98 protein-coding genes (1 of these 98 running past the window's edge) are annotated in these 115,343 nt (G+C 63.8%); 30 read left to right on the plus strand and 68 right to left on the minus strand.

Annotation, left to right across the window (positions count from 1 at the left end):
• Window positions 1–906 carry the 5' portion of a methylmalonyl-CoA mutase small subunit gene (gene mutA, locus G8767_RS11180; protein WP_166810192.1) on the minus strand. The gene continues 990 nt to the left of window position 1, outside the view, so 906 of the gene's 1,896 nt are visible here — the first part of the coding sequence; its start codon is at window positions 904–906; its stop codon lies beyond the left edge, outside the window.
• Between the two features lie 435 nt (window positions 907–1,341).
• Between mutA and G8767_RS11185 the strand changes: the two genes are divergently transcribed.
• The 3 genes from G8767_RS11185 to G8767_RS11195 are packed head-to-tail and all read left to right on the plus strand — an operon-like array spanning window position 1,342 to window position 3,268.
• Window positions 1,342–2,049, plus strand: coding sequence for a TVP38/TMEM64 family protein (locus tag G8767_RS11185; protein ID WP_166810255.1), 708 nt, complete (start codon window positions 1,342–1,344; stop codon window positions 2,047–2,049).
• A 31-nt stretch (window positions 2,050–2,080) separates the two neighbouring features.
• On the plus strand, window positions 2,081–2,677 hold the full coding sequence (locus G8767_RS11190; RefSeq protein WP_095970154.1) for a hypothetical protein: 597 nt from the start codon (window positions 2,081–2,083) through the stop codon (window positions 2,675–2,677).
• A gap of 57 nt (window positions 2,678–2,734) precedes the next feature.
• Window positions 2,735–3,268, plus strand: a complete 534-nt coding sequence (locus G8767_RS11195; RefSeq protein ID WP_095970155.1) for a hypothetical protein — start codon at window positions 2,735–2,737, stop codon at window positions 3,266–3,268.
• 35 nt (window positions 3,269–3,303) lie between these two features.
• On the opposite strand, the gene G8767_RS11200 is transcribed toward G8767_RS11195, so the two are convergent.
• Genes G8767_RS11200 through G8767_RS11210 form a run of 3 tightly spaced genes read right to left on the minus strand, consistent with a single transcriptional unit; the run spans window position 3,304 to window position 5,888 of the window.
• Window positions 3,304–4,587: an SPFH domain-containing protein gene (locus G8767_RS11200; RefSeq protein WP_030536387.1), complete on the minus strand. Its 1,284-nt coding sequence runs from the start codon at window positions 4,585–4,587 to the stop codon at window positions 3,304–3,306.
• Window positions 4,587–5,018, minus strand: coding sequence for an NfeD family protein (locus G8767_RS11205; protein WP_003944877.1), 432 nt, complete (start codon window positions 5,016–5,018; stop codon window positions 4,587–4,589). The genes G8767_RS11200 and G8767_RS11205 overlap by 1 nt, the downstream gene beginning before the upstream one ends.
• A 42-nt stretch (window positions 5,019–5,060) precedes the next feature.
• Window positions 5,061–5,888 (minus strand): DUF3097 domain-containing protein, encoded by an 828-nt coding sequence (locus G8767_RS11210; protein ID WP_166810193.1) that lies wholly within the window; start codon window positions 5,886–5,888, stop codon window positions 5,061–5,063.
• Window positions 5,889–5,955: 67 nt separating this feature from the next.
• Between G8767_RS11210 and G8767_RS11215 the strand changes: the two genes are divergently transcribed.
• The gene (locus G8767_RS11215; RefSeq protein ID WP_166810194.1) at window positions 5,956–6,747 is read left to right on the plus strand and encodes a hypothetical protein; all 792 of its coding nucleotides are present in this window, start codon (window positions 5,956–5,958) and stop codon (window positions 6,745–6,747) included.
• On the opposite strand, the gene G8767_RS11220 is transcribed toward G8767_RS11215, so the two are convergent.
• Together G8767_RS11220 and G8767_RS11225 are read right to left on the minus strand one after the other, a co-directional pair.
• Window positions 6,737–8,473 carry an enoyl-CoA hydratase-related protein gene (locus G8767_RS11220; RefSeq protein WP_346842978.1) on the minus strand — a complete coding sequence of 579 codons (1,737 nt, stop codon included), beginning with the start codon at window positions 8,471–8,473 and terminating at the stop codon, window positions 6,737–6,739. The two genes, G8767_RS11215 and G8767_RS11220, sit on opposite strands and share 11 nt — an antisense overlap.
• A 211-nt stretch (window positions 8,474–8,684) precedes the next feature.
• Complete coding sequence (locus G8767_RS11225) at window positions 8,685–9,176, minus strand: hypothetical protein (RefSeq protein ID WP_166810196.1); 492 nt, start codon at window positions 9,174–9,176, stop codon at window positions 8,685–8,687.
• A 77-nt stretch (window positions 9,177–9,253) separates the two neighbouring features.
• On the opposite strand from G8767_RS11225, the gene G8767_RS11230 reads away from it, so the two are divergent.
• Together G8767_RS11230 and G8767_RS11235 are read left to right on the plus strand one after the other, a co-directional pair.
• Window positions 9,254–9,595 (plus strand): metallopeptidase family protein, encoded by a 342-nt coding sequence (locus G8767_RS11230; protein WP_003944783.1) that lies wholly within the window; start codon window positions 9,254–9,256, stop codon window positions 9,593–9,595.
• 106 nt (window positions 9,596–9,701) lie between these two features.
• Window positions 9,702–10,310: a transcriptional regulator gene (locus tag G8767_RS11235; protein WP_124568607.1), complete on the plus strand. Its 609-nt coding sequence runs from the start codon at window positions 9,702–9,704 to the stop codon at window positions 10,308–10,310.
• A 3-nt stretch (window positions 10,311–10,313) separates the two neighbouring features.
• Here the strand turns inward: G8767_RS11235 and G8767_RS11240 are convergent, their stop codons facing one another.
• The 8 genes from G8767_RS11240 to G8767_RS11275 form a co-directional block, all read right to left on the minus strand.
• Entirely contained in the window at window positions 10,314–11,378 is a 1,065-nt protein-coding gene (locus G8767_RS11240) for a ferrochelatase (protein WP_240952155.1), read from the minus strand.
• 72 nt (window positions 11,379–11,450) lie between these two features.
• Window positions 11,451–12,248, minus strand: coding sequence for an NADH-dependent enoyl-ACP reductase InhA (gene inhA, locus G8767_RS11245; RefSeq protein WP_166810197.1), 798 nt, complete (start codon window positions 12,246–12,248; stop codon window positions 11,451–11,453).
• Window positions 12,249–12,305: 57 nt separating this feature from the next.
• Entirely contained in the window at window positions 12,306–13,055 is a 750-nt protein-coding gene (gene fabG1 / locus G8767_RS11250) for a 3-oxoacyl-ACP reductase FabG1 (protein WP_007727875.1), read from the minus strand.
• A gap of 70 nt (window positions 13,056–13,125) precedes the next feature.
• The gene (locus tag G8767_RS11255) at window positions 13,126–14,106 is read right to left on the minus strand and encodes a VWA domain-containing protein (protein ID WP_095970163.1); all 981 of its coding nucleotides are present in this window, start codon (window positions 14,104–14,106) and stop codon (window positions 13,126–13,128) included.
• Window positions 14,103–15,095 carry a DUF58 domain-containing protein gene (locus tag G8767_RS11260; RefSeq protein ID WP_095970164.1) on the minus strand — a complete coding sequence of 331 codons (993 nt, stop codon included), beginning with the start codon at window positions 15,093–15,095 and terminating at the stop codon, window positions 14,103–14,105. The genes G8767_RS11255 and G8767_RS11260 overlap by 4 nt, the downstream gene beginning before the upstream one ends.
• A complete protein-coding gene (locus G8767_RS11265; protein ID WP_240952177.1) occupies window positions 15,092–16,228 on the minus strand; it encodes a MoxR family ATPase in 1,137 nt (378 codons plus the stop codon). Before G8767_RS11265 ends, G8767_RS11260 begins: the two co-directional genes overlap by 4 nt.
• A gap of 230 nt (window positions 16,229–16,458) precedes the next feature.
• Window positions 16,459–18,006, minus strand: a complete 1,548-nt coding sequence (locus G8767_RS11270) for an NlpC/P60 family protein (RefSeq protein ID WP_029255350.1) — start codon at window positions 18,004–18,006, stop codon at window positions 16,459–16,461.
• A gap of 451 nt (window positions 18,007–18,457) precedes the next feature.
• A complete protein-coding gene (locus G8767_RS11275; RefSeq protein WP_166810199.1) occupies window positions 18,458–19,048 on the minus strand; it encodes a DUF6676 family protein in 591 nt (196 codons plus the stop codon).
• A gap of 456 nt (window positions 19,049–19,504) precedes the next feature.
• On the opposite strand from G8767_RS11275, the gene acnA reads away from it, so the two are divergent.
• The gene (gene acnA, locus G8767_RS11280; protein ID WP_019748421.1) at window positions 19,505–22,306 is read left to right on the plus strand and encodes an aconitate hydratase AcnA; all 2,802 of its coding nucleotides are present in this window, start codon (window positions 19,505–19,507) and stop codon (window positions 22,304–22,306) included.
• Window positions 22,307–22,407: 101 nt separating this feature from the next.
• The gene (locus G8767_RS11285; protein ID WP_003944970.1) at window positions 22,408–22,974 is read left to right on the plus strand and encodes a TetR/AcrR family transcriptional regulator; all 567 of its coding nucleotides are present in this window, start codon (window positions 22,408–22,410) and stop codon (window positions 22,972–22,974) included.
• A gap of 60 nt (window positions 22,975–23,034) precedes the next feature.
• On the opposite strand, the gene G8767_RS11290 is transcribed toward G8767_RS11285, so the two are convergent.
• On the minus strand, window positions 23,035–24,666 hold the full coding sequence (locus tag G8767_RS11290; RefSeq protein WP_003944932.1) for an ABC-F family ATP-binding cassette domain-containing protein: 1,632 nt from the start codon (window positions 24,664–24,666) through the stop codon (window positions 23,035–23,037).
• 129 nt (window positions 24,667–24,795) lie between these two features.
• Between G8767_RS11290 and G8767_RS11295 the strand changes: the two genes are divergently transcribed.
• Together G8767_RS11295 and G8767_RS11300 are read left to right on the plus strand one after the other, a co-directional pair.
• Window positions 24,796–25,581: an SDR family oxidoreductase gene (locus G8767_RS11295; protein WP_166810200.1), complete on the plus strand. Its 786-nt coding sequence runs from the start codon at window positions 24,796–24,798 to the stop codon at window positions 25,579–25,581.
• Window positions 25,582–25,591: 10 nt separating this feature from the next.
• The gene (locus G8767_RS11300) at window positions 25,592–26,722 is read left to right on the plus strand and encodes a lycopene cyclase family protein (RefSeq protein WP_166810201.1); all 1,131 of its coding nucleotides are present in this window, start codon (window positions 25,592–25,594) and stop codon (window positions 26,720–26,722) included.
• A gap of 14 nt (window positions 26,723–26,736) precedes the next feature.
• On the opposite strand, the gene G8767_RS11305 is transcribed toward G8767_RS11300, so the two are convergent.
• Entirely contained in the window at window positions 26,737–27,708 is a 972-nt protein-coding gene (locus G8767_RS11305) for an alpha/beta hydrolase family protein (RefSeq protein ID WP_166810202.1), read from the minus strand.
• 140 nt (window positions 27,709–27,848) lie between these two features.
• Here G8767_RS11305 and G8767_RS11310 point away from each other — a divergent pair, with 140 nt between their 5' ends.
• On the plus strand, window positions 27,849–28,697 hold the full coding sequence (locus tag G8767_RS11310) for a Ku protein (RefSeq protein ID WP_095970171.1): 849 nt from the start codon (window positions 27,849–27,851) through the stop codon (window positions 28,695–28,697).
• A 1-nt stretch (window position 28,698) separates the two neighbouring features.
• Here G8767_RS11310 and G8767_RS11315 read toward each other — a convergent pair whose 3' ends face one another.
• The 8 genes from G8767_RS11315 to G8767_RS11350 form a co-directional block, all read right to left on the minus strand.
• Window positions 28,699–42,969, minus strand: coding sequence for a non-ribosomal peptide synthetase (locus G8767_RS11315; RefSeq protein ID WP_166810203.1), 14,271 nt, complete (start codon window positions 42,967–42,969; stop codon window positions 28,699–28,701).
• A 338-nt stretch (window positions 42,970–43,307) separates the two neighbouring features.
• Window positions 43,308–43,730, minus strand: a complete 423-nt coding sequence (locus tag G8767_RS11320) for a metal-sulfur cluster assembly factor (RefSeq protein WP_003944963.1) — start codon at window positions 43,728–43,730, stop codon at window positions 43,308–43,310.
• The gene (gene sufU / locus G8767_RS11325) at window positions 43,727–44,230 is read right to left on the minus strand and encodes a Fe-S cluster assembly sulfur transfer protein SufU (RefSeq protein ID WP_095970173.1); all 504 of its coding nucleotides are present in this window, start codon (window positions 44,228–44,230) and stop codon (window positions 43,727–43,729) included. Before sufU ends, G8767_RS11320 begins: the two co-directional genes overlap by 4 nt.
• Before the next feature lie 3 nt (window positions 44,231–44,233).
• Entirely contained in the window at window positions 44,234–45,499 is a 1,266-nt protein-coding gene (locus G8767_RS11330; RefSeq protein WP_166810204.1) for a cysteine desulfurase, read from the minus strand.
• A gap of 5 nt (window positions 45,500–45,504) precedes the next feature.
• On the minus strand, window positions 45,505–46,311 hold the full coding sequence (sufC, locus tag G8767_RS11335) for a Fe-S cluster assembly ATPase SufC (protein ID WP_095970175.1): 807 nt from the start codon (window positions 46,309–46,311) through the stop codon (window positions 45,505–45,507).
• 61 nt (window positions 46,312–46,372) lie between these two features.
• Entirely contained in the window at window positions 46,373–47,593 is a 1,221-nt protein-coding gene (gene sufD / locus G8767_RS11340; RefSeq protein ID WP_124568616.1) for a Fe-S cluster assembly protein SufD, read from the minus strand.
• Window positions 47,593–49,053, minus strand: a complete 1,461-nt coding sequence (sufB, locus tag G8767_RS11345) for a Fe-S cluster assembly protein SufB (protein WP_003944799.1) — start codon at window positions 49,051–49,053, stop codon at window positions 47,593–47,595. Before sufB ends, sufD begins: the two co-directional genes overlap by 1 nt.
• A 184-nt stretch (window positions 49,054–49,237) precedes the next feature.
• Window positions 49,238–49,984: a metalloregulator ArsR/SmtB family transcription factor gene (locus G8767_RS11350; protein ID WP_296555487.1), complete on the minus strand. Its 747-nt coding sequence runs from the start codon at window positions 49,982–49,984 to the stop codon at window positions 49,238–49,240.
• A 130-nt stretch (window positions 49,985–50,114) separates the two neighbouring features.
• Here G8767_RS11350 and mptB point away from each other — a divergent pair, with 130 nt between their 5' ends.
• The 5 genes from mptB (at window position 50,115) to G8767_RS11375 (ending at window position 56,259) form a co-directional block, all read left to right on the plus strand.
• Window positions 50,115–51,869, plus strand: a complete 1,755-nt coding sequence (mptB, locus tag G8767_RS11355; protein ID WP_124568617.1) for a polyprenol phosphomannose-dependent alpha 1,6 mannosyltransferase MptB — start codon at window positions 50,115–50,117, stop codon at window positions 51,867–51,869.
• Window positions 51,866–52,807 carry an ABC transporter ATP-binding protein gene (locus G8767_RS11360; RefSeq protein ID WP_007727917.1) on the plus strand — a complete coding sequence of 314 codons (942 nt, stop codon included), beginning with the start codon at window positions 51,866–51,868 and terminating at the stop codon, window positions 52,805–52,807. Before mptB ends, G8767_RS11360 begins: the two co-directional genes overlap by 4 nt.
• Window positions 52,804–53,658 carry an ABC transporter permease gene (locus G8767_RS11365; protein WP_095970179.1) on the plus strand — a complete coding sequence of 285 codons (855 nt, stop codon included), beginning with the start codon at window positions 52,804–52,806 and terminating at the stop codon, window positions 53,656–53,658. Before G8767_RS11360 ends, G8767_RS11365 begins: the two co-directional genes overlap by 4 nt.
• 47 nt (window positions 53,659–53,705) lie before the next feature.
• The gene (locus G8767_RS11370) at window positions 53,706–55,100 is read left to right on the plus strand and encodes a hypothetical protein (protein WP_206029251.1); all 1,395 of its coding nucleotides are present in this window, start codon (window positions 53,706–53,708) and stop codon (window positions 55,098–55,100) included.
• Window positions 55,101–55,284: 184 nt separating this feature from the next.
• A complete protein-coding gene (locus G8767_RS11375; protein ID WP_185564770.1) occupies window positions 55,285–56,259 on the plus strand; it encodes a heme A synthase in 975 nt (324 codons plus the stop codon).
• Window positions 56,260–56,318: 59 nt separating this feature from the next.
• On the opposite strand, the gene G8767_RS11380 is transcribed toward G8767_RS11375, so the two are convergent.
• Window positions 56,319–56,681, minus strand: a complete 363-nt coding sequence (locus G8767_RS11380) for a hypothetical protein (RefSeq protein ID WP_095970181.1) — start codon at window positions 56,679–56,681, stop codon at window positions 56,319–56,321.
• 83 nt (window positions 56,682–56,764) lie between these two features.
• On the opposite strand from G8767_RS11380, the gene G8767_RS11385 reads away from it, so the two are divergent.
• Window positions 56,765–57,730: a quinone oxidoreductase gene (locus G8767_RS11385; protein ID WP_166810207.1), complete on the plus strand. Its 966-nt coding sequence runs from the start codon at window positions 56,765–56,767 to the stop codon at window positions 57,728–57,730.
• Window positions 57,731–57,786: 56 nt separating this feature from the next.
• On the opposite strand, the gene G8767_RS11390 is transcribed toward G8767_RS11385, so the two are convergent.
• Window positions 57,787–58,770 (minus strand): heme o synthase, encoded by a 984-nt coding sequence (locus tag G8767_RS11390; RefSeq protein ID WP_003944994.1) that lies wholly within the window; start codon window positions 58,768–58,770, stop codon window positions 57,787–57,789.
• A 201-nt stretch (window positions 58,771–58,971) separates the two neighbouring features.
• On the opposite strand from G8767_RS11390, the gene tkt reads away from it, so the two are divergent.
• The 10 genes from tkt to G8767_RS11440 all read left to right on the plus strand — a co-directional run bounded on the left by tkt (window position 58,972) and on the right by G8767_RS11440 (window position 68,763).
• On the plus strand, window positions 58,972–61,074 hold the full coding sequence (gene tkt, locus G8767_RS11395; RefSeq protein ID WP_003944976.1) for a transketolase: 2,103 nt from the start codon (window positions 58,972–58,974) through the stop codon (window positions 61,072–61,074).
• Window positions 61,075–61,079: 5 nt separating this feature from the next.
• Complete coding sequence (tal, locus tag G8767_RS11400; RefSeq protein WP_166810208.1) at window positions 61,080–62,204, plus strand: transaldolase; 1,125 nt, start codon at window positions 61,080–61,082, stop codon at window positions 62,202–62,204.
• A 4-nt stretch (window positions 62,205–62,208) separates the two neighbouring features.
• Window positions 62,209–63,753, plus strand: a complete 1,545-nt coding sequence (gene zwf, locus G8767_RS11405; protein ID WP_003944956.1) for a glucose-6-phosphate dehydrogenase — start codon at window positions 62,209–62,211, stop codon at window positions 63,751–63,753.
• The gene (gene opcA, locus G8767_RS11410) at window positions 63,753–64,661 is read left to right on the plus strand and encodes a glucose-6-phosphate dehydrogenase assembly protein OpcA (RefSeq protein ID WP_095970270.1); all 909 of its coding nucleotides are present in this window, start codon (window positions 63,753–63,755) and stop codon (window positions 64,659–64,661) included. Before zwf ends, opcA begins: the two co-directional genes overlap by 1 nt.
• A complete protein-coding gene (pgl, locus tag G8767_RS11415) occupies window positions 64,654–65,394 on the plus strand; it encodes a 6-phosphogluconolactonase (RefSeq protein ID WP_166810209.1) in 741 nt (246 codons plus the stop codon). Before opcA ends, pgl begins: the two co-directional genes overlap by 8 nt.
• 339 nt (window positions 65,395–65,733) lie before the next feature.
• Window positions 65,734–66,654, plus strand: coding sequence for an SDR family oxidoreductase (locus tag G8767_RS11420; RefSeq protein ID WP_166810210.1), 921 nt, complete (start codon window positions 65,734–65,736; stop codon window positions 66,652–66,654).
• Between the two features lie 25 nt (window positions 66,655–66,679).
• Window positions 66,680–67,024: a DUF1801 domain-containing protein gene (locus G8767_RS11425; protein ID WP_166810211.1), complete on the plus strand. Its 345-nt coding sequence runs from the start codon at window positions 66,680–66,682 to the stop codon at window positions 67,022–67,024.
• A gap of 162 nt (window positions 67,025–67,186) precedes the next feature.
• Entirely contained in the window at window positions 67,187–67,780 is a 594-nt protein-coding gene (locus G8767_RS11430) for an AAA family ATPase (protein WP_240952156.1), read from the plus strand.
• 28 nt (window positions 67,781–67,808) lie between these two features.
• Window positions 67,809–68,129: a TfoX/Sxy family protein gene (locus G8767_RS11435; protein WP_166810212.1), complete on the plus strand. Its 321-nt coding sequence runs from the start codon at window positions 67,809–67,811 to the stop codon at window positions 68,127–68,129.
• A 121-nt stretch (window positions 68,130–68,250) separates the two neighbouring features.
• Entirely contained in the window at window positions 68,251–68,763 is a 513-nt protein-coding gene (locus tag G8767_RS11440) for a hypothetical protein (RefSeq protein WP_240952157.1), read from the plus strand.
• Here the strand turns inward: G8767_RS11440 and G8767_RS11445 are convergent.
• The 3 genes from G8767_RS11445 to secG form a co-directional block, all read right to left on the minus strand.
• The gene (locus G8767_RS11445) at window positions 68,750–69,535 is read right to left on the minus strand and encodes an oxidoreductase (protein WP_166810214.1); all 786 of its coding nucleotides are present in this window, start codon (window positions 69,533–69,535) and stop codon (window positions 68,750–68,752) included. The genes G8767_RS11440 and G8767_RS11445 overlap by 14 nt on opposite strands.
• Before the next feature lie 106 nt (window positions 69,536–69,641).
• Window positions 69,642–72,416 (minus strand): phosphoenolpyruvate carboxylase, encoded by a 2,775-nt coding sequence (gene ppc, locus G8767_RS11450; protein ID WP_166810215.1) that lies wholly within the window; start codon window positions 72,414–72,416, stop codon window positions 69,642–69,644.
• Window positions 72,417–72,519: 103 nt separating this feature from the next.
• Window positions 72,520–72,753 carry a preprotein translocase subunit SecG gene (secG, locus tag G8767_RS11455; RefSeq protein WP_095970190.1) on the minus strand — a complete coding sequence of 78 codons (234 nt, stop codon included), beginning with the start codon at window positions 72,751–72,753 and terminating at the stop codon, window positions 72,520–72,522.
• A 209-nt stretch (window positions 72,754–72,962) separates the two neighbouring features.
• On the opposite strand from secG, the gene G8767_RS11460 reads away from it, so the two are divergent.
• On the plus strand, window positions 72,963–73,748 hold the full coding sequence (locus tag G8767_RS11460) for a tyrosine-protein phosphatase (protein ID WP_124568628.1): 786 nt from the start codon (window positions 72,963–72,965) through the stop codon (window positions 73,746–73,748).
• 91 nt (window positions 73,749–73,839) lie between these two features.
• Here G8767_RS11460 and tpiA read toward each other — a convergent pair whose 3' ends face one another.
• The 16 genes from tpiA to fmt all read right to left on the minus strand — a co-directional run bounded on the left by tpiA (window position 73,840) and on the right by fmt (window position 89,759).
• The gene (tpiA, locus tag G8767_RS11465) at window positions 73,840–74,625 is read right to left on the minus strand and encodes a triose-phosphate isomerase (protein ID WP_019748390.1); all 786 of its coding nucleotides are present in this window, start codon (window positions 74,623–74,625) and stop codon (window positions 73,840–73,842) included.
• A gap of 6 nt (window positions 74,626–74,631) precedes the next feature.
• A complete protein-coding gene (locus G8767_RS11470) occupies window positions 74,632–75,843 on the minus strand; it encodes a phosphoglycerate kinase (RefSeq protein ID WP_003944901.1) in 1,212 nt (403 codons plus the stop codon).
• A gap of 17 nt (window positions 75,844–75,860) precedes the next feature.
• Entirely contained in the window at window positions 75,861–76,880 is a 1,020-nt protein-coding gene (gene gap / locus G8767_RS11475; RefSeq protein WP_003944851.1) for a type I glyceraldehyde-3-phosphate dehydrogenase, read from the minus strand.
• Window positions 76,881–77,038: 158 nt separating this feature from the next.
• Window positions 77,039–78,016 carry a DNA-binding protein WhiA gene (whiA, locus tag G8767_RS11480; RefSeq protein ID WP_021344225.1) on the minus strand — a complete coding sequence of 326 codons (978 nt, stop codon included), beginning with the start codon at window positions 78,014–78,016 and terminating at the stop codon, window positions 77,039–77,041.
• Window positions 78,013–79,071 carry a uridine diphosphate-N-acetylglucosamine-binding protein YvcK gene (gene yvcK / locus G8767_RS11485; RefSeq protein ID WP_095970192.1) on the minus strand — a complete coding sequence of 353 codons (1,059 nt, stop codon included), beginning with the start codon at window positions 79,069–79,071 and terminating at the stop codon, window positions 78,013–78,015. Before yvcK ends, whiA begins: the two co-directional genes overlap by 4 nt.
• Complete coding sequence (gene rapZ / locus G8767_RS11490) at window positions 79,068–79,967, minus strand: RNase adapter RapZ (protein ID WP_172436543.1); 900 nt, start codon at window positions 79,965–79,967, stop codon at window positions 79,068–79,070. The genes yvcK and rapZ overlap by 4 nt, the downstream gene beginning before the upstream one ends.
• Window positions 79,964–82,156: an excinuclease ABC subunit UvrC gene (uvrC, locus tag G8767_RS11495; protein ID WP_095970194.1), complete on the minus strand. Its 2,193-nt coding sequence runs from the start codon at window positions 82,154–82,156 to the stop codon at window positions 79,964–79,966. The genes rapZ and uvrC overlap by 4 nt, the downstream gene beginning before the upstream one ends.
• A 74-nt stretch (window positions 82,157–82,230) precedes the next feature.
• On the minus strand, window positions 82,231–82,704 hold the full coding sequence (locus G8767_RS11500; RefSeq protein WP_007727982.1) for a PH domain-containing protein: 474 nt from the start codon (window positions 82,702–82,704) through the stop codon (window positions 82,231–82,233).
• Entirely contained in the window at window positions 82,701–83,198 is a 498-nt protein-coding gene (ribH, locus tag G8767_RS11505; RefSeq protein ID WP_003944999.1) for a 6,7-dimethyl-8-ribityllumazine synthase, read from the minus strand. The genes G8767_RS11500 and ribH overlap by 4 nt, the downstream gene beginning before the upstream one ends.
• On the minus strand, window positions 83,195–84,469 hold the full coding sequence (locus G8767_RS11510) for a bifunctional 3,4-dihydroxy-2-butanone-4-phosphate synthase/GTP cyclohydrolase II (protein WP_003944833.1): 1,275 nt from the start codon (window positions 84,467–84,469) through the stop codon (window positions 83,195–83,197). The genes ribH and G8767_RS11510 overlap by 4 nt, the downstream gene beginning before the upstream one ends.
• 110 nt (window positions 84,470–84,579) lie before the next feature.
• Window positions 84,580–85,188 (minus strand): riboflavin synthase, encoded by a 609-nt coding sequence (locus G8767_RS11515; RefSeq protein ID WP_166810216.1) that lies wholly within the window; start codon window positions 85,186–85,188, stop codon window positions 84,580–84,582.
• Between the two features lie 5 nt (window positions 85,189–85,193).
• Window positions 85,194–86,246, minus strand: a complete 1,053-nt coding sequence (ribD, locus tag G8767_RS11520) for a bifunctional diaminohydroxyphosphoribosylaminopyrimidine deaminase/5-amino-6-(5-phosphoribosylamino)uracil reductase RibD (RefSeq protein ID WP_095970195.1) — start codon at window positions 86,244–86,246, stop codon at window positions 85,194–85,196.
• A gap of 8 nt (window positions 86,247–86,254) precedes the next feature.
• Complete coding sequence (rpe, locus tag G8767_RS11525) at window positions 86,255–86,938, minus strand: ribulose-phosphate 3-epimerase (protein ID WP_019748384.1); 684 nt, start codon at window positions 86,936–86,938, stop codon at window positions 86,255–86,257.
• Between the two features lie 64 nt (window positions 86,939–87,002).
• Window positions 87,003–87,350 carry an MmcQ/YjbR family DNA-binding protein gene (locus tag G8767_RS11530; RefSeq protein ID WP_095970197.1) on the minus strand — a complete coding sequence of 116 codons (348 nt, stop codon included), beginning with the start codon at window positions 87,348–87,350 and terminating at the stop codon, window positions 87,003–87,005.
• A 40-nt stretch (window positions 87,351–87,390) separates the two neighbouring features.
• The gene (locus G8767_RS11535; RefSeq protein WP_124568634.1) at window positions 87,391–88,839 is read right to left on the minus strand and encodes a transcription antitermination factor NusB; all 1,449 of its coding nucleotides are present in this window, start codon (window positions 88,837–88,839) and stop codon (window positions 87,391–87,393) included.
• Complete coding sequence (fmt, locus tag G8767_RS11540) at window positions 88,836–89,759, minus strand: methionyl-tRNA formyltransferase (RefSeq protein WP_166810217.1); 924 nt, start codon at window positions 89,757–89,759, stop codon at window positions 88,836–88,838. Before fmt ends, G8767_RS11535 begins: the two co-directional genes overlap by 4 nt.
• A gap of 288 nt (window positions 89,760–90,047) precedes the next feature.
• Here fmt and G8767_RS11545 point away from each other — a divergent pair, with 288 nt between their 5' ends.
• Window positions 90,048–90,254 (plus strand): hypothetical protein, encoded by a 207-nt coding sequence (locus G8767_RS11545; RefSeq protein WP_003944900.1) that lies wholly within the window; start codon window positions 90,048–90,050, stop codon window positions 90,252–90,254.
• Window positions 90,255–90,281: 27 nt separating this feature from the next.
• Here G8767_RS11545 and G8767_RS11550 read toward each other — a convergent pair whose 3' ends face one another.
• The 19 genes from G8767_RS11550 to G8767_RS11640 form a co-directional block, all read right to left on the minus strand.
• A complete protein-coding gene (locus G8767_RS11550) occupies window positions 90,282–91,301 on the minus strand; it encodes an alpha/beta fold hydrolase (RefSeq protein ID WP_166810218.1) in 1,020 nt (339 codons plus the stop codon).
• A gap of 94 nt (window positions 91,302–91,395) precedes the next feature.
• A complete protein-coding gene (locus tag G8767_RS35530; protein ID WP_240952158.1) occupies window positions 91,396–92,154 on the minus strand; it encodes a PadR family transcriptional regulator in 759 nt (252 codons plus the stop codon).
• A 100-nt stretch (window positions 92,155–92,254) separates the two neighbouring features.
• Window positions 92,255–94,273, minus strand: coding sequence for a primosomal protein N' (locus G8767_RS11560; RefSeq protein ID WP_346842979.1), 2,019 nt, complete (start codon window positions 94,271–94,273; stop codon window positions 92,255–92,257).
• Window positions 94,274–94,298: 25 nt separating this feature from the next.
• Window positions 94,299–95,513 (minus strand): methionine adenosyltransferase, encoded by a 1,215-nt coding sequence (gene metK, locus G8767_RS11565; protein WP_095970204.1) that lies wholly within the window; start codon window positions 95,511–95,513, stop codon window positions 94,299–94,301.
• Window positions 95,514–95,701: 188 nt separating this feature from the next.
• Window positions 95,702–96,952 (minus strand): bifunctional phosphopantothenoylcysteine decarboxylase/phosphopantothenate--cysteine ligase CoaBC, encoded by a 1,251-nt coding sequence (gene coaBC / locus G8767_RS11570; RefSeq protein ID WP_085989960.1) that lies wholly within the window; start codon window positions 96,950–96,952, stop codon window positions 95,702–95,704.
• A gap of 44 nt (window positions 96,953–96,996) precedes the next feature.
• On the minus strand, window positions 96,997–97,296 hold the full coding sequence (gene rpoZ / locus G8767_RS11575) for a DNA-directed RNA polymerase subunit omega (protein WP_003944996.1): 300 nt from the start codon (window positions 97,294–97,296) through the stop codon (window positions 96,997–96,999).
• Between the two features lie 98 nt (window positions 97,297–97,394).
• Complete coding sequence (gene gmk, locus G8767_RS11580) at window positions 97,395–97,994, minus strand: guanylate kinase (RefSeq protein WP_020907704.1); 600 nt, start codon at window positions 97,992–97,994, stop codon at window positions 97,395–97,397.
• Window positions 97,995–98,030: 36 nt separating this feature from the next.
• Window positions 98,031–98,351 (minus strand): integration host factor, actinobacterial type, encoded by a 321-nt coding sequence (gene mihF / locus G8767_RS11585; protein ID WP_003944825.1) that lies wholly within the window; start codon window positions 98,349–98,351, stop codon window positions 98,031–98,033.
• Between the two features lie 369 nt (window positions 98,352–98,720).
• On the minus strand, window positions 98,721–99,920 hold the full coding sequence (locus G8767_RS11590) for a glycosyltransferase 87 family protein (RefSeq protein ID WP_235172203.1): 1,200 nt from the start codon (window positions 99,918–99,920) through the stop codon (window positions 98,721–98,723).
• A 57-nt stretch (window positions 99,921–99,977) separates the two neighbouring features.
• Window positions 99,978–100,799: an orotidine-5'-phosphate decarboxylase gene (pyrF, locus tag G8767_RS11595; protein WP_095970206.1), complete on the minus strand. Its 822-nt coding sequence runs from the start codon at window positions 100,797–100,799 to the stop codon at window positions 99,978–99,980.
• Window positions 100,796–104,152 (minus strand): carbamoyl-phosphate synthase large subunit, encoded by a 3,357-nt coding sequence (carB, locus tag G8767_RS11600; protein ID WP_095970207.1) that lies wholly within the window; start codon window positions 104,150–104,152, stop codon window positions 100,796–100,798. Before carB ends, pyrF begins: the two co-directional genes overlap by 4 nt.
• The gene (carA, locus tag G8767_RS11605; RefSeq protein ID WP_064075331.1) at window positions 104,152–105,327 is read right to left on the minus strand and encodes a glutamine-hydrolyzing carbamoyl-phosphate synthase small subunit; all 1,176 of its coding nucleotides are present in this window, start codon (window positions 105,325–105,327) and stop codon (window positions 104,152–104,154) included. The genes carB and carA overlap by 1 nt, the downstream gene beginning before the upstream one ends.
• Entirely contained in the window at window positions 105,324–105,890 is a 567-nt protein-coding gene (locus G8767_RS11610; RefSeq protein ID WP_095970208.1) for a transporter, read from the minus strand. The genes carA and G8767_RS11610 overlap by 4 nt, the downstream gene beginning before the upstream one ends.
• Window positions 105,891–105,896: 6 nt before the next feature.
• Window positions 105,897–107,204 (minus strand): dihydroorotase, encoded by a 1,308-nt coding sequence (locus G8767_RS11615; protein WP_003944990.1) that lies wholly within the window; start codon window positions 107,202–107,204, stop codon window positions 105,897–105,899.
• Between the two features lie 26 nt (window positions 107,205–107,230).
• Window positions 107,231–108,175 carry an aspartate carbamoyltransferase catalytic subunit gene (locus G8767_RS11620; RefSeq protein WP_003944883.1) on the minus strand — a complete coding sequence of 315 codons (945 nt, stop codon included), beginning with the start codon at window positions 108,173–108,175 and terminating at the stop codon, window positions 107,231–107,233.
• Window positions 108,172–108,813 carry a bifunctional pyr operon transcriptional regulator/uracil phosphoribosyltransferase PyrR gene (gene pyrR, locus G8767_RS11625; RefSeq protein ID WP_095970210.1) on the minus strand — a complete coding sequence of 214 codons (642 nt, stop codon included), beginning with the start codon at window positions 108,811–108,813 and terminating at the stop codon, window positions 108,172–108,174. The genes G8767_RS11620 and pyrR overlap by 4 nt, the downstream gene beginning before the upstream one ends.
• A gap of 206 nt (window positions 108,814–109,019) precedes the next feature.
• Complete coding sequence (nusB, locus tag G8767_RS11630; protein WP_007728014.1) at window positions 109,020–109,517, minus strand: transcription antitermination factor NusB; 498 nt, start codon at window positions 109,515–109,517, stop codon at window positions 109,020–109,022.
• Entirely contained in the window at window positions 109,518–110,081 is a 564-nt protein-coding gene (efp, locus tag G8767_RS11635) for an elongation factor P (protein ID WP_003944958.1), read from the minus strand.
• 34 nt (window positions 110,082–110,115) lie between these two features.
• The gene (locus G8767_RS11640) at window positions 110,116–111,210 is read right to left on the minus strand and encodes a Xaa-Pro peptidase family protein (RefSeq protein ID WP_166810219.1); all 1,095 of its coding nucleotides are present in this window, start codon (window positions 111,208–111,210) and stop codon (window positions 110,116–110,118) included.
• A gap of 111 nt (window positions 111,211–111,321) precedes the next feature.
• On the opposite strand from G8767_RS11640, the gene G8767_RS11645 reads away from it, so the two are divergent.
• Complete coding sequence (locus G8767_RS11645) at window positions 111,322–111,930, plus strand: B-4DMT family transporter (protein ID WP_124568642.1); 609 nt, start codon at window positions 111,322–111,324, stop codon at window positions 111,928–111,930.
• Between the two features lie 87 nt (window positions 111,931–112,017).
• On the opposite strand, the gene aroQ is transcribed toward G8767_RS11645, so the two are convergent.
• Genes aroQ through aroC form a run of 4 tightly spaced genes read right to left on the minus strand, consistent with a single transcriptional unit; the run spans window position 112,018 to window position 115,288 of the window.
• Complete coding sequence (aroQ, locus tag G8767_RS11650) at window positions 112,018–112,446, minus strand: type II 3-dehydroquinate dehydratase (protein WP_095970213.1); 429 nt, start codon at window positions 112,444–112,446, stop codon at window positions 112,018–112,020.
• A complete protein-coding gene (gene aroB / locus G8767_RS11655; protein ID WP_095970214.1) occupies window positions 112,443–113,552 on the minus strand; it encodes a 3-dehydroquinate synthase in 1,110 nt (369 codons plus the stop codon). Before aroB ends, aroQ begins: the two co-directional genes overlap by 4 nt.
• A 25-nt stretch (window positions 113,553–113,577) precedes the next feature.
• Window positions 113,578–114,087 carry a shikimate kinase gene (locus tag G8767_RS11660; protein ID WP_095970215.1) on the minus strand — a complete coding sequence of 170 codons (510 nt, stop codon included), beginning with the start codon at window positions 114,085–114,087 and terminating at the stop codon, window positions 113,578–113,580.
• Window positions 114,088–114,100: 13 nt separating this feature from the next.
• Window positions 114,101–115,288, minus strand: a complete 1,188-nt coding sequence (gene aroC, locus G8767_RS11665; protein WP_003944974.1) for a chorismate synthase — start codon at window positions 115,286–115,288, stop codon at window positions 114,101–114,103.
• Between the last annotated feature and the right edge of the window lie 55 nt (window positions 115,289–115,343).

The raw sequence follows: 115,343 nt of genomic DNA on the forward strand, positions 1-115,343 counted from the left end.
AGCGCCGCAAACCTGCGCGATGCGTGCCCACACGAGCCGTGCGGCACGGAACTTCGCGATGGTCTGGAACTGGTCGTCGGTTGCCGAGTAGCGGAAAGCCAACTGCGACAAGGCGGCACCGATGGTCAGGCCACTCTCGGCGGTGAGTGCACGCAGATACTCGAGGCCGGCGGCAATCGCAGCACCGAGTTCTTCGGCATCGCCGGCACCGGCGTTGTGAAACGCCGTGCCGTCGACGGTGATCGCGTGCACGGTTTCCGTACGCGCTGCAGCGAGGGCGGCCAACTCGACGGCGTCGGCAAGTTCGACGTCGGCTGCGCCGGAGAACGAACTGGTCAACGGTGCGGCACCGAGGTGGATGCGGATGCCGGCGCGATCGCTGACGCCGTCACCGGCTTCGGCGCGTGCGTCGAGGAGAGAGAGGAGTGCACGGGCAGCATCGCCTGCCTCCGCGCCTGCGTCGAGCGTCAGCGGCGCGAGATCGAGAAGCACACCCTCGAGCGCAGCGGCGATGTCGGTGACCGGGAGGCCCTTGGCACCGACCTTCAACCACAGTGCACTGACACCGTTTTCGAGAGCGTCGAGGACGCTGCGGTTCGTCTCCGCCGCGGAGGCCGTTCCGAATACAGCGGAGACCAACCAACCGGCATTGACGTCACGGTGAGCATCGACGCCTCGCACGTACGGGAACGTGCCCGGCAGGCTCTGCTCGGGACGCTCGTCGCGTGGGCTGTAGAGCGGTGCGACAGTGACGCCGTCGTATGTGACGGTTTCGAGCAGTTTCTGTGGCTCGGGGCCCAGTTCTGCCGCATCGACTCTGCGGGACTTGGCGAGCACTCCGGCTACGGAGCGCTGCCACTCCGCATATGCCTGCTCGACAGCCTCGGCTTCTGAAGCTAATGACACTGTGTCCGCTCCCTCTCATTTTTTGCGTGAGCGCTTTACCGATAATCGGAATTGTTCGTTAGTTCTGTGATGCTAACCCGCCTCTGAGCTCAGATATCGTGAGGATCACGTCAGGTTCTTCACAGTGCCGTTCACGACGGCGTTCACGACCATTTTCCGACCGGTCCGCAGACGCGGGTTTCAGTCGTTCGGGCACCTGCGACTGGTCCTTACCTAGCGATTGTTCAGCATGTATGTGAGTTACCCGCGAGTTCGTTTCACTGGCCGGGACTTCACGTGCGCACCGCCTCGAACTCCTAGTGGTTTTCGTCACAGCACCGGTTTCATTGTCGCCTGGAGCACGCTGCTTTCCCATCTCCGTGGCGATGTTCAACGTGCGTTTGCGGGTCTGCAGTCGGCTCGGTTCACCGTTCACAGGTAGCCTTGTGACCTGTGATGGGACGCCTGCTGGACCGAAGATTGATCGCAATAGTCCTGGTAGTGCTCGCTTTGTTCCTCGCTGCCCTCCTCGCCCCACATCCCACGGTGTCTCAGGTGCGCGAGTGGGCGGACTCGGTTGGCCCGGCGTTTCCCCTCGTGTTCTTCCTGGTTCATTCGATAGTCACCGTCGCGCCGTTTCCGCGGACCGTCTTCACTCTCAGCGCGGGGGTTCTCTTCGGCTCGGTGACCGGCATCGCCCTAACTGTGGCGGCAACGACTGTGAGTGCCGTACTGGCCCTCTACCTGGTCCGCGCCATCGGCCGCGACGTTGTTTGGCAACGGATTTCGAGTCCGACGATCCGGCGGGTGGACGAGCGGATCGAAAAGCGGGGGTGGCTGGCCGTCGGGTCTCTGCGCTTGATCGCGTTTGTCCCCTTCTCGGTGGTGAACTACTGCTGCGGCATTTCGTCGATCCGGATCGTGCCCTACATCCTTGCCACCGTCGTCGGCATTTTGCCCGGCACTGTCGGGATTGTCGTTCTGGGCGATGCGCTGTCCGGCGAAGCCGATCCTCGTCTCCTGATCCTGTCCGGGATCTGCATTGCAATCGGGATCTCCGGTCTGGTGTTCGACGCTCGCCGTCAGCCTCCACTGAGCGAATCCACCGTCGACAGCAGTCAACCTCAAGAGGTTGATTTGATTGAGTCAACCCAAAACGATTGACTATTGAAAGTCAACTACATAACATTGACTGATGTTCGTACTGACAGTGGATCAGCGAGGTAGTCGACGGGACGTCGATCGCGTCGGGGACATCATCGACGACATGGCCGATCTCGAACTCCTTCGACCGTTCGAGCGCACTGCGGGCGACGAGATTCAAGCAGTGACCGACGATCCGGCACTGCTCGTCCTCGTCGCACTGGAGCTGATTCGGCGCGAGTACTGGAGTGTCGGGATCGGGATCGGCCCAGTCGAGCACCCTCTCCCGCGGCAGACCCGAGCCGGGCGCGGACCCGCGTTCGAAGCTGCAAGAATCGCCGTCGAACGCGCCAAGAGAGCCCCGGCGAAAATTGCCGTCGAACAGGCGCCGGACGACAGATCACGCAACGAACTTGCCGCCGACGTCGATGCCGCGTTCACCTTGCTCGGCACGATCGTCGCGAGACAGACGAAGGACGGGCGCGAGGCCATAGCTCTGATGGACAGCGGACTCACTCAGGTCACCGCGGCCACCCGGCTCGGAATCACCAAGCAGGCCATGTCGAAGAGACTCCTGACCGCTGGGTGGCACGCAGAACTCGCCGGGCGTCGCCTCGCAGAACGACTTTTGGTCAGACTCCAGCCCTAGACTGCTCACGCTCGCATCAGTACACAAACTCGTCGACACAGCAGGGGGCTCGGATACATGGTCGTTCTGGCGTTGATCGCACTCGCCGTCGCCGCCGCGGCGCCAGCAGTTGCAGCGGCACTGGGACCGCTCAGTCGCGGTCGACTGGAGGTGCCCGAATGGGCGTCGTCCGTGGTCGCGCTGCCGGCGCTGGGTGTTGCCGCGCTCGCATCGACCCGAACGAGCCCGGTCACCGGTTTTGCGCTCGGGGCGACGCTGGTCCTGTGCGTACTTGCCGCCGCCACGGCCGGTGCACCGTTGGTGCTTGCCACCTTCAAGATCGCCCGTCGCCAACCGGACGGGAGCCCGGCACCGGACGCCGGACCTCTTCGCGGCGGACGTGTGATCGGCATACTCGAACGGCTCGCGGTGGCGGCGTCAATTCTCGCGACCTGGCCGGAAGGCATCGCGATCGTCTTGGCGGTCAAGGGACTCGCACGGTACCCAGAACTTCGCGAACCTCACGCGTCCGAGCAGTTCATCATGGGAACCTTCGTCAGCGTCCTCTGGGCGATTGCCGTCTGTGGAACGGGACGGGCGCTCATCACCTAGGTGATGAGCGCCCGTCCGTTTACTCCGAAAGGTGCCTACTGGCGCTGGCCGCCCTCGGGCGGCTGCCCCTGGTACGGGTATTTCTGCTGGAAATCTTCACGCTCGGGCGGCAGCGGCAGCTGACCGGGCCACGGATTTTCACCCTGCTGCGGCAGCGCCGGATCGACGAATCCGGGCTGCTCGGGCGCACTTTCACGGCGATGCCTGACCGCAGCTGCCGGATCTTCGACGGGAGTACGTGCAGCAACTTCAGCGGCGCGGACTGCTTCCGCAATGGCCGGGTCGGACTTCGTTTCGAACCACTCTGCTACCTCGGCCGAATCGTCCTCGGGGTTGGGAAGATTCTCTTCGGCCGCCGGCGGCTCGTAACGGAAAACGCCGTCCTGACCCTGCGCGCCAAGGGTTTTCGCAAATCCCTTCAGTGCGTCCCCGAAGTCGCTGGGGACGAGCCACACCTTGTTCGCATCGCCTTGCGCCATCTGCGGCAACGTCTGAAGGTACTGGTATGCAAGCAATTCCGGAGTCGGCTTACCTGACTTGATGGCAGCAAAAACCTTCTCGATGGCCTTGGCCTCGCCTTGAGCCTGCAAGTACTTGGCCGCGCGGTCACCTTGAGCACGAAGGATCTGGGACTGACGCTCACCCTCGGCGTTCAGGATCGAGGCCTGCTTGTTGCCCTCGGCAGAAAGAATCTGGCTCTGCTTGGCGCCCTCGGCAGTCTTGATAGCGGATTCGCGATGACCTTCAGCCGTCAGAATCATCGCGCGCTTCTCGCGGTCCGCCTTCATCTGCTTTTCCATCGACTCCTGGATCGAGGGCGGCGGATCGATGCTCTTGAGCTCGACGCGGGCCACTCGCAGGCCCCAGCGACCGGTCGCCTCGTCGAGGACACCGCGAAGCTGACCGTTGATGGAATCACGCGAGGTCAACGTCTCTTCGAGGGTCATTCCGCCGACGACGTTTCGCAGCGTCGTGGTCGCCAACTGCTCGACGGCAGCGATGTAGTTGCTGATCTCGTACACCGCAGCTTGCGGGTTGGTGACCTGGAAGTACACCACCGTGTCGATGGACAGGGTCAGGTTGTCCTGGGTGATCACCGGTTGAGGCGGGAACGAGACCACCCGCTCGCGGAGGTCCACCTTGGCACGTACGCGATCGGCGAACGGGATCAAGAATGTGAGCTGCCCGGACACCGTCTTCGAATACCGGCCGAGCCGTTCGATGACCGCGGCTTCTGCCTGCGGTACCAGTGCCACCGACTTCGCGACCACCAAGATCACGAATAGCACCAACACACCGAGCACTATGAGTGCTGCCATTAAGGTCCCCTCCAGACGACTGCTGTTGCGCCGTTGATTTCCATCACCGTCACCTTGGTGCCCGGCGGGTACACCTCGGTGGTGTCGTACGGCCTGGCAGTCCACACCTCGCCGTCCAACTTGACCTGCCCGGAATGCTCGCCCACTTCTTCCAGAACCAGGGCGTGCTTACCTTCGAGTGCCTGAATTCCGGTCGGGGTCGGCGGCGGACTACCGAAGCGACGCAACATGATCGGTCGCACACCCAGGACTAGGGCGGCGGAAAACACCCCGAACATGACGGCGTCGACCCACACCGGGAAGTCGGTGACAGCACTGACACCGGCAGTAGCGAGCGCCCCACCGGCGAGCATCAGCAGGAAGAAATCTCCCACCAAAGCTTCGGCCCCGGCGAGCACCAGTGCTCCGATCAGCCAAATAAGTGCAGCCACAACACCATCTAACCAGAGAGTGTGACCCAGGCCGCTGCTACGTCAGTTCGGCTCGGTAACGAAATCGACAAGTTGTTCGACAGCGCCGATCAGCGGAGCTTCGAGATCGCGGAAGCTCTCCACCGAGTTGTAGACCCGCCGCCAACCCTCCTGAGGTGTTCCCCAGCCCAGTTCGCGACAGATTCCCGTCTTCCAATCCTCGCCGCGTGGAATCTTCGGCCAGGCAGCGATTCCGACGGATTTGGGACGCACGGCCTCCCACACGTCGATGTAGGGATGACCCGTCACCAGTACGTTAGGACCGAGGCCCTGAGTCAATTGCGTTTCCTTGGAGCCGGTGACCAGGTGATCGACCAGAACACCGACACGACGGCCGGGCCCTGGACCGAATTCGGCAAGCCTCTCCCCCAGATTGTCGAGGCCTTCGAGATGTTCGACGACCACACCTTCCACACGAAGGTCGTGACCCCACACCCGCTCGACGAGGGCAGCATCGTGAACTCCCTCCACCCAGATCCGGCTGGGCAGAGCCGTGCGAGCCCGCAAGCCTTCGACTCGCGTCGAACCCGAAGCCGACCGTGCGGGCTTGGTGGATGCGGGTTTGGGTGCCGGTCGGACCAGCGTGACCGGTGAGCCGTCGATCAGGAAAGCCGCCTCCCGCATCGCGAACAACCGCGTCCGCGAGCGCCCGTCCTCTAGTCGCACGAAATCGCCGTCGTACGTGCGCTCGAACCCGACTACCGCCCCACAGAATCCCGTCGCCGCATCTTCGACGACCAGATCACGTTCGGCTGCCACTTCGGGCGTCACGCGCTTCTGTTTACGGGTATGACCCGCAAAAATGTCACCGTATCCGTTGCCACCGCTCACGCCGGATCACGCTAGGTCACAACGCCGGGGCCGCGCATGTCGCCACGCCGAACTAAACTTCACGGTCATGAGTTCTCCCAGCGCAACCCTCACCGTGTGGGCAGCGTCATGGCTCGCCGGCGACACTGCGCCGGACGATGTCATCGATGCCCTTGCCGCGTGGGCACAGATGCACCTGATCGGGGCGGCCGATGCGGAAACCGCGGTCCGACACGATCTCGAGTGGCCGGGAGTCACGGCATCCGGTGTGTCCACTCTGCTGAGAATCGCTCGATCGGAGGCTGCCGAAATCCGCCTGGTCCTTCCCACTGCCGGTGACGTACGCGGCCTGCCCACCGGAACCGAGTTCGCACGCGCCGCGATCACAGCGGGTGAAGGGATCCAGATCGGCACCGTCGGCAAACCTGGAGTCGGTCTCGTACCGTCGAAGGAAGGCCCGGACGTCTTGCGCTGGACGGTCTTCTCCATCGCGACTGTCGCGGGCAGCGCCGACATGATCGGGCTCCGTGAAGCCGAATACGAACTGCGCCAAGCTGTTCGGGACGCAGCAGAGGTGCTCGGCGGACTTCCGACCGTTGCCACCGGAATCCCAGGCAGTGACGCGCGCACCCTGGTCGCCGAAGCGCTGCAGGCGCAGGCCGGATACCGCTGGCCGTCGACACTGTCACCGCGGCATTTGCAGGTGATCGACACCGCCGACAACGTCGCAGCCATTCTTACAGTCGCTGCGTCGACCTCGACCAATCAGGCCCCGAGCGTGTCCACCGCTCAGAAGCGCGACGACCTGCTGCGACGACTGTGGGACGTCGTTCGCACCGCTCGCGTCGCGTCGGCGAACAGCGTGTCGATCAGAGCTTGAGCACGAAATTCCGGCGCTTCTCGGCGAAGCCGTTGCGGTCCCCGAACATGTCGATCTTCATCTCCTCGAGTTCGCGCTCCTCGTAGGGCTCCACCGGATCACGTTCCAGCCGAAGACGTTTGCGCTCCAGTATCGAATCCAGCCGACCACCTTCGAGCAGGTCGGTGGCGACCTCGTTCAACCACGCCTCGAACAAATCCGGCCGCCGGGGGCCGATCGCGTCGACGAGCCCGATGTCCAACGCTCGACGGATACCGATCGGACTGCACGCGGTCAGCAGGTTGCGAGCTTGTTCCTCCCCGACACGGGCCGGAAGCGTGTACGTGTGCAGTTCCGAACCGAACAAGCCCATCGTGGCGTAATGAGGATTGAGAACCACGCCGTCCCTGGCCACGACTACGTCGGCTCCGAGCGGGAGCATCACCCCGCCGGCCCCGGCATTGCCGGTGAAGGCCGCAACCACAACCTGTTCGGTACAGGTGACGATCGCTTTCGCGATCTCGTTGATGGCCTTGATATTGGCCCACGCCTCTCCGGCTTGATCCGACGCCGCCTCGATGACGTTGAGGTGGATACCGTTGCTGAATCTGTCGTAGTCGCCCGTCAGGACAAGGATCTTGGTGTCCTGCGCGATCGCCCAACGCAGCCTGGCCGCCAGTCGCGCGCATTGCTTCGTGCTCATCGCACCGTTGTAGAAACGAAACGAGAGATAACCGATACCGCCGTCTCGGTGATAGTCGGTCTCGGGATAGCGGCTCTCCCAGACCTGTGGAACGAACACGTCCGGACGCACGACCGCGGTAGACGGAAGTTTGACATTGCCCGCGCCGACGAGCCGCGCATGTCCGACCCACACGGAGCCGGCACCGGTAGCAACACGTATTGCCTGGTGAAAGTACTCGACGATGGTGCCGGGCGCTGCATCGACGTGGGCGTCGAGGTGAGCGTCGTAGACGTAGACCCTGTCGAGCCCCAACTGAACGGCGACACCGGGAAACCCGTCGGCGGCGTTGACGGCGCGGACGATGCTCGACGCGTCCTCCTCCCAACTGAACGCGCGTTCGGACTGTTTCATGGTCGGCCGCGATCGGGCCGATGCCACCGGCCGTGCGACGCGGTCCGACGGGATCGGCTGGTAGTCGGGCGTACGGAAATGTTCGACGACCTCCGCAATGCACTCCATCGCCGCGTCGGTGACTGCCCCGTTGTACACCGAGGATTTGGTTGCACCGCTCGGGAGTTCGAAGGTCCGCCACGCCCACACCGCTCCCGCGTCGAGTTCCTCGGCGGCCTGCAACGCGGTGACTCCCCAGATCGGTTCGTCATCTGCAATCGCCCAGTCCAGCGACGACGGTCCGCGATCGCCGGGCGGGCCAGGGTGAATGATGATCGTTGTCCACCGCTGCCAAACGGATTCCGGTACATAGGCTTTCAGAAACGGGCAGATGATGAGATCAAAATCTCCCGCAGATGTCGCGGCCAGCACCGCGTCCGCGTCGGCGACGACGGCTGTGCGGACGTGGTGCCCCGCCTCACGAAGAACAAGACCAGCCCGCTGCGACAGACCGTTGTCGGAGGTGACGAGAAGCAGCAGGCTCAACGGTGGCGCGGAACTCGCGCGTGGGCGTGAGCGCCGGAACAGCGCCGCCGTCGCCGCACGCAGACGGCCCCTGCCCGTTGCATTTTCGCGTAACTTCGCCGTTGCTACATCGCTGGAAATTGCCACAGAAGTCGTTAGAGCGGCCGATTTGAGCATCGGTCTTACTTCGGGGGTCGAAACCATGGATTCCTGCTCGCATGCTCGGGTATCTGCAGCGCAGACCAGACTCCCCCCAGAGCAGGACCAACGCACCGATAGATTGATTGAGGTATTTAGGGACTTTATACCTACCGTCGGTTTGTTTCAATAGCTATTTTCAAGCAAACCACTCAATCGATCAACGCGCAGTCTTGTGATTGATCGCGATATGGCGGTCGATGCGAATATGTTCATCCAGCGTCGGGTAACGCAAACCGGTGTCCTGGCTGTATCCCTGACGGCGCAACCAATCCAGGACGTCGCCCCAGAACCAGATCCCCCCGGCAACCGAGTTGTACGGAATCGGGAAAGGAGTAGCCGCCTGCCGGACCCCTCGCACCCACTGTCCGACCGCCTGCCGCGTCACCCCCGCACGGTCGGCAATGTCCTGGCGCGACACCAGATCAGGATGTGTCCTCTGAGGCCGCACACCTGCGGCCACCAACTGGTCGACCACGGTGATCGCCGTCGTCGCTGCCCGCATGCCTTCCGAGGTGAGTGTCAGCAACTGCAGCCCGCGTCGGTCCTCGACTCTTCCGCCCAAGCTCTCTCCGATCGCCTGCTCTTGCGAGACTGTCAGCATCTGAACGATGAATGTGAATTCGTAACGGTGATAGAGATCTTCGGCCACGCCCTAAACATAGCCGTAAGCTGCACTGTTTCCACATGGACACACCCGGATCCCGCACCCGCACGCACAATGGGCAGATGATCGACGTGGACGACAGTCAGTTCGAGGACATGGTCAAGCGGGCGCTCGACAGCCTGCCGCCGAAATTGGGTGCGGAGATGGCAAACGTCGCGGTGACCGTTCAACTCGAAGGCGGACGACCGGGACTGCTCGGGCTGTATCAGGGCATCCCTCTGACCAAGAGAACCACCACGTACGCCGGCGTCCTTCCGGACCGCATCACGATCTACCGCAGGGCCATCTGTGCGATCTGCAGCACCGAAGACGAGGTGATCGAGCAAGTTCGCCGAACCGTGATCCACGAAATCGGCCACCACTTCGGGATCGGTGATCCCCGGTTGCGTGAACTCGGATGGTGACAACCGACTCATCTACAAGTCGGAAATCAGCTAGAGGTTGATAATCGGCGAATAGTCATGTCAGCTGTACCAAGCCCGCAACAATTGAACACTTACAGGAGTTCGCATGGTCAATTTGATCCAGATCGCCCCGAAGAATGCCCCGACGTTTGCGATGAGCCGACAGAAGGCCGCCGAACTGTTGGGCATCTCGGTCGACAGCGTCGCGTTTCTCCTCAAGTCCCGCTATCTCCCGGATCTGGACGCCGGTCGCTTGATCGCGATGGCCAACCAACCGTGGTTGTACACGGACGGCGACTTTCCCGTCCTGCAGCAGGGCGCGTCCGAACTTGCACCGAAGAAGATGCTGCCCGCACGTAAGTACATCGGCGAGAGCGCAATTCACTCCGACGCCGAGTGTGTGGAAGCCAACCAGGGGCAGTGGGCGGGATTCAACGTCGACCATGTGCTCGGCGCCCGATTCCTGCCTGTGACGCTGCGCAAGTTCCCGGTGTCGGTGCTTCAGATCCACGACGTCAACGACGACGACGAAGAGCGAGTCTCGTTCGTCGCGACCCTTGCCGGGCGAGTCCGCGAACTGGGAGCGCCCAAACTCAACTACATCGACCCGTCCCTGAGCCCGGAGGATCGACAGATCGTCGAGACGCTCCTGACCTCGCGCAGTACGTCTACAGTTCCGGGGCCCTGCGGAAAGCTCAAGCAGCCGAACTCCTGACCGTCAGCGGGGGCGCTGAATGGCGGCGCAGCAGTTCACCGCACACGAGGCACCATTGGGGGTCGAGCCGAGCAGCGGCTCGACCCCCAGTCGCAGTGGTTGCTCGGCGTCCGCCAACTCCCGGACGAGCGCGGGCACCAGTTGCGCAAAACGTTGATCGCGGCCGGGTGTCGCGGCGCGCACGAAATCCATACCGAGTTCGGCCGCCTTGTCCTTGGCCTCGGTGTCCAGATCCCACACCACTTCGAGGTGATCGGAGACGAAACCGACGGGGCAAACGATCACGGCGCGAACATCCTTGGCGGACAACGTATCCAGGTGATCACAGATGTCGGGATCCAGCCACGGAACCTGCGGCGGACCTGATCGCGATTGCCACACCAGATCGAAATCGTCGACGCCGACGGCCTCGGCCACCAACTTCGCAGCCTCGGCGACCTGTCGGCTGTAGAGGTTTCCGCCCTCTGCCGGCGGCCCTGCATTGCGGTCTGCGGCACTCGGAACCGAATGCGCCGTGAACACCAGGCGCGCAGTGTCGCGAGTAGCTTCGGGCAACTCTGCGCGGGCCGCGCGCACACCGTCGGCGAACGCGCCGACGACCAGCGGATGGTCGTAGTACTGGCGAAGTTTTGTCAGCGTCGGTGCGCCGTCACCGACCGCGTCGCGGGCGCGGGCGATGTCCTCGTGGTACTGCCGACATCCGGAGTAGCCACCCCAGGCCGACGTGGCGAACACGGCGGCGTTGCGGACACCGTCCTCGCGCATCTTGGCAACGGTGTCTTCGACCATCGGGTGCCAGTTGCGGTTGCCGAAGTACACGGGTAGGTCGACACCGGCTGCTGCCAGCTCACCTTCGACCCGTTCGATCAGGTCTCGGTTGAGAGCGTTGATGGGAGAAACCCCACCGAAATGCATGTAGTGCTCGACGACGGCGTCGAGCCGTTCGGGTGGCACTCCCCTACCGCGCGTGACGTTTTCGAGGAACGGCCGTACGTCTTCGGGTTTTTCGGGACCGCCGAACGACAAAACGAGAAGAGCATCGAACTGCATGTCCATACTTGCGGTCATGAGTTCAATCTTGCGTGATGCCGTTCGGCGGGGGTCACCCGGGTACTCACCTGCGTAGTAGAAGGGGTGCTACTAGCCGACCATCGCGTGGAAGCCGCCGTCGACGTAGATGATCGACGCGGTCGTGCCGGGCAACCAATCCGAGAGCACGGTGCAGACGGTCTTGGCCACGGGCTCGCGATCGTCGACGTCCCAGCCGATGGGCGCAGCACCGTCCCATGCGGTGTTCAGCTTGTCCAACTCCGCGCCCGGACCGGTGCTGTCACCGGCGATGGCCTTGGCGGCCAGGGTCTTGATCGGGCCGGAGGACACCAGGTTCGAGCGGATGCCGCGGACACCGACCTCTTTGGCCACGTAACGGTTGACGGCCTCGAGGGTTGCCTTGGAGACACCCATCCAGTTGTAGAAGGGCATTGCGCGTGCCGGATCGAAATCCATTCCGACGATGGACGCGTTGTCGTTGAGCACCGGCAGCAATGCCTTGGCCAGTGCGCTGTACGAGTATGCGGACACCTCGAGTGCGACCGCCACGTCTTCCCACGGCGCGTCCATGAACGGGCTGCCCAGGCAGGAACGGGGAGCGAAGCCGATCGAGTGGACCACGCCGTCGATACCCTCGGGAGCCAGCTCGCGCACGTTCTCGGCGAGAGTTGAGAGATCCTCCGAGCTCTGGACGTTGAGCGAGATTGCCGGCGGCACGGGCTGCGGCAGGCGCTGGGCGATGCGGTCGATGAGGCGCAGACGATCGAATCCGGTGATCAGCACCTTCGCGCCCTGCTCCTGCGCGACCTTGGCCACGTGGAACGCGATCGACGAATCGGTGATGATGCCGGTGACAAGAATGGTCTTACCCTCGAGCAAACCGCCCATGAGATGTCCTCCTGATTTCAGACGTACGAGAAAGGTGTGCGTGTGCGAAAAAGCGGGTCAGTGCCCCATGCCGAGTCCGCCGTCGACGGGGATGACCGCACCCGAGACGTAAGCCGAATCGTCCGAGGCGAGGAAACTGACTACTGCTGCAACATCTTCCGGCTTTCCGGTGCGTTGCAACGGGATGAACTCGGTGGCCTTGTCCTTGACGTCGTCGCCCAGGGCGGCAGTCATGTCGGTCTCGATGAACCCGGGAGCGACGACGTTGGCGGTGATCGAGCGCGACCCGAGTTCCCTTGTCAGGGAACGTGCGATACCGACGATGCCTGCCTTGGACGCGGCGTAGTTGACCTGCCCGGCTTGACCTGCCAGGCCCACGACCGATCCGAGGAAGATGAACCGTCCGAAGCGCGCGCGCAGCATCGAACGGGTTGCGCGCTTGGAGAGGCGGAACGTTCCGGTGAGGTTCGCGTCGACGACGCTCGTGAACTGCTCTTCGCTCATCCGCATGATCAGTGTGTCGTCGGTGACGCCGGCATTGGCGACGATGACCTCGACCGGGCCCTGGTGCGCCTCGACCTCTTTGAACGCACGGTCGATCGACTCGGTGTCGGTGACGTCGCAGACGACGCCGAACAACCCTTCGGGGACGCCGGAACCGCGATGCGTGACGGCTACCTTGTGACCGTCCGCAGCGAGTCGCTGAGCGACGGCCAAGCCGATTCCGCGGTTGCCGCCGGTGACGAGCACCGAGCGCGGTGTGGTGACGGTCCGTTCGGAAACCACTGTCGTGGGAGGGGTAGACATGGCGATCAACCTATCAATTCTCTGCGGGCCGCGTACCAGCGGTATTTGGACAATTCGGAACTGCTCACGATCAAGGCAGACGTTGCCTGCGTACCAGGGCAATCGTCAGACCAGCGGTCGCGAAGACTACGCCGAGGATCAGCCACGGCCGGCTCGCGTCGCCGCGTGTCGTCTCGAAACCGATCTGCTCTTCGAGCGTGTCGTAGACCTGGCGCAGTTCCTCGAGGCTCGATGCCGTGAAGAAACTTCCGCCGGAAAGGTTGGCGATCTCCTTCAGTGACGCGTCGTCGACCGGGACGGGGATTCGGTCGCCTTCGATCTCGACGCGGCCGTAGGTCGTTCCGAAGGAAATGGTCGAGATCGGCACGCCCTTGTCCTTGGCCTGGCGCGCGGCGGTGAATCCACCCCGCGGATCGTCCGAGTTCTCGGGAACGGTCTGCTTCCCGTCGGACAGCAACACGATGCGCGCCGGAGGCGCCTGATCGCTACCGCCGAGAACAGCCGACAGCGTGTCGATCGACTGCAACGAGGTGAAGATCGCTTCGCCCGTCGCCGTCCGCTCACTGAGCTTGAGGTTGTCGATCGCGACCTTCGTCGCGTCACGATTCGTGGTGGGCGACACCAGAACGGACGCTGTTCCGGCAAATGCGACCAATCCGAGGTTGATTCCGGGTGTCAGACCGTCGGCAAACGACTTTGCTGCTTCCTGCGCTGCTGCCAATCGCGTCGGTTCGACGTCGGTGGCCTGCATCGACAGCGACACGTCGATCACGAGGATGACGGTGGCACGGTTTCGCGGGACCTTCTTGTCCGCCGTAGGACCGGCAAGGGCGACAGTGAAGAACACCAACGCGACGACCATCAGAATCGCCGGAATATGACGCCACCTGCCGGGCCGAGAAGGCGCCACCTTCTCCAGCAGTGCGAAGTTCGTGAACCGAAGTGTGTGCTTGGCCCGCTGCTTCTGCACGAGGACGTAACCGACCACCAACGCGGCGATGACGGCGAGGAACAGCAGCCACCACGGTGCGGTGAATTGAGAAAGACTCACGAACGAACGCCCCCAGTTCCGGCGCCGGCACCATAACTGTGGCGGCGTGCCGAGATGAATCTCACGACGTCGGCGATCCAGTCCCTGTCGGTGTGCAGAGACATGAGCGGTGCGCCGCAACGACGTAGAGCTTGCCTGACCTCGACGCGGTGCTCGGCGGCGACTCTGGCGAAGTCGGCGCGTAGTTGCGGCGTCGTGGTGAATTCTCTGGTCCGGCCGGACTCGGGATCGTGGAGCACCACGTCGCCGACGTCCGGAAGTTCGAGGTCGCGCGGGTCCACCACTTCGACGCCGAGCACGTCGTGTCGTCCCGAAATGGCGCGCAGCGACCGTTCCCAGTCGATCGGTCCGAGGAAGTCACTGATCACCACCGCGAGTCCGCGCCGACGCTGTGGGCGTCTGAGTGCTTCGATCGCACCGACCAGATCACCGCGTACCCCGTCCGGAGCGTGCGGAGTCGTCGCGATCTTGCGGAGCATCGCCTGTGCGTGAATTCGCCCACCGCGGGCCGGAATTCGAGTTGTCTGAGCTCCGGTCGAGATGATGGCGCCGACGCGGTTACCGCCCGAACTGGTCAGGTGGGTGATTGCTGCGGCTGCGGCGACAACCAGGTCGCGCTTCTCGCATCCGGCGGTCCCGAAGTCGAGACTTGCGGACAGGTCGATGACGAGCCACGTCTCGAGCTCACGATCTGCGACCGACTGGCGCACGTGTGGGTGCGTCGTCCGGGCGGTGACGGACCAATCCATCTGCCGTACGTCGTCTCCCGGCTGATACTCGCGAGCATCCCCCGGTTCCGAACCCGGGCCGGGAATCAGGCCGAGATGGTCGCCGTGCAGCACACCGTCGAGGCGACGACGAACCGTCAGCTCGAGGGTGCGCAGCGCGGCGGTGAGTTTGGGATCGCTGAGCTCGCCGGATCGGAACGACGGCGGAGAACCGGTGGATCCGGCGGGTGTCGCCTGGCCACCGTCGCGGCCATCGGTCACTGCGGGCGACTCATCGTCTCAGCGGTCGCGATCGGCGCGCCGTTTCCCTGTGGATTGGCTGTGCCCTGTGGAGTGACGGTGCCCTGTGGAGTGACCGGGCCCTGTGCATTGAACTGGGGTGCTTGCGGTGCGCCCTGCTGAGGCGGACCGGGAACGGTCGGAACCGGCCGCGCGGCGATCTGCGGCAGTCCGACGGTCTGCAGCACCCGGGCGATGACGGCGTCGGGAGTCACCTCGTCGGCCATGGCGTCGTAGGAGAGAACGAGGCGGTGACGCAACACGTCCGGGATCACCTCGATGACGTCCTGCGGCACGACGTAGTCGCGGCCACGGACGAGAGCGAGGGCCCGCGACGCGGCGATGATGCCGAGCGTCGCGCGGGGTGAGGCACCGTACGCGATCCAGCCTGCAACGTCCTCGAGCCCGACTTCACGTGGCGTGCGCGTAGCGGCGATCACTCGGACCACGTAGTCGACCAGCGCGTGATGGACGAAGACATTGCTGGCGACGCGTTGAAGCCTGACCAACTCCTCCGGACCGAGGATCTGGTGCGGCTCCGGGGCCGCGACGCCCATCCGGTAGACGATTTCGCGTTCTTCCTCCACCGTCGGGTAGTCGACGAGGATCTTGAACAGGAAGCGGTCGCGCTGCGCTTCGGGCAGCGGGTAGACGCCCTCGTTCTCGATGGGGTTCTGCGTCGCCATCACCAGGAACGGGTCGGGCATGTGGTAGCGCTTGCCACCGATCGAGACGTGGCGCTCCGCCATCACCTCGAGGAGCGCGGACTGCACCTTGGCCGGAGCACGGTTGATCTCGTCGGCCAGGACGAAGTTTGCGACGACGGGTCCGAGTTCGGTGTCGAACTCTTCACGGCCCTGACGGTAGATGCGCGTGCCGATGAGGTCGGTGGGCACCAGGTCGGGGGTGAACTGCACGCGGGAGAACGAACCGCCGACGACCTTCGCGAAAGTCTCGACAGCCAGCGTCTTGGCGACACCGGGGACGCCTTCGAGGAGGACGTGCCCCTTGGCGAGAAGTCCGACGAGAATGCGCTCGACCAGCCGGTCCTGCCCGACGATGACTCGCTTGACCTCGTAGATCGCTCGTTCCAAGGTCTGAACGTCGGCTGCCAGGGAAGGTGCTGCTCCGTCCGCACTTCCGCTCGCCTTGCTTACGTCGACCGTTCCGACCGAATCTTCACGTGAGGTCACCAAGAATCCATCGCTTTCGCCTAGAAAAGTACCGACAGTAACGTGTTCCCCGTCAACTATTCCAGGTAGTTGCGCTCGATGCCGTAACACCACGTCGGGAACTCGATACTTCTCCCGTCAATGCCGGCATCGTTGTTCTGACGATGCAGCGATCAGGACACCAACCGGACGGCGTACGGCGTCATTCCGCCCCAGCGAACCGGGGAGACCATGACACTCGAACCGGACTGCGGCGCCTCGAGCATCTGCCCGTTACCGAGGTAGAGCGCAACGTGTTGGCTGGCATTGGGACCGTAGAAGATCATGTCGCCGCGTTTCATCTCCGACGACGGAACCTGTGTGCCCGCGGTGTACTGATAGCCGGTGTAGTGCGGCAGCGAGATGCCGATACCGGCAAAGGCGTAGATCATCAGCCCCGAGCAGTCGAAACCGACCTTGTTGAAATCGCCGTAACTGTCTGCGACGCCGCCGTCACGGATGCCTCGCGTCGGCCCGTTCTCGTCGCCGCCGCCCCAGGCGTACTGCACGCCGAGCTGAGACATTCCACGATCGATGACGGATTCGATTGCAGCGCTTCCGGTGACGGAAGGCTTCGGCGTGCTGGGCTTCGGTGTCGTCGGCTTGGGAGTGGTGGGCTTGGGTGTGGTGACCGTTTCCTCTTCGGTGCCGGTCTCTTCGTCCGTGCCGGTTTCTTCGTCGGTCCCGGTCTCCTCGTCCGTCCAGGTGTCGTCGTCGTCCGGGATGACGGTCGGAGTCGGGTCTTCGACTGCGGTGTGCGGGCGCTGAGCCGCTGCCAGTGCCGCAGCTCGATCCTTGGCTGCCTGGTCGGCTGCTGCGCGGGCGGCCGCTTGTGCGGCAGCTTCCTTGGCGGCGGCTTCGAGCGCCTTCTGGTGAGCTTCCTCGGCGCGACGCTGTTCGTCCCACGTCGCGTACGCCTGGCGTTGGCCCTGCAAGCCGGCGACTGCGTTTCGGGCGGCGTCGAGCTGGGCCTGAGCGGAGTTGCGCTCGGCTTCGATCGCGGCCTTCTTGGCTACCTGCTGATCGAGGGCGTTGCGCGCGATCTGAATCGCCTGCTCGGCCAGATCCTTCAGCTGGGCGGCTACCTCGGCGGCGGCGTCGGCCTGCTGCTTCGCTTGGCGAGTCGCGGAGTCCTTGTTCGCCTGCTCCGTACGTGCTCGCTGAAGACCGTCGAGCACTGCGCTCTGCGTGTTGGCGAGCAGTTTGAGGACCTGTGCACGATCGAGAACGTCGCCCGGGCCCTTGGCGTCGAGGAATGACGAGATGGACGCGGTGTTGGTGCCCTTGACGTAGCTCGAGCGTGCGTACTTGTCGAAGTCCGTCTGAGCGACCTCGATCTGCGCCGAGGCGTCCTTCAGAGCTTGTTTGGTGACGCCGACGGCCTGCGCCGCGGTGTCTGCGGCGCCGCGAGCGTTCTGCAGATCCACGAGCGTCTTGTTGACGTCTTCACGCTTGATCGCGACTTCGTTGTCGAGTGCCGACAACTGTTCGTTGGCCGATGCGACTTGGTTGATGAGCGCGCTGACGGTGCCGACGCTCGACGAGACCTGCGAATCGGCCGCAGCGATGTCCGAGTCACTCGGATTCGGCGGCGGTGGAGGTACGGCCGAGGACATGGCCGGCGTTCCGACGATCAGGGAGCCGACGACGCCGAATCCGATGACCAGTTGCGCCAGGCGCATCGACTTACGGGAAGGACCACGACGGGACTTGCCGCCACGTGTTACTTGCCTCACAAATAACTCTCCCTCGCGTGTAACGCCACGGCCCGCTGGGTCGCCGATCCGTGCGGGGAGGGAATGCGCAGACCAAGCACCGGTCGCCCACAGCCCGAGAGCTGCTCGTCGGCCCGGGCGTGCCGTCACAACGCCACTGTCGACACCTCGGGAACAAGGCAACCGACAAGTACGCGTCGAACAACATCAGCCTGTCTGCGACACTTCTTCCCCAAAAAGTGCCAGTTGTACCGTACGACACTCAAGCGTTCTTTGGAAACTTTAGCCACAAATAACACAAACGGTATTTGAGCTGGTCGAATGGCATGCAGACACCAAAAAGGGCAGGTACTCACTGCAAACAGCGGTGAGTACCTGTTTTCGACGAGTTACTGAAAATCTCGCAAAAGGACCAAGGTCAGACGGAATCGGCCCGGTGGTCGGACGGTGTCGCGGTCTTTGACGTTGACGCGGTATGTCTGGTTTGCGTATTTTCCGGTCCGCGCCGCCACTTCACGGCAAAGGTGATCCCGGCAATAACCGCCACCACTGCGATGACAAGGACCGTGTACAGCGTCCACGGCGGACCTGGCGCCACGATCTCGTGCGAGAAGCGGTCCGCGGTCACGCTCGCGCTTTCGCCGAAAGATCGGTCCTGTGCAGTTTCGAGCTGTACGCGACTGATCGAGTCGCTGTAGCTACCCATCCAGTCAGGGCTCAGAACGAGAACCGTGCCGCCTTCGGTTTTGCCGACTGTCGTGGCCAGATCGCGAAGGTCGGACGGCCGGCCCGGATTCGCGTCGACGACCACGACGCTCAAGTCGACACCACGTTCACGAGCGTCGGTCACCACCGCAGTCAGCCCCGATACATCGGACTCTGGGGCGGAGACACCGTCCGTCGAAATGTCCGCGAGCACGTCGTCGAGATCGACGTCCGACGGAACGGCGACGTGCAACGGGGACTTCACGTGCACAGGCGCAAAAGCGTGATTGGTAGGAGCAGACATCTCTCATCCGGGTGCTGTTCGGATTCCGTCCACCGCTGAGATGCGGGGAGTTCTTCCGAGGTCGTTTTTCGGCGGCCGACCCGCGACGGGCCTGCATGCACCCTACTTCAGGTCGACTGCCACCAGGCGTCACACACAACCGCCGCGCGTGCCGCCCGAGCGGTAGCTGTGGGTGCGGTCACCCAGCCAAGCCTGCGTTGCGCAGGCCCCCGGTCTGCATGAAGATTGTTTCGGTCAACTTGCCCTGAATTCTCACAGGACAAGCGTACTGTTAGACTTGGACCAAGAGGTACCACCGGTCAGGACGGGTTCTACTGCAGCTCCGATGTTCGGACAGTTCTCACGCGAACTGTGCGATTGGCGTGAGCTACGGAGGATCTTCCCGGCCGAAGTACCTCGCTTCAGCTGCCGACACAGCCCCGTCGGTAGCGACCCTCATAGACGAGTGGAGCAGACGTGAGCACCAGTATCGATTCATTCGGAGCCAAGGGAACCCTCGAGGTCGGTGAGAACTCTTACGAGATCTTCCGCCTCTCGGCCGTCCCCGGCACCGAGAAATTGCCCTATTCCTTGAAGGTTCTCGCCGAGAACCTTCTCCGCACCGAAGACGGTGCCAACATCACCGCGGATCACATCCGCGCAATCGCAAGCTGGGATCCCTCGGCCGAGCCGAGCATCGAAATCCAGTTCACGCCTGCCCGCGTGATCATGCAGGACTTCACCGGCGTTCCTTGCATCGTCGACCTCGCCACCATGCGTGAGGCCGTCACCACCCTCGGCGGCGACCCGAACAAGGTCAACCCGCTCTCCCCCGCCGACATGGTCATCGACCACTCGGTCATCCTCGACGTCTTCGGCCAGGCCGACGCACTCGAGCGCAACGTCGACCTCGAATACGAGCGCAACGGCGAGCGTTACCAGTTCCTCCGTTGGGGCCAGGGCGCATTCGACGACTTCAAGGTCGTCCCCCCGGGAATGGGCATCGTCCACCAGGTCAACATCGAGTACCTGGCGCCCACCGTCATGTCCCGTAACGGACAGGCATACCCCGACACCTGTGTCGGCACCGACTCGCACACCACGATGGTCAACGGCCTCGGCGTGCTCGGCTGGGGCGTCGGCGGCATCGAGGCCGAGGCAGCAATGCTCGGCCAGCCCGTCTCCATGCTGATCCCCCGCGTTGTCGGCTTCAAGCTCTCCGGTGAGATCAAGCCCGGCGTCACCGCAACCGACGTCGTGCTCACCGCCACCGAGATGCTTCGCAAGCACGGCGTCGTCGGCAAGTTCGTCGAGTTCTACGGCAACGGTGTTGCCGAGGTTCCGCTCGCGAACCGCGCGACGCTGGGCAACATGAGCCCCGAATTCGGTTCCACCGCAGCGATCTTCCCGATCGACGCCGAGACCATCGAATACCTGCGCCTCACCGGCCGCAGCGACGAGCAGCTCGCTCTCGTCGAGGCGTACGCCAAGGAACAGGGCCTGTGGCACAACCCCGACAAGGAGCCTGTCTTCTCGGAGTACATCGAGCTGGATCTGGGAACCGTTGTTCCCTCGATCGCCGGCCCGAAGCGCCCGCAGGACCGAATCCTGTTGTCGGAGTCCAAGACTGCGTTCCGCAAGGACATCCACAACTACGTGGAAGAGAACTACCCGACCGAGCACACCCAGCTCGACGAGGCAGTCGAGGAATCCTTCCCGGCTTCCGATCCCGCGGTTCTGTCGTTTGCAGACGACGGAGCGGTCGACGTTCTCTCCGCTGCCAACGGTGCAGAAGGCCGTCCGAGCAAGCCGGTCGTCGTCAAGTCCGACGCCGGTGAGTTCGTTCTCGACCACGGCGCCGTCGTTGTTGCAGGTATCACCTCCTGCACCAACACGTCCAACCCGTCGGTCATGCTCGGTGCTGCACTGCTCGCACGCAACGCCGTCGAAAAGGGCCTCGCCACCAAGCCGTGGGTCAAGACCAACATGGCTCCCGGTTCGCAGGTCGTCACCGACTACTACGAGAAGGCCGGCCTGTGGCCGTACCTCGAGAAGCTCGGCTACTACCTCGGAGGTTACGGCTGCACCACGTGCATCGGTAACACCGGACCGCTGCCCGAGGCAGTCTCGAAGGCCATCAACGACAACGACCTCTCGGTCACCGCGGTGCTCTCGGGTAACCGTAACTTCGAGGGACGCATCTCCCCCGACGTCAAGATGAACTACTTGGCTTCCCCGCCGCTCGTGATTGCCTACGGCCTCGCCGGAACCATGGACTTCGACTTCGAGACCGATTCGCTCGGTAACGACACCGACGGAAACCCCGTCTACCTCAAGGACATCTGGCCGTCCACGCAGGAAATCGAAGAGACGATCAAGTCCTCGATCGACCAGGACATGTTCCGCAAGTCGTACGCAACCATCTTTGCGGGCGACAGCCGCTGGCAGAACCTCGAAACCCCGAAGGGTGACACCTTCGAGTGGGACGTGAACTCCACCTACGTGCGGAAGCCACCGTACTTCGACGGCATGACGATGGATCCGGCTCCGGTCAAGGACATCAAGGGCGCTCGCGTCCTCGCACTGCTCGGCGACTCGGTCACCACCGACCACATCAGCCCGGCAGGTCCGATCAAGGTCGGTACCCCCGCTGCGCAGTACCTCGACTCCCACGGCGTCGAGCGTGCGGATTACAACTCGCTCGGATCGCGTCGCGGTAACCACGAGGTCATGATTCGCGGAACGTTCGCGAACATCCGTCTGCGCAACCAGCTCCTCGACGACGTCTCCGGTGGATACACCCGCGACTTCACGCAGGAAGGCGCACCGCAGGCATTCATCTACGACGCGTCGCAGAACTACCAGGCAGCCGGCATCCCGCTGGTCGTCCTGGGCGGCAAGGAGTACGGCTCCGGATCCTCGCGTGACTGGGCAGCCAAGGGCACCAGCCTGCTCGGCGTCAAGGCCGTCATCACCGAGTCGTTCGAGCGCATCCACCGCTCAAACCTGATCGGCATGGGCGTTGTCCCGCTGCAGTTCCCGGTCGGCGAGTCCGCAGGTTCGCTCAAGCTCGACGGCACCGAGACCTTCGACATCGAAGGTGTCGAGAAGCTCAACGAGGGCGTCACCCCGAAGACCATGAAGGTCACGGCGACGCGCGAGAACGGCGAGAAGGTCGTGTTCGACGCAGTCGTACGCATCGATACCCCCGGCGAAGCGGATTACTACCGCAACGGTGGCATCCTGCAGTACGTGCTTCGCAACATGATCCGGGGCTAGTCAACCGAGCCCTGCTTTAACCCACGTGGCGGACTCAGCGAGGTGCTGAGTCCGCCACGTGCGTTCGGAGCACAAAGAAAGCGCGAGACGAGGACAACAACGTGCCCAAGGTCAGTGAAGACCATCTCGCGGCACGGCGCAGTCAGATCCTTGACGGCGCCCGCCGCTGCTTTGCGGAATACGGCTACGACGGCGCCACAGTTCGCCGTCTCGAAGAAGTCACCGGCTTGTCCCGAGGAGCGATCTTTCATCACTTCAAGGACAAGGACGGCCTGTTCCTCGCTCTCGCAAGCGAGGATGCGAGCCGGATGGCAGATGTCGTCGCCGAAGAGGGCCTCGTCCAGGTCATGCGGGACATGCTCGCGCAGCCCGATCAATTCGACTGGCTGGGAACGCGACTGGAGATAGCGCGTCGACTGCGCAACGACGCCGATTTCCGCGAGAAGTGGTCACAGCGCTCTGTAGAACTGACGGAAGCGACCAGTGCGCGTCTCGCCCGACAGAAATCGGCAGGTCGACTCCGTGACGACGTTCCCACCGAAATCCTGATCGGGTATCTGGATCTGGTGATGGACGGCCTGGTCGCGAGAATCGCCTCCGGCCACGGTGTCGACAACCTGTCAGCTGTTCTCGATCTGGTCGAGGAATCGGTGCGGCGGAGAGATTGAGGGGCTTCGCCCCTGTGAGTGGTTGAGGAGTGCGGGGACTCCCTAACCACTCACAGGGGGTCAGGCGAGCTGGATCAGCTCGAGGTACTCCTGCGACCAGTGGTCCTCGTTGCCGTCGGGCAGGAGGATGACGCGCTCGGGGTTCAGTGCCTCGGCAGCGCCCGGATCGTGAGTGACCAGGACGACGGCGCCGGTGTAGCTGCGGAGCGCGTCGAGCACCTGCTCGCGTGAGATCGGGTCCAGGTTGTTGGTGGGCTCGTCGAGAAGCAGAACGTTGGCAGCGGACGACACCAGACCGGCCAGGGCCAGACGTGTCTTCTCACCACCCGAGAGCGTTCCGGCCGGCTGTTCGAGCTGCGGGCCGGTGAACATGAAGGCACCGAGCAGCGACCGCAGTTCCTGCTCCCCCGTATCCGGCGCGGCGTGGCGGATGTTCTCCCACACGGACGCGTCGTCGTCGAGGGTGTCGTGCTCCTGAGCGAAGTAACCGACCTTGAGTCCGTGACCGGCGATCAGTTCACCCGCGTCCGCCTTCTCCGCACCCGCGAGAATGCGGAGAAGCGTGGTCTTACCTGCACCGTTGAGTCCGAGGATGACCACACGAGAACCACGGTCGATCGCAAGATCGACACCGGTGAAGATCTCGAGCGAGCCGTACACCTTGGTGAGGTTCTTGCCCATCAGCGGCGTCTTGCCACAAGCGGCGGGTTCGGGGAAACGAATACGCGCAACCTTGTCCGAGACACGTTCGGCATCGAGGTTGGCCATCAATTTGTCGGCTCGCTTGGCCATGTTCTGAGCCGCGACGGCTTTGGTTGCCTTCGCGCCCATCTTCGCTGCCTGAATGCGCAGCGCGCCGGCCTTCTTCTCGGCATTCGCACGCTCACGGCGACGACGCTGTTCGTCCGTGGCGCGGGCGTCGAGGTACTTCTTCCAGTTCATGTTGTAGACGTCGGCCTCACCGCGGACGGCATCGAGGAACCACACACGGTTGACGACGTCGTTGAGCAGGTCGACGTCGTGGCTGATGACCACCAGTCCACCCTCGTGGTTCTGGAGGAATCCACGCAGCCAGGTGATGGAGTCGGCGTCGAGGTGGTTGGTGGGCTCGTCGAGAAGCAGAGTCGTGTCCGAGCGGGCACCGCTGCCGTCGGAGGCGGCAAAGAGGATTCGCGCCAGTTCGACACGACGCCGCTGACCGCCGGACAGCGTGCTGAGCGGCTGCCCGAGAATACGGTCTTCGAGGCCGAGGCTGCTGGTGATACGTGCGGCTTCGCTTTCGGCTTCGTATCCGCCGAGGGCCGAGAATCGATCTTCGAGCTGGCCGTACTTCTTGACCGCGCGGTCCTGCGATTCCTGATCGAGCACCTCGCCCATCAGAATCTGCTGCTTCTCCATCTCGCGGAGCATCGTGTCGAGGCCGCGTGCGGAGAGAACCCGGTCCTTGGCGAGGACGCTCAGGTCGCCCTCCTTGGGGTCCTGCGGGAGGTATCCGAGTTCACCGGTGCGTACGACGCTTCCCGCGTATGCCTCACCTTCACCGGCGAGGATGCGCAGTGTGGTCGTCTTTCCGGCTCCGTTACGTCCGACGAGACCGATCCGGTCGCCCGGCTGGATGCGCAGCGAAGGCCCGGGAGCTGTGAGAAGGGTGCGGACACCGGCACGAACTTCGAGGTCAGTGGCGGTAATCAAGCAAACTCCTCAGGAAAAACGACGAATACGGGTAAACAATGCCTGACTACAGACACAAGAACTATCGATTTTACCGTGACCTGACGGTCGTTCCGACCAGCAGCGTGTGAGTCCGCTAACGTTCGGGACATGACTAGCGAAAACAGCACTCGTCCTCGCGACCTCGAAGGCCGCTCCGCCATCGTCACCGGTGCAAGTCGCGGAATCGGCAAAGCTGTCGCCGCCGAGCTCCTCGCTCGCGGCGCTGACGTCTTGATCACAGCCCGCAAGGCGGAGCCTCTCGAGACCGCTGCAACCGAACTGTCCGATCTGGGGCACGGCGGCAAGGTCGTCGCATTCGCGGGCAACGCTGCCGATGCCGAAGCCCGCTCCGGTGCCGTCGACCGTGCTGTCGCCGAGTTCGGATCGCTCGACATTCTGGTCAACAACACCGGCATCAATCCGGTCTTCGGTTCGCTCATGGAGGCGGACCTCGACGCCTTACGCAAGATCTTCGACGTGAACGTGGTTGCCGCCCTGGGCTACGTCCAGCAAGCGCATCGGGCATGGATGGGAGAACACGGTGGAGCCGTCGTGAACCTGGCCAGTGTGGCCGGGATCCGATCGACGGGCGTCATCGCGGCGTACGGAGCGTCGAAAGCTGCGCTCATCCGGTTGACGGAAGAACTGGCCTGGCAACTGGGACCGAAGATTCGTGTCAATGCCGTAGCTCCCGGGATCGTCAAGACGCAGTTCGCGGCAGCCCTGGTCGCTGCTGGCGAGGACAAGGCGTCGGCGGGCTACCCGATGAAGCGACTGGGCACCCCCGAAGACGTCGCCGGTCTGGTCGGCTTCCTGGTCTCCGACGCGGCGGCGTGGATCACGGGCGAAACCGTGCGCGTCGACGGCGGCCTACTCGCAACGGGATCGATGTAGTGCGCCGATCATGAGCACAGACAACTCCTCCACCGATGTGGTGATCGTCGGCGGAGGACCGGCGGGGCGGGCGCTCGCGACCCGCTGTATCGCCCGGCAACTCACGGTCGTCATCGTCGATCCGCATCCTCGTCGGGTGTGGACTCCGACGTATTCGGCGTGGGCGGACGAACTGCCGTCGTGGCTGCCGGACGAGGTGATCGCGAGCCGAATCCAACGTCCGAGTGTGTGGGCCGAGGAGCAGAAAACATTTGATCGCGCATATTGCGTATTGAATACAACATCACTGCAATTATTTCTCTCGGATACATCCGCACAGTTCAGAGCCTTGACTGCCAGAACGCTGTCCCCCAACAGCGTTGTCTGCACCGACGGAACCCAGCTGACGGGTTCCGTCGTCGTCGACGCTCGAGGCACCGACCTCACGGTGACAACCGCGCAGCAGACCGCCTTCGGAGTGATCGTCGACCGCGCCCTGACAGCTCCGATTCTGGGCGGCGGCGAAGCCTGGTTCATGGACTGGCGAAGAGACAACGGCACCTCCGACGCCGACACTCCGTCGTTTCTCTATGCAGTCCCACTCGACGACGAACGAGTCCTCCTCGAGGAGACCTGCCTCGTCGGCCGGCCGGCGTTGGGGTTGCGCGAACTCGAAGCACGTCTGCGCACCCGACTTCACAATCGGGGCTGCGAAGTCCCCGAGGACGCGCCGGTCGAGCGAGTCCGTTTCGCAGTCGAAGGCCCGAAGGACTCGTCCCCCGGCGATGTCCTCCGTTTCGGCGGGCGAGGCGGTCTGATGCATCCGGGAACCGGATACAGCGTTGCTACCTCACTCGCCGAGGCGGACGCGGTCGCTGAAGCAATCGCCGACGGTGGGGATCCGGAGGCGGCGCTCTGGCCCCGCTCGGCCAAGGGAGTGGCTGCTCTTCGCCGCGTTGGCCTGAATGCACTTCTCACCCTCGACCCGGCTGAGGTCGCGACATTCTTCGACAGGTTCTTCGATCTACCGGTCGAGGCTCAGCGGTCCTACCTCTCCGATCGGCGGGACGCGGCTGCGACCGCGAAGGTGATGGCAACCCTGTTCCGGACGTCGCCGTGGCATGTTCGAAAGTCGTTGATGCGCGCACCCTTTCTGCGGTGAGCAATGAGCACCGGCTACCGCACTCCCATCGAACTGGCGATCATCGGCCAGGAATTGTGGAGGTCGTCCTGCCAGTAACCCCACGAGTGGGTTCCGCTCGGCTTGAAGTCGAAGGTCGCGGGGATGCCCAGAGCATTCAGTCGGTCCGCTAAACCGTGCGTGCACCCGTTGACCGCGGATTCGATGATGCCGCCGACGATGATCTGATTCAGAAGCGCTCCGGGATTTCCGTTCACATCGGGCGCCTGAAGGTTGTCGTGTGGGCCTGGCAGCCCGGAGCCTGTGGAGACGTACAGTTCGGTCCCCCTCAGTTTCTCCGCGTTCACGACGGGATCGTTCTCGCGCCATCCCGGACCGTCGAACGGTCCCCACATATTTGTCGGATCAGCGCCGCCCCGCGCGCCGACCACCAGTCGGACGTAGTCCTGACCCGGCTGGGTGGAGGTCTCGGCGCACCCGCTGTACGCCCCGACACTGCGGTAGAGGCCCGGCGCCGAAATCGCGAGGTTGAGAACGGAGGTGGCGGTCATCGAGATCGCCGCGATGGAGTTGACCCCGTCGGTCCCGAACTGCGCATCGATCACCGGCGGCAGTTCGCGAGTGAGGAACGTCTGCCACTTGTTGCGCCCGAGTACGGGATCGTCCTTCTGCCAGTCCGTGTAGTAGCTGAACGCACCTTCCAACGGCGTCACGACGTTGACGTCCTTGTCGGCGAAGAAGTCCAGGACATCGGTCCGCCCTTCCCACGTTGCGCTGTCCTCGCCGCCACCGGCGCCGTTGAGCAGATACAGCGTCGGGCGTGGCGCACCGGTGTCGGCGGGGAGGATCACCTCGAGTGGTATGTCGCGGTCCATCGCTTCCGAATGAACGGTGATCCGGACAGTACGGGCTGGATCTGCGGCCGCGTGCCAAGGAGCCAACAGCAACGGAACCAGTGAAATCGCCAGCGCCGCGGTGACGCGTCGACGGTAGGTTCGGATTCTCATCGGAGCGTGCCCCCAGGTGTGCGAGTCGGGTTCTCGGAGCGGATACCCGCTCGATACGCCCCGAACCGGCCCGTTCACACGCAACGGTTCGGGATCAACCGTGAGCGTTTGCCTCGCGCAATCGGCTGGGGGCGACCATCATGGGAGACATGCGCTCGATTTGGAAAGGCTCGATAGCCTTCGGTCTGGTCAACGTTCCGGTCAAGGTGTACTCGGCGACCGAGGACCACGACATCCGATTTCACCAGGTCCATGCAAAAGACGGTGGCCGCATCAAGTACAACCGTGTGTGTTCCGAGTGCGGAAACACGGTTCAGTTCGCGGACATCGACAAGGCGTACGACTCGGAAGACGGATCGCGCGTCATCTTGAGCGACGAGGACTTCAACAAGCTCCCGGCCGCGGAGAAGCACGAGATTCCGGTGCTGGAATTCGTGCCGAACGATCAGATCGATCCGATCTTGTTCGAGAAGAGTTACTTCCTCGAACCCGATTCGGCGTCGCCGAAGGCGTACGTCCTGCTCTCGACTGTGCTCACCGAGAGTGATCGAACGGCACTGGTGCATTTCACTCTGCGACAGAAGACGCGTCTGGCCGCGATGCGCGCTCGCGACGGCGTCCTCGTGATCCAGACGTTGCTCTGGCCCGACGAAGTTCGTGCAGCAGAGTTCCCTTCGCTCGACGACGTGGAGAAGCCGAAGGCCAAGGAACTGAAGATGGCGCAGACGCTCGTCGAGAGCATGGCCGGCGATTTCGATCCGACCGAGTTCACCGACGACTACCAACTCCAATTGCGGCAGTTGCTCGACGAGATGATCGAGAACGGCGGCAAGAAGGTCATCCCTGCCGCCGAAGTCGACCAGGAGGGTACCGATGCAGAGGTGGTCGACCTGGTTGCCGCACTGCAACGCAGTGTGGACGAAGCGAAGTCGAACGCCTCCAAGGCCGGCTCCTCGAAGTCGACCACGCCGAGGAAGAAACGAGCCTGATTCAGCCGCGCACGTCCTGAACTTCGATCAAAGCGTCCAGCTCTGCGTCGACGTCCGGGGCCGCATGACGACCTGTTCCGACCGCCAGGTTCACGACAGGGCCGATCGCCTCCAGACCTGCTTCGGTGAACATCTCGGCGTGTGAGGTGGGCACCGGACGGTCGATGATCACCCCGGACACGAACGGCCGCCATGCCGACGCCGTTCGCAGTGGGTCGAAAGTGTCGGTCTGTGCCGAGAAGAACAGCAGATCGCCCACGAACCTGCCCGGGCGGTAGCGGTGAGCCAGCTCCGCGCCGGCCGAGTACTCCTCGAACAGTCGCTCGATCCGCTCGCTCGAGACCAAGGGGTGATCGCCGATGGCATCGCGCAGGAGCTCTTCGGCGTCCTCGGGTGTCAGATCGCGCTCGTCGGCGTCCGGGACCGAGATCCCCAACCCGCCGATCAGTTCGGCGAGTGAAGGCTGCGCGCCCGCCATCATCGGGTCTTCGAGTACGAAGCTGTCGAGCAGTACAAGGTCGGCGACGCTTTCACCTGCTGCTTGCAATTGCACCGCCGCCGCGTGGGCGATCAATCCGCCGATCGACCAGCCGAGCAGATGATACGGACCGTGGGGCTGGACTCCGCGGATCTCCTCGACGTACCGCGCCGCGAAATCCTCGATCAGCTCCGCCCGGAATTCGGGGTCGGCCAGAACCGGCGACTGCAGGCCGTAGAGCGGCCGGCTGGAATCGACGTAGCGATCGAGTGCCCCGTAGCACCAGGCCAATCCGATGGCCGGATGGATGCAGAACAGAGGCTCGGCGCGGCCTTCCGGGCGTAGTGGCAGGACTATTGCAAGCGCCGAGGTATCTGCGTCACTTGTCACAACTGTTTCCTCGAGTTCGAAGAGTCTGCGCGCCAATGCCTCCGGAGTCGGATCGGAGAATATCCACGCGACGGGGACGGTCAGGCTGGTGCGTTCCTTGATGGCAGCGACCAAGCGCGTTGCCATGAGCGAATTTCCGCCGAGTTCGAAGAAACTCGAATCGGCGTACGTGTCGGCGTCGGCGAGATCGAGTACCTCCGCGAAAGCAGCGCAGATCGCAATCTCGTCGCTGCCCTCCGGACTGCGTCCACTCGGCGCCTCCCAGAGGGGAGCAGGCAGAGCGCTGCGATCCAATTTGCCCGCCGGTGTGGTCGGGACTGCATCGATGGCGACAAAGGCGGACGGGATCATGTGCCCAGGCAAGGACATACCTGCGTGACGGCGTAGCGCGGTGACGTCGACGTCCGCGTGTGCGGGGACGACGTAGGCGACGATCCGAGCGTCGACGCCGTCACCGACGACCACGCTGACAGCCGAATGCACGGACGCGTCGGACGCCAGCACCGCGTCGATTTCGCCGAGTTCGATCCGGAACCCGCGGACCTTGACTTGCTGGTCCGCGCGTCCGAGGTAGATCAGCGCCCCTGCGCGATCTTCGCGCACCAGATCCCCGGTGCGGTACATCCGAGCGCCTTCGGGTCCGTGCGGGTCGGCGACGAACCGTGTGGCGGTGAGCGCGGGGTTGCCGAGGTACCCGCGGGCGAGGCCGTCGCCGCTGACGTAGAGCTCACCGACGACCTGTCCGGGGACCGAGTGCAGTCGGGAATCGAGAATCATCGCGTCCACGCCGCGGATCGGACCGCCGATTGTCACAGACTCCCCCGCGACCAGTGAATCGCTGATGGTGACTGCGACGGTGGCCTCGGTCGGGCCGTACGCGTTGAACATACGGCGCCCCGGCGCCCACCGAGATACGAGGTCGGCGGAGCAGGCGTCGCCCCCGACAACGACGGCTTCGAGATGGTCGAGCCCGGCGGGATCGACAGTCGCCAAGGCTGCCGGAGTCACGAAAGCATGGGTGATCGTCTGCTCGTCGAGTAGGTCGTGCAGTTCGACACCGCCGAGAACGGTCGGAGGTGCGATCACCATCGTTGCGCCGGCGCCGAAGGCCAGAAGGAGTTCGAGGACCGACGCGTCGAAGCTCGTCGAGGCGAAGCTCAGAGCGCGAGAGTGCGCGGTGACGCCGAAACGGTCGCGCTGTTCGTCGGCAAACGCGGCCAACCCTGCGTGAGTGACCAACACTCCCTTGGGTTTTCCGGTCGAGCCCGAGGTGTAGATCAGGTAGGCGGGATTGTCGAGCTCGAGTGGCGCGTCCGGCAGTGTCTCGGAATGGACGGCCTCGATTTCGGTGGTGAATTCGACCGCGTCGAGCTCGATCCACGATGTGACGTCTGGCAGACCGGTCAGATACTCGCCTCTGGTGATACCGAGTGCTGCCCCGCTGTCGGTGAGCATGTGCTCGATCCGCTCGGCGGGGTACGCCGGATCCACGGGAAGGAACACCCCGCCGGCTTTCGCAACGGCCCAGAGCGCGATCACGTAGTCGGCCGACCTCGGAAGCGCCAGTGCCACAATCATTTCCGGCACTATTCCGCGTGCGATCAACGCAAAGGCCATTGCGTCGGAGCGTCGGTCGAGTTCGCCGTACGTGAGCGTGGCGGATGCGGCGACGTCGACGATTGCGGGAGCGTGAGGATCGGCAGCGCCGCGAAGCAGCAGCTCCGGCAAGGTCAAAGCGTCGCCGGCCGGACGTCCGGGCAACGCACGCAGGCCGCGTCCCGCAAGATCGACGTCACCGACGACAGCTGAGGGCTGGGCAGTCAGTGTCTCGATGATCGTTTCCAGCATCACCGCAAACGACTCCGCCGTATCGGTGTCGAAGAGGTCCTTCGCGTACGTGAGGGAGGCCTCGTAGCCGCCGCCTTCCTCCGCGGTTTGTTCAACAACGGTGAACTGCAGGTCGTACTTGGCGATGGCCGGTGTGATCTCGTGCGCACGAACGGCAAGTCCAGGCAGATCCCACGCCGTCGGATGGGCGCCGTGGAACGAGATCATCGTCTGGAACACCGGATGACGGTCGGTGGTCCGGGTCGGCGCCACGACGTCCACGACCTGCTCGAACGGAATGTCCGTGTGGGCGAAGGCGTCGAGATCGACGGAGCGGACGGTACGTAGAACGTCGACGAAGGTCGACCCGGGATCGACCGTCGTGCGCAGTCCGACCGTGCCCACGAACATTCCCACGAGGTCGTCGAGAGCTCGGTGTCCTCGCCCGGCGACCGGAGATCCGATCACGATGTCCGTGCTTCGACTCAGCCTGGACAGCAGCACGGCATAGGCAGCGTGCAACACCATGAACGGCGTCGCCGCATTCGAGCCGGCAACCGCCTCGACCGCGATCCGGGTGTGCGCCGGAAGCGAGACCGCGGTGTGGCCGCCGCTCAACGACTGGGTGAGCGGGCGCGCTCGATCGCTCGGAAGGTCGATCAGCTCAGGTGCTCCCCGCAACGTCTCCCGCCAGTACGACGCCTGTGCCCCGAGCACGCTCTTGGATTCGTTCACAGAGCCCAGCGCTTCCCGCTGCCAGATGGCGAAGTCCGCGTAGTGAACCTCGAGCGGGGTGAACTCGGGAGCGTGTCCCGAACTTCTCGCGACGTAGGCGGTGAGCACGTCCTTCATCAACGGCGCGATCGACCATCCGTCCGCCGCGACGTGGTGGATCACGATGACCAGAGTGTGTTGCTGCGGCGTCGACTCGAGCAGGAGAGCCCGGATCGGGGCTTGGGTCGTGATGTCGAATCCGCGCGACGCGAATTCTCCGGCGAGTTCTGCCGGTTCACGGGTGTCCGCAGTTCCGTATTCCAAGGAGGTGAAGGCATCCAGGATCACCTGGTGTGGGCCGGTGTCGGAATCTGGGAACACCGTGCGCAGGATTTCGTGTCTTTCGATCACATCGAGGACAGCAGCTTCGAGGGCCGGCACGTCGAGTGCACCGTCGAGGGAGATCGCGGCAGGGACGTTGTATGCGGGTGAGCCCGGATCCATCTGGTTGAGGAACCAGATGCGGGCCTGCGCGTAGGACAGCGGAATTCGATCGGGGCGGTCGGCGACGGTGATCGGCGGAAGCGCCTTCACCCTGGCGGATGTGTCGAGTGCTGCGGCAAGTTCCCGAATTTCGGGGTGCTCGAACAGCATTCGGACAGCCACCTGCCTGCCCAATGATTCGCCGAGTCGCTGGGACAGTCTGGTGGCGAGCAGTGAGTTGCCACCGAGCTCGAAGAAACTGTCCGACGCACCGATCTGCTCGATACCCAGCAGTTCTGCCACGACGCCGGCAACCTGGAGTTCGGTCGCGGTGGTCAGCGGCTCGAGACTCCGCTCGAACGAACGCAGTGTCGGCGCCGGCAGCGCCGATCGGTCGAGTTTCCCGACGGGGGTCAGCGGAACGTGCTCGATCGGGGTGATCGCCGTCGGCACCATGAAAGCGGGTAGAGAGCGGCGCGCATGGCTCAGCAGCTCGTCCATGTCGACCGCATCGTCGCCGAGCACCACGTACGACGCCAACATCGTCTCACCGGAAGCTGCGTCGACGCCCACGGTGACCGCGAACTCGACGCCGGGGTACGCGCTCAGGACAGAGTCGATCTCGCCCAGTTCGATTCGGAATCCGCGCACTTTCACCTGGTGATCGGAGCGTCCGACGTATTCGATCGTCTCGAGCGGTGTCCACCGAACCAGGTCTCCGGTCCGGTACATGCGAGTACCGGCCGGGCCGAACGGCGCTGCCACGAATCGCGTCGCCGTCAACCCGGGTTGGTCGAGGTAGCCGCGGGCAAGTCCCAGGCCGGCGATGTAGAGCTCGCCGGTGACTCCGACGGGGACCGGCCGGGCGGAACCGTCGAGAACCACCGCGGACACGCCGCGGACGGGTCCGCCGATGGTCACGGTCTCCCCCACGCTCAGCGCATCGCTGATGCAGACCATGACGGTGGTTTCCGTCGGCCCGTATCCGTTGAACAACCGGCGACCCGGTGCCCACTTGCGGACCAGTTCGGGTGGGCATGCCTCGCCGCCGACAACTATCGACTGCAAGGCGTCCAGCCCGGTCGGATCGACCGAGGCCAGCGCTGCCGGTGTGATGAACGCGTGGGTCACCTGCTGATCGGTGACCAATTCGGCGAGGTCCTCGCCGCCGTAGACGTCGGGAGATGCGATCACCATCGTCGCGCCTTCACCGACGGCGAGCAGCAGTTCGAGGATGGAGGCGTCGAAGCTCGGTGAGGAGAAGTGCAGCGTCCTCGACTGCGCCGAGATGCCGTAGCGCGCCGTCTGCTCGGCAGCCAATGCGCTCAGGCCACGGTGAGTAACGCTGACCCCCTTGGGTTTTCCCGTCGATCCGGAGGTGTAGATGATGTAGGCGAGGTTGTCGATTCGGATCGGCGCGGCGGGAATCGCTTGACCGGTACCGTCGTCCTCGATGTCGTCCATCGCCATCCACGGAACGGGCCGGGGCAGCGATTCGATCACTGCTTCCGTCGTTACTCCGCGAGTGGCTCCGGAGTCGGTGAGCATGTGCAGAATGCGATCGGCGGGGTATCGCGGATCGACAGGAACAAACGCAGCGCCGGTCAAGGAAACGCCCCACAACGCGATGATCGAGTCGATCGAACGCGGAATCGCTATTGCCACAATGTCTTCGGCACCGATTCCTTCCGTGGTCAAACGGCGGGCAAGCGCCGATGCACGGGCGAACAGATCTCGGTAGAGCACGGTGGTGTCACCCGATCGAAGGGCCACCGAATCCCCTGAACGGTTGGCCGTCCGCGTCAATATTTCGGCCAAGGTGCGCGAGCTGGTCCATGCCGGACCGCGTACGGGCACGAGTGACTCTCGCTCGAGGGCACTGAGGAATTCGATGTCGTCGATCGCGGTGTCCGGCTCCGCGGCGACGGCGCGGGCTACCGACTGCACACGGGCGGCGATCGTTTCCGCGGTGGCGATGTCGAAGAGCGCCTCGGCAAACCTGAGCGATCCGGTGATCTCCGCGTTCTCGGAATTGCCTGCCAGCAGAGTGAACTCGAGGTCGAACTTCGCGACGGACGGCTCGATTGGTTGCGCTTCGAGACGTGCGCCGTGAACTGTGACCTGCGGCGAGACCACATTCTGGTGGTACGACAGCATGACCTGAAACAGTGGATGTCGCGTGGTGGACCGGTCGAGGTCGAGGGCGTCGACCAACACCTCGAAGGGCAACTCGGAGTGGGCGAAGGCGGCGAGGTCGCGGTCGCGGACGCCCTCGAGCAGGTCGGTGAACGACGCTCGGTGGTCGACCGGTGTGCGAAGGGGTACCGAATTGACGAACATCCCGATCAGGGAATCCAGTTCGGGTCGCCCGCGGCCGGCCACCGGGGTACCGATCACCACATCGTCGGTAGCACCGAGACGCGCGAGAACAACCGCCAGGATCGCGTGTACGACCATGAACTGCGTCGTACCACTGCGCCTCGCCAAGGCGGCGAGTTGCTCCACCGTCGCCGCGTCGATGACGATCGGCACCGATCCGACGGCGGTCGTGGTGACAGATCCGCGTGGGCGATCCACGGGTAACAGCACTTCGTCCGGGGCAGCCGCCATGGCAGCTGTCCAGAACGTCAGCTCGCGGGCAACCAGAGACTCCTGGTCGTCGATCTGCCCGAGCGAGTCTTGCTGCCACACCGCGTAATCGGCGTACTGCACCTCGAGCGGCGCAAACACCGGCGCATCCGAGACGAGGCGTGCGGAGTACGCCGCGATGAAATCTGCGGCAAAGGGAGTCAGGGACCAGCCGTCGAAGGAGATGTGGTGGATGACGACGACCAGTACGTGAACATCGGCGTCCTCGCGCACGAGCATTGCCCGAATCGGCAGATCCGAACCGAGATCGAACCCACGCGATGCGAACTCCGTCGTCGCCGAGTCGACACCTTCAGAGCCGAAATAGCGCTCGACGGAGAACTGCACATCGGAAATTGCTCGGATGACCTGGCTCGGTCCGTCCGCGCTGTCGACGTAGATCGTTCGAAGCACCTCGTGACGCGCAATGACGTCCGAGAGCGCCTCCTCGAGGGCGTCGCCGTGGATGTCCCCGGTGATCCGAATCGCGAACGGGATGTTGTAGACCGAGGACTGCGGATCGAAGCGATTGACGAACCACAGTCGCTGTTGCGCAGCGGAGAGCGGTAGGCGGGCAGAGCGAGCGCCGGCGGTCAGGGCAGGTCGATCGTCGGATTCTTCGGCGCTTGTGGCCAGATGTGCAGCGAGCGCTTCGACTGTCGGTGCTTCGAAGATCGAGCGCACGTCCACGGCGAGTCCCGTCGCCGCGCTCAACCGCGCGGACACCTGCGTCGCGACCAGTGAATTGCCCCCGAGATCGAAGAAGCTGTCTCCGGCCCGGACCTCGGGTACGTCGAGCAGTGAAGCGAACACGTCGGCAACGGTTCGTTCGAGCCCGGCCTCGGGTTCACGACCCGTGCCGAGGATTTCGCGCGGAACCGGCGTCGGCAATGCTCTGCGATCGAGTTTGCCGACCGGAGTCAACGGAATCGCGTCGATCGGGGTGATCGACGACGGAATCATGTACCGCGGCAACCTGTCGGCGAGTCCCACGAAGAGCGACTCGATATCAGCGTCGCCGCTCAGCAACACGTACGACGCCAAGGTGGTGCCTGCGACGGATTCGACGGGAATCGTCGTGGCGAAGTGAACGAGAGGGAAATCCATCAGAGCAGCGTCGATCTCGCCGAGTTCGATGCGGAACCCGCGGATCTTGAGCTGATGGTCGCTGCGGCCCACGTAGCGAAGGGTCAGGTCCCTGGTCCAGCGGACCAGGTCACCGGTGCGGTACATCCGCGCACCGGGCGTCGAGTACGGATGCGCGACAAAACGATCCGACGTCAGTGCTGGACGGAGGTGGTAACCCCGTGCGAGGCCCGGCCCACCGATGTACAGCTCGCCTACGCCGCCGATCGGGACCGGTTGCAGCCGAGCGTCGAGCACCACGGCGTCGATTCCGCGGATGGGACCACCGATGGTGATCGGCTCGCCCGGTGAGAGTGCGTCACTGATGGCAACCATGACAGTGGTTTCGGTCGGACCGTATCCGTTGTGCAGTCTGCGCCCGTTGCCCCAGCTCGAGACCAATTCCGGAGTGCACACATCGCCGCCGACGACTACGCATTCCAGTGCCGTCACGCCCGCCGGATCGACAGTCGCCAGAGCAGCCGGAGTGATGAAGGCATGAGTGACCTCGCGGCCTCGGAGGAACTCGCTCAACGCCTCCCCGCCGTAGATGTCGGGAGGGGCGATCACCATCGTCGCGCCGGTCGAACCGGCCAGCAGTAGCTCGAGGACGGCACCGTCGAAGCTCGGCGATGCAAAATGCAAAGCTCGCGACGCGGCGGTGATCCGGTACCGATCCTGTTGTTCGCGAGCAAGATTCGCCAAACCCGCGTGGGTGACGACGGTGCCCTTCGGCACTCCGGTCGACCCGGACGTGTAGATGACGTACGCGGCCGACGCCGCAGTGATCGATCCTGTTCTGTCCGCGTCGTCGATGGCGGCGTCGGAGTAGGCGGCACATTCTGCAACCGTGTCCGCGTCGCCGAGGTCGATCCAAACTGCGACATTCCCGCCGGTTGCCGGACCGGCCGCGACCTCGGCGGACCGAATTCCAATGCGCACACCCGAATCTTCGAGCATGTGCGCAACTCGATCTGCGGGATAACGGGGATCGACCGGGACGAAAACGCCGCCGGCTTTGGTGACCGACCAGACTGCGAGCACCGAGTCGACCGATCGGGCGACTGCCAATGCGACCGGTGTCTCGGGTCCGACGCCCAGGTCCATGAGGTATCGAGCGATCCGATTCGATCGACGCTCCAGCTCCCCGTACGACAGTGAAAGCTCGGAGTCTTCGAGGGCGATCGCGTCGGGATACGTCCTCGCGGTATCCCCGAGGATCTGCGCCAGCGTCGATTCGCCCACCGAAGCCACACCGCGGTGCGGCAATATCGCGGCACTCTCCCGGGATCCGAGTACACGAAGGTCACCCACCGGTGCAGTCGGTTCCGAGACCGCCGATTCGACGAGTGTCACGAAGTTTCGCGCCAACGCTTCGACGGTCGAGCCGTCGAACAGGTCGGTGGAGTAGGTGAACGTGGCATCGATCCCAGCTGCGGCCCCGGCCTCGCGGCGCTCGGTGACCGTGAGCTCGAGGTCGAACTTGGTCAGCCCCGTCTCGACTGCCCGGGCCGTCATCGACACCCCGGCCAGTTCAGCTGTGTGAGTGGTGGTTATCCGAGAGGTGATGGCAGCCTGGAACACCGGGTGGTGTGCGGGCGAACGGTCCAGTTCGAGCGCGTCCACGACGACGTCGAATGGCACGTCCGCATTGTCGAAGGCATCCACGTCGACAGCTCTGACCTGCGCGAGGTACTCCCCGAAGGTCACATCACGGTCGACGATGGTCCGCAAGGCAAGGGTGTTGACGAACATGCCGACGAGCAGATCGAGAGACCTGTCCCCTCGTCCCGCCACCGGTGTTCCGACGACGATGTCGTCCGTGCCGCTGTAGCGAGCCAGAAGCAGCGCGAAGCACGCGTGCAGGGCGATGAAAGGCGTGGCGTCGTGATCGGCAGCAAGTACAGCGAGCTTCTGATGTGTGGAAGCGCCAATTCTGATGTCGACGCCGGCCCCGCGCATGGTCGGGTCGAGTGGGCGCGGACGGTCCGTCGGCAGGTGGAGTTGCTCGGGCGCTCCCGCCAGTTGCTGCTTCCAGAACGTGATCTGTGAGTGGGCAAGCGAATCGGTGGATGCCGCGTCCCCGAGGTGCTCCCGGTGCCAGAGCGTGTAGTCGGCGTACTGCACTGGAAGCGGCGCCCACTGCGGGCTGTTGCCGCCGACGCGGGCGGCGTAGGCGCCGGTGAGATCAGCAGCCAGCGGCGCGAGTGACCATCCGTCGGCCACCATGTGGTGCAGGACCACGACGAGGACAGCTTCCTCGTCATCGCCTTCCTTCTCGTCGGCGACAGTGATCAGCAGGTAGCGCACCGGACGTTCGCGGACCAGATCGAAACCCGCCGAAGAGAATTCGAAGATCACTCTCTCGAGGCTTCCGCGTTCCACGTCGATCGACTCGAGCCCTGCGATCCCCTCGCCCAGGCCCAGCACCTTCTGCGTCGCGTTGTCCCCGATTTGAGGAAACACGGTGCGTAGTGACTCGTGACGTGTCACGACGTCCACGATCGCAGCGCTGAGTGCGTCGGCGTCGACGCCACCACGCAACGACACCGCCAGTGGAATGTTGTACGCGCCCGATTCCGGCGCGACGCGATTGAGGAACCACAGTCGCTGCTGGGCGGGTGCGAGAGGTAGTACCGCCGGCCGGGCCACGACCTGAATACCGTCGGCGTCCGGAGTTTGTGCGGCACGCTCGATCGTCGCCGCGATCCCGGAGACCGTGGGGTGATCGAAGAGTGCTCGCAGAGGCATCCGCACTCCGGTGGCTTCGGTCAAGCGAGCCACAGCCGTCGTCGCTACCAGCGAGTTTCCACCCAGATGGAAGAAATTGTCGTCGAGTCCGAGCGGCCCGCTACCGAGAATGTCAGCCAGAACCGCGGCGACCTTGTCCTCGGTCGGCGTCGTCGGGGGCCGGAAGACCTTGGTGGAGGCGAGGATCGGCGACGGCAGCGCACGCCGGTCGAGTTTTCCGTTGGTGGTCAACGGAATCGAATCGATGACCATGAAGGCATCGGGAACCATGTAGGTCGGGAGAACTTCGGCGGCGTGGGCGCGAAGGACCTCGGCGTCGACGGAATCAGAAGCGGTCACATACGTCACGAGAGCGCCGCCCGCCGGCGTCGGTGCCACAACCGTCACTGCGTCGTCGATTCCCGGTGCGCCGAGGATGACGGAGTCGATCTCACCGAGTTCGATCCGGAATCCGCGGATCTTGACCTGCGCGTCGCCGCGTCCGAGGTATTCGAGTTGTCCGGGCGCAATCCACCGTGCTCGGTCGCCGGACCGGTACAACCGCCGGCCGCCGGCGTTGAAGGGATCGGCGACGAACCGGCCCGCGGTGAGGTCGGGTCGGCCCAGATATCCACGGGCGAGTTGGCCGCCGGCGACGTAGATCTCCCCCGCGATTCCCACCGGGACCGGCGAGAGGTGCTCGTCGAGCAAGTACACGCGAAGTCCGTCGATCGCGTCGCCGATCCGACTGCCCGTCACCGAACTCGCGCTCGGTCGGTCGAGTTCGAGATGCGTGACGTGCACCGTGGTCTCGGTGATGCCGTACATGTTGACGAGTGCAGGCCCGGAGTTCGTGTGATTGTCGTAGCCGGGGTGATTGTCGTACCAGCGTCCGAGTCGGCGCAGGTCCAATGCTTCGCCACCGAAGATCACGTACCGGAGCCGAGTCTCCGAATCGGTACGGAGGTCGGCTTCGATGTACTGGTAGAAGGCCGAGGGCGTCTGATTGAGCACGGTGACGCCTTCTGCGGCGACCAGCGCTCGGAAGGCATCGGGGTCGCGTGAGACTTCGTGATCGACCAGCACCAGGGTTCCACCGTGGAGCAGCGCGCCCCACAGTTCCCACACCGAGAAGTCGAAGGCGAACGAGTGGAACATCGTCCACACGTCGTTCCCGTCGAATCCGAATTCGACGTGCGTGTTCTCGAACAATCGCACCACGGTGGCGTGGGTGACGGAGACGCCTTTGGGTCGACCCGTCGACCCCGAGGTGTAGATCACGTACGCCAGATTGTCGGCTCCGTGCCCGCGCGGGCACGGAGCGGTTTCCAGACTCTCCCCGGAGTACTCGTCGGAGTCGATTCCGATGACCGCCACATCGGCGTTCGGGAAGGTGGAATCGGAGACGATGCACACCGGTTGCGCATCCTCGACCACGTACGCCAAACGCTCGGCCGGGTGCGCACGATCGAGTGGGAGGTATCCGCCGCCGGCCTTCACCACCGCGACTGCGGCAACGATCATGTCGACCGATTTGGGCAGCATGATCCCGACCAACGACTCGGAATGCACGCCGTGATCGACGAGTTTGCGCGCCAACTGATTCGATCGTCGATCGAGTTCGCGGTATGACACGCGCTCGCCACCCGCGACGACGGCGATCGCGTCCGGGGTCGCGCGAGTGCGGTCGGCAAGGATGTCGGAGAGCGTTCGGACCGGGGTGATCGGCAGCACCGGCGGTACCAGCGCCTGGCGTGCGTCCGGGCGGAGCAGATCCACGGCGCCGAGCACCGAGTGCGGAGCACCGACCATCGCGGTCAGGATTCGCAGAAAACGGTCGGCGAGGTCCTCGGCTTGCTCCTTCGTGCCGAGCCAATCGAGAACACCGGAGATCGGCTGATCGAAATCGGCATGCTCGCCCGTCGGAATTGCCAGGGAGACAAACAGTTCCGGCACTGTAGCCAAGTCGGATCCGATCGGCGCACCGACCATGAGGCCCGGAAATCTCGGGTGAGCGTCCAGTGGTTCCTCGAAGCAGACCATCGCCCGGAACAACGGGCCTGTCTCCATCCAGCGACCGTCACCGAGTGCGGCGGTCACCGACGACAGAAGGATGTCGGCGTGCTCGAAGGCTTCGATCGCGACGGTGTCCACCGCACCGACCAGGTCGGAGAGCGTCATGGTGTTCGACACCGTGGAACGAAGCACCAACTGGTTGGCGAACATCGAGACGAAGTCGTCCGGGTTCGAGGCACCGTACCCGCGGACCGAAACTCCGATCGACACCTCGTCAGCCGAACCGACGCGGCGCAGCAGTCCCGTCATCGCGGACTGGAACAGCACGAACAGACTCGTGTTCATCGTCGTCGCCATCGTCTCGAGGCGCCGGCAGAGGTCTGCCTCGATCTCGAGAGGCGTGGACGTTCGACCGGTTCCGGCGACGACCGGCAAACCCAGATCCTCGGCGGGGCTCGACAATGTCGCAGACCAGTACTCGACGTTGCGGGCGTGTTGGACTTCGGCGATCCACTTCCCCGCAGCGTCGGGGTCGATGTCCATCAATCGAGTTCCCGCTTCTGCGGCGCAGAACAAGTCGAGGAATTCGAGGAAACGTCGGTGGTGACGCGCGATGTCCTCGTCGGTGTAGAGGTCCGGATTCGCGGCGAAGTCGATCTGAATCTCTTCGGCTGCGGACGTCTGATAGACGTTGACCGAGAGGTCTTCGATCGGCCCGGTCGAGATCACGTTCAGTTCGCCGTGCGCGTCCCCGAGAGTGATTCCGGAATGGAACAGCATGAGGTTGATCAAAGGCCCGTGGAAGCCGCGTCCGTCGGCGATGCTGTGATCGCCGGCGTTGAGGTCGCGTCGTAGGTCTTCGTGGCGATACTTCTGATGACGCAGTGCGCCGGTGAGTTCGATCTTCACCTCGTGCAGCAAGTCCCCGACCGCGAAGTGCGGGTCGACACTCGCACGTATCGGAACGACGTTCGACATCATTCCGCCGGACCGGCGAGCAGCTTTTGTCGTCCGCCCCGACACCGGCAGACTGAGGACCACGTCGCGGGTCCCGGTGGCCCGGGCGAGGTAAGACGCCAGAGCACCGATCACCACGGACGACGTCGTCACGTCGTGGGCGGCAGCGAGCCGTTCGAGAGAGCTTCGCAGTTCCGAAGGCACCGTCGCGGACCGCAGGCGTGACCACGCCTGCGACGGAGCAGTCGAGGACGCGAGCGAGGTTCCGCCCGGCTTGTCGGCCATCTTGGTGTTCCAGTAGTCGCGATCACGCTCCCACCGGGAAGAGCCCAGATAGTCGGACTCCGCCTTCACCAACGATTGGAGGGGGGCAGTTACCGCTGGGGGAACCGGCAGATCCCGCACCGCCGCGGTGTAGATCTCGGCTGTGCGGTTCATCATCGACATCGCGCCGAAACCGTCGAGCGCTACATGGTGAATACGGCTGTACCAGTAGGAATGGTCGTCGCGAAGCACCAAGACCGCCAGCCGGACCAGGCGATCGGTGAACGGATCGATGGCAGCAGTGTGCTCTCTGCGCATCCACTCTCGCGCCGCCGATTCCGGATCCGATTCGTCTCGAAGATCGACCACGTCGAGGGAGTCGTCCATGTCGAGATCGAGCCACTGACGCGCAACCCCGTCCACCTCGACCAGGCGCAGGTATCCGGAGCCGATCTCACGGCCGGTCTGTTTACTGGCAGCGGTCAGCAGCTCGATGTCGAGCGGGCCGTCCACGTCGACGTACTGAGCGATGCTGACGGGAATCTCGGGCCGAAGCTGTTGTGCGACAAGCAGGGAAAGTTGCGCGGCAGAAAGAGGGAAGGTGAGTTCGTCGTCCGGACGAGCTGCGGAAACGATTCCTCGGTCGGGACTGCCATCCACACGAATCTCCCTCTTACAACTTGATCATGATGCAAACAGGTATATGCGTCCGCTGGACGCCTCGAACTGATCGGGGCACTTCGAAATGAGACGAATACATTGGAAAGCTCGGGCGGAAACTGGCAAATCGCCCGCCGGAGATCACATCGTGACAATCAGCTGCGATGTTACCGATCAGTCAGCTTCCAGCAAATATTCATCAAACAACCATTTGGGACTATTGTCCTGAATATCATGGCTAAAACGGCCCTATATAACAAACCGAAGCGCCGGTACCCGACGAACGGGCACCGACGCTCCGGTGAAATCTATTCAGTTGATCGTGCCGAGGTTGCTTGTCAGACCGTGAAGCCGAGTGCGCGCAGTTGCTCGCGTCCGTCTTCGGTGATCTTGTCCGGTCCCCACGGCGGCAACCACACCCAGTTGATCTTCATGTCGGTACACAGATCGCTACGCACCAGTGCGCCGCGTGCCTGGTCCTCGATCACGTCGGTCAACGGGCACGCCGCCGACGTCAAAGTCATGTCGATCGTGACGACGCCGTCGTCTTCGAAGAGTCCGTAGACCAAGCCCAGATCGACGACGTTGATTCCCAGTTCGGGGTCGACGACGTCGCGCATCGCTTCTTCGAGTTCGTCGAGTCGCTCAGGCGACGGGACAGTGCCACTGCCCTGTGCGCCACCGAATTCCGCAGTGGAATCGGGATTCGGATTCACCGGAGCGCCGACCTCGGCGTCCTGCACTGGTTGTGTCTCGGTCATGATCCCTGTCCTTCAGTCGTGTCGACCAATTCACTGCTGCTGTCCGCCGTCGTGACAGCACCGCCGTCGACAATCTGGACTACAGCATCCTTGAATGCCATCCATCCGAGCAAGGCGCACTTCACGCGTGCCGGATACTTCGAGACACCGACGAACGCGATGCCGTCACCGAGAACGTCCTCGTCCCCCTCGACGGTGCCCCGACTGCTCACCATCTCGTTGAACGCCGTCACCGTCTTCAGTGCGTCGGTGACCTGCATCCCGATGACGAGGTCGTTGAGCACCGACGTCGACGCCTGGCTGATCGAACAACCCTGCCCGTCGTACGAGACATCGGAGACCGTTCCGTCCTCGGAGATCTGGACGCGCAACGTCACCTCGTCGCCACACGTCGGGTTGACGTGGTGCACCTCGGCGCCGAACGGCTCACGGAGTCCGCGGCCGTGCGGATGTTTGTAGTGATCGAGGATCACTTCCTGATACATCTGCTCCATGCGCATGATTCAGTTCAACTCCCCTGCGACACCGAAAAATTCCTGCGCACGCTTGATCGCTGCGACGAGAACATCGATTTCCGAGGTGGTGTTGTAGAGCGCAAACGACGCACGGGCCGTAGCAGCGACACCGAACTTACGGTGCAGCGGCCACGCACAATGGTGTCCGACGCGGATCGCGACGCCCTCGTCGTCGAGGATCTGCCCGAGGTCGTGGGCATGAATACCGTCCACGACAAAGGAAATCGCGCCGCCGCGGTTCTCGGACGTCTGTGGTCCGATGATGCGCAGACCTTCGATCGCAGACAGCTTCTCGAGAGCATCCTCGACCAACACGTGCTCGTGCGCGGCGACTGCGTCCATCCCGAAGGTGTTCAGGTAATCCACGGCAGCGCCCAGTCCGACCACCTGTGAGGTCATCGGTACGCCGGCCTCGAAACGCTGAGGTGGCGGCGCGTAGGTGCTGACCTCCATGGTGACCGTCTCGATCATCGAGCCACCGGTGATGAACGGAGGCATCGCTGCCAGCAGTTCACGACGGCCGTAGAGAACTCCGACCCCCGAAGGGCCGAGCATCTTGTGACCGGAGAACGCCGCGTAGTCCACTCCCAATTCGTGGAAGTCGACGGCCATGTGAGGCACCGACTGGCACGCGTCGAGCACGACCAGTGCACCGACGGCGCGTGCTCGTCGCACCAATTCCTCGACGGGTGCGATAGCGCCGGTCACGTTGGACTGGTGGGTGAACGAAACAACCTTCACCGCGCCCGTCAACTCCAGCGAATCGAGATCGATCCGGCCGTCGTCGGTCACGCCGTACCACTTGAGCGTCGCACCGGTTCGGCGCGCAAGTTCCTGCCAGGGAACGAGGTTGGCGTGGTGTTCGAGTTCGGTGATGACGATTTCGTCGCCAGGACCGACATGGCGGTCGAAGCGATCGTCACCGAGAACGTAGGTGACGAGATTCAGTGCCTCGGTGGCGTTCTTGGTGAACACCAACTCGTCCGAATCCGCGCCCACGAAGGAAGCGATGGTGGCGCGAGCATTCTCGTACGCGTCCGTCGCCTCTTCTGCGAGCTGATGAGCACCCCGGTGTACTGCCGCGTTACACGTGGTCAGGAAGTCCCGTTCGGCATCGAGAACCTGGACCGGACGCTGCGAGGTAGCGCCGGAATCCAAGTACACCAAAGGTTTTCCGTCGCGCACGGTTCGCGCCAGGATCGGGAAGTCGGCCCGAACCGCTGTGACGTCGAGCTCGCGCACCGAGGTGGTCATCGTGATTACGCTCCCTGGGTAGCTGCGGTGTCCGCGGTGAAACGAACGTAGCCGTTGGTCTCGAGCTCGTCGGCCAGTTCCGGTCCGCCGGACTCGACGATGCGGCCACCGACGAACACGTGAACGAAGTCGGGGTTGATGTAGCGCAGAATGCGCGTGTAGTGCGTGATCAGCAGAACGCCGCCGTTCTCGCGCTCCTTGTAGCGGTTGACACCTTCGGAGACGGTGCGCAGAGCGTCGACGTCGAGGCCGGAGTCGGTCTCGTCGAGGATCGCGATCTTCGGCTTGAGCATGCCCAACTGCAGGATCTCGTGGCGCTTCTTCTCACCACCGGAGAAACCTTCGTTGACCGAACGCTCGATGAACGAGGGGTCGATCTCGAGCTCGCTGAGGGCTTCCTTGACTTCCTTGACCCAGTGGCGCAGCTTGGGAGCCTCGCCTCGCACGGCCGTAGCGGCGGTGCGCAGGAAGTTGGACATGGATACGCCGGGAACCTCGACGGGGTACTGCATGGCCAGGAAGAGCCCGGCACGTGCACGCTCGTCGACGCTCATCGCGAGGACGTCTTCACCGTTGAGGGTGATGGAGCCGGACGTGACCTGGTACTTGGGGTGACCGGCGATGGCGTACGACAGAGTCGACTTGCCCGATCCGTTGGGGCCCATGATCGCGTGGGTCTCGCCGGAGCGGACCGTCAGGTCGACGCCCTTGAGGATCTGGATGGGCTCGGCGTTCGCATCGGAGTTGGCGACCTCGACGTGCAGGTCACGAACCTCGAGGACCGAGGTGGTGTTGTTGTCACTGGTAGACATGAAATTCCTTCAAGATGAGGCGGGCGAGCGTAGCGACGGGGTGGTGTCGCCGGCGGGGCGGTCAGGAGCCGACGGCTGCGAGTTCGGCTTCGACTGCGGCTTCGAGGCGATCGCGCACCTCGGGAACAGCGATCTTGTTGATGATTTCGTGGAAGAACCCACGTACGACCAGACGACGAGCCTGATCCTCCGGGATACCACGAGCACGCAGATAGAACAGCTGCTCGTCGTCGAAACGTCCCGTTGCACTTGCGTGACCGGCTCCGACGATCTCACCGGTCTCGATTTCGAGGTTCGGAACCGAGTCGGCGCGGGCGCCGTCGGTCAGCACCAGGTTGCGGTTGAGCTCGAACGTGTCGGTGCCCTCCGCTGCGGCGCGGATGAGAACGTCGCCGATCCACACGGTGTGCGCGTCGGGCTTGCCGGATCCGGGATCGCCCTGAAGCGCACCCTTGTAGACCACGTTGGACTTGCAGTTGGGCTGCGAATGATCCACCAGCAGACGCTGTTCCAGATGCTGGCCGGCGTCGGCGAAGTACAGGCCGAGCAGTTCGGCGTCGCCGCCCGGTCCGTCGTACTTGACGGTGGCGGACAGGCGAACCAGGTCGCCGCCCAGGCTGATCGAGGTGTACCGAAGCACTGCGTCGCGGTTCAGGCGAGCATGGTGTGACGTGACGTGAACTGCATCGTCCGCCCAGTCCTGAATCGCCACCACGGTCAACTGCGAGCTGTCACCGAGAACGAATTCGATGTTCTCCGCGAAGGTTCCGCTGCCGCGCTGGTCGATCACGAACGTCGCCTTGGCGAACTGCGCCAGACGAATCTGGGTGTGCCCGAAGGCGACATTGTCGACTCCGGGGCCGGTCATGGTGACCACGACGGGCTTCTCGACCTCGACCTCGGCGCCAACCGAGATGACCGTCGCAGTCTCGAAGCTCGAGTACGCCTGCGCTGCAATGCGATCCGCAGGAACACCAGCCTTGCCCAGACGCTCGTCGTCACGGCCGACGGTCTCGACGGTGATGTCGCTTCCCCCGTCCACCTCGACGGTGACCTGAGCGTTGGCAACGGCACTGCCGTCGTGCAAGCCGCGCAGACGACGCAGTGGGGTGAACCGCCAGATCTCGTCACGTCCGCCCGGGACCTCGAATGCATTGACGTCGAACGAGGAGAACTGCTCACCCTTGTTCGTGATGGGCGAGCCGGTGGCTGCACCCTTTACTGGAGCGGTCGGGTTCTCCCCGGCAACAGCTCCGATGACTCCGGTCTCTGGCGTGGTCACTAACCCACAGCCCCTTCCATCTGAAGTTCGATAAGGCGGTTGAGCTCGAGCGCGTACTCCATCGGGAGTTCCTTCGCGATGGGCTCGACGAATCCACGCACGATGGTGGCCATCGCCTCGTCCTCGGTCAGTCCGCGGCTCATCAGGTAGAAGAGCTGATCGTCGCTGACCTTGGAAACCGTGGCCTCGTGACCCATGGTGACGTCGTCCTCGCGGATGTCGACGTACGGGTAGGTGTCGCTGCGGCTGATCTGGTCGACGAGCAGAGCGTCACACTTGACGGTCGACTTGGAGCCGTGGGCACCCTTGTTGACCTGAACCAGACCGCGGTACGACGCACGTCCACCGCCACGGGCGACAGACTTGCTGATGATGGTCGAGGACGTGTGCGGCGCGAGGTGGAGCATCTTGGCGCCGGTGTCCTGGTGCTGGCCCTCACCGGAGAACGCGACGGAGAGAACCTCACCGCGGGCGTACTCGCCCATCAGCCACACGGCCGGGTACTTCATGGTGACCTTGGAGCCGATGTTGCCGTCGACCCACTCCATGGATCCGCCGGCTTCGACCTTGGTGCGCTTGGTCACCAGGTTGTAGACGTTGTTGGACCAGTTCTGGATGGTCGTGTAACGGCAGTGGCCGCCCTTCTTCACGATGATCTCGACTACGGCCGAGTGCAGTGAATCGGACTTGTAGATCGGCGCGGTGCAACCCTCGACGTAGTGCACGGAGGCATCTTCGTCGACGATGATCAGGGTGCGCTCGAACTGACCCATGTTCTCGGTGTTGATGCGGAAGTACGCCTGCAGCGGGATGTCCACGTGGACTCCCGGCGGAACGTAGATGAACGAGCCGCCCGACCACACGGCGGTGTTCAGCGCGGAGAACTTGTTGTCGCCGGCCGGGATGACCGATCCGAAGTACTCCTTGAACAGCTCCGGGTGCTGCTTGAGGCCGGTGTCCGTGTCGAGGAAGATGACGCCCTGCTCCTCGAGATCCTCACGGATCGAGTGGTAGACGACCTCGGACTCGTACTGAGCTGCGACGCCGGCAACGAGGCGCTGCTTCTCCGCCTCGGGGATGCCTAGCTTGTCGTACGTGTTCTTGATGTCCTCGGGCAGGTCTTCCCACGACTCGGCCTGCTTCTCGCTGGACCGGACGAAGTACTTGATGTTGTCGAAGTGAATGCCTTCGAGGTCGCTGCCCCAGTTCGGCATCGGCTTCTTGTCGAAGGTGCGCAGCGCCTTGAGCCGGATGTCGAGCATCCACTCGGGCTCGCTCTTCTTGGCGGAGATGTCCCGCACGACAGCCTCGGACAACCCGCGCTGCGCGCTGGCTCCGGCTTCGTCGGAATCGGACCAGCCGTAGCCGTAATGACCGAGGGACGCGATGGTCTCTTCCTGCGTGAGCGGCTCGGTGCCTGCTGCCGCAGTGGTAGTCGCCTGGTCTGATGTGACGGTCATGCGAGCTCCTTCCGGAGTCTTGTTTCTTGACGGCTGCTCGGTTTCAGCGAGGGCTGGTCGCTGCAGTCGAGCAGTTCTGACTTTGAAGAACTAGCTGAAAAATCTCTATTCGAACGCTGCTCTGCGGAATCACTCTGTAGAACAACACTCTCGGTAGAACTCTCGGTAGAACACTGTGGTCCGGTCATCTACTCCCGGTGGACACGAGGGGCACGTGCGTCGTGCAGGCGCAGTCACCGTTGGCGATGGTTGCCAGACGCTGGACATGCGTTCCGAGCAACTGCCGGAATGCTTGCTGCTCTGCTTCGCACAGTTCCGGAAACTCTTCTGCCACATGGGAAACCGGGCAGTGATGTTGGCAGATCTGCACACCGTTGCCGACCGGCCGGGTCGACGCTGCGAACCCCACCGCGTTGAAAGCTTCGGCGATTGCGTCCGCTGTCGCTTCGACGTTGTCGACATCCGTCGGATCAGCCGGTTCGACGTCTCCGACGATCGCCTGAACCCGACGCTTGGCGAATTCCTCGATTGCCGCATCTCCGCCGATTTCACGGAGTTGCCGCATCGCGGCTCCCGCCAGATCGTCGTAGGTGTGGCCCAGGCGCCCGCGACCGGTCGCGGTGATCTGGAACTGCTTGGCGGGACGACCTCGTCCGCGCTGGCGCAGCGACGACGCCGAAGCCGTTCGGGCTTCGCCGGACTCGATCAACGCATCCAAGTGACGTCGGACACCTGCGGCACTCAAACCGAGGCGTGTGCCGATTTCGGAGGCGGTAATGGGGCCTTCTTCGAGTAGCAGCTTGACCACTGCGGCCCGGGTCTGGCCTTCGACGCCCACCGTCACCGGATTTGCGACAGCACTCTGCGAGGTCGCTACAGTGGGCTGACCTGCAACTTCCTTGCTTCGAGGGTCTGACGCATTTCTTTTCACAACACAAGTGTGACGGAATTCTTTTCGCAGGTCTACTAAGGGCAACCTGCATTACATTCGGGAATATCCGGACAACGTACGTTGTTTGTGCTTGTCTGTCCGGCTGGATGGAGCCGCTACGCTGCCTGGTGTGCCGCAGACCCCCGAGAAGACGACGACCGCGCGATCGGCGCGCGCGATCCTGCTGGAAAAACCCAAGGCACTCGCGCTTTCCACGATCGGCGTTCGGCCTTTCGGTTCCGCTCCCCGGCAGAGTATGGCCGCGGTGTTGCACGGCGACGAAGACGAGCGCCCGGGCCTGAATGCGAAGGAAACTGCACAACTGCGCGGGATCCGCAGATTCGGAGCAACCGGCGCGGTACTGATGGCAGTCGGCGCACTCGGCGCGGGCGCACAACCCGTCCTTCAGAATCCGACCGCAGGACTTCGAGTCCTCAGCCTGCCCGGACGTATGCCGACCGTCTCACTCACCATGACGATGACCGGAACCGTGCTCGTCGTTCTCGCCTGGCTGATGATGGGCCGATTCGCTGTCGGAGACATACGCAGCCGTTCCGGCGCGCCGCGGCGCATGACCCGTTCTCAGCTGGACCGCACACTTCTGCTGTGGATCCTGCCGCTCTCGGTCGCGCCGCCGATGTTCAGCCGCGACGTCTACTCGTATCTGGCACAAAGCGAAATCGCGGCCCGTGGACTCGATCCGTATGCCATCGGCCCCAAGGCGGCGCTGGGCGTCGACCACGTTCTGACCCGCACGGTTCCGACGATCTGGCGCGACACCCCAGCTCCGTACGGACCGTTCTTCCTGTGGCTGGGACGCGGGATCAGCTCACTGACCGGCGACAACATCGTTGCCGGAATCTTCCTGCACCGCCTGCTCGCACTGGCCGGCGTCGCGCTCATCGTGTGGGCGATACCGCGACTGGCCAAGCGATGCGGTGTCTCTGCCGTCAGTTCACTCTGGCTCGGTGCCGCGAACCCGCTGTTGCTCTTCCACTTGGTAGCCGGCATCCACAACGAAGCTCTCATGCTCGGGTTGATGCTCGCCGGAATCGAGATCGCCCTCCGGGCAGTCGAAGGGTCCGAGCCCATCCGTGGGCAAGCACTGTTCTATCTCGTCGCGGGATCCGGGTTGATCGCGTTGTCCTCGACGGTCAAGATTCCGTCCTTGCTTGCACTGGGATTTGTCGGCATGGCCTTGGCCCGGCGTTGGGGTGGAACCTGGAAAGCACTGGCGGGAGCCGCGATTCTTCTGGGCATCGTTGCCGCCGTCGTCACGTTCGTCATCAGCGTGGCCAGTGGGCTCGGCATGGGTTGGATCAACACGCTCGGTACCGCAACGGCGGTGCGGAGTTGGATGTCCATCCCGACGCTGCTGGGCGTCGGCACGGGACTGGCCGGCGTACTGCTCGGGCTCGGTGATCACACCACCGCGATCCTCACGATCACGCGGCCCATCGCGTATCTCGTCGCGATGCTCATCACCGCGCGGATGATGATCTCGGTATACATGGGTCGCATTCACCCGGTCGGTGGACTCGGCATCGCCCTCGGCGCGATCGTTCTCCTGTTCCCCGTCGTTCAGCCGTGGTACCTGCTGTGGGCGATTCTCCCGTTGGCCGCGTGGGCCACCGCGCCGATCTTCCGTATCCCAGCTGTGGTCTTCACTTCGATCGTCAGCGTCATGTTGATGTCCAACGGCGCCGAATATCTTCCGTTCATGATCGTGCAGGCCGTCATCGCGACCATCCTCACCGCCGGAACGCTCATCGTCTTCACCCGCAATTCACTCCCCTGGCGTAGCGACAAGCCAGTAGCGGAGATCACGAAAGGCGGACCGGTAGACGAAGACAACTCGGCGGGGGCTTACGCTGATTCCCCGTGACCTCGAGAGCCTCCAGATCGTCGACGCCGGCGGTACAGATCCAGGGTGTCGTCAAGTCCTTCGACGGTGTTCGAGCCGTCGACGGTATCGATCTCACTGTCGAGACGGCCCAGGTCGTTGCCCTGCTCGGCCCCAACGGAGCCGGTAAGACAACCACCGTCGAGATGTGCGAAGGGTTCGTCACCCCAGACGCCGGCACCGTTCGGGTGCTCGGACTCGACCCCATCGCCGACTCCGGTGAAGTCCGATCGCGAATCGGCGTCATGTTGCAAGGCGGCGGCGCGTACCCCGGGTCCAAGGCCGGAGAAATGCTCGACCTCGTCGCCGCATACTCGGCCGACCCGCTCGATCCCGCCTGGCTGCTTTCCAAACTCGGCCTCACCGATGCGCGCAAGACCCCGTACCGTCGTCTCTCCGGAGGCCAGCAGCAACGACTGTCCCTGGCATGCGCGCTGGTCGGCCGTCCCGAATTGGTATTTCTCGACGAACCCACCGCCGGACTCGACGCTCAGGCGCGTCTACTCGTGTGGGAACTCATCGACGCTCTGCGACGCGACGGCGTGAGCGTTCTGCTCACCACGCACCTCATGGACGAGGCCGAAGCGCTCGCCGACGAACTGGTCATCATCGACCACGGCAAGATCGTCGCGTCGGGAACGCCGGCCGAGGTCACCAGCAAGGGCGCCGAAGGACAACTCCGTCTGACGACGGTTCCCGGTTTGAGCCTCGATTCGCTGGCCGGTTCACTCGCCGGGTTCCGCATCGAGGAATCCAACCCCGGCACCTACGTCGTCGAAGGTGCAATCGATCCGGCAACCGTGGCAACAGTTGCGACGTGGTGTGCCGATCAGGACGTGCTGATCAACGACATTCGCGTCGATCAACGGAGTCTGGAAGACGTCTTCCTCGAATTGACGGGCCGGGAACTGAGGGGATGACGGAGATCAAGGTCATGAACGAAACAGCGTCGAACGGCCAGAGCAGTCCCATCAGCGTTGCCAGAGACCGGCGGCTCGCCGAGAACCGCTTCGAGCCAGGCACCTTCTCGCCGGATCCCCGCCCCAGTTCGGCGGCCAAGATGCTGGCGGCGCAGACCAAACTGGAGCTGACTCTGCTGCTCCGCAACGGTGAGCAATTGCTACTCACCATGTTCATCCCGATCACCCTCCTCATCGGACTGTGTCTACTTCCGATCGGCGATTTGGGCGATTCTCGGGTCGATACCGTGCTCCCTGGTGTCATGATGGTTGCCGTGATGTCGACGGCGTTCACCGGACAGGCCATCGCCGTCGGATTCGATCGCCGATACGGCGCGCTCAAACGACTCGGTGCCACTCCCCTCCCACGGTGGGGAATCATCGCCGGTAAGAGCGCTGCCGTCATCATCGTTGTTGCCCTGCAGTCACTGCTGCTCGGTGCCATCGGCTTGGCGTTGGGGTGGCGTCCGTCGGTCGTCGAACTTCTACTCGGCGCCGTGGTCATTGCCATCGGTACCGTCACCTTTGCAGCGCTCGGACTGCTGCTCGGCGGCACGTTGCGCGCAGAGATCGTTCTCGCGCTCGCCAACGTCTTGTGGTTCATCATGGTGGGCATCGGCAGTGTGGTCTTCGCCAGTGGCGAACTGCCGACCGCTGTTCACACGCTGGTGCGAATAGTTCCCTCCGGCGCTCTCGCACATGCACTCGAAGCGGCCCTCGACACCTCGATGGACTGGTTCTCGATTCTCGTACTTCTCATCTGGGCCGCGGTGGCCGGTGTCTGCGCAGCAAGGTGGTTCAAGTTCACGTGAGTACACGACGGACAGCTCAGATCGTCGGCTGTGTCGCCGCAACAGTGATGTTGTGTGCCGGACCCGCAACGGCGACCCCTTCGGTGTCCGGTCCACTCGCACCTGCAAATCCGTACCTCGGTCCCGTCGGCACCTCCACCATGCACGGTGACGCCGGCTCGTCCGACGTCACTCCGCTGCCTGGTCCCGGAACCGGCCCCCACGAGGTCACTGCCTTCCCGATGATGGCCGCCTGCCCGACGGTTCTCCAGGGTTCCGACGGCATGGTCGTCTCGCTCTGCACGACGATGATCGGCCAGATCCCCACCATCCATTTGATCGATCCGAAGGCCGACGCCACGCCGTTGGGTAGATCCGTGGCACAACTGCCGCTCGCGAAGGGCAGTCTGCTCGGCGGCGTCTACGCCTACCTCGACAACGAGAACCGTCTCGTCGCCGTCGACGGAAACCGTCAACTGGTTCGCATTTCCCATGCGCAAAATCCGGACGGCAGTTGGCGTCTGGAACTCGCGGATGTCATCGATCTCAGTGGTGCGGTCGCCTCCGACGACAACGTCACCGGCCTCGCTCCGGACTGGGAAGGCAATGTCTGGTTCGCCACCGGGCACGGCACCGTGGGGTATGTCGGCACGGATCGGATCGCGCACAGCATTGCGCTTCCCGAGGGTGAACAGGTGCAGAACAGCATCTCCACCTCACCGACGGGTACTGCCGTCGCGACAACCCACGCGCTCTACCAACTGAAGCGAAGCGGCGACGAGGTCGTCATCGACTGGCGTCAGCCGTACGACCGCGGGCCTGCCCGCAATCCGGGTCAGCTCAGCTGGGGAACCGGATCGACGCCGACGTACTTCGGTCCTTCGACAGGCAGCGATTTCTTGACCATCGTCGACAACGCTCATCCGACGGTGAGCTTGCACGTCTATCGCGCTGACACGGGCGCCGAGGTGTGCACGCAGCCGGTGTTGTCCGCGGCCAGCCAGGACGGCTCGCCGAGCGGCAGCGAGAACTCCCCCGTAGGCATCGGTCATTCCGTCTACGTCGCCGGCACTTACGGATACCCGTACCCCACGACTCCTGAAGGTGCCGGTCCAGCAGTCCCCGCCACGGCACCCTTCAACGGCGGAATGACCCGCGTCGACATCGATCCGGTCGGCTGCCATGTCGTGTGGGACAACACCATTCGTAGCTCCGCGGTACCCCACCTGTCGACGGCTGACGGCTCGATCTACACCGTGACACGGGACGGCGCTGCGAACACCTCTCCGCTGGACGGTTACTCGTTCGCGGTGATCGACTCGAAGGACGGGTCACAGATCGGTTCGACTCCGCTGCCGTCGACCATCCTCAACGACACCCTGCAGATGTCGGCACTCATCACCGAGTCCGGCGAGTACTTCCAGGGAACGATCTCGGGAATCGTGCGGGTTCGCGCGAACTGATGCGAGCTGGGCCCCACGGCGCTGCGCAGTTCTGGTCCCGACGACATGGGGCAGGCGCGGAGCGAGCTGCCCCCAACGACACGGGGCAGGCGCGGAGCGAGCTGCCCCCAACGACACGGGGCAGGCGCGGAGCGAGCTGCCCCCAACGACACTGTGTAGTTGACGGGGAACTACCATCGTTGGCGTGGTGAATCGTGTGTATGCCGGATTTTTACGCTTGGTGGATCGACTACCTCTCCCCTCGCTGAAAACGCAGAAGATCATCGCGTTCATCGTGATCCTGACGCAGGGTGGTATCGCTGTCACCGGCGCGGTGGTGCGCGTGACGGACTCGGGACTCGGCTGCCCGACGTGGCCGCAGTGCTTCCCCGGTAGCTTCGTCCCGGTCGGCCACGGACAGGTCGCGGTGATTCATCAAGCCGTCGAATTCGGCAACCGTCTGCTCACGTTCCTGGTTGTGATTGTCGCGGCCGCTATCGTGCTCGCGGTGACTCGCGCTCGCCGCCGCAAAGAGGTGCTTGTCTACGCCTGGATGATGCCGCTCGGCACGGTCGTGCAGGCAGTGATCGGCGGTATCACCGTCCTCACAGGCCTGCTGTGGTGGACGGTGGCAATCCACCTGGTGGCGTCGATGCTGATGGTCTGGGTCGCCACGGTGATGTACGCGAAGATCGCCGAACCCGACGAGGCAACAACTCTGATCGTGATGCCGAAGCCGCTGCGTTGGCTGACCGCGCTGTCCGGAGTTGCGCTGGCCGGCGTGCTGGTCGCTGGCACCCTCGTAACGGGTGCAGGCCCGCACGCGGGTGACAAGGGACTGGACCGAACGGTGCCCCGCCTGGAAATCGAGATCGTGACGCTCGTTCATCTGCACTCGCAGTTGCTGGTCGGATACCTCGCACTGGTCGTGGGTCTGACCTTCGGCCTGTATGCGGTCGGGACATCAGCGGCGGTGAAGATCCGCTTGAAGGTCCTCCTGGGGCTTATCCTCGCGCAGTCACTCATCGGTGTCGTTCAGTACTTCACCGATGTGCCGGAGGTCCTGGTGATCATGCACGTCGCCGGTGCCGGTCTGTGCACTGCTGCGACCGCTGCAGTGTGGGCTGCGGGTAAGACTCGCCAGTTCACGCCGACCAGTTCGCCCGTACCAGCTGCCTGATACTTACACGTGTGGGGCGTAGGAACACCGAAAGGTGTTCCTACGCCCCACACGTCGTTTCAGGATTCGTTGCGTGCTTTCGGGAACCGAGTCTGGTTGGCGACCCAACCGGCCATCTTCTTGAAGTGGCCGTCTTGCGGGGTGACGATGCTCGTCAGCTCACGCTCCCACTCGGCAACGGTGACGGTGTCGAAGGAAGCGACGACCGCGTTGGCCGTGGCGAGGTCCTCGACGACCTGATCACCGAGGATGCCGTCGGCACCTACGAGGGTGATGCGGACGCCGGCGAGGCCGACCGGCTGGATGACCGCGCTGGCGGTGCCGCCGTGCTCGGCGACGAACTTGGTGATGGCGTTCACCGTGGACTTCGGCAGTTCCGGCGCGGACGGGGTGGCGTCCGACTTCTCGGTATCGGTGCTCATGACTCGACAATACTGGTCGGTAGCCCGAAAGCGACACCAGGCATGGACTGAGCGTCGGCCGCCTCGGGTGTAGAACAGAAACCATGCGAGCCATCTACGTGACCGAGACCGGCGGACCAGAGGTTCTGACTCTGACCGAACAACCCGAACCGACACCCGGCCCAGGCGATCTACTCGTCAAGACCGAAGCGATCGGCATCAATTTCATCGACACGTACTTCCGAATGGGCCAGTACAAGCGTCCGCTCCCCTACATTCCCGGCGACGAGGGCAGCGGTGTTGTCGAAGCTGTCGGATCCGACGTCTCCGAATTCACTGTGGGCGACCGTGTCGCGTGGGCTGCGGCCACCGGCAGCTATGCCGAGAAGGTGGCTGTTCCCGCCGCAGTCGCCGTGAAAGTGCCCGACGGTGTCCCCGCCTCGGCCGCGGCGTCGGCGCTCCTGCAGGGGATGACAGCGCACTACCTCGCGAAGTCGACGTATTCGATCCAGAGCGGCGACACCGTGCTCGTGCACGCAGGTGCGGGTGGCGTCGGGTTGATCCTGACGCAGATGGCCGTCAGCCTCGGTGCGAAGGTCATCACCACTGTGTCATCGAATGCGAAGGAAGAACTCTCGCGTGGCGCCGGCGCCTCGGAGGTCTTGCGGTACGAAGAGGACATCGCAGCGCGTGTGCGGGAATTGACCGGCGGCGAAGGAGTAGCGGCAGCGTACGACGGTGTCGGCGCGACGACCTTCGATTCGAGCTTGGCTTCCGTGCGTATCCGCGGCACGGTCGCGTTGTTCGGTGCGGCCAGTGGACCGGTTCCGCCTGTCGATCCGCAGCGGCTCAACTCGTCGGGATCGCTGTTCCTGACGCGTCCGACGCTCGCGCACCACATTCGCACTCGCGAGGAACTGACCTGGCGTGCCGGCGATGTCTTCGACGCCATTGCGGCCGGGAAACTCGATATTCGCGTCGGCGCCGAGTATACCCTCGCCGATGCGGCGACGGCCCATCGGGATCTGGAAGGTCGAGCAACGACAGGATCAATCGTTCTGATCCCCTAACGAAGTGCTGTGCGCCTTTATTAACCGCCCGCGGTTGATAAAGGCGCACAGCAGAATCAGCTGAGCATGTCGCTGATCGTCTGGAGTCCGAGAACCGAGTCGACGGCGAGGCCGACGAAAACGATCGCAAGATAGTTGTTGGACTGCAGGAACAGGCGCAGCGGCTTGACCTGAGCACCGCCACGAACGCTGCGGTACAGCTGATGTGCCATGAGCAGGAACCACGCACCGGCGACGATGGTGATGGCGGCGTAGATGACGCCCGAAGCGGGCACGAGGACAAGCGTCGTGACGACCATTGCCCAGCTGTAGAACAGGATCTGCTTGGTGACGTGCTCTTCGGTGGCGATCACCGGAAGCATGGGAACACCGGCAGCTTTGTAGTCCTCTTTGTAGCGCATGGCGAGCGCCCAGGTGTGCGGCGGCGTCCAGAAGAAGATGATCAGGAACAGCACGACGGGCTGCCAGCTCAGCGACCCGGTGACAGCGGCCCAGCCGACTAGCACGGGCATGCATCCGGCAGCGCCACCCCAGATGACGTTCTGCCAGGTACGACGCTTGAGCACCATCGTGTAGATGAGGACGTAGAACGCGATCGTGATCACGACGAGGATGCCGGCGAGGAGGTTGGCTCGCCACCACAGCCACAGGAACGATGCGAGTCCGAGCAGAAGCCCGAAGACGAGCGCGTTACGTGTCGGCACCGCCTCGCGCGCCAGCGGACGCTTCGCCGTGCGCTTCATGACCTTGTCGATGTCGGCGTCGACGACGCAGTTGAGCGAGTTCGCACTCGCCGCGCCCATCCAGCCACCGAACAGGGTGCTGAGGATCAGAACGATGTCGACTGTTCCGCGATCGGCCAGCAGCATTGCCGGAATGGTTGCCACCAACAGCAATTCGATCACTCGCGGCTTCGTGAGCGCGATATAAGCCAGAACCTTGCCCGTTGCGCGACCCCACACCGTATCGGTATTGGTCGCCCGCGGGGCGGCACCTGGGCTGCCGAAGCCATGTCCGCTCGGCTGTTGCCCTGTCCGCACGTTCTCTCCTTGCACCACGCGTTACCGCACTAACTCTTCACGACACACTGCTGACACTGTTCTCTACTACGAACGATGGTAGACCGCAGCCATTGAGGAACCGAATCGACCCGGACAGCCAGGACCATTAGGCTGGGTTACGCAGTGGAGGGACACCCCACCCTCGCAATCCACGTACACCATGTCAGGAGACATCTGCCAGTGTCGATCACAGACGAGATCCACGTCCTCACGCAACCCGTCCACCCCTCGGACTGGACCGACCTGGACACCAAGGCTGTCGATACCGCCCGCGTGCTCGCCGCCGACGCGGTTCAGAAGGTCGGCAACGGCCATCCCGGAACTGCAATGAGCTTGGCGCCGTTGGCATACACCCTCTTCCAGCGCGTCATGCGCCACGATCCTTCGGATGCAGAATGGGTCGGCCGTGACCGCTTCGTTCTTTCCTGTGGTCATTCGTCCTTGACGCTGTACACCCAGCTCTACCTGTCGGGCTACGGTCTCGAGCTCGCTGACCTCGAAGCTCTCCGCACGTGGGGCGCTCTGACCCCCGGTCACCCCGAGGTCGGCCACACCGTCGGCGTCGAGATGACCACCGGTCCGCTGGGCCAGGGTCTCGCCTCCGCAGTCGGCATGGCGATGGCCGCGCGTCGTGAGCGCGGACTGTTCGATCCGGAGACCCCGGTCGGCTCCTCCCCCTTCGACCATCACATCTATGTGATCGCGTCCGACGGTGACATCGAAGAAGGCGTCACGTCCGAGGCCTCGTCCCTCGCCGGTGTCCAGGAACTGGGCAACCTCATCGTCTTCTACGACGACAACAAGATCTCCATCGAGCACGACACCACCATCGCTCTCGGCGAAGACGTCGGAAAGCGATACGAGGCGTACGGCTGGCACGTTCAGCACGTCGAAGGTGGCGAGAACGTCTCCGGCATCCTCGACGCGGTTGCCGCGGCCAAGGCCGTCGTCGATCGTCCGTCCATCATCTTGCTCCGCACCATCATCGGTTTCCCGGCTCCGAAGAAGATGAACACCGGCGACGTCCACGGCTCCGCTCTCGGTGCCGACGAGGTTGCCGCGGTCAAGGAAGCCCTCGGCTTCGATCCGGCCAAGTCCTTCGACGTCGACGCCGACGCGCTGGCTCACGCCCGTGAGGTCGTCTCCCGCGGCGCCGACGCACGCAAGGCATGGCAGGTCGAGTTCGACGCGTGGGCCGCACGTGAGACCGAGCGCAAGGAACTCTTCGACCGCCTGTTCGCCGGGGAATTCCCCGCCGGCTGGGCAGACGCTCTGCCGACCTACGAGGCCGACGCCAAGGGCGTTGCGACTCGCAAGGCCTCCGGTTCGGCACTCAACGCGCTCGGACCGATCCTGCCCGAGCTGTGGGGCGGCTCCGCCGACCTCGCAGGCAGCAACAACACCACCATCAAGGGTGCAGATTCGTTCGGCCCCTTCTCCATCTCCACCAACGACTGGAATGCGCAGCCCTACGGCCGCACACTCCACTTCGGTATCCGTGAGCACGCGATGGGCTCGATCCTCAACGGCATTGCGCTGCACGGCCCGACCCGCCCGTACGGCGGAACCTTCATGGTCTTCTCCGATTACATGCGTCCGGCGGTTCGCCTGGCCGCACTGATGAAGACTGCCGTCACCTACGTCTGGACCCACGACTCCATCGGTCTCGGCGAAGACGGCCCGACTCACCAGCCGGTCGAGCACCTCGCTGCTCTTCGTGCGATCCCGAACCTCGCCGTCGTCCGCCCGGGTGACGCCAACGAGACCTCGTTCGCATGGCAGGCAGCACTCGAGAACAAGACGGGCCCGACGGCTCTGGCACTCACCCGCCAGGACATCCCGGTTCTCGAAGGCACCAAGGAGAAGGCTGCCGAGGGAGTCAAGCGCGGCGCTTACGTCCTCGTCGACGCAGCCAACGGTTCGCCCGAGGTCATCTTGCTGGCCACCGGTTCCGAACTGCATCTGGCCACCGAGGCTCGCGAGACCCTCGAAGCTCAGGGCGTCGCAACCCGCGTCGTCTCCGTGCCCTGCCTCGACTGGTTCCTCGAGCAGGATCAGGCGTACCGCGACGAGGTCATTCCGCCCGCCGTCCGCGCGCGTGTGTCCGTCGAAGCCGGCATCGCGATGCCGTGGTGGCGCATCCTCGGCGACGCCGGTCAGGCCGTCTCGCTCGAGCACTACGGCGCTTCCGCCGATTACAAGACCTTGTTCCGGGAGTTCGGCATCACTGCCGACGCGACTGTCGAAGCCGCGCAGCGCTCCCTCGCAGCTGTGAAGGGATGATCTCGATGACACAGAACGTGAATACCGAAAAGCTCTCCGCTGCAGGCGTTTCCATCTGGCTCGACGACCTCTCGCGAGATCGCATCCAGTCCGGCAACCTGCAGAACCTCATCGACACGAAGTCGATCGTGGGCGTCACGACCAACCCGTCGATCTTCCAGGCAGCACTCTCCAAGGGATCGGCCTACGACGCTCAGGTCCGTGAGCTCGCACAGCGCGGCGCCGATGTCGACGCCACCATCACCGCGGTGACCACCGACGACGTGCGTGCTGCGTGTGACATCCTGGCTCCGCAGTTCGAGGCGTCGAACGGCGTCGACGGACGCGTGTCCATCGAGGTCGATCCTCGCCTGGCACACGACACCGACGCCACCGTCGCGCAGGCGATCGAGCTGCACAAGATCGTCGATCGCCCGAACGTCCTGATCAAGATCCCCGCGACGTTGGCAGGCATTCCCGCCATCGCCAAGGTGATCGGCGAGGGCATCAGCGTCAACGTCACCTTGATCTTCTCGGTCGAGCGCTACGAAGCAGTCATGGGCGCATACCTCGACGGTCTCGACACCGCCAAGGCTGCCGGCCGCGACATCTCCTCCATCGAGTCGGTCGCCTCGTTCTTCGTTTCCCGCGTGGATTCCGAGATCGACAACCGCCTCACGGCAATCGGCACGCCGGAAGCCCTCGAGCTTCGTGGCAAGGCTGCACTCGCAAACGCACGTCTGGCGTACAACGCGTACCAGCAGATCTTCGAGGTGCAGCCGCGCTTCCAGGCTCTTCTGGCCGACGGCGCCAAGGCTCAGCGTCCGCTGTGGGCGTCGACCGGCGTGAAGAACCCGGATTACCCCGACACGCTCTACGTCACCGAGTTGGTTGCGCCGAACACGGTCAACACCATGCCGGAGAAGACGCTCGACGCTCTCGCCGACCACGGCGAGATCACCGGCGACACGATCTCGGGCACCGCTCAGGAGTCGCAGGCGGTCTTCGATCAGCTCGCTGCAGTCGGCATCGATCTTGCGGACGTGTTCAAGGTCCTCGAGACAGAGGGCGTCGACAAGTTCGAGGTGTCCTGGAACGAGTTGCTCGACGCAACCGCCGAGCAGCTCCGCGCAGCAACCCAGAAGAGCTGAGCCTGTGAGCGATTCCGCGGCGGCATCAGATTGGGTGAACCCCCTTCGGGACAGCACCGACAAACGGCTTCCGCACATTGCGGGGCCCTGCGCCCTGGTGATTTTCGGTGTTACCGGCGACCTTGCCAGGCGCAAGCTCATGCCCGCCATCTACGACCTCGCCAACCGTGGACTGTTGCCGCCCGGATTCGCACTGGTCGGGTTCGCCCGGCGTGACTGGACGGACGAGGACTTCGCGAACGTCGTCCTCGAAGCAGTCAAGGACGGCGCTCGCACCAAGTTCCGTCAGGACGTGTGGGAGCGGCTCGCCGAAGGCATCCGGTTCGTGGAGGGCAGTTTCGACGAGGCCGAGGCCTTCCAGAACCTGTCCGACACGTTGGCCACGCTCGACAACGAGCGTGGCATCGGCGGCAATCACGGTTTCTACCTTGCGATTCCGCCCAACGCGTTTCCTCAGGTGCTCGAGCAGCTGTCGGCGTCGGGCCTCGCGCAGGCCGAGGACGGTCAGTGGCGGCGAGTCGTCATCGAGAAGCCGTTCGGTCACGACCTCGAGAGCGCTCGCGAACTGAACGCCGTCGTCAACAAGGTGTTCCCCGAGGACACGGTCTTCCGTATCGACCACTACCTCGGCAAGGAAACCGTCCAGAACATCCTGGCTCTGCGCTTCGCGAACCAGTTGTTCGATCCGATCTGGAACGCGCACTACGTCGACCACGTCCAGATCACGATGGCCGAGGACATCGGCCTCGGTGGCCGTGCCGGGTACTACGACGGCATCGGCGCAGCCCGCGACGTGATCCAGAATCACCTGCTGCAGTTGCTCGCGTTCACGGCGATGGAAGAACCCATCAGCTTCGAGCCGCTCAACTTGCAGGCGGAGAAGATCAAGGTCCTCTCCGCTACTCGCCTCGCCGAGCCCCTCGACGAGACCACCGCCCGCGGCCAGTACGCGGGCGGCTGGCAGGGCGGGCTGCCCGTGGTCGGGCTCCTGGAAGAAGACGGCTTCGCAGCGGACTCCATCACGGAGACCTTTGCCGCCATCACCCTCGAGGTCGACACCCGCCGCTGGGCAGGTGTGCCGTTCTACCTGCGTACCGGCAAACGACTCGGCCGTCGCGTCACCGAGATCGCGGTGGTGTTCAAACGTGCACCGCACCTGCCGTTCGACAAGACGATGACCGAAGACCTCGGCCAGAATGCTCTGGTCATCCGGGTGCAGCCCGACGAGGGGGTCACCATGCGGTTCGGTTCGAAGGTCCCCGGATCGAGCATGGAAGTCCGTGACGTCAACATGGACTTCTCGTACGGTCAGGCTTTCACCGAGTCGTCACCGGAAGCGTACGAGCGACTCATCCTCGACGTGTTGCTCGGCGAGCCGTCTCTCTTCCCGGTCAATGCCGAAGTCGAATTGTCTTGGGAGATCCTCGATCCCGTCCTCGAACACTGGGCAGCCGGCGGTAAGCCGGAACCCTACGAGGCCGGAACGTGGGGACCCCCGTCTGCGGACGAAATGATGCAACGCACCGGACGCGAATGGAGGCGACCCTAGTGATTCTCGATTTGCCGTCCACCACCACGGTCCAGGTCAGCAAAAAACTGGTCGAGGTCCGCAAGACCGGCGGCGCTGTCACCTTGGGGCGAGTGTTGACGCTCGTCGTCTGCACCAGGGACACCGGGAATGCCGAGGAAGCCATCGAGGCTGCCAACGAGGCAAGCCGAGAGCACCCTTGCCGCGTCATCGTGCTTCTGCGTGGTGATGAGCAGAGTGAGCCTCGACTCGACGCTCAGATCCGTGTCGGCGGAGACGCCGGCGCCTCGGAGGTCGTGGTGCTGCGCCTCTACGGTCCGTTGGCCGATCACGAGAGCAGCGTCGTCATCCCGTTCCTGCTTCCCGACACACCGGTTGTTGCCTGGTGGCCCCTTGAGGCACCTGAGATTCCGGCCAAGGATCCCGTCGGGAGGCTCGCGATACGGCGTATCACCGATGCCACCGGCGCGCCCGATCCGACTGCCACCATCAAGGGTCGACTCGCGTCGTACACCGCCGGTGACACCGATCTCGCCTGGAGTCGCGTCACCTATTGGCGCGCTCTGCTCGCGTCGGCTCTCGATCAGCCGCCGCACGAGAAGATCACCTCCGCAGTGGTCTCCGGTCTCAAAACCGAACCGGCACTGGATATTCTCGCCGGTTGGCTGGCAGCCAAGATCGACGGTCCGGTCATCCGGCGTACGGGTGAGCTGACGGTCGAGTTGAAGCTCGAGACCCGCAGCATCTCCATCAGTCGTCCGCAGGAGGGAACGACTGCAACCTTGATCCGCACCGGTCAGCCTGACGCGTTGGTTTCTCTGGGGCGCCGAGAGACACGCGATTGCCTCGCCGAGGAATTGCGTCGACTCGATCCAGACGAGATCTACGAAGAAGCGCTGGCAGGACTGGAGAAGGTGACCTATGAGTGAAGTTGTCGTAGAGAAGTTTTCCGACGCAGGCAAACTGGTCGATGCTGCTGCCGCACGCCTGGTCACGACCATCGTCGACGCCCAGAAAGCTCGCGGAGTCGCGTCCATCGTGCTGACCGGCGGTGGAACCGGCATCGCACTTCTCGAGAAGTTGCGTGCGGCACCCGGCGACATCGACTGGTCGCAGATCGATCTGTACTGGGGCGACGAGCGGTTCCTGCCGTCCGGCGATCCCGAGCGGAACGAAGTGCAGGCACGTGAGGCACTCCTCGATCACGTCGCGGTCGATCCCGACCGGGTGCACCCGATGGCTGCATCCGACGGTATCTACGACGGTGATCCCCACGGTGCGGCGACGGCGTACGAACAACTGCTGGGTGCTCAGGCGCACGGCAATCAGGTTCCGACGTTCGACGTGCACCTGCTCGGTATGGGCGACGAAGGGCACGTCAACTCACTGTTCCCGCACACCGATGCTGTTCGCGAAGAAGCGCGTTTCGTGGTCGCGGTGACGGACTCCCCCAAGCCGCCGCCGGTTCGTATCACGCTGACGCTGCCTGCTGTTCGGCGAGCCAAAGAGGTCTGGCTACTCGTCTCCGGCGCTGCAAAGGCCGAGGCCGTTGCCGAAGCCGTCGGAGGTGCTTCCGCCGAAGACTGGCCGTCAGCCGGTGCCACCGGTTTGGTTGCGACACGTTGGTTCCTCGACACGGACGCCGCCTCGCAGCTTCCGTAATCTGATTTCACGGATCTGATTTCACGGATCTGATTTCACACCGGGCCGGGAATCGTCTTCAGGCGATTCCCGGCCCGGAGGTGCATCGAGGGTGTTCTCACAGTGGCAAGTCCCGACTACAAGACGAGTCCGGATCAGAGGCGAATTCCCTTTGGATGCAACTGAACTCAATCCCGAGATTCCACTTCTCCAACGGGCACTCTGACCCACACAACGATTCATTTCTCTCCCTGTCTCGTTCTTCGAGCAATTACTTCCTTGGACGCCGCGGAGTACGGTTCGGTTCCGCTGAGCGCCCTCGCTCTTGAACGAAGCAATCCAGGCGAGAACAATCGAACAATGTCGTGGACACCGAATCCGGACGCACTTCGCGGGCGAGTTGCTGTTGTTGCCGGGGCGACGAGGGGCGCCGGACGCGGGATCGCCGCAGCCTTGGGCGAGGCCGGTGCAACCGTCATCTGCACTGGCCGGAGCACATCTGCCGGAATACTTCAGTCGGACTATCCGCGCGGCGAAACCATCGAAGAGACGGCAGAGCTTGTCACCGAACTCGGCGGCGTCGGCGTGCCGATTGCCGTCGATCATCTCGAGAGCAAACAAGTGACTGATCTCTCCGAACGCTTGCGTGCTGACTATCAACATATCGACATCTTGGTCAATGACATCTGGGGCGCGGAACTGCTCAAGGGTGGGCCGGCGGAGTGGAACACGCCGGTATGGGAACTCGATCTGGACAAGGGCTTTCACATCTTGCGTCTGGCGATCGACACCCACATCACCACGTCGCACCACCTCCTGCCGCTGATGATCGATCGGCCAGGCGGACTCGTCGCCGAGATAACCGACGGCACTACCGAATACAACGCGTCGAACTATCGCATCTCGGTGTTCTACGACTTGGCGAAGGTGTCCGTGAACAGGCTTGCATTTTCGCAAGGCCACGAACTTGCCCCGTTCGGCTGTACTGCCGTCGCCATCACTCCAGGGTTCCTGCGATCAGAGATGATGCTCGACAATTTCGGTGTCGGCGAATCGAATTGGCGTGACGCTTTGTTGCCGGTTCGAGATGGTCCGACTGCGCCTGCGGATTTTGCCCGCTCCGAGTCACCAAGATTCATCGGACGTGCGATCGCCGCCCTCGCCGCCGATCCGAATCGGAAGCGATGGAATCAGCGATCGGTCAGTTCAGGCGAACTCGGAACGGAATACGGGTTCACCGACACCGACGGCAGCCGACCGGATTTTTGGCGAGCCAACTGAATCCGACTGTGATTAAGATCCGTTCATGGCCGAATTCGCGACGATCGACCAATACATCGCGTCGTTTCCCGCCGACGAGCAACGAGTCCTCGAGAGCATCCGCGAGACGATCCACAACACCGTTCCCGGCCTCGATGAAACCATCAGCTATCAGATGCCCACCATGAGAGTGAACGGGAAGAATCTGGTTCACTTCGCAGGCTGGAAACACCACATCTCGATGTACCCGCTCCCGGCAGGTGATGCAGAGTTCGAGAAGTCCGTCGACCCGTACCGGGCTGCGAAATCAACGGTGAAGTTCCCGCTGAACAAACCGATCCCTCTCGACCTCGTGGCCCGAATCGTCGAATTGCTCGCGCAGCGCCACTAGCTCCAGTTCCCGTCGGAGCCTTGTGAGAGCGTATGGCCGTGCAGAGACAACCCATCCGACGCATCAAAGCCGGGACATCGTCAGGCGCTGATGTAGGCAGCTGGCCGATGACGGTGCCCGCTGTTGCGCAGATCGTTCAGGACGGTCTCGAACTTCCACCGGGTGTCACCATTCTGGTCGGCGAAAACGGAGCGAGAAAAGTCGACCGTCATCGAAATTCTTGCCGCCGTTCTCGGTCTCAATGCCGAAGGCGGGTCGACCAATACGCGGCATCAGACTCGATCGAGTGAACCGGGCGGCCTCGACCTTGTGGTCGAGCGGAGTCCCGGCGCATCGAAGTGGGCGTACTACCTCCGAGACGAAACCTTGCACGGGCTGTACACGTATTTGGAGGACAACCCCAATCCCAGGCGACCTGAACCGCTTTACCATCACCTCTCCCACGGTGAGGCGCTGCTCGAGATCCTGTCGTCGAGGACCTCGGACGGCGGCTTCTATCTCATCGACGAACCCGATGCCGCACTCTCCTTCCAAGGAACTTTGACGCTGGCCGCGTTGCTTGGCGAGCTGGTGGAATCCGGCGCGCAGGCGTTGATCGCGACGCACTCGCCGATCATCGCGGCGCTGCCGAACGCCAATCTGCTCGAGATCGGCGAATGGGGAATCAGGAGTGCAGCCTGGGAGGACCTCGACCTCGTCTCGAACTGGCAGCGATTCCTGCACGACCCGCAGACGTACCTGCGCCACCTGATCTAACCTGGAACTCCACCCCCAGGAGGCCTCCATGGCATACGACAAAGCGTTGGCCGAGCGTATCCGCGACGCGCTCTCGGGCGAGGACGACGTCGAAGAAGTCAAGATGTTCGGTGGCCTGAGTTTCATGGTCAACGGGAAGCTGGCCGCCAGCGCGAACTCACACGGAAACATCATGGTTCGCTGCGACCCCGATCGAGTCGATGAGCTCCTGACCCACAAGGGTGCGAGTTGGCCCGAGATGCGGGGTAAGCCGATGAGCAAGGGATGGATCGTGGTCGACCGAACGGGTACGAGTTCGAACGTCGAGTTCGATGCGTGGATCAAGGAAGCTCTGGACTTCGTTCACTGACCGGTAGTGCCGCCTCGAGCAATTTCGGTCGATTCGGCAAAAGTGAACTGGGCGGCCCTTAGACTCCGGAAAAGCATCGGATTGGGCGCCTCGACGGCGCGGAGGAAAGGTGGTCCGTCGCGTGACGTTCACACCCAATCAGCCGGATCACCAACGCGCCTTCGGGTTTCAGAGGCCGACGACCCACGCGGTTCCCTCGCTCATGCCCGATCGTTTCGGACCTAGCCTCATCGGATCGCTGTGGGCGTGCGCCGGGATCGTCGCCGGAAGCCTCGGCCCGTGGACGTCGTCCTCCGCCCTCGACCACAGTGGTATCGACGAATGCGGAGTGATCACTCTCGCCCTCGCCCTGTGCGCGGTGACCGCGCTGATCGCCCTCATGGTTCGAGACGTCACCCCCGAGATGAAGAATCACTGCACGGGACCGCTGGTGGGAATCGCCGTCTTGATCGTTGCCGTCGGAAACGCCGCGTCCATTGTGCGGCGTAGCACCGAGGCTGCAGGGCACACCGCCGGACCGTCCATCGGGTGGGGACTGTGGGTGGTCATCGCGTCCGGCGTGATCCTGTGCATCACCTCGTCGACCGTCGCGCACATGATCAGGTTCCAGGCAGCAATGATCACAAGGTCTTGATCAACCCGCCGTCGATCACGAAATCCGCGCCCGTCACGTTCCCCGCGCGATCGCTGGCGAGGAACAACACCAGGTCCGCTACCTCTTCGGGAAAAGTGAATCGGCCCGTCTCGGCGCCGGCGGCGGCACTGTCGACGATATCGTCGGCGGCTGAACCATTCGCCTTCGCCAGCGTCGAGGCCACTCCGTGCTCGCCGAGCCACAACTCCGTCTGCACCGGACCAGGGCTGACGGTATTGACGCGAATCCCCTTCCCGCCGAGTTCCTTCGACAACGACTTCGAGAAGTTGGTCAACGCCGCTTTCGCGGCGCTGTAGTCGATCACCGTGGGGTCAGGCAAGAACGCGTTGACCGAACTGATCGTCACGATGCTCCCGCCACCTCGGCGGATCAACTGCGGCAGCGCAGCGCGAACTGTGCGTGCAGCCGACAAGAACGTCAGATTGAACGAGGAAACCCACTCTTCGTCTGTGATGGCCGCGAAGCCGCTCGTTCGCGGGGTGACGGCGCCGACGTTGTTGACCAGAATGTCGACGCCGCCCCTAGCTGCTGCAACCTCGAGTAGTCGGGTTGATCCTTCGGCACTCGCGAGATCGACGCCGACAAAGGTGACGGCGCCGCCGGACTGCAGCGATTCGAGTTCCGGCGAGAGAGACCGAGAACCGGCAACTACGTGAACACCCTCGGCTACCAGTGCGCGCGTGACGGCCAACCCGATGCCTTTTCCCGCGCCGGTGACCACGGCAGTTCTTCCGTTCAATTGCAGATCCACTGCGGTCCCCGTTCGGTCCTGCGCGCAGCGGTAGGTGTGCGTGCGACGGCTCTAGAGTCGCCGCACGCACACCTCGGTAAACCTGCAGAACCAGCCGCTGTTACACCTAGCCACTGTTACGAAGTGCGGTGGCCAGGCCGTTCATCGTCAGCTGGATCCCCCGACGCACCTGATCGCTCTCGTCGCCGGAACGGTACCGGCGGATCAGCTCGACCTGTAGATGGTTGAGAGGTTCGAGGTACGGGAACCGATTGTGGACCGAACGCTCGAGTCCCGAATTGTCGGCGAAGAGGTTCTCGTTGCCCGTGATCGCCTTGTACATGCGAATCGTGCGTTCGTGCTCGTCGGTGATCATTCCGAAGACTCGATCGCGTAGTTCGGCGTCGGGCACGAGGTCCGCGTAACGGGCCGCCAAACCGAGATCCGACTTCGACATCACCATGGCCATGTTCGAGAGCACGGTTCGGAAGAACGGCCACTTCTCGTACAGGGCCGTCAACGTGGCGAGCCGAGTGTCGTCCCCGTCGATCCATCGTTCGAACGCGGCGCCGGTGCCGTACCACCCCGGAAGCATCACGCGAGACTGACTCCACGAGAGCACCCAGGGAATGGCACGCAGGTCGGAGATCGCCTTCGTCTGCTTGCGAGAGGCCGGGCGAGAACCGATGTTGAGTGCCCCGATCTCGGCGACCGGTGTCGACGCTTCGAAGTACTGCACGAATCCTGGTGTGTCGTGCACCAATTCGCTGTACGCCGCACGAGCGAGGGCCGCCAACTCGTCCAACACCGCGTAGGCCGCATCGGCGTCGCTGCCAAGTCCTTCGACGTCGAGCAACGTCGACTCGATAGTCGCGGCGATGAGTGTTTCGAGGTTGCGATGCGCCAGGCGCGGTTCGGCGTACTTGGCCGCAATCACCTCACCCTGCTCGGTGATGCGCAGAGAACCGGCGACTGCACCGGGAGGCTGCGCGAGAATCGCTTCGTAGCTCGGTCCGCCGCCACGTCCCACGGTTCCGCCGCGGCCGTGGAAGAGCCTCAACCTGATTCCGCTCTTACGCGCGGCATCGACGAGGTCGAGTTCGGCACGGTACAGCGCCCAGTTGGCGGCGAGATACCCGCCGTCCTTGTTCGAGTCGGAGTACCCGAGCATCACTTCCTGACTGTCACCGCGAGATCGGACGATGGCGCGATAGATCGGGATGTCCAGAGTCGCCAGTAGCGTGTCGGCGCCGCCCTGCAGATCCTCGATCGTCTCGAACAGCGGGACGATGCCGATCGGGCAGGAGGGTTCGCTACCGACGCCCGGATCGAGCACCCCGACCTCTTTGAGCAGCACCGCAGCTTCGAGCATGTCACTGACCGAGGTACACATGCTGATGATGTAGTTGGGTACTGCGCCCGCTCCGAGAACCCGCACTGCCTTGGCTCCGGCCGCCATGATCGCCAGTTCCTTGGTGGTCAATTCACTGAACTCGGCGTCCGGCGAAGTCAGCGGTCGCCGCGTCGTCAACTCGGCCGACAGCAGTTCGACTCGATCGGCTTCCGGCAACGACGCGTAGTCCGGGTGAACTCCGGCCCACGCCAGAAGCTCTGCGACGACGCTTTCGTGGACCTCGGAGTTCTGCCGCATGTCCAGACCGGACAGGTGAAATCCGAACACCTCCACCGCTTCTCGGAGCCGATCGAGTCGATCGTCGGCGATGGTCTCGTCGCCGAAACGACGCAGCGAGGTGTCGATGATGCCGAGATCCCGCTGCAACTGTGCCGGATCGGTATACGCCTCGAGACCGTCATCGGAGCCGTGGGCGGGCAACTCCCCCAGCACGGACAGTGCAGTGGCGCTCAATCGCCCGCGGATACCGCGAATGGCGCGACGGTAGGGCTCATCGGCCCGGAAGGCGGAATCGTCGCCGGAGGTGGACGCCAGCAGATCCAGTTCGGGGGTGACGGACACCAAGCGCGCCGACATCGACAGTTCACGCTCGAGATGTTCGAGTTCCTCGAGATGGTGCTCGAGAGCAGTTGCCGCGGCGCGCGACGTGGCGCGCTGGACGATTTCGCCGGTCACGTACGGGTTGCCGTCGCGGTCACCGCCGATCCACGAACCCGGCCTCAGGATCGGTTGCGGCAGAAGTCCGGCGTCCGGCCAACGCGTGCGCAGAGCTTTGCGGACCTCCGCATTGATCTTCGGAATCACCTCGAACAACGCCGCGTCGTAGTAACGCAGGCCTACCTCGATTTCATCCTGAATACGGAGGCGGCTGAGCCGGATCAGAGCCGTCTGCCACAGGGTAAGGATCTGGCGGCGCAATTGCAGATCGACGTCAGCGGTTTCGGCGACGCTCAGCGCCGTGCGCTCGCGGTATCGCATCAACTCGGTGATCCGACTCTGCGTCTCGAACACCGTGCGGCGTCGAGTCTCCGTCGGGTGAGCGGTGATGACGGGCGAGACCAGGGCGCCCCGCAGTGCTTCTTCGACGGTGGCCGAGTCGATATCGGCTGCATCAAGTTTGGTGTACGTGGCCGCGAGAGTGCTGTCGCGGGGCGGTTCACCCGCGTTGACGTGGATGGCCCGTCGACGCTCGCGGTGGATGTCCTCGGCCAGGTTGGCGAGCAGTGCGAAGTGACTGAACGCCCGGATGACGGGAATGGCGTCGTCCGTACTGATTTCGGCGAACAGCGAAACCAGTTCGGCACGGTCGATCTCCGACCGACGGACACGAAACGACTCGACGCGGGCTCGCTCGACCAGATCGAACACATGGTCGCCGGCTTGCTCTCGCACTATTTGTCCGAGTATTCCGCCGAGAAGCCGGATGTCTTCGCGCAGCGGCTCGGTGGCCTCTCGCGGTGTTTCTCGATGCGACGCGGTTTCAGTCATCACACAATTATCGACCGAAACAAAGAACCCCGCTCGATAGGCGGGGTTCCGTGTCTGAAATTCGTGGGTGACGAACTACCGGCTGTAAGTCATGTGACGAGAATCAGGCGAACTTGATCTCCAGGCCGATGCCGACGATCGAGATGAGCCAGATCAACGCGGTGAAAACAGTCAAGCGGTCGAGGTTCTTCTCGACAACAGTCGATCCGGACAGGCTGGACTGGACACCGCCACCGAACAGACTCGACAAACCGCCGCCCTTACCGCGGTGCAGGAGCACCAAGGCGATGAGGAGCAAGCTGGTGACGACCAGCAGGATATCCAGGAACAGTTTCATGTCTGTCTACGTCCACCAATCCAATAGGGACAACTACAACCGATAACACCATACAGGCGCGCACAGATAACCTGACCACACACCCACCTTGCGCATGACTTTGCTCCCGGCCAGGCACAACTCTTGGTCAGTGGCATCGATCACACGGTCGAGATACCGATTCAGTAGTTTCTCAGTAGACGCGACTCTACCTCCGAAAGGCCCGCTCCATGCTCTCCGACGCAACCCTGCCTGACACTTCCTTGCCTGACACACCGCGTCTGGCTTCGATTCACAACTTCCGCGATGTGGCCGGCCCCGGATACGTGACGACCAGCGGACAGGCGATGAGCCGCGGCGTCTTCTACCGCGCCAACGTGCTCACGCCCTCGCCCGACGATCTTGCAATCGTGGAATCACTGGGGCTGACCGCCGTCTACGACGTGCGATCCGAAACCGAAGCGAGCGAAACTCCCGACATCGTGCCCGTGCCGGCGATGTACGCGCACATTCCCATCCTGTCCGGCAACATCCACGCCGAAGCGATGGCAATCCGAACAGCTGACGCTGCAACAGCTTTCATGCAGAACATCAATCGCAGCTTCGTCGTAGACCCCGTCACACGTAACGGATTCTCACAGTTGTTCGCCGCCTTGGCGACTACCGCAGGGCCGCAACTCTTCCACTGCACTGCAGGCAAGGACCGAACAGGCTGGGCGGCAGCGCTACTGCAGACACTCGCCGGAGTACCGCGAGAAACGATCATGGCGGACTACCTGCTCACGAATACGTACTCGGCCGGGTACATCGATGCGACGGTCGCGAAGATCGCCGACGCCACAGATACCGACAAGGGCGAGGTGATCCGGTTGCTGCTCTCCGTCGACGCACGTTACCTGGATGCCGCCTTCGAACAGGTGGAGCACCACTACGGGACCGTCGAGAACTATCTGACCTCAGGGTTGGAGCTTGCTCCGGAACTGATCACAACGTTGGAATCCAAACTCGTCAGCTGAATCCGGCAAATCAAAAACTGCGGGCGTGTGACCTACTCGGTCACACGCCCGCAGTTTGAGTCCTGCAGTTTCAGCTCACTGCCCGATCACATCACGGGAGTGGACCGCCTGCCGCGATCGCAGACAGTGTCGCGAACTCGTCAGCCTTGAGCGACGCGCCGCCGACAAGAGCGCCGTCGACGTCGGTCTGGCCGACGATCTCTCCGACGTTCTTGGAGCTGACGCTGCCGCCGTACAGAACGCGAACGCCGGCCGCGACCTCGGCGTCGGCAAGTTCGGCAACTGTTGCTCGTACCGCAGCGCACACTTCCTGTGCATCGGCGGCAGAAGCGACACGGCCGGTGCCGATGGCCCAGACAGGCTCGTACGCGATGACGATCTTGGAGATCTCCTCCGCGCTCAGGCCCGCCAACGAACCCTTGAGCTGGTCGACGTTGTAGGCGACGTGATCGCCTGCTTCGCGGATCTCGAGGCCTTCACCGATGCACACGATCGGTGTGAGGCCGTTCTTGAGAGCAGCCTTGGTCTTGGCGAGGACGGTCTCGTTGGTCTCACCGTGAAGGGTGCGACGCTCGGAGTGACCGACCACGACGAAGGTGCAACCGAGCTTGGCCAGCATGGAGCCGCTGATCTCGCCCGTGAACGCACCCGAGTCCTGAGCCGAGACATCCTGCGCGCCGTACGTGAGGAGGAGCTTGTCGCCCTCGATCAGCGTCTGGACGCTACGGATGTCGGTGAACGGCGGGATGACCGTGACATCCACTTTGTCGAAGTACTTCGCAGGCAAGGAGAATGCGATCTTCTGCACCAGGGCGATGGCCTCGAGGTGGTTCAGATTCATCTTCCAGTTGCCGGCGATCAACGGCTTACGTGCCATGTCGGATCAGCCTTCCAGTACTGCGATGCCGGGCAGCTCTTTGCCCTCGAGGTACTCGAGGGAAGCGCCACCACCGGTGGAAATGTGCGAGAAGCCCTCGTCCGGGATACCGAGCTGACGAACGGCTGCTGCGGAGTCGCCGCCGCCGACGACGCTGAAGGCGCCCTTCTCGGTTGCCTCCACGATTGCCTCGGCGACACCGCGGGTGCCTGCCTCGAACTTCGGGAACTCGAACACGCCCATCGGGCCGTTCCAGAACACCGTCTTGGCGCCGGTCAGGATCGCGGCAAAGCGCTTGACCGACTCCGGTCCGATGTCCAGACCCATCCAGCCGTCGGGAATCTTGTCGAACGGAACGATCTTCGACTCGGCATCGGCCGAGAAGGAGTCCGCGACAACGACATCCTGAGGAATGTGGATGACGTCGGCGTACCGGTCGAGGAGATCCTTGCAGGTCTCGATCATGGACTCTTCGCACAGCGAATTGCCCACCGAGACACCCTGAGCTGCGAGGAACGTGTAGAACATTCCGCCGCCGATCACCAGAGTGTCGACCTTCGGTGCCAGTGCCTCGATGACGGCCAGCTTGTCCGAGACCTTGGAGCCGCCGAGCACCACTGCGTACGGACGCGCTGCGTCCTGCGTGAGCTTGGCGAGCACCTCGACCTCGGCGCCGACCAGGTAGCCCGCGTAGTGCGGGAGCAGCTTCGCGACGTCGAAGACCGACGCCTGCTTACGGTGAACAACACCGAATCCGTCGGAGACGAATGCGCCGTCGTCACCGACCAGCTCGACGAGAGCTTTGGCGAGCTTGACCCGCTCGGCTTCGTCCTTGCTGGTCTCGCGAGGGTCGAAACGGATGTTCTCGAGCATCAGGACGTCACCATCGGTGAGTCCTTCGGAACGAGCCAGCGCGTCCTGTCCCACGACGTCACCGGCGAGTTGCACGTTGCGACCGAGGATTTCGGCCAACTTCGCGGCAACCGGTGCGAGGGAGAACTTGGGATCGGGCTGACCGTCTGGGCGCCCGAGGTGCGCGGTCACGATGACCTTCGCTCCACCCTCGGCAAGAGCCCGCAGGGTGGGAGCGGACGCGACGATGCGGCCCGGGTCCGTGATTTCTCCGCCATCCAACGGGACGTTGAGGTCGGAACGCACCAGTACGGTGCGCCCCTCGACCCCAGCGTCCAGCAGATCCTTCAGCGTCTGAACTGCCACTGTTATCGAAACTCCGCTCAGAGAGACTTGGCGACGAGGCCGATGAGGTCGGCGAGGCGGTTGGAGTAGCCCCACTCGTTGTCGTACCAGGAAACGATCTTGACCTGGTCGTCGATGACCTTCGTCAGACCCGAGTCGAAGATCGACGAGTGCGGGTCGGTGACGATGTCCGAAGAGACGATCGGTGCGTCGGTGTACTTGAGGATGCCCTTGAGGGGTCCTTCGGCAGCAGCCTTCATCGCGGCGTTGATCTCGTCGGCAGTGGCCGACTTCTTCAGGTTCGCGGTGAGGTCGGTGACCGAGCCCGTGGGGATCGGCACGCGCAGTGCGTAGCCGTCGAGCTTGCCGAGCAGCTGCGGGAGAACCAGGCCGATGGCCTTGGCTGCACCGGTGCCGGTGGGAACGATGTTGAGGGCGGCTGCGCGGGCGCGACGGAGGTCTGCGTGCGGTGCGTCCTGCAGGTTCTGATCCTGGGTGTACGCGTGGATCGTGGTCATCAGACCCTTGACGATGCCGAACTCGTCGTCGAGAACCTTGGCGATGGGGCCGAGGCAGTTGGTGGTGCACGACGCGTTGGAGATGATGTTCTGGCTGCCGTCGTACTTGTCGTCGTTGACGCCCATGACGATGGTGATGTCTTCACCCTTGGCCGGAGCCGAGATGATGACCTTCTTGGCGCCGGCTTCGAGGTGTCCCTTGGCCTTTGCGGCGTCGGTGAAGATACCGGTGGACTCGACGACGACGTCGACGCCCAGCTCGCCCCAGGGAAGTTCGTTCAACGGGCCGCGGTGTGCGAGGGCCTTGATGCGCTGATCGCCGACAACGATCGTGTCGTCACCGTCGAGCGACACGTCGTACGGCAAACGGCCGAGGATGGAGTCGTACTTCAGCAGGTGAGCGAGCGTCGCGTTGTCAGTCAGGTCGTTGACTGCCACGATCTCGATATCGGTGGTTCCGAGCGCCTTCTGCGCATCCACCGCCCTGAAGAAGTTACGTCCGATACGGCCGAAACCGTTTACGCCAACCCGGACAGTCACAATTCGCTCCTTTGACCATGATTCTGGTGTGCAACTTGACCCACGCATACTCCGAATCCGTGTGTGCACGACGCGGACGTGGGGTTCATCGGTCGATGTGACTCATACCCTAATGCGCGTGGCCCGAACGTGCGCAGCCCACCCTGACGGAGGGCAGGTCACCCCTCCTCGAGTAGCTCCACGTTCACTGCGGATTCGGTGTCGGGTATGCCCGTTTCTTTCGCCTTGCGATCAGCCATGGACAGCAGGCGACGGATACGTCCGGCGACGGCGTCCTTGGTCATCGGCGGGTCCGCCAACTGGCCGAGTTCTTCGAGGGACGCCTGTCGATGCTCGACGCGCAGTGCGCCCGCCGCCGCGAGGTGATCGGGCACGTCCTCGCCGAGGATCTCCAACGCACGCTCGACGCGTGCAGCGGCTGCGACGGCGGCGCGGGCCGAGCGTCGCAGGTTGGCGTCGTCGAAGTTGGCGAGGCGATTGGCAGTGGCGCGGACCTCGCGTCGCATCCGTCGCTCCTCCCACACCAGACGCGTGTCCTGTGCTCCCATTCGAGTCAGGAGATCGCCGATGGCCTCACCGTCACGGATCACCACACGATCCGTTCCGCGCACCTCACGTGCCTTCGCCGAAATCCCGAGACGCCGCGCAGCACCGACCAGAGCAAGTGCGGCTTCCGGGCCCGGGCAGCTCACTTCGAGCGCCGACGAACGGCCGGGTTCGGTCAGGGAACCATGGGCGAGGAACGCTCCGCGCCACGCTGCTTCGGCGTCGCCGACACTTCCGCCGACCACCTGCGCGGGCAAGCCGCGGACCGGGCGTCCGCGAAGATCGAGCAATCCCGTCTGGCGCGCGAGGGCCTCACCCTCCTTCGCCACGCGCACGATGTAGCGAGCGGACTTACGCAGCCCGCCCGCGCTGAGTACGTGAACGTCGGCGCTGTAGGTGAACAGGTCGAAGATCTCCCGGCGCAGACGTCGCGCCGTGGAGCCCAGATCCACCTCTGCCTCGACGACCACCCGGCCGCCGACGATGTGGAGTCCACCGGCAAAGCGCAGCAACGCGGAGACCTCTGCCTTGCGGCAGCTGACCTGAGTCACCACTAACCGGCTCAGTTCGTCCTTGACCTCCGCTGTCATTGCCACGAAGCGTTCTCCCTCTGTTCTTTCTCGGACTGCTGTTCTTGCAGGGACTGCTGTGTCGAATCCCCTACTGCCGCACCGCTCGACAGTTCAGCCAGTACATCGGCCAGTTTTGCCGGATCGTGTACATGCGCTGCGCCCGGTGAGGTGTCCGCGACATCCGCGTACCTGACTTCGGCTGAAAATTGATCCGCCGCACGCTGCAGATGTTCACGTTCACGCCCGGCCGGTACCGACGCCGAGTCGACCACCACGTAGTCGACCCGGAAATCGGGCACGTGTTGGGAGAGTACGTGCAGGTGACGCTCTGCGGAGAATCCGGCGGTCTCCCCCGGCTCGGGGGCGAGATTGAGCACCAGCACCTTTCGAGCCTTCGTCGACGACAGTGATTCGACGAGTTCGGGTACCAGGACGTGCGGGATCACGCTCGAGAACCACGATCCCGGACCGAGCACCACGAGATCGGCACGATCGATCGCAGTTACTGCGTCGGGGCACGCGGGCGGATTGGACGGGAGCAGTCTCACACGCCGCACCTTGCCCGGCGTGGTCGCGACGGCGACCTGTCCACGAATGCAGCGGCTGACGCGGGGGTCCTCTTCGAGTCCTTGAACGTCGGCTTCGATCTCGAGCGCGATCGGCGACATCGGCAGCACACGGCCACGGATTCGCAGCAGCCGCGCCATCTCGTCGAGCGCGACGACCGGATCACCGAGCACCTCGGTGAGGCCGGCCAGGATGAGATTGCCCACCGAATGCCCGGCAAGTGCGCCGACACCGCCAAAGCGATGCTGGATGGTCCGCGTCCAGTCGACGATCTCGGGTTCGTCCGACGCGAGGGCCGCGAGCGCCATCCGGAGGTCACCGGGCGGGATGACGCCGAGTTCGGCGCGCAGCCGACCCGAGGAACCACCGTCGTCAGCGACGGTGACCACTGCGGTGACGTCGACCGTCAGGCGTCTGACGGCCTGGAGGGTGGCGAACAATCCGTGGCCGCCGCCGAGCGCGACAATCGCCGGATCGGAAGACGTGCGCTGTGTAGGTTCACTCATTCGCGCCCCAGATCCCGGTGCACGATGCTGACGGAGATGTCTTCCTCGGAACCCAAACGCCTCGCGAGAGCTTCCGACATGGCCACGCTTCGGTGCTTACCGCCGGTGCACCCGACTGCAATTGTCATGTAGCGCTTTCCTTCTCGTCGATATCCGGCGATGGTCAAATCCACCAGATGCCGGTAGGTGTCGAGATAGTCTTCCGCACCCTCGCGGGACAACACGTAATCACGGACGTCGGCATCCTGACCGGTGTGCGGACGAAGTTCGGGGATCCAGTGGGGATTGGGCAGGAAGCGAACGTCACAGACGAGATCGGCGTCCATCGGCAGGCCGTACTTGAAGCCGAACGACTGGACCGTCACCTTCATCGTGCGGTTGGCGTCGTTTCCGAATGCGGTTTCGATCTTCTGACGCAGCTGATGCGCCTTCAACGCCGACGTGTCGATGACCAGATCTGCGGCTGCCTTCACCACAGCCAGCTGGCGACGCTCGGCTGCGATGCCTTCGGACAACGTGCCGTCGATGCCGTCGTTCTGCAAGGGATGGCTGCGGCGTACCTGTTCGAACCGTCGGATCAACACGTCGTCCGACGCTTCGAGGTAGAGCACCCGGGTGTGGATCGGTTCCGCTTCGAGTTCGGTGAGCACCCAACCGAGGTCGCCGGTGAAGAGTCGACTCCGCACGTCGATCACGACGGCAAGACGATCGACCGGCGGATCGGAGGTCAAGCTCAGACCGACCATTCGGGATATGAGCTCAGGTGGCAAATTGTCCGCGACATACCAGCCGAGGTCCTCGAGCACCTTGGCAGCGGTACTCAAACCTGCTCCGGACAATCCCGTCACCAGCAGGAAATCCATCGTTCGACTGTCTTTGGCGCTGTCGGTAGTCACTGTGCACTCGGCCCCGTCGTCGGCATGGACAATTCTCGCGACTCGGAGCCCTCGTCACCGCTACCGGATTCGGCGCTGGGCGCGTCAGCAGACGTAACAGACGATTCGGATTCCTTGTCCAGCTCATCATCCCCTACCGGCGCGGGCAGCGCGCGAGCTTCAGCCCCCGTATCGGCTGCGGCCGAATCCGTTCCGAGTGCGGCCAGAACCGCTGTGGCGGTGGTCTCACCGATACCAGGGACCTGCATGATCTCCTCGACCGTTGCCGTTTTCAGCTTTGCCACGGAACCGAAGTGCGCCACCAGAGCGGTACGACGAGTTTCACCGAGCCCCTTGACCGAGTCCAGCGCCGAAGCCGTCATCCGCCTCGAGCGTTTGCTGCGATGGAACGTGATCGCGAATCGGTGAGCTTCGTCTCGGATGCGTTGCAGTAGGTACAACGACTCGCTCGTTCGGGGAAGGATCACCGGATCTTCTTCCCCCGGTACCCATACCTCTTCGAGTCGCTTGGCCAATCCGACTACCGCGACGTCGGTGACCCCCAGCTCGTCGAGGACCGCCGCTGCCGCCGTGACCTGAGGGGCGCCGCCGTCCACGACGAACAGATTGGGTGGATAGGCGAACCGCCGAGGCCTGCCCGTCGCCGGGTCGATCGCCGCTTCGGGAGCGAGATCCCCACCGTCCGCGTCCATGGTCGACGCTGACGCGGCGAGAACGCCCAGGTCGCGGTTGTGTCGCAGGAACCGCCTGCGGGTGATCTCGGCGATACTCGCCACGTCGTCGGAGTGACCGTCGCCGGCTGCTTCCTTGATCGCGTAATGCCGGTAGTCCGACTTACGCGGGAGCCCGTCCTCGAACACGACCAGTGACGCCACGACGTCGGTTCCTTGGACGTGACTGATGTCGATGCACTCGATTCGTAGTGGAGCCGAGTCCAGGTCCAGTGCTTCCTGGATGCCCTGCAGCGCCGCGGAGCGTGAAGTGAAATCGCCGGCGCGCTTGAGCTTGTGCTGCGCCAGAGCTTCTTTCGCGTTTCTCTGGACCGTTTCGGCGAGGTCTTTCTTGTCTCCGCGTTGCGGAACCCGCAGTTGCACTTGTGATCCCCGAAGCTTGCTCAGCCACGCCTGGATCTCGGTCGCGTTTGCCGGTAGGACCGGCACGAGAACTTCCTTGGGAACGGCGCTGATCCCGGCCTCGGAGCCCGCTCCCGGGTCGAGTGCCGCCTGCTCACCGTAGAACTGGGTGAGGAACTGTTCGACCAGGATCGGCAGGTCGGACTCGGCGTCGAGTGCGGCCCAGTCGATGGCGTCACCTGCCTTCTCCACGACCCATCCACGCTGACCCCGCACGCGTCCGCCGCGCACGTGGAACACCTGAACGGCGGCCTCGAGATCATCGGCGGCAAAGGCGACGAGATCAGCGTCGGTGCCGTCACCGAGTACGACTGCCTGCTTCTCGAGCGCCTTGCGCAAGGCTCCGATGTCGTCACGCAGACGGGCTGCGGTCTCGAAGTCGAGATCCTCGGAAGCCTGCTGCATGCGCTTCTCGAGATCTTTGACCAGCTTGTCGGTGCGGCCGGCGAGGAAGTCGCAGAAATCTTCGACGATCTGTCGATGCTCCTCGGCGCTGACTCGCCCGACGCAGGGCGCCGAGCACTTGTCGATGTAGCCGAGCAGACACGGACGACCGATCTGGTTGTGCCGTTTGAAGACTCCGGACGAGCACGTTCGCGCGGGAAATACTCGCAGCAGCAGATCGAGGGTTTCGCGGATGGCCCACGCATGAGAGTAGGGACCGAAGTAGCGGACACCTTTGCGCCGCGGACCGCGGTAGACGAACAGCCTCGGGAACTCTTCGTTGAGCGTCACGGCGAGAACCGGATACGTCTTGTCGTCGCGGTACCGCACGTTGAAACGCGGATCGAATTCCTTGATCCAGTTGTACTCGAGCTGAAGCGCTTCGACTTCGGTACTGACGACGGTCCACTCGACGCTGCCGGCGGTTGTCACCATCTGCCGTGTCCGGGGATGAAGTGTCGTGACGTCCGCGAAGTACGAGTTCAAACGCGAACGGAGGCTTTTCGCCTTTCCGACGTAGATGACCCGGCCATGCGGATCGCGAAATTTGTAGACGCCCGGCGCAGCCGGAATGGTTCCGGTAGCGGGGCGGTAAGTCGAGGGATCCGGCACGGTTTCAGGTTAGTCGCCGCCACCGACCGACTCGGAAACGCGCAGGATGCGGGCACCGAACCGGTCGGAAGACGTCAGTTGCTCTTGTGCGCGACCGGTGCGTAGCGGTCGGCCAGTTCGCGGAACTTACCGACCGTGTCGACGGCGTACTCGCGGTCGTTGGACTGGATCGCCATCACGGCCATGTACTCGTCGTCGGGCAATTCGATGCGTGCCCAGGCGGCACCGTCGGGGAACGAGAGTCCCTCGAACAGATCCCAGTCGACGATCTTCTCGCCCAGGATGTTTCGGACGGCGATTCCCTGCTTGCCCACCTTGACCCGGGGGCGCGTCAACATCAGCACACCGAGAGCCAGAATGGTGCCGATGCCTGCCATCGCAAGTTGGTCCGCGGCACGGAAGTACACGCCGGTGGACCCCTGACGGAGCAGGAGTGCCAGTGTGACGTGAACGATCACCAGAAGTACCGCAACTCCGATCGCGTACCGCGTGGACTTACGCGGTGACGCAATCAGTTCCCAGTTCTCGTTGTCGCCGGGTGTACTCATCGAAACGAATCCTCGGTCCATGGTGCTCGGAGATGGCGCAGGGTCACTGCGGTGTCCAGCGCGGCGGCGCAGGCCTGTGCGCCCTTGTCCTCGACGCTACCCGGCAGCCCTGACCGGTCAAGAGCCTGCTGCTCGGTGTCGGTCGTCAGGACACCGTTCCCCACGGGAGTGCTTTCGTCGAGCGAGACGCGTGTGAGACCGGCGGTGACCGCGTCGCACACGTACTCGAAGTGCGGCGTGCCGCCGCGGATGACGACGCCCAGAGCAACGACGGCGTCGTGAGTGCGAGCCAATGCCTGCGCGACGACCGGCAGTTCGATCGCACCGGCGACACGGACCAGCGTCACGTCCTTGATCTGTGCCTCCTGCGCGACGCGCTGCGCGCCGGCGATCAGGGCCTCGGAGATCGTCGCGTGCCACTGCCCGGCAACGATCGCCAGCTTCAGATCCTTCGCTTCGGCGATCGCGAGCTGCGGCTGACCTTCGCCGCTCACAGTGCGGTTCCCGGCTGTGCGGTGTTCTGGTTCGCCTCGTACTCGTCGAGTCCGATCAGATCGTGCCCCATCCGGTCGCGCTTGGTGCGCAGGTAGGTGAGGTTTTCGGCGTTCGCGCGCAGCGGCATCGGAACGCGATCGGTGATCTGCAGGCCGTAGCCGTCCAGACCCACACGCTTGGCCGGGTTGTTGGTCAGCAGACGCATCGACGAGATTCCCAGATCGACGAGGATCTGCGCACCGATGCCGTAGTCACGGGCGTCGGCAGGAAGTCCGAGTTCGAGATTTGCGTCGACGGTGTCCGAACCGGCGTCCTGGAGCTGGTAGGCCTGCAGCTTGTGCATGAGACCGATGCCACGACCCTCGTGTCCGCGCATGTACAGGACAACGCCGCGGCCTTCCTGGGCGACCATGTCCAGTGCGGCGTCGAGCTGCGGGCCGCAATCGCACCGCAGCGAACCGAAGACGTCGCCGGTGAGGCACTCGGAGTGAACGCGGACGAGTACGTCACTACCGTCGCCGTCGGGGCCTGCGATGTCGCCGCGCACCAGCGCAACGTGCTCGACCTCGTCGTAGATGCTCGTGTAGCCGACAGCAGTGAACTCACCGTGGCGGGTGGGGATGCGGGCCTCGGCGATGCGCAGCACGTGCTTCTCGTGCTTGCGACGCCACGCGATGAGGTCGGCGATCGAGATGAGAGCAAGGTTGTGTTCGTCGGCGAAGACTCGCAGCTCGTCGGTCTGAGCCATCGCGCCTTCGTCCTTCTGGCTGACGATTTCGCAGATGACGCCGGCGGGACGCAGGTCCGCCATGCGGGCGAGGTCGACTGCAGCTTCCGTGTGGCCAGGACGACGCAGTACTCCGCCTTCCTTCGCGCGGAGCGGAACGACGTGGCCGGGACGAGTGAAATCGTTGGCACCGGATTCGGGGTTGGCGAGCAGACGCATCGTCGCAGCGCGGTCCGACGCCGAGATACCGGTACCGATTCCTTCACGGGCGTCGACGGTCACCGTGTACGCGGTGCCGTGCTTGTCCTGGTTGGTGGCGTACATCGGGGGCAGGCCCAACCGATCGCAATCGTCACCGTCGAGCGGCACGCACAGGTAGCCAGAGGTGTAGCGAACCATGAACGCCACCAGTTCCGGGGTGGCCTTCTCGGCGGCGAAGATGAGATCGCCTTCGTTCTCACGATCCTCGTCGTCCACGACGACAACAGCTTTACCTGCAGCGATATCTGCTACTGCGCGCTCGATACTGTCGAACCTGGTCACGTGCTCGCACTCCAAAGTCTTGACTATTCACATCATCGAATACAACGAGTGCACCCGACGGATGCACTGACAACCCTACGACCAATCGGACGGGTCCGATCAGCCTGGTCCTACCGACCGGCAGAGTGAAGCCGCTCGACGTACTTCGCGATCACGTCCACCTCGAGGTTGACCGGAGTACCGACCACAGCGGTACCAAGTGTCGTCAACTCGAGCGTTGTCGGGATCAGCGAGATCTCGAAGTACTCGAACCCGCGGTCGCCGCCCAGCGCGGAGACCGTGAGCGAGACTCCGTCGACGGTGATCGAACCCTTCTCCACGACATAACGGGAAATGGACTCCGGCAGTGCGATCCGCACTACCTCCCAGTTCTCGGACGGCGAGCGGGAGATGACATGGCCTGTTCCGTCGACGTGCCCTTGAACCAGGTGGCCGCCGAGTCGGCTGTTCAGCGCCGCGGCACGCTCGAGGTTGACGCGAGAGCCGACATCCAACTTCGCCAGGCTCGAGCGATTCAACGTTTCCTGCATGACGTCTGCGGTGAACGAACCGTCGGCAAGCACGTCGACCACCGTCAGGCACACACCGTTCACCGCGATCGAATCACCGTGACCGGCGTCGGAGGTGACCAGTGGCCCGCGCACCGTGAAGCGTGCAGCATCGACCAGTTCTTCCTTGGCGACGATTTCGCCGAGTTCTTCCACAATTCCTGTGAACACGCGCCCTACTCCTCGTTCCCCGGAGCAGAACTCTCCGGAACCAGACTCAACAAAATATCGGGACCGATCGTTACCGCGGACTCCAAACGGAATCGGTGGGCGTCGGTGATGGTGTGCACTCCGGCGTCGACGAGTGCGGAAGCGCCCGCGCCGAGCAGTATCGGAGCGATGTACGCCTCGATCACGTCGACATATCCGGCGGCGAGGAATGCTCCGGCCAGGCGGGGCCCACCCTCGAGAAGTACGTCCGTGTACTCCCCCAACGCCTCGACCACTTCGGCGATGTTGTCGGTGTTGAGCACCAGAGTCGGCGCGGTGTCGTCGAGAATGCTTGCAGTCGAAGGTATTTCACGCTTACCGACGACGACGCGCACGGGCTGGTGCGCCGCGAGCTCGCCCGTGGGCTGACGCGCCGTCAGCCACGGATCGTCGGCGAACACGGTGCCGGTGCCGACCACGATCGCGTCGATCTGCGCCCGCTGCGCATGTACGCGCGCTCTCGCCTGCGGACCGGTGATCCACTGACTCGTTCCGTCCTCGGCGGCGCTGCGTCCGTCCAGACTGGCCGCGTACTTCCACGTGATGTGCGGGCGACCGGTGCGCTGCTTGTGCAGCCAGGCTCGCAGTGGACCTGCCTCCACCTCGGGTGCTCGCAGTCCGGCCGTGACGCTGATTCCGGCTCGCATGAGCGTCGCTGCACCCCCGGAGGCTTCCGGATTGGGATCACCGACGGCGTAGACAACCGCCGAAACTCCGGCGTCGATCAATGCCTGCGAGCAGGGGCCGGTTCGTCCCTGGTGATTGCACGGTTCCAGTGTCACCACTGCCGTTCCGCCACGTGCCGCATCGCCGGCCTCGTCGAGAGCCACGACCTCCGCGTGCGGTCCACCGGGAGGTTGCGTCATTCCGACGCCCGCAATGGTGCCGTCGGCGGCGAGGATGACCGCGCCGACCGGCGGGTTGGGGCTGGTGAATCCGCGCGCGGAATCAGCTGCAGCAAGCGCAATCTGCATCGCGGCGTCGAGATCAGCCGTCGACGCCTGTCCACCCTTTGCCATCGAGCGGCTCAGACCGACAGCGTCAGGTGCGGCGACGCCGAGGCGGCCTGCGCGCGGAGCTTGCGCACGGCCTCACCGGGATCACTCGCTCCGTACACCGCCGAACCGGCGACGAAGCAGTCGATCCCTGCTTCGGCGGCCTGCTCGATCGTGGAAGCGTTGATGCCGCCGTCGATTTCGACGAGGAGCGTCAGCTCACCCGAATCGACGAGCTTGCGAACTGCACGTGCCTTGTCGAGCACCTGCGGCATGAAGGACTGACCACCGAATCCGGGTTCGACGCTCATGATCAGGAGTGTGTCGAAGTCCTTGAGGATTTCGAGGTAGTCGTCGATCGGGGTTCCGGGCTTGATGCTCAGCCCCGCCTTGGCACCGGCCGCACGAATATCGCGGGCAACCGAACGCGGGTCGTCGGTGGCCTCGGCGTGGAACGTGACGTTGTACGCGCCGGCCTCGGCGTACGGCGGCGCCCAACGCTCCGGGTTCTCGATCATGAGGTGGCAGTCGAGCGGAATGTCCGTCGCCTTCAGCAGACTCTCGACCACCGGCAGACCCAGCGTGAGATTGGGAACGAAATGCGCGTCCATCACGTCGACGTGAAGCCAGTCGGAGCCGGACACGGCAGTCGCTTCATCGGCGAGTCGAGCGAAATCTGCGGACAGAATGGACGGTGCAATCATCGGGGAAGCCACGACGCCGAGTTTAGCTGTGTCTCATCGCCGACCGCGCATGCACCACGGGGCAGGTGCGCCCTGGTCAGTTCTTCACGACACTCCGCAGCTTGCGCACCTTGGCGGGTGCCTTGATCCGCCACGCATCTTCGAGCATCTCCGCAAGTTGTACCTCGTCGATCAGTTCGAGGTGCACGAGGATCGAGCCGTGACCGTGATAGTGATCCGTGGTGAAGAAGGGCGCCTCACCACTGGCGAGTAGCGCCTCCTTCTCGTCCAGGCCGCACATCACGACCAAGGCACCCTCCGCTTCGGTGCGGAGCCGCGCAAAAGTCTTGCCTGCCACCTTGAGTGCCGGGGTGTTGTACGAGGTCGACTCCTCCACGGAGGGAAGAGCCGAACCCAGTACTACAACCTGTTCCCACGTAACCATGTAGGCACCATACGACTACCGATGCCCAGAAGTCATCCGATCAGGCCAGCGGCTTGCGCAAAGCGGCCATGAACATCGCATCGGTCCCGTGGCGATGCGGCCACAACTGAACCGAAGACCCGTCTCCGACGTCCGGAACACCGGGCACCAATTCCTTGGTGTCGAGTTCGACGACGCCATGACGGCGCACGGCATCGGCTACCACTGCGAGCGTTTCCGACAGGTGCGGCGAGCACGTCGAGTAGAGCACCACCCCGCCGGGGCGCACCAGTTCGATTGCAGCGGCAAGCAATTCACGCTGCAACTTCACGAGCGGAGCCACATCGGACGGCTGGCGACGCCAACGGGCTTCCGGGCGCCGACGCAGCGCACCCAACCCGGTGCAGGGGGCGTCGACGAGGATGCGGTCGTATCCGGGTTCGAGTCCCGATTCGCGGCCGTCCGCCACGTGTACGTCCACGGGAAGCTCGCGAGTCGTCTTGCGGATCAGTTCGGCGCGGTGTTCGACGGGCTCGACGGCGTCGAGGCGCCCGCCTTCGATACCGGCGAGAGCGCCGAGAAGCGCTGCCTTGCCACCCGGACCTGCGCAGAGGTCGAGCCAGCGGCCGGCGTCTTCACCTTCGAGGGGAGCAATGCTGAGGGCGCGGGCAACCAGCTGACTGCCCTCGTCCTGCACGCCTGCCAAACCTTGGCGGACCGCCTCGAGCTGTCCGGGGTCGCCGCCGTCGAGATGTACGGCGTACGGCGAGTACGGTCCGATTTCCCCACCGGTGACCAATGCGAGCTCCTCGGCAGAGATCTCACCGGGGCGGGCGACGAGGTGCACGGCAGGGCGGGCGTCGTCGGCGATCAGTACTTCTTCGAGTTCTCCGGCAGCAGCGCCGAGGGAGTCGGCGAAGACCTGCGCGATCCACAGGGGGTGCGCGTGCTCGAAGGCGAGACGGCCGACCGGGTCCTTCGGGGCCAGCAGTTCGACCCACTCGTCCTGGGTGCGTTCGGAGACGCGGCGCAGGACCGCGTTGACGAATCCCGCTCGGCCCTGGCCGTTTTCGGCGCGAACGAGGTCGACCGAGGTGGCGACGGCAGCGTGCGGTGCGACACGAGTGCGCAGCAGTTGGTACGAGCCGAGTCGGAGAACATCGAGCAGAGTTCCGTCGATCTCTTCGATCGGCCGACCCGCTGCATGGGCGATGACCGCATCCAGGAGGCCCTGGGCGCGGGCCGCGCCGTACGCGAGCTCGGTTGCCAGCGCAGCGTCGCGTGCGTCGAGTTTGCGGTCGCGAAGCAGTCCCGGCAGAACCAGGTTCGCGTATGCGTCACGTTCACGGACCGCGCGCAGGACGTCACGCGCTGCCAGACGCGGCTGATCGAGCCCGGCGGTTGCCGGATCCGGGCGCTTGGCCTGCTTCGGCTTGGTGTTCTTGCCACCGGCTGCGCTCTTGGCTCCGGGGCCCTGTGTCCGCCGTGCCGGTCGTCGTGATTCGGTCACTGTGCTCGTACCTCCGCGTCGAGTCGGGCACCGCGTGCCCAGTCCCCTGCCGACATCAATTTCTTGCCCGGGGGCTGAATCTGCCCGAGTCGTACCGCGGTGGTCGCGGTACCGATGTAGAGACCATCCTTGCGTACCGAGATCTCGCCGACGGCCAGGGTCTCGTCCGTGACGGTGACCGGGCCGACCTTGACTCGAAGGTCACCGATCATCGTCCACGCGCCGGGCGCCGGTGTGACGGCGCGGATGTGACGGTCGATCGTGCGGGCGGGCAATTCCCACCGCACGCGGGCGGCGTCCACCGTTACTTTGGGGGCGTACGAGACGCCGTCGGCTGACTGCGGAACCGCGTTGATCTCTCCGGCCTCGAGTCCGTCGAGAACCGATTCGAGCAGAGCCGCGCCATTTTCTGCCAGACGCCCGAGTAGATCGCCTGCCGTGTCGGTGTCACGAATCCGCTCGGTCATCACTCCGTACACCGGGCCCGTATCCATGCCGGCCTCCAAACGAAATGCGCTGGCGCCGGTCACCTCGTCACCGGCACTGATCGCGGCCTGCACCGGCGCGGCGCCGCGCCAGGCGGGAAGCAGCGAGAAATGCAGATTGACCCAACCGTGTTTCGGAATGTCGAGGATGTTCTGCGGCAACAGGTTTCCGTAGGCGACGACGGGTGCGCAGTCCGGCTCGAGGCGGGCAAGTTCGGCTGCGAAGTCGGGATCGGACGCCTTGGCCGGCGTCAGCACCGGGATGCCGTGCTCGTCGGCAAGGAGACCGATCGGCGAGCGGGTGACTTTGCGACCACGGCCCGCGACGGCGTCCGGACGCGTGACGACGGCTACCACTTCGTGGTTGGCGGACTCGATGAGACGACGCAGTGACGGAACCGCGGGTTCCGGTGTTCCGGCGAACACGACGCGCATGTCAGCTCTCCCGTTTCGGTGGGCTCTTCGGACTCTGATCAGCCGATCGGCCTGTCGAACGCGGTGGACTGCAACTCACGAAAATGCTCCCGGATGTGTCGGTGGGTGGAACTGTCAGTCTAAGGACTGCGGGAGCTACGACCTACCTCGCGCCACACCGAACCACTTTCTCAGCAATTTCTTTGATCAGAACCCTGCAGATTCACCGGTCGTCGGTATTGACTGTTTCTGTCGTCGCCACTCGGCGAAGGCTGATACGGGATACACCGATCACACGGAGGAACTTAGATGGCAGGCATCGACAGTAAGTTCGACAAGGCCTACGCGGGAAAGTCCGTCGAAGAATTGGCGGATGCCCCGGTCGCGGCACTCAACGGTGTAAGCGATTCGGATGCAGAGCATTTGAAGGCAGCGTTCAACATCAAGACGGTCCGCGATCTGGGAACCAACAAGTTCTTCCTGTGGGCTCAGGCCACTGCCAAGCTCGCCGAGTAAGGATCCCGACCGAGGTGATGTCGGTGCTCACGAATTGGCATCGATGACCACTTGCGGAATATCCGTGCCGAGCGGCACCGCGCTGCACGTAGCGTGCCGCTCGGCATCGGGGTCGAGGACCGTCCGGATGACATCGATCACGTAGGGGTCGTACGGCATGCGGAAGTGGCCGGTCAGGTTCGACGGACACAGGTCCTGGAGAACGATGTTTTCTGCACCGGCGTCGCGCAGCGCGATGTTCGAGGACGGCTGGATCATCTCGTCGACAGTGGACCCGATTGTCGTGTAGCGGACGCCGGTTACCGTGTCACCGCCGTCGTTGAGAGCGTTCAACATATCCGACCCCTGCATCTGCTCTCGGACAGCTCGCGAGAAGACATCTTCGACAAAATCTTCTCCACCGGGGATCGCGCGGACGATCGGCACCAATCCGAACATCATGCCGCCGTAGGTCGGAGACGCCAGACCGACCCAATGATCGACGTACGCGTCCCCGCCCATCTTGTTGACGTAGTACCGCGTCACCGTCGCGCCTTGGGAGTACCCGATGACGTCGACCTTGTCCGCACCCGTCGCGGTCAGTACCTGATCGACGAAAGAACCGAACGCGGTGGCACTACCGACGATGTCTCCGACGCCGTAGGTCTCGTGCGCGACATCCCCGTCTTGTTCTTTGATCACACCGCCGTAATTGAGAGCGAAAACGCAGTAGCCGTCGGCTGCCAGTGCCGGCGACAGAGCCGCCCAATCTGCATACGCCTCGGTGTCGGTTCCGTGGGCGAGCACAACCGGCCGAGGATGCGCTGCGGAGGGCGCACAGCCGAAATCGTTCGACCCGGCAGGGGCAGATCCGGGATGAGCATGCGCATATGCCGTAGCAACGGAACGGGTCGCCTGACCCGGGCCGATGTCGAGGGGAACATCCATCGCGTCGGCACTCGAAGACGGCAGCGACGGTGCGGCAGCCGATATCGCGGGCGGTGCCCCGATCAGCAGCGCCACTGCTACCGAAAATGTCAGTCCCACAGACCGTTTGACGCCAGCCATTGTTCCTGCTCCTGCTCTGATCCTACGAGGGAGCTGACCGTAACACCAGAAACTTCGAGGCGCATACCCTACCGAACAGTAGGTATCCGACGTCTCAATTGCCGCCTTCACCGGCATCGTCGCCGGCAAGCACTCGGTACAGCGACTTGCGTGCCTCGACCAGCACGTCGGCTGCGGCCTTGACCTGCGCGGGCGTGCCTACAGCGGCCACTTGACCGGCCGCGCCCATCAACTGTCCGATCAGTTCACGAAGGTCCTGCTCCGGCTCCCCCACGCTGAGACGAACGTCATCCCACGGCGCCCCGAGATCGGCGCGATGCTCCTCGACGTACGCGACGCCTTCCTCGGTCAGCTTGGCAGTCTTGCGGCCGGCGACCTTTTCGATGATCACCAGTCCTTCGTCCTCGAGTTGGGACAGCGCGGGATAAATGGAGCCCGGACTCGGCTTCCAGACGCCACCGCTACGCTCGACGATCTGCTGAATCAATTCGTAGCCGTGCATCGGCTCTTCGGCGATCAACAGCAAGATCGCGGCGCGCACGTCCCCCCGACGACCGCGCCCACCACGTCCTCGCCCCCGACCGAATTGTGCGCCCGGACCGAACCCGGGGCCAGGTCCGCCGTCGGGACCGAAACGACCACGCCGATAGCCTCTGCGTGGCATCTCACCGAAGCCGGGGCGCTCATGCGGTCGACCGCGTCGTCCACCGTCTCGATCGCCCGGACCAGCGCCCGGTGCGCCGTCGTCCGTCGGCACCCACATCACGAATGGCGGCCGCTGTTCACGCCCGAAAGCGCCGAAGAAACCGCGCCGGCCGAACATCCCCTCGTTCGGGAAACTTGCATCCATCATCAAACCTCCATCACTATCGTTGATAGTTCGACGATATATCGCCATACCGGGTTGTGCAAGATCTTCGCGGCACACAAGCATGCCTCTGACAGCTCGAAACTCAGCCGATGCGGCGTGGGTCGATCTGAATGCGGACCGGACCCGATGACTTCCGCGCACTGCGTGCCGCTCGCGCATGTGCCAGTGCGTCCGCAAGACCCCGACCGTCCTTGCGTGGAACGCGGACCAGCATTCGCTCTGGCGCGACACCACTCTCGTCCTCACCGGAATACGGAAGTCTCTCCCCCGCAGGCAATTCCACTGGACCGAGGAGTACAGCGCTTGCTGGCAATTCCGCCGACTCCACCAACTCCGCAATTGCTGCGGATCCACCGTCGATCGCAGCCATGTGAACGGCCGGAGGAAAGCCGACCTCGTCTCGTTCCTCGAATTGAGACTGTGCGTGCCCCACCGGATCCCACCGGACCAACGCCTGCACCGTAGGGATACCCGAGTCCGCGACAACTACGACTTCACCGCCTTCGGACAGCGGAATCACCATGGCAGCAGCCGACATCCAGCGCCTGAGTGTTTCCTCGGCGGCGCGAAGATCGGGCCGTCCGAGCAGTGCCCACCCGTCGAGCAAGAGTGCGGCGCCGTAGCCGCCGGTCATCACCGGCTCCGCACCGACCGTCGACACCACCAACGCAGGCCCGTGTGGAAGTTCCTTGACCACGTCACCGCCCCCGGACAGAACAACTTTCACACCGGGAAACGCTCGCCCGAGTTCTTCGGCGGTCCGACCGGCACCAACCACCACCGCGCGCAACGCTTTCGCACCGCACGCGTGACATCGGTAGGCGGCATCGGCAACCCCGCACCAGCGGCACACCGGTGTGCCGGCGCCGTCCGGGCCTGCCGCAGCGGGAAGAGCGAGCGGGCCGTTGCACCGACGGCACCGTGCCGGGGCACGGCACTTTCCGCAGGCCAAGGTCGGCACGTATCCTCGCCGAGGCACCTGCACCAGGACGCCGTTGCCCTCACCCAGAGCACGCCGCGCGGCCGCGAATGCAATAGCGGGCAAACGAGCCGCTCTGGCTCCCGGATCGCGGGCCAAGGCTTGATCACTGTCAGCCAGCGCGGTGATCTTGGGTGCGTGAGCACGAACGACGTCCCGCGTGGCGACCAGATCGTGCGCCCATCCCGAGTCGACGAGTACCTGCGATTCTGCCGTACGTGAGAACCCACCGATCACGACGGCGCACCCGGCGACGTAGCCCCGCAGGACGGCAACTTCCCTGGCGTGCGGATACGGCGACCGTGGCTCGGAGAGATTGTCGTCGCCGTCGTCCCAGACGACGACCAGACCGGTCTCAGGTGTCGGCGCAAAAACAGCGCTCCGCGTGCCGACGACGATCCGGGCGGTCCCGCGCAGCGCTGCGAGCCACCTTCGGTATCGCATGGCCGGCCCCAGGCCCGCGGACAGACCCACCACTGCATCCGCTCCGGAGAGTTCGGTACATGCGGCGACGACGCGGTCCAGATCGCGTTGATCGGGCACAACCAGGATCGCGGATTTACCACTGGCCGCTACAGCACCGGCCAGTTCGGCCAGGCGCAGTGGCCAGTTTTCACCAGGCAAAGCCTGCCAGACCGCACGCGGGCTTTTCGACTCGCGAATCGCGGACAGGAAGGCGTCACCGAATCTGTAGAGATGCCAACCATTTTCGATCGGTTCAGGAGCGGGCGGCGGCGCGCCGAGCTCCCACGGTTCCGCCTCGACCTTCGCGTGGCGCGGCGGCACCGCCAAGCGGAGGACATCGGCACGGGTTCCGGCATAACGCTCCGCCACTCGATCGACGACTTGCGCGATTTCGGCCGTCAGGACACGCTCGGACGAGATGACGCGTTCGAGCCAGCCGAACTTCCCCTGATGGTCACTGGTTGCCTCGCGCGAGACGATGAAACCGTCCACCAGACGACCAGCGAAGCGGATGCGCACCCGGACTCCGGGCTGCGCATCCGCTTCGAGTTCACGAGGAACGAGGTAGTCGAATTCACGGTCGAGGTGAGCGAGCGGGAGCATCGGCAGCACCCGGGCGACCGGGTCGACTTCTGCCGCTACTCTTTCCGCGCCCACCCGCGCCCCGTCTGTACGTCAGTGATCAGAGACCAGCTGCGCTACGCAGCTTGTCGGCGCGATCGGTGCTCTCCCACGGAAGATCGATGTCGGTGCGACCGAAGTGACCGTATGCTGCCGTCTGCGCGTAGATCGGGCGCAGCAGGTCGAGGTCGCGGATGATCGCTCCCGGACGCAGGTCGAAGATCTCGGTGATCGCCTTCTGGATCCGTGCCGGATCGGTCTTCTCGGTGCCGAAGGTTTCGACGAAGAGTCCGACCGGAGCTGCCTTGCCGATGGCGTAGGCAACCTGAACCTCGATGCGGTCGGCCAGACCCGCGGCAACAGCGTTCTTGGCTACCCAACGCATGGCGTAGGCAGCACTGCGGTCGACCTTTGACGGGTCCTTGCCGGAGAACGCGCCACCGCCGTGGCGAGCCATTCCGCCGTACGTGTCGACGATGATCTTGCGACCGGTCAGGCCGGCGTCACCCATCGGGCCACCGAGGACGAACTTGCCCGTCGGGTTGACCAGCAGGCGAACGTCGGAGGTGTCGAGGTCGGTGAGGTTCACATCGGCCAGCACCGAATGGAGCACTTTCTCGCGAAGGTCCGGCGTCAGCAGGTTGTCGAGATCGATGTCCGCTGCGTGCTGGGTGGAGATGACCACGGTGTCGAGACGGACAGCCTTGTCGCCGTCGTATTCGATGGTGACCTGGGTCTTGCCGTCCGGGCGCAGGTACGGCAACACGCCGGACTTGCGGACCTCGGTCAACCGGCGGGAGAGACGATGAGCCAGCGCAATGGGCAGCGGCATCAGTTCCGGCGTGTCCGTGGTGGCGTAACCGAACATCAGGCCCTGGTCGCCCGCACCCTGACGGTCGATCTCGTCGTCGCTGATTCCGTCGACGCGAGCCTCGTGCGAATGATCGACACCCTGCGCGATCTCGGGCGACTGAGCGCCGATCGCGACGTTGACACCGCACGAGTTTCCGTCGAAACCCTTCGCGGAGCTGTCGTATCCGATTTCGAGGACCGTGTCGCGCACGATCTTCGGAATGTCCGCGTACGCAGTGGTGGTGACCTCGCCGGCTACGTGAACCTGGCCGGTGGTGACCAGTGTCTCGACGGCCACGCGGGCGCGCGGGTCCTGGGTGAGCAGCGCGTCGAGGATCGAGTCGCTGATCGCGTCACAGATCTTGTCCGGGTGCCCCTCGGTGACGGACTCGCTGGTGAATAGCCGACTGCCGGACTTGCTCACAGATCTCCCTCTCGACGACTGAGTTCTTGACTACAGCTTATTGAAGTATCCGAATCACCGTTCGGTGACCGTTTTGTCATGCTTTGTTAGCTGGGGGCTGAGCCGACGATAACGGTTGGACCGCCTGCGCAACACCCTTGTACTCACCCGATTATCGTGGGGTAACTCTCACCACCGGGCGCGTGTCGCTACTCGGGGAAGAGCTTGACCAGGGCGTCGAGTACTCGACTGGCCATCAAAGCCTTGGATCCGTGTTCGAGAGCGGACTCCGAGCCGTCGGAACCGAGTAACCAACCGTCGTTGTGATCGACCTCGAACGCCTTGCCCTCACCGACCGCATTGACCACGAGGAGATCGCAACCTTTGCGGGCCAGCTTGGATCGGGCATAAGTGAGAACGTCACCGTGGGCGTCACCGGTCTCTGCGGCGAATCCGACGATCACCGTTCGAGCATCCAGATCGCCGTCACGACGCGCTTCGACGAGACCGGCGAGGATGTCGGCGTTTCTGGTGAGGCTGATCGAGTCGGGTTCGTTTGCGCCCTTCTTGATCTTGCTGCCTTCGACGGTGGTGGGGCGGAAGTCCGCGACAGCCGCAGCCATGACGACTCCGTCGTGTCCCGGTGCGTGCTTCTCCACCGCCAATCGGAGATCTTCCGCCGTCTTGATGTGCACGACGTCGACAGCGGCGGGGTCGGCGAGATCGGCCGTGTAGCCGGCGATCAGCGTGACGTGCGCGCCGCGTTGTGCGGCCAGACGGGCGAGCGCGTAGCCCTGTTTGCCCGAGCTGCGATTACCGAGAAAGCGCACGGGATCCAGCGGCTCGCGAGTACCGCCGGCAGTGACCAGAATGCGGCGACCTTCCAGGTCGCGCGGCAACGCGTCCGAGCGCTCGAGGAGCAACGATGCCAAACCGACGATCTCGTCGGGTTCGGGAAGTCGACCCGCTCCGGTGTCTTTTCCGGTCAACCGCCCGGAGGCAGGTTCGATCACGTGGACGCCGCGCGAGCGCAGTGTCGCCACGTTGGACACCGTTGCGGGGTGCTCCCACATCTCGGTGTGCATTGCTGGGGCGAAGACGACCGGACAGCGCGCGGTCAACAAAGTAGCCGTCAACAGGTCGTCTGCGCGACCCATGACAGCTCGCGCCATCAGATCAGCGGTTGCCGGCGCGATGACGACGAGATCGGCTTCCTGTCCGAGACGGACATGCGGAACCTGCGGGACGTCGTTGAAGACGCCGGTGTGAACCGGGTTGCCGGAGAGTGCTTCGAACGTCGCGCGGCCGACGAACTCCAGAGCGGATTCGGTCGGAATCACGCGGACGTGATGACCGCTCTCGGTGAAGCTGCGGATGATCGAGCACGCTTTGTACGCGGCGATACCCCCACCGACACCGACGACAATGCGCTTACGTATCGATGTGGGTGCGTCGGACACTCCCCCGACACCCGAACGAGGTTCGGGTGCGGCAGACGTGGTGCTCACTCGCCTTCGGTGTGCTCGAGGAGATCAGCGTGGATTTCACGCAACGCGATGGACAGCGGCTTTTCCTGCAGACCGGGCTCGACCAGAGGTCCGACGTATTCGAGGATGCCGTCACCGAGCTGGTTGTAGTAGTCGTTGATCTGGCGTGCACGCTTGGCCGAGTAAATCACCAGGGCGTACTTGGAAGAGGTGCGTTCGAGCAACTCGTCGATCGGCGGGTTGGTGATGCCGAGCGGGGTGTCGTAGGCAGGCAGAGCGCCCTGACCTGCTGCGGACGCGGCTGAAGTGCTGCTCACTCTTGTGTCTCCTGAATTAGATCTTCATTGAAGAACTAGTTTTATCGATCCGGATATCTGAGAAACAGGATGGAAATCGGTTCCCGAAGGGTGCCGAATCAGTTCCCAACCAACAAGGATACCAACTCATCGCAAGCACGGCTTACATCCTCGTTCACGATGACCGTGTCGAACTCGTCCTGTGCGGCCAATTCCACTCGGGCCGTCTCGAGTCGCCGTGCCACGACGTCTTCCGTTTCGGTGCCTCGCCCGGTCAGCCGTTGCACCAGAACGTCCCAGCTCGGTGGAGCCATGAACACCAACAGAGCCTCGGGCATCGCTTTCCGGACAGCTCGTGCTCCGGCGAGATCGACCTCGACGAGAACGGGCTTTCCAGCTTCGAGTGCTTCTTCGATCGGAGCTGCGGGGGTGCCGGAGCGCTGCAGACCGCCGTGGATTTCCGCCCATTCGAGAAGTTCACCGGAGTCGATCATCCGTTGAAATTCTTCGCGGGAGGTGAATCGGTAGTCCTTGCCGTCCACTTCACCTGGACGGGGATCGCGAGTGGTTGCCGAAACACTGAAAACGAGTTCGGGCAACCGAGTTCTCAGCTCGCGAACGACGCTGGACTTACCGACAGCCGAAGGGCCGGCCAGTACAACCAGCCGACCCCTCCGCACTGCGGTCTTGCTCTCTGACACTGTTGCGTCAGCAATCATCAGACACTGCCGCGTCAGCAATCATCACTTGTCGGCTCAGGCCTCGAAGTCAAACTTGGTGAGCAGAGCCTTGCGCTGCCGATCACCGAGGCCACGAAGGCGACGGGTCGGTGCAATCTCCAGCTCGGTCATGATCTCCTGAGCCTTGACCTTGCCCACCTTGGGCAGCGCCTCGAGCAGTGCCGAAACCTTCATCTTGCCCAAGATTTCGTTGTCTTCGGCGTCCTTGAGGACCTGCTTGAGGTCGGTGCCGCCACGCTTCAGGCGCTCCTTGAGCTCAGCCCTGGCCTTGCGGGCAGCAGCTGCCTTCTCCAAAGCAGCAGCGCGCTGCTCATCAGTCAACTGGGGAAGGGCCACGGTTCCTCCGTCTCGTCGTGTGCAAATTTTGTCTATTCCGCTGATAACCAGCAGCGATAGCGACCGTACTCACGCCTGGCGCGAATTGCTAACCCACCCCCCGCGGTCCGATGCAGATCGCGGTGGGTTATGCGCGTCGAATCGATGGCACCGATCGTCGCCATTTTCGGCAGGATCGAGACGGATTCGGCGCAACATGAACGTGAGTACAATACCGAAATAGACTGTAACACAAAGTATTTCGTCAATCGCGGCATGACCGCCCTGAGTACGTGTGCGAAATCGTTACCTGCGGGAATGAACGTGGTCGCCGACACATCCAAAATTTTCGAGCATTTTCGACGCCCATGCGCGTGTCGCGGCCTGTTTTCAGGTCTGCAGCGACGATTTCGGATCGCCGGCGTCGACCGTCTCGGGTTCGGTGCGGCTCACACCGGGGGCAGCCAGAGCGATGACCACCGCGAGGCTCGCCCAGAGCAATGAATTCTCCAGTACGAAGCCGAAGACCGGGACATCCATGTCCGCACCGACTCGCGGAAGCCGAAACAGGACGACTGCGGCAGTGAGGCTGATGGCGACCCAGGACCACACGGGCACGGTTCGAGTGCGCTCCCCCACGCTTGGCTTGATCGGAACCAGGAGCACGCCCACCGCCGGCACCAACCACACGAAATGGTGGGTCCAGGCAATGGGAGTCACGACTGCCGCCAGCAGAGCCACCACCGTGAAACCGGCAAGATCACCCCGCAGGCGCTGAGCACGCCGTGTTGCGACAATTCCGACGACACCCAACACTGCACAGGCGAAAAGCCATGCGGGACCCACCAGGCCCTCGGGAAGTAGCCGCAAGGCCATTCCACGCACGGACTGGTTGCCGAACACAGAAGGGTCGCCGACAGCGACGCGCCCCGACAGTGAGGCGATGTCACCGAAGTAGTCGATCGTCTGGCGCGGGAGAACCGCCAAGCCGAGTGCCGTTGCGCCGAGGAAGCCGGCGAGGCCGCCCGCAACCGCTTTCCAGCGCCCGGTGATCACGTAATAACCGATGTAGACGAGCGGCACCAGTTTGACCGCCCCGGCGATCCCCACCAACACACCCTCGGGAATCCACCGTGGTCGAGCCAGCACGTCGATCAGACACAGGAGCGTCAGGAACAACCCGACCTGCCCGTACCCGAGGTGATCGGAGATCGGTGATGCTGCCGTCCACAGGACCAGGAAACCCACGTAGACCACGACCGGTCGCTTACGCGTGAACGGGACTTCGCGGTAGCTGAGCACGATGATCGCGGCCAGCATCAGGAGGCTGACAAAACTCCATCCCCACTGGACCGCGCCCCACGAACCCAAGGCGACCGGAACGGCGACGAGCGCAGCGAAGGGCGGATACGTGAACGGCAATCTCGCGTTGAACGATTCGTCGTACAGGTTCGAGCCGTCGAGCACGGCCTGACCCGCCGTCCGGTACACGGCGAGATCGTCGCCGTGTACGCCGGTGACGGATTGGAACCCGGTGGCCAGCAGCGCGCACGCCGCGATGAGAAGTCCGATCTGCCACCAACGATTCACCGACGGACGGTACCACCGGGTTCCATCGCTCGAACGAGCCTCGAGGTCACTCACGGATCAATTCGCCAATGCGGCTTCGATCTCGTCTCGGTCACGCATTGCTGCCTCCCGAAGTGCCGATACCGAAGGACCGTGCCTGAGCACCCCGCGTGAGGTGTTCGGCAGCAGGAGTTCGGTCGAACCGGCAAAGATGTCTGCGAGATCCGCTGCCGTTGCGCCCTGCGCGCCGAGCCCCGGAGCGAGAATCGGCCCGTTGAACTGCGACAGGTCCAGACCGTGGTCCCGAGTTGCACCAACCACCAGTCCGACGGTGTCGCGGCCGTCGGCGTTCGCGTCGACCGCCGCGTTCACGATCGACTGAGCCACGCTCACACCGTCGGCCGACGACTGTTGAAGTTCGCCACCCTCGGGATTGGACGTTCGGGCCAGCACGAAGATCCCGCGTGCGTTCTCCCTCGCCAGTTCGAGTGTCGGAGCCAGCGCCCCGAACCCCAGGTACGGCGAAACAGTGACCGAGTCGGAGGCCAACGGTGAATCACCCAACCAGGCTTGCGCGTACGCGTCCATCGTCGATCCGATGTCACCACGCTTGGCGTCCGCGACGACAAGCGTTCCCGCGTCGCGGAGGACCGAGATGGTCCGCTCCAACACGGCGAAGCCTGCGCTGCCGTATGCCTCGAAGAACGCGACCTGAGGTTTGACGAGTCCGACCTCACCGGTGAACGCCTCGACGCAGATCTCGGCGAAAGTCTCGAGACCCTCAGCAGTACGCGGCAGTCCCCACGCGTCGAGAAGTGCGGGATGCGGGTCGATGCCGACGCACAGCCGCCCCCGGTCCGCGATCGCGGACCGGAGACGATGCCCCCAGCTGTGACTCACGACTGCTGTGCCGGCCGGCGAAGACCTGCGTGCAGTTCCTGCAGGGAGTGAACCCCGATGTCGCCGCGGATGGCCGCTTCGATGCCTTGTACGGCAGCCGAGGCACCCTGCACCGTCGTGATGCACGGGATGTTCGACGCTACTGCTGCGCTTCGGATCTCGTAGCCGTCGACGCGCGGGCCGTTGTTGCCGTACGGCGTGTTGATGACCATGGCGACCTCGCCGCTGCGGATCTGGTCGACGATGGTCTCGGCACCGGCCGGAACATCCTCACCCGACTGCTTGTACACCTGCTTGCACTCGATACCGTTGCGCCGCAACACATCTGCGGTCCCTTCGGTGGCAAGAATGGTGAATCCGAGATCTGCCAGGCGCTTGACCGGGAAGATCAGCGAACGCTTGTCCTTGTTGGCGACCGAGACGAACACCGCGCCCGTGGTGGGCAAGGAACCGTAGGCAGCCGTCTGCGACTTGGCAAAAGCCGTACCGAAGTCGAAGTCGATTCCCATGACCTCACCGGTGGACTTCATCTCAGGGCTGAGCAAGGTATCCACGCCGGTACCGTCGGCGCGGCGGAAGCGGTTGAACGGCAACACAGCTTCCTTGACCGCGATCGGTGCACCGGCCGGAGTGTTTCCACCGTCACCGGTCGCCGGCAGGATGCCGCTTGCGCGCAGCTCGGCGATGGATTCGCCGAGCATGACGCGGGCGCATGCCTTGGCCAGCTGGACGGCCGTCGCCTTGGACACGAACGGAACCGTACGGCTGGCGCGGGGGTTCGCTTCCAGCACGTAGAGGATGTCGTCCTTGAGGGCGTACTGGACGTTGAGCAGGCCCTTGACACCGATGCCCTTTGCAAGAGCCTCGGTGGAGCGGCGGACGTTCTCGAGATCCGCACGACCCAGAGTGATGGGCGGAAGCGCACACGCCGAGTCGCCGGAGTGAATGCCGGCTTCCTCGATGTGCTCCATGACGCCACCGAGGTACACCTCGGTGCCGTCGCACAGAGCGTCGACGTCGATCTCGACCGCGTCTTCGAGGAAGCGGTCGACCAGGACCGGACGATCGTCGGAGATCTCCGTGGCACGCGAGATGTAGTCGGCGAGGGAAGCCTCGTCGTAGACGATCTCCATGCCGCGACCACCGAGCACGTACGACGGACGCACCAGCACCGGGTAGCCGATACCGGCTGCGATCTCGCGGGCGCCGTCGAACGTGGTGGCGGTACCGAACTTCGGTGCAGGCAGTCCGGCTTCGGTGAGCACACGACCGAATTCGCCGCGGTCCTCCGCCAAGTCGATGGCTGCGGGGCTGGTTCCCACGATGGGGACTCCGGCAGCTTCGAGGCGCTTCGCCAATCCGAGCGGGGTCTGGCCGCCGAGTTGGACGATGACGCCGGCAACGGTGCCCGACTGAGCCTCCGCGCGGTAGACCTCGAAGACGTCCTCGAACGTCAGCGGCTCGAAGTACAGGCGATCAGCAGTGTCGTAGTCCGTAGAGACTGTCTCGGGGTTGCAGTTGACCATGACGGTCTCGTACCCGGCTTCGGACAGCGTCTGCGCCGCGTGGACACACGAGTAGTCGAACTCGATGCCCTGACCGATGCGGTTGGGGCCGGATCCGAGAATCAGAACCTTGGGACGCTCGGTCTGCGGAGCCACCTCGGACTCGGCCTCAGGATCAAGCTCGTAGGTCGAGTAGTGGTACGGCGTCTTGGCCTCGAACTCTGCGGCACAGGTGTCGACGGTCTTGTAGACGGGGCGCACGCCCAGCTGATCACGCAGAGCGCGAACGGCGTCCTCACCTGCGTGCGTGTCACCACCGAGTTCGGGGCGCAGAGCCGCGATCTGGCGGTCCGAGATGCCGTGGTACTTGGCCTGACGCAGGGCAGCCTCGTCGAAAGACTCTGCAGCGCGCAGCTTTTCACCGAGCTCGTGAATCTGCTGGAACTGGTCGAGGAACCACGGATCGATCTTGGTGGCGTCGAAGAGCTGCTCGACAGTTGCGCCGAGGGCGAATGCCTTCTCGATGCCGTACATGCGGCCGTCCTGCGGAACGCTCAGATCGGCGAGCAGTGCGTCCAGGCTCTCCGTCTCGATGTCGGCGCCGGTCCAGTAACCCGCGCGCTTGGTTTCGAGTGAACGCATGACCTTGCCGAAGGCCTCGGTGAAGTTGCGGCCGATGCTCATGGCCTCGCCCACCGACTTCATCGTGGTGGTCAGGGTTCCGTCGGCACCGGGGAACTTCTCGAAAGCGAACCGCGGAGCCTTGACGACGACGTAGTCGAGCGTCGGCTCGAAGCAGGCCGGGGTTTCCTTGGTGATGTCGTTGACGATCTCGTCGAGCGTGTAGCCGATGGCAAGCTTGGCGGCCATCTTCGCGATCGGGTAACCGGTCGCCTTCGACGCCAGAGCCGACGAGCGGGACACGCGCGGGTTCATCTCGATGACAACCAGACGGCCGTCCTTCGGGTCCATCGCGAACTGGATGTTGCAGCCGCCGGTGTCGACGCCCACCTCACGCAGGATGTCGATGGAAAGGTCGCGCATCGCCTGGTACTCGCGGTCTGTCAGTGTCATCGCCGGAGCGACCGTCACGCTGTCTCCGGTATGGACACCGACCGGGTCGACGTTCTCGATGGAGCAGACGATCACGACGTTGTCGCGACTGTCACGCATGAGCTCGAGTTCGTATTCCTTCCAGCCGAGGATGGATTCCTCGATCAGGACGTTCGCCGTCGGCGACGCGGCGAGACCGCCACCGGCGATCCGGTTGAGATCGTCGACGTCGTACGCCATGCCGGAACCGAGGCCGCCCATGGTGAAGGACGGGCGCACGACAACCGGGTAACCGAGTTCGGCGACCGTTGCGTGTACTTCGTCCATCGTGTAGCACACTGCGGACTTCGCGGATTCGCCACCGACCTTGGCGACGATGTCCTTGAACTTCTGGCGATCTTCGCCGCGCTGGATGGCGTCGAAGTCGGCGCCGATGAGTTCGACGTCGTACTTCTCGAGGATGCCTTGCTCGTGAAGAGCCACTGCGGCGTTGAGTGCAGTCTGACCGCCGAGCGTCGCGAGGACGGCGTCGATCTTGTTGCCCTGCAACGCTTCCTTGGCGATGACCTTCTCGAGGAACTCGGCCGTGATCGGCTCGACGTACGTGGCGTCGGCGAACTCGGGGTCCGTCATGATGGTGGCGGGGTTGGAGTTGACGAGGCTGACGCGCAAGCCCTCCTCCTGGAGGACGCGGCAAGCCTGGGTGCCCGAGTAGTCGAACTCGCAGGCCTGACCGATGACGATCGGACCGGAGCCGATTACCAGGATGTGCTTGAGATCTGTACGGCGTGGCATTAGTTCTTGACTCCGGTTTCTTTCCGTGCGGAGAGCAGGCTGGTGAAGCGGTCGAAGAGGTACGCAGCGTCGTGCGGGCCGGCTGCTGCCTCCGGGTGGTACTGCACCGAGAAGGCCGAATCGTCGAGCAGGCGAACACCTTCGACGGCGCCGTCGTTTGCGCAGGTGTGGCTGACCACCGCGCGACCGAACGGAGTGTCGAATTCCTGACCGGCTTCGCCTTCGAGTGCGAAGCCGTGGTTCTGCGCGGTGATCGCGATACGACCGGTCTGATGCTCGATCACCGGGATGTTGATGCCGCGGTGGCCGAACTTCATCTTGTACGTGCTCAGGCCGAGGGCGCGGCCCAGGATCTGGTTACCGAAGCAGATACCGAACAGCGGCAAGCCCTGTCCGATGACCTCTTTCGTGAGGTGAACGGCACCGTCGGCGGTGGCCGGATCACCAGGGCCGTTGGAGAGGAACACTCCGTCGGCCTTCAGGTCGAGGATCTGTTCGAGACTCGCGTTGGACGGCAACACGTGGACGCGGATGCCGCGCTCGGCGAACATGCGCGGGGTGTTGGTCTTGATACCGAGGTCGATGGCGGCAACCGTGTACAGCGCCTCGCCACCCTTCGGCTCGACGACGTAGCCGCTGGTGGTGCTGACCTCACCGGCAAGATCGGCGCCGAGCATGGTCGGCTGATCCTGGACCCGGCGAACCAACTCGTCATCGGCGGCGATGGCTTCACCGGAGAAAATGCCGGCCTTCATCGAACCGCGAGTGCGCAGGTGGCGAACCAGGGCACGAGTGTCGATCCCGGCGATTCCGACGATGCCCTGCTCTTCGAGCTTGGCCTGCAGCGAACCGGTTGCACGCCAGCTCGAGGTGACGCGCGAGGGATCACGAACGACGTATCCGGCAACCCAGATCTTGGCGCCGGCACGCTCGCCGGTCGGTCCGACCGACTCGTCGTCTTCGTCGTTCCAGCCGGTGTTGCCGATCTGCGGCGCGGTGGAGACCACGATCTGGCGGTGGTAGCTGGGATCGGTGAGCGTTTCCTGGTAGCCGGTCATTCCGGTGCTGAACACCGCTTCGCCCAGGGTCTGTCCAACCGCACCGAAGGTGGTTCCGCGGAACACCCGTCCGTCTTCGAGGACCAGTACTGCCGGGCTGTTACCAAAGCCGCTCATGCGTTCTTTCCGTTCTGCTCGATGTCGCCAGAGCTTGCGTCTTCGTTGTCATTCGTCTTGTTCGAAGCAGTCTTGTTCGAAGCAGTTACCGGCTTGACCCAGTCCGGATAAACCGTCTTGTCGTCACCGCGCACGCCCGTGTCGATCTCGGTTCCGCTCGGCAATTCCCAGCGGATGACCAGGACGCCGTCCTTGCTCATGACCTTGCCGGCGAGACCGTTCTCCGTGCGGATCGCGCGGATCGACTTCTCCGGAATCCATATGGCCGACGCACCGTCACGCTCGACCAGAATTCCGCCGCTGTAGCGGCTGATCTCGCAGGTGGCGCGGAAACCGAGGTCGCCCACGGCGATACGGTCCTGCCAACTGGGTGCGATGGTGCTGCCGACGTAGAGGCCGGTGGTCGGCAGCACGAGCAGCTCACCCAGGGTTGCCGGTACCGTCGGCAGCTCGCCGATCCTGTCTTTCTGGCGTCGAGCGCGTCCACGCCAGCCGACGTACATCAGGCCGATCATCGCGACCCAGAAGATCGCCAGACCGATGATCCACAGTGCTCTGTCCATGACGCGCTACTCCTCGCTACTCCGCAGCCGCACATTCCCGTCGTGTGCGGTGATGCGGCCACGTAACAGTGTGGTCGTGACCCGAGCGGGCAATGTCATCGACTCGTACGGAGTGTTATGCGCGACACTCGCCAAGTCCGGACCGTGGACCGTCCACTCGGCCGACGGATCGACCAATGTCAGGTTCGCCGGCTCCCCCACCTCGATGGGGCGGCCCTGATCGTCGAGGCCCACGATTGCCGCGGGGCGCTCGCTCATGACCCGGGCAACGCCGCGCCAGTCCAACAGACCAGGCTGGACCATCGTCTGCACGATGATCGACAGCGCCGTCTCGAGGCCGAGCATTCCGGGACGAGCGGCCGCGAATTCGCAGCACTTGTCCTGCTCGGCGTGCGGAGCATGGTCGGTCGCGACGCAGTCGATGATGCCCTCGGCCAGACCCTTGCGCAGGGCAGCAACATCGCTGGCCTCACGCAAGGGAGGATTGACCTTGTTGATCGCGTCGTACGTCTCGAGCCGTGAATCGTCGAGGAGCAGGTGATGCGGGGTGACCTCGGCGGTGATCGAAATCCCTTGGCTGCGAGCCCACTTCACGAGTTCAACGGTTCCGGCGGTGGATGCGTGGCAGATGTGAACGCGAGCTCCGGCGTCACGCGCGAGGAGTGCGTCACGGGCGACGATCGATTCTTCGGCTGCTCGCGGCCATCCGGCCAGGCCGAGACGCGCGGCCGTGGGGCCCTCGTGGGCGACCGCACCGACGGTCAGGCGGGGCTCTTCGGCGTGCTGTGCGATCAGAACGCCCAGTGAGCTGGAGTATTCGAGCGCACGACGCATGATCAGTGGGTCGTAGACGCAGTGGCCGTCGTCGGAGAACATCTTGACCTTGCCGACGCCAGCGGCCATGGTCGCCATCTCGGCGAGCTGCTTGCCTTCCAGGCCTGCGGTGACTGCGCCAACGGGGTGGACGTCGACGAGGCCGACTTCCTGACCGCGTCGCCAGACGTGATCGGTGATGACCACCGAATCGGCGACGGGGCTCGTGTTGGCCATCGCGAAGACCGCGGTGTATCCACCCAGCGCGGCTGCCGAGCTACCGGTTTCGATGGTCTCGGTGTCTTCGCGGCCCGGCTCACGCAGATGCGTGTGCAGATCCACGAAGCCGGGAAGCAGGATCTGCCCGCCGGCATCGATCACCTCGGATGCCGTGGCCGGATCGAGGTCCACGCCGATCTCGAGGATCGTGCCGTCGCCGACGAGTACGTCGGTGGGCTCACCTTCTCCGTAGATCAGGACTCCGCGGAGCAGGACACTCACGGGTGATTCTCCGTTCTCGTTTCTCGTCACAGTGCGCCGTCCTCCGACCCGACCAGAAGTCGGAACAAGACAGCCATGCGCATGTGCACGCCGTTGGTAACCTGTTGCAGTACAGCAGTTTTCGAGGAATCGGCGACGGCGGATGCAATCTCCATGCCGCGCAGCATCGGGCCGGGGTGCAGTACCACCGCATGATCGGCCAGCATCGCCAGTCGCTTCTCGGACAGGCCGTAGTTGATCGAGTACTCGCGCTGCGACGGGAAGAAGCCGCCGTTCATGCGTTCGGCCTGAACCCGCAGCATCAGCACCGCGTCGAGGCCGGGCAGTTCGGCGTCGAGTGAATGCGAGACCGTGACCGGCCACGTGTGCGCCCCGACCGGCAGCAGTGTCGGCGGGGCAACAAGAACAACCTCGGCGCCGAGCATCGAGAGCAGCAGTGCGTTGGAGCGGGCCACGCGGCTGTGCAGAATATCGCCGACGATCGCGATCCGCTTGCCCTCGATGTCACCGAGACGCTGCCGAAGGGTCAAGGCGTCGAGAAGCGCCTGGGTGGGATGCTCGTGCGTACCGTCACCTGCGTTGATGACTGCCGGGCCACCGTCGTCGGCCGCTCCGGTCCACTTGGCGATCTGGTGGGCGGCACCCGAAGCCGGATGCCGCACGATGAGGGCGTCGGCACCCGCCGCGCGCAGGGTCATCGCGGTATCGCGCAGGGATTCGCCCTTGGACACCGAGGAACTCGATGCGCTGACGTTGATGACGTCGGCACTCATCCACTTGCCGGCCACCTCGAAGGACACCCGGGTGCGCGTCGAGTTTTCGAAGAACACCGTCATGACCGTGCGTCCACGCAGCGTCGGGAGCTTGCGTACCTCGCGTCCCAGAAGCGCCTGCTCGAAGCGTTCCGCCTCGTCGAGAAGTTCTACCGCGGACTCACGATCGAGGTCCGCGATGGAAAGAAGGTGCTTCACGCGCTCTTACCTCCGGAGATGACTACCGCTTCCCTGCCGTCGTGCTCCTGGAGGAGAACCTTGACGTCCTCGGACCTCGCGGTCGGGACGTTCTTGCCGACGTAGTCGGCACGCAGCGGGAGTTCGCGGTGACCACGATCCACGAGCACTGCGAGTTGGACCGCACGAGGGCGCCCCAGATCGCGCAACGCGTCCAGTGCCGAGCGCACAGTGCGACCGGAGAAGAGGACGTCGTCCACGAGAACGACCAGCGCATTGTCGACGCCACCTTCGGGGACGGACGTGCGCTCGAGCGGGCGATGAGGCTTGTTGCGGAGATCATCCCGGTAGAGCGTGATGTCGAGAGATCCGATAGGAAGACGCACACCGGAGAATTCTTCGATCTTGGCGCGCAGTCGCGTGGCGAGAGTGGTTCCACGCGTAGGGATACCGATCAGAACCACACGAGGGGCTGTTCCCTCGGGTCCGTCGAGTGCGGTTTTCTCGATGATCTCGTGAGCGATCCGCGCGATGGTCCGGCCCACATCCTGGGCGGACAACAATTCGCGGGTCTCGCTACCTGCCTCGGCACCGACCGGCGCCTTCGCGTTATCTGGACCTGCAAGATCGGATGGGCGAGACCCTTCGGGCACGCTCATGCTGCGACCTCCTTCTCCGCCTCACTGGACGGATCGTTAAAGGATGTCTGACGGTCCCCACCCTATCAGCCGACAGACCTGATCCCGCCGTGCGAGCAGTGACTCTGACCGGTTGTGTGCAGACACACAACTCGCGCAGTGACATCTGTGCGACTCGCGCAGTGACATCTGTGCGACTCGCACGGCGGGTGGTGGAACAAGACTTGCTACTCGGTACCGGAATCCGATTCCTGCGCGCGCTGCGAGGTCGCCGCTGCTGCCGATCGAACCTGCGGCGCAACGAGAACGACCTGGCCGAGGATTCCGTTGACGAATCCCGGAGAGTCGTCCGTCGAGAGCTGCTTGGCGAGTTCGACGGCCTCGTCCACGGCGACAACCGGAGGAACGTCCGTCGCGTGGAAGAGCTCCCACACGGCGATACGCAGAATCGCACGGTCGACGGCGGGCAGACGCTCGAGCGTCCAGTCCTGCAGATGCGAGGAGATGACCTGATCGATCCGGTCCAGATTCTCCGCGACTCCGGACACCAACGTGACGGTGTAGGCCGCGACAGGCGCTACCGCGTCGTCCTTGACGGACAGGTCGGAACGCTCCGACGCGAGTGCGACCGGATCGAGGTCACGTGCCTCGGCTTCGAAGAGGAAGTCGACGGCACGCTTGCGCGCCTTGTGGCGTGCACCGAGTTTCTTATGTGTGCCGGACACTCAGGAATTCACACGCCCGAGGTAGTTGCCGTCACGGGAATCGACCTTGAGCTTGTCACCGGTGTTGATGAAGAGCGGGACGTTGATCTCGGCACCGGTCTCGAGGGTGGCAGGCTTGGTGCCGCCGGTGGAGCGGTCGCCCTGCAGGCCCGGATCGGTGTGCTTGACGACGAGCTCGACCGTGACCGGAAGCTCGACGAAGAGGGGAACGTCTTCGTGGGTCGCGACCTGGACGGCCATGTTCTCGAGCAGGAAACGCGACTGGTCGCCGACGGTGGATTCGCTGATCGACACCTGGTCGTAGGTGTCGCCGTCCATGAAGATGTAGTCGCTGCCGTCGTGGTAGAGGTACGTCATGTCACGACGGTCGACCGTGGCGGTCTCGACCTTCACACCGGCGTTGAACGTCTTGTCCACTACCTTGCCCGAGAGCACGTTCTTGAGCTTGGTGCGCACGAAGGCAGGGCCCTTGCCGGGCTTGACATGCTGGAACTCGATGATCGTCCACAGCTGGCCTTCGATCTGCAGAACCAGACCATTCTTGAAATCACTGGTGGAAGCCACTTGCTTCGCGTCTCCTAGGGGTCGGGAAACCGTCTCAGACGACGGTAAGGTCTTTTGCGGTCAGTGTGAGCAGCTCTGGCCCCTGCTCACGAACTACGAGCGTGTCCTCGATCCGTACACCTCCGCGCCCGGAGAAGTACACGCCCGGCTCGACGGTCACCGCCGCGCCGGAAAGAAGTGTACCGGTGCCGAGCTTGCCGATCCCCGGTGCTTCGTGGATTTCGAGGCCGACACCGTGGCCGAGGCCGTGCAGGAACAATTCGCCGTACCCTGCATCGTCGATCACCGCACGGGCGACGGCGTCGACTTCCGCACATTCGACACCCGGCGCGAGCGCGTCGCAACCGGCAGCTTGAGAACGCGCGACAAGCTCGTAGATCTCCCGTTGCCAATCGGAAACGGACTCGAGCACGTAGGTACGGGTCATGTCCGAGTGGTACCCACCGACCTGAGCCCCGAAGTCGAGTTTCACGAAGTCACCCGACGCCAGGATTGCGTCGGTCGGTCGGTGATGCGGAATTGCCGAGTTGGCGCCGGCCGCGACGATCGTCTCGAACGAAATACCGTCCGCACCGTTGTCGAGCATCAGATTTTCCAGCTCGCGGCCGACCTCTCGTTCCGTTCGGCCAGGTCGCAGACCACCGCGAGTGATCAACTGTGCCAACGCGACATCGGCTGCGGTGCACGCGGCGCGCAACAACTCCACCTCGTGCTCGTCCTTGACCATGCGCAACTGTTCGACAAGTCCGCTCACCGGTTCGAACCGGATCTTCGGCGCCGCCTCGGTCCACGCCCGATGTTCGGCGAACGTCGCCACGTGTGACTCGAATGCGAGAACGGGCGCCGTGGACTTCTCGATCAAGTGCGCAGCACTCGAACGGGCGATTTCGGCACGAAGGTCAGGTACCTGCTCCGCGACCTGCGTCACGTAACGGCCGTCGGTGCAGATCACCGTCTCGCGTTCGTCGGACGCTGAATCGGATGCACTGACGACGAGCGCCGCATTCGAACCGGTGAAACCGGTGAGGTATCTGATGTTGAGGAGATCTGTGACGAGAATCGCGTCGAGTTCGCGCTCCGAGAGGAGGCGTCTGAGGGATTCACGGCGTGTTCTGAAGTCGACCGGCATCCCTCGAACCTACCGCCCGCGCAGACCGGCCGATCAACTCGAAACTCACGGTTACAGCAATAAGTGTGGGTTAGGCCACAAGGTGTAATGGGTTCTAGTTAGGCTGTACCCATGAATGCGTGGTTGGTACGTGGCCTCGGCATGGCCCTGATACATGTTGTGTTTCGTGCGTTGCTCGGTGCAGCGATCGCACAGTGGCCACTTCAGGGGTCCACCCTGCGCTGGCTGTCCCTGTTGATCGTCATCGTCTTCGCCGCGATCTGGGGTGGTATCGACGGCATTCGTGACCGCCGGAACTTCCCCGAACCCGAGGACGGCGCCGATCTGACCATGCTGTGGCTCAAGGCCGCGTTGGTCGGAGGGTTCGTCGCCGGTGCTGCCAGCTGGGCACTCAGCCTCGTCCCTTCCCTCGAGCTGACCCAGCAGGGCTTGTTCTTCGAGGTGACGTCGGGTGCGGCGTTCACGATTCTTCTCATCTTCGTCCCCGCCATGATCGCCATCACCGTCGGACGCTTCTTCGTCAGCCGCGAACAGCGCAAGAACGGAACAGCTCCGCAGACCCCGACCCACGAGCGTCACCGCGAACCCGTGCCCGTCAGCGAGGGCTACGACTCCCCCACCGAGCAGCACGCGTACAGCGGAGCCGCCATGTCCGTCGAGGAATCCGACGCCGATACCGCGGTCTTCCCGGCGATCGATCTGGGCAAGCGCGAGCAGTAACGCCCACCGTCTACACAACCGAATGCGGCCCCGAGGATATTTTCCTCGGGGCCGCATTCGTGTGGCTGGGTTTTCGACTTCCCTCGTTCAGCCCCGCTCGGCGAGGAATCTGATCGCCAGCGGGTACGCGGCGACGCCGAGTCCGACGATCACGCCGGTCGCAATCGGGCTCAGGTAAGAATGGTGCCGAAACTCTTCTCGCGCATGAACGTTCGAGATGTGCACTTCGACGAGACCTGCGGTCAGTTCGGCGCATGCATCTCGCAGGACCACCGACGTGTGCGTCAAGCCACCGGCATTGAGGATCACGGGTTCCCCCGCGTCCGCCGCGTCGTGGATCCAGCCGAGCAGATCACCTTCGTGATCGCTCTGACGAACGACGACCTCGACGCCGAGCTCCTTGCCTGCCGCGACACACAATTCGATCAGGTCGTCGTGTGTGGTCGCGCCGTAGACCTCGGGCTGACGCTTACCCAGACGTCCCAGATTGGGTCCGTTGACGACGTTGATCTTCACAGCAGGACCGTTCCGCCGGCCGGCCTCGCATCGCGGGCAATCGCGGAGTATGCCGCAACCAACAAGCTCGGATCCGGCCCTTCGAGGCGGCCCGGCTTGGCCAGACCGTCGAGGACCACGAAACGCAGCAGGCCGGCACGGTTCTTCTTGTCGGTCTGCATTCCCTTGAGCAGGTCACCGAAGGCGTCACCGTCGTAGGACGTCGGCAGCCCGACGAGATCGAGAATCGACTTGTGACGATCCGCGGTGGCATCGTCGAGTCGGCCCGCGAGCCGTCCGAGTTCGGCAGCGAAGACCAGTCCGACGGAGACGGCAGCACCGTGGCGCCACTTGTAGCGTTCACGACGTTCGATCGCGTGGCCGAGGGTGTGGCCGTAGTTGAGGATTTCACGCAGATCCGACTCGCGCAGATCCGCGGCCACGACCTTGGCCTTGACCTCGACGGAGCGTCGAATCAACTCGGGCAGAACAGTTCCCGACGGATCGAGAGCTGCCTTGGGATCGGCTTCGATGAGATCCAGGATTACCGGGTCGGCGATGAATCCGGTCTTGATGACCTCGGCCATGCCGGCGACGATCTCGTTGTGCGGCACCGTCTCGAGTGTCGCGAGATCGATGAACACCGCGCCGGGTTCGTGGAACGAACCGACGAGGTTCTTGCCCGCTTCGGTGTTGATACCGGTTTTGCCGCCCACTGCTGCGTCGACCATCGCGAGCAAGGTGGTGGGGACGTGAACTACCTTGACACCGCGCATCCACGTAGCAGCGACGAAGCCGGTGAGGTCGGTCGCCGCTCCCCCGCCCAAGCTCATGATCGCGTCGCTGCGAGTCAGGCCGATCCGGCCGAGCACATCCCAGCAGAAGCCGGCGACGGCAAGATCCTTGCCGTCCTCGGCATCGGGAATCTCGATACGGTGAGCGTCGATTCCCTTCTCCGCCAACGCAGCCCGTACGGCCTCCGCGGTCTCTGCCAGCGGCGGCTGATGGAAGATCGCGACAGTGCGCGCGCCGTCGAACTCGGCAACGAGATCACCGAGCAGGCCGCGGCCGATCACGACCGGGTAAGGACTTGCGGTCTTCACCTCTACACGTACGGGTTCGGTCACTGCTCCACTACTCCGCTCCGGTTGTTCATTTGTCTTGAAGTTTCGACACCAGTTGTCCGACGACACGCGCCGGACTTCGGCCGTCGGTCCGAATCCGAATCGTGGCCGAACGCCGGTACAGCGGACGACGACGCCTCATCAACTCCTGGTACTTGACCTTGGGATCTCCGCCGGCCAGCAGCGGACGATGATTGTTCGCCCCGGTGCGGCGAAGCCCTTCGGCGACACTGATCTCGAGGTAGATGACCGTGTGACCCTGGAGCAGTTCGCGGGTGCGATCGGAGAGGATCGCGCCACCGCCGAGGGAGACGATGCCGTCGGTGGCCTCCAACGCTTCGCGAACCACCGATTCCTCGATCTCACGAAACCGAGGCTCGCCGTCATGGGTGAAGATCTCCGGGATCGTCCTACCCGTGGTCCGTTCGATCTCGGCGTCGGTATCGACCAATTCGAGTTCGAGTGCCTGTGCGAGACGTCGACCGATGGTCGATTTGCCGGCTCCGGGCGGACCGATGAGTACAGCCTTCGGCTTCATCGATACGTGAGTCCTATCGAGGCGGCCGGGCTGCGATGCCCTCGGCGTAACGACGGTAGTTGGCAGTGGTTTCAGCAATGGAATCACCACCGAACTTTTCGAGTGCAGCCTGAGCCACGACAAGCGCAACCATCGACTCGGCGACGACGCCGGCGGCCGGAACCGCGCACACGTCGCTGCGCTGGTGGATGGCAACCGCTTCCTCGCCGCTCTCCATGTCGACCGTCGCCAGAGCGCGCGGAACGGTCGAGATCGGCTTCATCGCGGCGCGAACTCGCAGAGCCTCACCATTGGTCATGCCACCTTCGATACCGCCTGCGCGGTTCGTGGAACGCACGATGCCGTCGGGGCCCGGACGGATCTCGTCGTGAGCCTCGCTGCCACGACGGCGCGCGGTCTCGAAGCCGTCACCGACCTCGACGCCCTTGATGGCCTGAATTCCCATGAGGGCAGCGGCAAGTCGTGAATCGAGACGCTCGGCGCCACTGACGAAGGTGCCGAGTCCGACTGGCAACCCGTGGATGACGACCTCGACGACGCCACCGAGGGTGTCGCCGTCCTTCTTGGCCGATTCGATTTCGGCGATCATCGACTCTTCGGCGGCCTTGTCGAAGGCACGGACCGGGCTCGCGTCGATCGCGTCCAGATCCTTGCCCTCCGGCACAGGACCGACGTACGGCTCGGAAGCGCCGATGGAGATGACGTGTGAGACGACCTCGGCACCGAACACCTGACGCAGGAACGAACGCGCGACGGTTCCGGCGGCTACTCGGGCTGCGGTCTCGCGAGCGCTGGCACGCTCGAGGACGGGACGCGCATCGTTGAAGCCGTACTTGAGCATGCCGCTGTAATCGGCGTGGCCGGGACGCGGGCGCGTCAGCGGGGCATTGCGTGCCTGATCGGCGAGCAGGTCGGGGTCGACCGGGTCGGCGGACATGATGGTTTCCCACTTGGGCCACTCGGTGTTGCCGATTTCGATGGCCACGGGGCCACCGAGCGTAAATCCGTGGCGGACACCGCCGATGATGGTGACCTTGTCGGCCTCGAACTTCATCCGTGCGCCACGGCCGTAACCGAGTCGACGACGGGCAAGTTCGGACGAGATGGCCTCAGAGGTCACTTCGACCCCCGCGACCATGCCCTCGAGCATCGCAACGAGGGCGGGACCATGGGATTCTCCGGCAGTTATCCAACGCAGCACGCCGACCATCTTTCCACGTCGCAGACCTCAGTTGTCACAGTGGCCCTCCGGGTGA

The sequence above is a fragment of the Rhodococcus sp. IC4_135 genome (assembly GCF_011602025.1).
Classification (GTDB): domain Bacteria; phylum Actinomycetota; class Actinomycetes; order Mycobacteriales; family Mycobacteriaceae; genus Rhodococcus_F; species Rhodococcus_F baikonurensis.

Bases quoted from the DNA above. Each gene is read 5' to 3' on its own strand.
- G8767_RS11185 (WP_166810255.1), top strand. From the start codon at position 1,342: ATGGGACGCCTGCTGGACCGAAGATTGATCGCAATAGTCCTGGTAGTG.
- G8767_RS11190 (WP_095970154.1), top strand. From the start codon at position 2,081: ATGTTCGTACTGACAGTGGATCAGCGAGGTAGTCGACGGGACGTCGAT.
- G8767_RS11195 (WP_095970155.1), top strand. From the start codon at position 2,735: ATGGTCGTTCTGGCGTTGATCGCACTCGCCGTCGCCGCCGCGGCGCCA.
- G8767_RS11200 (WP_030536387.1), bottom strand. From the start codon at position 4,587: ATGGCAGCACTCATAGTGCTCGGTGTGTTGGTGCTATTCGTGATCTTG.
- G8767_RS11215 (WP_166810194.1), top strand. From the start codon at position 5,956: ATGAGTTCTCCCAGCGCAACCCTCACCGTGTGGGCAGCGTCATGGCTC.
- G8767_RS11230 (WP_003944783.1), top strand. From the start codon at position 9,254: ATGATCGACGTGGACGACAGTCAGTTCGAGGACATGGTCAAGCGGGCG.
- G8767_RS11235 (WP_124568607.1), top strand. From the start codon at position 9,702: ATGGTCAATTTGATCCAGATCGCCCCGAAGAATGCCCCGACGTTTGCG.
- G8767_RS11240 (WP_240952155.1), bottom strand. From the start codon at position 11,378: ATGACCGCAAGTATGGACATGCAGTTCGATGCTCTTCTCGTTTTGTCG.
- inhA (WP_166810197.1), bottom strand. From the start codon at position 12,248: ATGGGCGGTTTGCTCGAGGGTAAGACCATTCTTGTCACCGGCATCATC.
- fabG1 (WP_007727875.1), bottom strand. From the start codon at position 13,055: ATGTCTACCCCTCCCACGACAGTGGTTTCCGAACGGACCGTCACCACA.
- G8767_RS11270 (WP_029255350.1), bottom strand. From the start codon at position 18,006: ATGCGCCTGGCGCAACTGGTCATCGGATTCGGCGTCGTCGGCTCCCTG.
- G8767_RS11275 (WP_166810199.1), bottom strand. From the start codon at position 19,048: ATGTCTGCTCCTACCAATCACGCTTTTGCGCCTGTGCACGTGAAGTCC.
- G8767_RS11295 (WP_166810200.1), top strand. From the start codon at position 24,796: ATGACTAGCGAAAACAGCACTCGTCCTCGCGACCTCGAAGGCCGCTCC.
- G8767_RS11300 (WP_166810201.1), top strand. From the start codon at position 25,592: ATGAGCACAGACAACTCCTCCACCGATGTGGTGATCGTCGGCGGAGGA.
- G8767_RS11305 (WP_166810202.1), bottom strand. From the start codon at position 27,708: ATGAGAATCCGAACCTACCGTCGACGCGTCACCGCGGCGCTGGCGATT.
- G8767_RS11310 (WP_095970171.1), top strand. From the start codon at position 27,849: ATGGGAGACATGCGCTCGATTTGGAAAGGCTCGATAGCCTTCGGTCTG.
- G8767_RS11320 (WP_003944963.1), bottom strand. From the start codon at position 43,730: ATGACCGAGACACAACCAGTGCAGGACGCCGAGGTCGGCGCTCCGGTG.
- sufU (WP_095970173.1), bottom strand. From the start codon at position 44,230: ATGCGCATGGAGCAGATGTATCAGGAAGTGATCCTCGATCACTACAAA.
- G8767_RS11330 (WP_166810204.1), bottom strand. From the start codon at position 45,499: ATGACCACCTCGGTGCGCGAGCTCGACGTCACAGCGGTTCGGGCCGAC.
- sufC (WP_095970175.1), bottom strand. From the start codon at position 46,311: ATGTCTACCAGTGACAACAACACCACCTCGGTCCTCGAGGTTCGTGAC.
- sufB (WP_003944799.1), bottom strand. From the start codon at position 49,053: ATGACCGTCACATCAGACCAGGCGACTACCACTGCGGCAGCAGGCACC.
- G8767_RS11365 (WP_095970179.1), top strand. From the start codon at position 52,804: ATGACGGAGATCAAGGTCATGAACGAAACAGCGTCGAACGGCCAGAGC.
- G8767_RS11370 (WP_206029251.1), top strand. From the start codon at position 53,706: ATGTTGTGTGCCGGACCCGCAACGGCGACCCCTTCGGTGTCCGGTCCA.
- G8767_RS11380 (WP_095970181.1), bottom strand. From the start codon at position 56,681: ATGAGCACCGATACCGAGAAGTCGGACGCCACCCCGTCCGCGCCGGAA.
- G8767_RS11385 (WP_166810207.1), top strand. From the start codon at position 56,765: ATGCGAGCCATCTACGTGACCGAGACCGGCGGACCAGAGGTTCTGACT.
- tal (WP_166810208.1), top strand. From the start codon at position 61,080: ATGACACAGAACGTGAATACCGAAAAGCTCTCCGCTGCAGGCGTTTCC.
- pgl (WP_166810209.1), top strand. From the start codon at position 64,654: ATGAGTGAAGTTGTCGTAGAGAAGTTTTCCGACGCAGGCAAACTGGTC.
- G8767_RS11420 (WP_166810210.1), top strand. From the start codon at position 65,734: ATGTCGTGGACACCGAATCCGGACGCACTTCGCGGGCGAGTTGCTGTT.
- G8767_RS11425 (WP_166810211.1), top strand. From the start codon at position 66,680: ATGGCCGAATTCGCGACGATCGACCAATACATCGCGTCGTTTCCCGCC.
- G8767_RS11435 (WP_166810212.1), top strand. From the start codon at position 67,809: ATGGCATACGACAAAGCGTTGGCCGAGCGTATCCGCGACGCGCTCTCG.
- ppc (WP_166810215.1), bottom strand. From the start codon at position 72,416: ATGACTGAAACCGCGTCGCATCGAGAAACACCGCGAGAGGCCACCGAG.
- secG (WP_095970190.1), bottom strand. From the start codon at position 72,753: ATGAAACTGTTCCTGGATATCCTGCTGGTCGTCACCAGCTTGCTCCTC.
- G8767_RS11460 (WP_124568628.1), top strand. From the start codon at position 72,963: ATGCTCTCCGACGCAACCCTGCCTGACACTTCCTTGCCTGACACACCG.
- tpiA (WP_019748390.1), bottom strand. From the start codon at position 74,625: ATGGCACGTAAGCCGTTGATCGCCGGCAACTGGAAGATGAATCTGAAC.
- whiA (WP_021344225.1), bottom strand. From the start codon at position 78,016: ATGACAGCGGAGGTCAAGGACGAACTGAGCCGGTTAGTGGTGACTCAG.
- yvcK (WP_095970192.1), bottom strand. From the start codon at position 79,071: ATGAGTGAACCTACACAGCGCACGTCTTCCGATCCGGCGATTGTCGCG.
- G8767_RS11500 (WP_007727982.1), bottom strand. From the start codon at position 82,704: ATGAGTACACCCGGCGACAACGAGAACTGGGAACTGATTGCGTCACCG.
- ribD (WP_095970195.1), bottom strand. From the start codon at position 86,246: ATGGCAAAGGGTGGACAGGCGTCGACGGCTGATCTCGACGCCGCGATG.
- G8767_RS11530 (WP_095970197.1), bottom strand. From the start codon at position 87,350: ATGGTTACGTGGGAACAGGTTGTAGTACTGGGTTCGGCTCTTCCCTCC.
- fmt (WP_166810217.1), bottom strand. From the start codon at position 89,759: ATGCGCGTCGTGTTCGCCGGAACACCGGAACCCGCGGTTCCGTCACTG.
- G8767_RS11545 (WP_003944900.1), top strand. From the start codon at position 90,048: ATGGCAGGCATCGACAGTAAGTTCGACAAGGCCTACGCGGGAAAGTCC.
- G8767_RS11550 (WP_166810218.1), bottom strand. From the start codon at position 91,301: ATGGCTGGCGTCAAACGGTCTGTGGGACTGACATTTTCGGTAGCAGTG.
- G8767_RS35530 (WP_240952158.1), bottom strand. From the start codon at position 92,154: ATGATGGATGCAAGTTTCCCGAACGAGGGGATGTTCGGCCGGCGCGGT.
- gmk (WP_020907704.1), bottom strand. From the start codon at position 97,994: ATGATTGCTGACGCAACAGTGTCAGAGAGCAAGACCGCAGTGCGGAGG.
- carB (WP_095970207.1), bottom strand. From the start codon at position 104,152: ATGCCACGCCGTACAGATCTCAAGCACATCCTGGTAATCGGCTCCGGT.
- carA (WP_064075331.1), bottom strand. From the start codon at position 105,327: ATGAGCGGCTTTGGTAACAGCCCGGCAGTACTGGTCCTCGAAGACGGA.
- G8767_RS11610 (WP_095970208.1), bottom strand. From the start codon at position 105,890: ATGGACAGAGCACTGTGGATCATCGGTCTGGCGATCTTCTGGGTCGCG.
- pyrR (WP_095970210.1), bottom strand. From the start codon at position 108,813: ATGAGCGTGCCCGAAGGGTCTCGCCCATCCGATCTTGCAGGTCCAGAT.
- G8767_RS11640 (WP_166810219.1), bottom strand. From the start codon at position 111,210: ATGCCGGTCGACTTCAGAACACGCCGTGAATCCCTCAGACGCCTCCTC.
- G8767_RS11645 (WP_124568642.1), top strand. From the start codon at position 111,322: ATGAATGCGTGGTTGGTACGTGGCCTCGGCATGGCCCTGATACATGTT.
- G8767_RS11660 (WP_095970215.1), bottom strand. From the start codon at position 114,087: ATGAAGCCGAAGGCTGTACTCATCGGTCCGCCCGGAGCCGGCAAATCG.